This is a genomic window from Neorhizobium petrolearium, assembly GCF_017873175.1.
Taxonomy (GTDB): Bacteria; Pseudomonadota; Alphaproteobacteria; order Rhizobiales; family Rhizobiaceae; genus Neorhizobium; species Neorhizobium petrolearium.
On record NZ_JAGGJW010000015.1, the window covers coordinates 113813 to 201654 of the forward strand.

The window sequence follows — 87842 nt, forward strand, 5'->3', positions numbered from 1 at the left end:
CAAGGCTGCCGCCCTTTGAGCATCGGTCATGTCGGAACTGTTGATCTCCTGTGCAGCCTGCTCGACGTAGAAGTCCGTCATCAACGTCTCTGCTTCCGACTGACTCATGTCGCCCTCATCGGACATGGCGGATGCGGCGGCAAGAGTGGCCGCGTCCGCGGCCGCCTGCAGGCGTGTCTTCTCGTCCATGACGTGCGTGAGATCGATCGCAAAACCCGCAACGCCCAGAAGGACCGGGAGCATGGCGGCCGTCATGATACCGAAATTGCCGGCGCGGTCCTTCATCAGCCGCGAAAAGAGAGTGTGCTTCATCGTCGCCCTTCAGCCCCGTTCAATTCATTTGAACACCCATGGGACCCGTTTTACCGGATGCGGGTATAGGAAGGGCTAAGCGGATCGCTACAATTTTAGCGATTTCAATGAATTAGCATCAAAACGGGGCGGAAGGTCAGGATTTCAGCGGGACGACGTCGACCGCCTGGACGGCCTTCTGACTTCCGTAACCCTTCAGAACCCCGATGACCGGGGCGATGTCGGCATAGTCGCGGCCGTAGGCCACGACGATATGGTCGCTGCCGGCCGGAATGTTGTTGGTGGGGTCGAGTTCGACATAGCCCATGGTCTCGCCGCACCACACCCTCACCCAGGCATGCATGGCATCCGCCCCTTCGAGCCGTTCCTTGCCGGGCGGCGGAATGGTGCGCAGGAAGCCGGAGACATAGCCGGCCGGGATGCCGAGGCTTCGAAGCGCCACGATCATGACATGCGCGAAATCCTGGCAGACCCCGCGCTTGAGGCGGAAGGCCTCCTTCGGCGTGGTGTCGACCGTGGTCGCCTTCGTATCGTAGGTGAAGTCCTTGTGGATGCGGGCGCAGATCGCAGCGGCAATCTCGCGCACCGTCTGGCCGGGCCTGGCGATCTCGCGGGCATAGGCGGCGATCTGCGGCTCTTCGGGTAGACGCGGGCTCGGAGCGGCAAAGTGATGCGGCGAAGAGGCATCGACCGACCAGAGGCGCGTCAGTTCCTCCCTGAGCGCGTCGAGTTCCGGCGAGAGATCGGCCGTCAAAGGCTGAGGTTCCACCATGACACGGGCCTGCATGCGGATGTCGAGACGCTCGTGCGGCGCGCGCAGTAGAACCGAAGTCGCCTGCTGGCCGAAGAAATCGATGAAGGTCGCCTTCTCCTCGGCGTTCGGCATCACGGTCAGCGAGCCGGCCACCAGCCGCTGCCGGTCGGGCAGCGAAAGCGGCAGGACACGGATCAGGTGGCGGGCGCCGGTGGCCGGCACGTCATAGACATAACCCATGTGGAGGGAGAGGTCGTAAAGCATCAGCTGAAATAGGTCCGTCCGAGGATATCGGACAGCCTCTCCATCTCCTGTTCGAGCTTCAGGTAGACCTCCTGGTTCATCGCCTCCGGGGTCATGACGGCAAGCCCGGAATGCAGCCGCATCGCCTCGCGGTAGAAGGGCGACATCTGGCCGTTGACGAAGGCGTTCGGCAACTGCTCCACCTCGGTGCGGATCTCGTTCAACTGGAAGAGGATCGAGCGCGGGTTGAGCGGATCGAGCGCGAGCAGGTCGGCGACCGTCAGCCGCGCCGTGTTGACGTTGTAGCGGCGGCGATGGGTCATGACGCTGTCGCCGATTTCGAGCAGCATGTCGAGCGAACCGTCGGGCGCATCCGGTCCGGACATATGGCCGAGCAGGCGGGTCATGTGCAGACCGCGTTCGAGATGCCGGCCGATCGACAGAAAACGCCAGCCGGTGAAGCGGTACATGTTCTCGTGCACGAGGCCGGCAAAGCCCGCAAGCTTGCGGAGCAGGATGGTCATCGCGTGGCTGGCATCGTCGCCCGGCTGAACGGCATCGTGGAAACGGCGGGCGGTCTTGGCGAGATCGGTCAGCGCCAGCCAGCCGTCGGGCGAGAAACGGTCGCGGATGTTGCTCGCCGAATAGATGGCGCTGTCGATGTTGCGCAGGAGCGAAACCGGCACGGCCTTCGACATGTCGATGTCGATGCCCTTGAGGTAATGCGTCACGTCGGCGAGCAGCGGCTGTTCGGGATCGGCCGATTCCGCATAGCGCAGGTGCCAGGCGCGCAGGATGCGCAGCGCCCCTTCGGCCCGCTCGATATAGCGGCCGAGCCAGTAGAGATTGTCGGCGGCGCGGCTCGGCAGGCTGCCCGGCATGTTGCGGGTGAAGCTTTCCTCCGGCGGAAGCAGCGTGGGGCGTGCGACCGGCTTGTCCGAGACGATCCAGACATCGGCCGCCGCTCCGCCGGCCTGCATGGCGATCGCAGCGACATCGTCGCCCGAGCCGATGCGGGCAAAGCCGCCCGGCATGATCTGCCAGCCGGTTTCGGTGCGGGCGGCGAAGACGCGCAGCGACATCGGTCGCGGGGTGAGCTTGCCGTTGACGTAAGCCGGGGTGGTGGAGAGCGTCACGACCTCCTGACCGACCAGTTTGGCGCCCTCGGTCGCAAGCCAGTCGCCGACCGCGTCCTTCGCCGTCATGCGCAGCGAGGAGCCCAGCACCGACTGGCCGTTGTCGTCGAAGAAGGGAAGCCTGGAATAGGCCGGGCCGATGACCATACGCTCGATATTGCCGGCGACGTGGTCGCGCTCGTTCTTCTGGCCGCACCACCATGTGGCGATCGAGGGCATGAGAAGGTCCTCGCCGGTGAGCCGGCGACAGACAGTCGGCATGAAGGCGAGCAGCGCGCGGGTTTCCAGGATGCCGGAGCCCAGCGCATTGACGAAGGCGAGCGCGCCGGCCCGCAGCGCCTGCACCATGCCGGGCGTGCCGATATGGGAGTTCTGATTGAGCTCCAGCGGGTCGGCATATGAAGCGTCAAGGCGGCGCCAGAGCACGCCGATTGGCTTCAGGCCGGCGACCGTGCGGACCATGACGCGATTGTTGACGACGGTCAGATCCTCGCCTTCCAGAAGCATGAAGCCGAGATAGCGGGCGATATAGGCGTGCTCGAAATAGGTCTCGTTGGCCGGTCCCGGCGTCAGCACCGCGATCCGGTCCTCCGGATACTGCTTGTGGGCCTGGAGCGCATCGCGGAAGGCACCGAAGAAGGAGGCGAGCCGGTGGACATGGCTTTCGGCATAGATGTCGGAAAAGGCGCGGGTGGTGGCGACACGGTTTTCCAGCGCGAAGCCGGCGCCCGAGGGCGCCTGGGTGCGGTCGGCGAGCACCCACCAGTTGCCGTCCGGGCCGCGGCCGATCTCGAAGGAGCAGAAATGCAGGTAATGGCCGCCAACCGGTTTGACGCCGACCAGCGGCCGCAGAAACTCGGAATTTCCGGCGATCAGCGCCGGCGGCAGGATGCCTTCCTGCACCAGCCTGTTGTCGCCGTAGATATCCGCCATGATGGCTTCGAGAAGATCGGCGCGCTGGACGAGCCCCTTCGAGACCGCTTCCCATTCCTTGCCGTCGATCAGTACCGGGACATGGGAGATTGGCCAGTTGCGCTCGCCGCTGCCCTGTGCGCCATAGGTGCGGTAGAAGACGCCGGCATCGCGCAGGTAGCGGTCGGCGCGGGCGAAGCGCTCGTGGAGCTCCGCCTCCGGCATGCGGCTCAGGTGCGAGATCAGGTTGCGCCAGACCGGCTTGATCTGGCCACCGGCATCCAGCATCTCGTCGGCGATGCCCGGCAGCGCGGCATAACCGAGGATCGGATCGGTGGCGACCCTCTCTTCATTTGCCAGTCCGGTTGCCGGTGCCTTGGACATCGACTTCTCTTACACTCCTTGCGGCCGGCGCAGGTCGAGCGTCAGCGGGAATTCGGGCGAGGGCGCTTCCGGCATCAGCGCGTAGCGCCCCGCCGTATGCCCCCATGGTTCGAACCGGGCAAGCCGGCGTGCTTCCGCCTCGTTGCCGTTGACCGGGAAGGTCTCATAGTTGCGACCACCCGGATGGGCAACATGGTAGATGCAGCCGCCGATCGAACGGCCGGACCATGTATCATAAATGTCGAAGGTGAGTGGCGTATTAACCGGCAGGACCGGATGCAGGCCGGACGCCGGCTGCCAGGCCTTGAAACGCACGCCCGCCACCGAGACGCCGGATGCGCCGGTTTCCTTCAGCGGCACGGCGCGGCCGTTGCAGGCGACCGTGTAGCGCGACGGGTTGGAGGTCTCCAGCCGGACCTGCAGGCGTTCGACCGACGAATCGACGTAACGCACCGTGCCGCCGATCGCCCCCTGCTCGCCCATCACGTGCCAGGGTTCGAGCGCCTGGCGGAGTTCCAGCTTCGAGCCCTCGTATTCCACCTCGCCGAAGAAGGGGAAGCGGAATTCGAGCTGTGCCTTGAACCATTCGGGGCGGAAATCGAAACCGTTTTCGCGCAGGTCGGCCAGTACATCAAGAAAATCGGCCCAGATGTAGTGCGGCAGCATGAAACGGTCGGCAAGCGCCGTGCCCCAGCGGACGAACCTGCCATCGATCGGGTTCTTCCAGAAGCGGGCGATGAGCGCCCGCACGAGAAGCTGCTGGGCAAGCGACATGCGGGCGTTCGGCGGCATTTCGAAGCCGCGGAATTCGATCAGGCCGAGTCGCCCGGTCGGGCCGTCCGGGGAGAAGAGCTTGTCGATGCAGATTTCCGAACGGTGGGTATTGCCGGTGACGTCGACCAGCAGGTTTCGGAACAGGCGGTCCACCAGCCATGGTAGCGGCGGCATGCCCCGTCCGGGCGGCGGCACCTGGGCAAGCGCGATCTCCAGCTCGTAGAGCGAATCGTGGCGGGCCTCGTCGATGCGCGGCGCCTGGGAGGTCGGGCCGATGAAGAGGCCGGAGAAGAGATAGGAAAGCGAGGGATGGCGCTGCCAGTGCAGCACGATGCTCTTCAGAAGGTCCGGCCGGCGCAGGAACGGGCTGTCGTTCGGGTTCGCTCCGCCGACCACGACATGGTTGCCGCCGCCGGTGCCGGTGTGGCGTCCGTCAATCATGAACTTGTCGGCACCGAGCCGGCTCTGGCGGGCCTCCTCGTAGATCGCGGTGGTGATGCCGACCGTCTCGCTCCAGCTCGCGGCGGGGTGGATATTCACCTCGATGACGCCGGGATCGGGGGCGACGCGGATGACGTTGATGCGCTCGTCGTGCGGCGGCGCATAGCCCTCGATATGGACAGCGAGGCCGAGCGCGGCCGCCGCGTTTTCCGCCGCCGCGATCAATTCGAGATAATCCTCGATCCGCTCGGTTGGCGGCATGAAGACGCAGAGGCGACCGTCGCGCGGCTCGACCGAAATGGCGGTGCGGACGGCGCCGCCGATGTCGCCGAGGGTCTGTTCGACACGGTCCTGAATTGCAGTTTCGTCCGCCTGGAACGAGGCCTCCGGCATGGCACGGCCGCTCGGGACGAAGACATCCGGCAAGGGGCCGCGGGGGATGAAGGGATCGGCCTCGTGGATATAGGGAAACTGCGACGGCGGCACGTAAGGGAGCGTGCCGAGCGGCAGGCGGTAACCGACCGGGCTGTCACCGGGAACGAGGAAGATCCTGCCGCGGCGGGTACGCCATTTCTCGCTCACCCAGCGGCGGCCGCTTGCCGTTCCCCTGGCTTGGGCGTTCCAGACCTGGACGGGGAGCACGTGGCCGGTCGGCCGCGTCAGGCCCCGCTCGAAGACGCGGGCGATGCGGCTTCTCTCCTCCGGGTCTTTCAGCTTGGAATTGGACGGATCGACATTCTCCGGCAGGCTGCCTTCCTTGATGATCCATTCGGCCGGGTCCTCGAAGGCCGGCGCGACGTAATCGGGATCAATGCCGAGCTCGCCGGCAATCGCCGTCAGGAGCCTTGCGGAATCGTCCTCGATAACGTCGCGATCGCTTCCTTCCTCGGCAATCAGGTCCGGATTGCGCCAGATCGGCTGGCCGTCCTTGCGCCAGTAGAGCGAGAAGGTCCAGCGCGGCAGGCTTTCGCCCGGATACCACTTGCCCTGGCCGTAATGCAGGAAGCCGCCCGGCGCGAAACGCTCCCGCAGCCGGCGGATCAGGGCATCGGCCTTCTCCCGCTTGGTCGGGCCGACGGCGGCTGTGTTCCACTCGTCGGATTCGAAATCGTCGATCGACACGAAGGTCGGCTCGCCGCCCATAGTCAGCCGCACGTCCTGCGCCTGGAGGACGCGGTCGACCTGCTCACCGAGATCGTTCAGCGCTTCCCAGGATTCGTCGGAAAAGGGCTTGGTGATGCGCGGATGCTCGGCGACGCGGGCGACCCGCATGTCGAAGGCGAAATCCGTCTCGGCCTCGCCGTAATAGCCACCCGAAATCGGTGCGGCATTGCGGTAATGCGGGGTCGCGGCAAGCGGGATATGGCTTTCGCCGGTCAGGAGGCCCGAGGTGGGGTCGAGGCCGACCCAGCCGGCGCCGGGAAGATAGGCCTCCGCCCAGGCGTGCAGGTCGGTGAAATCGACCTCGGTGCCGGACGGACCGTCGAGGGCCTTGAGATCCGGCGTCAGCTGGATCAGGTAGCCCGAGACGAAGCGGGCGGCAAAACCGAGATGGCGCAGCAACTGCACGAGCAGCCAGCTCGTGTCACGGCAGGAGCCCCTCGCGGTCGCAAGCGTCTCCTCCGGCGCCTGGACGCCGGGCTCCATGCGGATCACATAGCCGATCTCCTTCTGAAGGCGGGCGTTCAGGCCGACGATCATGTCGACCGTCGGCTGGTCGGGAGACTGGTCGATCGAATTGACGAAGGCTTGCAGGAGGGGCGTTGCCGGCTCCGGCTTGCGGTAGATCGAAAGGTCCTCGACCAGCGTTTCGGGATAGTCGAACGGCCATCTGGTCGCCTCCTCCTCGACGAAGAAGTCGAAGGGATTGTAGACCGTCATGTCGGCGACGAGATCGACCTCGATCTTCAGTTCGGTGACCGGATCGGGAAAGACGTAGCGGGCGAGATAGTTGCCGTAGGGGTCCTGCTGCAGGTTCACGAAATGGTTGGAAGGGGTCACCTTCAGCGAATGGCTGAGCACCTTGGTGCGGGAATGGGCGGCGGGCTTCAGCCTGATGATCTGCGGTCCTAGACGGACGGGTCGGTCGTATTTGTAATGGGTGAGGTGATAGATGCTCGCCTTGATCGCCATTGTGCCCCTTGCCGGCCGTTCGAAGAGCCTGAGCTCACTGGCCGATCGATGATGATTGCAAGGATTTTGTGCGCTGCATGAAAATAATGCAAGGTGGATTTAGTGCTTGTCCTGTTCCGTCCGGATCCGCGCCTCGGGTCAGTCCAGCGTCCGGCGGAAGCGGGTGACGGCGATCGACATGGCGACGAGCATCAGGCCGGCAAGTGTTGCCGTGTCGTAGGCGAGCACACCGATATCGGCGCCCTTCAACATGATCGCGCGCACGACCCTGATATAATGGGTGAGCGGCAGGGCCTCGCCGATCCACTGTGCCCATTGGGGCATGCCGGCGAAGGGGAACATGAAGCCGGAGAGCAATATGTTCGGGAGGAAGAACATCATCGCCATCTGCACGGCCTGCAACTGATTGGTTGCGAGCGTGGAGAACGTATAGCCGATCGACAGGTTGGCGACGACGAACAACCCGGTGATGGCGGCAAGCGAGGCCGGATGGCCAACGATCGGCACCCGGAAGACGAGGATGCCGGCGGCGATGATGATCAGCGCCTGAATGAGGCCGATCAGCACGTAAGGGGTGATCTTGCCGAGCATGATCTCCACCGGCGTGATCGGCATGGAGAGCAGGTTCTCCATCGTGCCGCGCTCTGTCTCGCGGGTCACCGAAAGCGCGGTGAAGATCAGGAGCGTCATCGTCAATATTGTCCCGAGCAGGCCGGGCACGATATTGAGCGTCGAGGAGCCGGCCGGATTGTAGCGGCGGTGCTGGATGACCTTGAAGGCCGGTTTGGTGGGTTCCGAAAACTCGATCTGCCGGTCGTTGGCAAGTGCCGTGGTTATGATGCCGGACAGTGCGCCGAGCGCCGAACTCGACGCGACCGGATCGGTGGCGTCGGCGGCGACGAGCAGGGCAGGGGTCTCGCCACGGCGGAGCGCCCGCTCGAATCCTTCCGGGATTTCGACGACGAAAAGCGCGCGGCCGGATTCCAGCAGTTCGTCCATGTCCTCGGCGCGGGTGATGACGGTGCGGATCTGGAAGAAATCGGTGTTTTCAAGGGCGGCCAGGATCGAGCGGCCGACATCGGTATTCTCGCGCATCAAGACGGCGGTCGGCAGGTTGTGCGGCGTGGTGTTGATCGCGAAGCCGAACAGGAAAAGCTGCATGACCGGGATCATGATCATGGTGGCGAGCGTCACCCGGTCGCGGGTCATCTGGATGAACTCCTTGATCGTCATCGCCCAGAAGCGCCCGAAGGATATGCCGCCGTTATTGTTGTTGTTCCTTGTCTCGTGTGAAGGCACCGTCATGAGAAATTGTCCTGCGAGCGGCGCATCAGGTCGATGAAGGCGTCTTCGAGGGTCGGCGCATCCTTTTCCCATTTGAGGCCGGCGCGGTCGCGGTAAGGCGCGATTGCCCGTTCGAGGGCTGCCTCGTCATGGCCGGCGACATGCAGGTTGGTGCCGAAGGGGGCGATCATGTCGATGCCCGGCAGCTTTTCCAGTTCCTGCTGGAGACGGTGGACCTCCGGGCCGGACACCGTCCAGGTGGAAAGGCCGGTGGCGGCGATCACCTCGTCCACCGTGCCCTCGGCGAGAAGCTTGCCGTAGGCGATGTAGGCGATCTCGTGGCAGCGCTCCGCTTCGTCCATGTAATGAGTGGAGACCAGCACCGAGAGGCCTTCCGTCGCAAGCGCATGGATCTCGTTCCAGAAATCGCGGCGCGCCTGGGGATCGACGCCGGCGGTCGGCTCGTCGAGGAGAAGCAGGGCGGGTTCCGGCAATATGCAGGCGCCGAGCGCAAGCCGTTGTTTCCAGCCGCCGGAAAGCTCGCCTGCGAGCTGTTTTTCGCGGCCTTTCAGGCCAAGACGCTCGATCGCCGCGCTCGCCTTGCCGCGTGGGTCTGAAAGGCCGTAGACGCGGGCGACGAATTCCAGGTTCTCGCGGATCGAGAGGTCCTGGTAGAGCGAGAATTTCTGGGTCATGTAGCCGACGCGGCGGCGGATGCGGTCGCTCTCGGTGAGAATGTCGAAGCCGAGACAGGTGCCGTCGCCGCTGTCGGGCGTCAGAAGCCCGCAGAGCATGCGGATGGTCGTCGTCTTGCCGGAACCGTTTGGGCCGAGGAAGCCGTGGATGCGGCCCTTCCTGACGGACATGGAAACATCGTCGACCACCTTGCGGCCGCCGAAGCTCTTGGTCAGGTGGTGGACGTCGATTACCGTTTCCGGGGCTTCGACGGTCATTATCGGGTCCGTCATGGTTGCCTCGGTCATGGCCGGGCCCCCGCCGAGACATCCACCGGCAGGCCGGGGCGGAAGGATTTCGGATCGGCCGGGATCGCCTCGACGCGATAGACGAGCTTGGCGCGCTCCTCGAGGCTGTAGATTTCCGGCGGCGTGTATTCCGTCGTGCCGGAGATGAAGCTGATCTTCGCATCCGCCGGCTCGCAGGCATCGCAGGCGACGCGGATTGCCTGGCCGAGCGCCAGCCTTGCAATCTCGGTTTCCGGCACGAAGAAGCGGATGCGGACGTTTTCCGGCGGCAGGAGCGCGACGATGGGACGGCCCGAGGGCACGACCTCGCCGAGCCGGTAATAGAGGGTCTCGATGCTGCCGGCAGCCGGGGCCGCGACGGAACGCTTGGCAAGCGCGGCTTCGGCCGATGCGAGATCGGCCTTCGCGGCGGCGACGGCCTCGCGCGCCTGACGGAGCTGCTCATCGCGGACGGGCAGGTTGGCGAGGGTGATCTCGCTGCGGACGCTGTCGAGAGCGGCGCGGTTGGCCGCTTCCGTGGCGATCGCCGTATCGAGGCTCGCCTGGGTTGCTGTGCCGCGCTCCACCAGGACGCGGGTGCGATCGAGATCCTGTTTGGCGAGTTCCAGGCGGGCGACGGCCTCGCGTTCGGAGGCGCGCAGAACGTCGATCTCCTCGGGCCGTTTCTGGGCGGCTTCGGCCAGATCAAGCTCGGCTTGAGAGCGGGCAAGGGCGGCGCGGGCGGCGGCGACGGCTGCCTCCTCGCTCGACGCATCCAGCCTGAAGAGCGGCGCGCCGGCGGCAACGTCCTGTCCCTCGGCGACATCGAGCGCCGTCAGGCGTCCGGCGCTTTCCGCGCCGATGAACAGCGTGTCCGCCTCGACCCAGCCCTGATAAGCGCGATCGCCGCTTCCGGCGAGCAGGAAAGGGAGTACCGCGAGCGCGGCGGCGGCGGCGAGGACGACGGCAAGGATGCGTTTCATTGTGCTGCCCTTTCCGGCAGGAAGAGCGTGTCGAGGAAAGTGTCGAAGAGCTTTTGCGTGTCGAGATGTTCGTAGCGCTCGAAGAGGGTCGACCAGATGATCGACATCAAAGCCGGCGCAATAACGAGCTGAGGCACTTCGGCGATCGCCGGATTGCGCAGTTCGCCACGCCGGGCGGCTCGGTGCAGGAGGATGCGCAGCACGCCGAGGCCCTTCGAGATGATCTCGCGGTGGTAGAATTCCGTCACGCCCGGGAACATCGGGCCTTCCGCCAGGACCAGCCGAAGCAGATGTCGCCGTTCGGTCTCCAGCACTTCGCGCCTGAAGAGGGCGTAGAATAGCGAAACGGCGAGCCGCGGCTGGGTCGCCTCGTTCTGCACCAGCCCTTCGATCTCGCCAAGGATCGGCGAGGCGATGCCCGAAACAAGCTCGATGAACAGCGCTTCCTTGTCCGGGAAATGCAGGTAGACCGTGCCCTTGGCAATGCCGGCGCGGATCGCGACATCCTCCATGCGGGTGGCGGCAAAACCGCGTTCGGCAAACAGGGCCAGGGCAGCGCCGAGGATATCCGCCTTTCGCTGCTGCGGATCGCGCTTTTCTCTTCTCTTCGCTGCCATGTCGGCTCGACGTATTGATGACTGACTGGACAGTCATTATCATGGATCACATCCGCATGCAAACAAAAGTCATTGGGGCAACGTCGGGAGAGGTAGCCATATCAATGAATGACTATGTTAAGCGTGTTATGAAGCCACAAATATCGGCACTACGAAAAAGAGCGGCAAAGGATGACGGACAGTAAGGTGATTCTTCAAGCCTACGAGCTTCCCCTGGGCGGCCAGTTTCGCATGATGGTCGGCGCTTTCTGGAAGGCGCCGGTTCGCAATCGCGTTCTGGTGCTGACGGCGGCGCTGCTCATCGTGATCTTCGCGACCACCTATGCGACATATCGTCTGAACGAATGGAACGGGCCTTTCTACGATGCGCTGGAGCGTCGGGACATGCCCGAGTTCCTCAACCAGCTTGTGGTCTTCGCCGTCATCGCGCTCAGCCTGACGCTGCTGAACGTCATTCAGACCTGGCTGAACCAGATCACCGCGATGCGGATGCGCGAAGGATTGGCGCGGGATCTATCCGATGTCTGGCTCGTGCCCGGCCGTGCAATGAAGCTCTCAAGGGCGGGTGCGATCGCGGCCAATCCCGACCAGCGATTGCACGAGGATACGCGCATCCTCGCCGAAAACACGACAGCGCTGGCGATCGGGCTCGTCAATTCGACCATCCTGCTTGCAAGCTTCATCGGCGTGCTCTGGGCGATCTCCTCGGATTTCACGTTCCATTTCGGCGCAAGGACGGTCTTCATCCCCGGCTATATGGTCTGGGCAACCGTCTTTTACGCGCTCGTCGGCTCATGGCTCAGCAACGTGGTGGGCGATCGGCTGCCGCGGCTCAACGCCGAGCGCTACGCCCGCGAAGCCGACCTGCGCGCCGCGTTGATGCGGGCCAACGAGAACATGAAGCCTATCACGCTTGCGCGCGGGGAAGCGAACGAGCGCGAGAGGGTGCATCTGGCGATCGACAATGTGCTCGAAATGCTCCGGCAGGTCGCCTGGGCGCTGACCAATCTCACCTGGGTGTCCGCCGGCTTCGGCTGGCTGGCACTCGTCGCGCCGATCATCATCGCATCGCCCATGTATTTTTCCGGGGATCTTTCCTTCGGCGGACTTATGATGGCGGTCGGCGCCTTCAATCAGGTCAATCAGGCGCTGAGATGGTATGTCAACAATTTCGGCGTCATCGCCGACTGGCGTGCGACGCTGACGCGCGTCTCCTCCTTTCGCAATGCACTCCTGTCCATGGACGTGCCTGCGACCGGGGAGAAGGTCATCACCTATCACGAGAACCAGGCCGATGGGAGGATCAGCGTCTGCGGGCTGAGCGTCTTCGCCAATCCCGACCTCGGCGGGCCGGGGAACGGTGTCCGGGTGCGGGAAGGCGAGTGCTTCATCGGGCAGGGCGAGCGGGTGATGATCAACGGCGATCCCGGAGCCGACCGGCACCTCTTCTTCCAGGCACTCGCGCATATCTGGCCCTGGGGGCAGGGTGAAATCGGCCTGCCGCCGGCTGGAAGCATGATCTTCGTGCCCCAGGAGGGCTATCTGCCGACGGCGAAGCTGCGCGATGTGTTAACCTATCCGCACGGCCTGCCGGACGTGGACGACGACATGCTGGCCGAAATGCTCGAAAGGGTGGGGCTGCGGCGCCTCGTCCACCGGCTGGACGACGTGGAGCGCTGGGACCGGCTGCTCGACAAGGACGAGGAAGTGTCGCTGCTGGTCGCCAATGCGGTCTTGCGCAAGCCGGACTGGCTCGTCATGGACGACGTACTGGAAGGCCTGGAACCTCACACCAACGAACAGCTTCTGACCGTGCTGGCCGACCTTACAGGCTCGACGCTGATCTATATCGGCCGCTCGGAAGATTTCCTCAAGAAATTCTCGCCGCGGCTCTTCCATCTGGCGCCGCTTGCGGCGCGCGCAGAGATCAGGAATGTAGAGGCGTGACATGAACAGACATCCGGCATCGGCCAAGACGGGGCAGTGCATCGTCTGCGGTCGGACCTTTCCCAAGTGGAAGCTGCACAGGATCGGCTATCTGAGGCCGCATCTCTACGAAATGATCGCCGCGGAAGTGAAGGATTGCGCCGCCGAAAGCTTGATCTGCGACGAGGATCTCGGCCATTTCCGGCGCCGCTATGTGGAAAAGCTGCTGGACGAGGAGCGCGGCGAGCTTTCCCAACTCGACCGCCAGGTGCTCGACAGTTTCGAGAAGGGGGCTTCGACGGTGCAGGCCGGCGCCGTCATTTTCGACCGCAATCTGACCTTCGGTGAGCGGGTTGCCGACAAGGTGGCCTCCTTCGGCGGCTCCTGGACCTTCATCCTGCTGTTCATCGCGGTCCTGCTGGCATGGATGGCGCTCAACATTTCCGGCCTGTTCGCCACCCCCTTCGATCCCTTTCCCTTCATCCTCCTGAACCTTGTGCTGTCATGCGTTGCGGCGCTGCAGGCGCCAGTGATCATGATGAGCCAGCGGCGGCAGGAAGAGAAGGACCGCCTGCGGGCCGAGAACGACTACATGATCAACCTGCGCGCCGAGCTTGAAATCCGCCAGCTCCACGAGAAGATCGACCACCAGATGGCCAAGCAATGGGAGCGGCTGGCCGAGCTGCAGCAGATCCAGATCGAGCTTCTGGAACTGCGCCAAGGCGGGCGGGAGCGGGAATGACGGTTGTCATCTGTCAGGCGAAGATGTCCGCATCGAACGCATCATCCTGCATGGCGCTCGCGATATCGAGACTATTTCTGCAAGGAAGATGAACGTCCCGAGGGGTGAGCGTTTCGCTCACCCGATAAACTCGTGAATGATCCGGGCGACCTCGTCCGGCATTTCGAGCTGCAGCATGTGGCCGCTCGGCACTTCCATCGACATCCAGCCGGGATCGGCATTCAGGCGCTTGTAGATGCCGGAGAAAAGTGCAGCCTGATCGATATTGGCCGAGACGTAGAGCCGTTTCGCGATGGTTTCGTGGGCGCCGGTCAGCCTGATTTTCTGGATCATGGTCGCGAAGGGATGCGGCGAGCGGCTGGTCATGTAATGCCTCAGGGGCTCCGGCACGCGGGTGGCGTGGCGGGCCGGGGGTGGCACGGCGACGCCGCCGAGTTCGCCTGCCTGGGCGAGATTGGCAAGCGCGATTTCCGGGCCGAGAAGGTCGAGCGCCGACTGGCCGTCCGACGGCAGGAAGGCGTCGAGATAGATGAGGGTCCGGATGCGGCTTGAAAAACGGTCGGCGACGCCGGTGATCACCATGCCGCCATAGGAATGGCCGACGAGGTCGAACTCTTCCAGGCCTTCGGCTTCAATGAGGCCCGCAACATCGGCGATATGGGTTTCGAGATTGATCGCGCCGGAAAAGAGATGGGTGCGTTCGCCAAGCCCAGTCAGGCTCGGCACGAAGACCTGATGGCCTAAGCCCCGCAGAAGATCGGCGACCGGCGTCCAGCTCGCGCTCGATCCCCAGGCCCCCTGCACTAAGACTATCCTGCGGCCGGTCATTCGATCCCCTCCCACGACATCGGAACGATGCCGGTTGTTTCCCACCGGGCATGATATGAGTCAATGCGACAGGAGAGGGGACAAACGGGGATGAAATCAGCGCCACATGCCGCGCATTCGGGCGGTGACGTCGATGCGGACCTGATGGCGGGCCTGGCGTTCGGCGTCTGACATGGGCGCGACCACCGGCCAGGACGTCGTCTCGAAGAATTGCAGGAGTGTTGCCGGAATGAAGCGTGTGCGCGCGGCATAGACGTGGCGGTCGCCCTGGGCGTTCTGCCCGTGGACGAAGAAGCGCTGCGGGGTGACGAGGTGGAGGTAATCCTTCGCCCGCGTCATGGCGACATAGAGGAGCCGGCGTTCCTCCTCGATTTCGGCAGTTGAGCCGACGCCGAGGTCGGAGGGAATGCAACCGTCGACGCAGTTCAAGAGGAAAACCGAGCGCCATTCCTGGCCCTTGGCGGAATGGATGGTCGAGAGGATGAGATAGTCCTCGTCGAGCAGCGGCGTACCGGATTCGGCGCTGGTCGCATCCGGCGGATCGAGCGTCAGTTCGGTCAGGAAACGTTCACGGGACGTATAGGCGCTCGCGATCTGTTCGAGCTGCAAAAGATCGGCCTTGCGGGTTTCGGCATCCTCGTGGACGCGGTTAAGATGCGGCTCGTACCACAGCCGGGCAAGGCCGATCTCCGAAGGCCAGCCGGCAGTACCCTGTTTCAGGGAGGCCAGCATGTCGACGAAGGCCGGCCAGTCGGCGCCCGAACGCGGCGGGGCGGGGATTTCCTGCAAAGCCGCCAGCGGCTCCGGATCGGCGGCGATGGCGTCGAGGATCTTTCCCGCCGTCTGCGGGCCGATGCCGGGGATCAGCTGCATCAGGCGGAAGCCTGCGACGCGGTCGCGGGGGTTCTGGGCGAAGCGCAGCGCCGCCAGCATGTCCTTCACATGGGCGCTATCCAGGAATTTCAGGCCGCCGAACTTCACGAAAGGGATGTTGCGGCGGGTGAGTTCCACCTCCAGCGGGCCGGAATGATGCGAGGCGCGGAAAAGCACGGCCTGCTGTTTCAAGGTCATGCCGGTTTCGCGGTTTTCGAGGATCTTCTCGACGATGTAGTTCGCCTGTTCGGTCTCGTCTCGGACGGCGACGAGGCGCGGGCGCTCCTCCGATTGCCGTTCGGTCCAGAGGTTCTTGGTAAAGCGCTCTCGGGCAAGCTCGATGACGCCGTTGGCGGCGGCGAGGATGGTATTGGTCGAACGGTAGTTGCGGTCGAGGGTGACGATATCGGCGGGCGGATCGAAGGAGCCGGGGAAATCGAGGATGTTGCGGATCGTCGCTGCCCGGAACGAATAGATCGACTGGGCGTCGTCGCCGACGACGGTCAAGCCTCGGCCGCCGGGTTTCATCGCCATCAGGATCGACGACTGCAGCCGGTTTGTGTCCTGGTATTCGTCGACAAGGACATGGTCGAAACGGCCGCCGACATCTTCCGCCAGCGCCGGTTCGCTCATCATCTGCGCCCAATAGAGCAGGAGATCGTCGTAATCGAGGACGTTCTGGGCCTGCTTGGCCTCGACATAGCAGGCGAAGAGCTCGCGGAGCTGCTTTTCCCAGGCGGAGCACCAGGGGAAATGCGATTTCAGCACCTCGTCCAGCGGCGTTTCGGAATTGACCGCGCGGGAATAGATCGCCAGACAGGTGCCCTTGGTCGGGAAACGGCTTTCCGTCTTCGAGAAGCCGAGCTCGTGGCGCGTGAGGTTCATCAGGTCGGCGGAATCCTCTCGATCGTGGATGGTGAAATCCGGATCGAGGCCGATCTGTTCGGCATACATGCGAAGGAGCCTCGCCCCGATGCCATGGAAGGTGCCGGCCCAGGCCAGCGCATCGGTCATGATCGCGGCATTGGGTCCAAGCACCTGCGAACAGATGCGTTCGACGCGGCGGCCCATTTCGGAGGCCGCACGGCGGGAAAACGTCATCAGCAGGATGCGGCGCGGATCGGCGCCGGAAACGATCAGATGCGCGACCCGGTGGGCGAGCGTGTTGGTCTTGCCGGAGCCCGCGCCGGCGATAACGAGCAGGGGGCCTGCCGGCCCGCCCTTCGGCACATCCGATCCGTGCTCCACCGCACGCCGCTGCGCGTCATTCAATTTTTCCAGATAGGCGACTGCTGGCATTCCTGCTTCCGGCGGGCTCGTTCCCGATGCGTTCGACTTAGCCATAGCTGATTCGCCTGGCTCCGCCCTCATTCACATATTTGGGAACGCGCCTTAACTTGACCGCTGTTCTCGTGTTTCGCTATGACGGCCCGCGTAAGTTCTCGCTTGGAGGCGACCTTGAAAACTTCTTCCCCCGTCTTTGCTGGCGCCGCGGCGCTTGCCCTCTCCGTCTTCGCACTTTCGACACCGGCTTCGGCACAGGTGGCCGACAGCATCACCATCTACAACGCCCAGCACGAGGGGCTGACGAAGGAATGGGTCGAAGCCTTCACAGAGGAGACCGGCATCGCGGTGACGGTGCGCAACGGCTCGGACCTCGAATTCGCCAACCAGATCGTCCAGGAAGGCGCCAATTCGCCGGCCGACGTGTTCCTGACCGAAAATTCGCCGGCCATGGCACTGGTCGATGGCAAGGGGCTTTTCGCCCCGGTCGATCCGGCGACGCTCGAGCAGGTTCCGGAACAGTTCCGTCCGGCGGACGGCCACTGGATCGGCATTGCCGCCCGCTCCACCGTCTTTGCCTATGACAAGACGAAACTTTCCGAAGACAAATTGCCGAAATCCATGCTCGATCTCGCCAATCCCGAATGGAAGGGCCGCTGGGCCGCATCTCCCTCGGGCGCCGATTTCCAGGCGATCGTCGGCGCGCTGCTGCAGCTCAAGGGCGAGGAAGCGACGGCGGACTGGCTCAAGGGTATGAAGGAGAGCTTCACCGCCTATCGCGGCAATTCCACCGCGATGAGGGCCGTCAATGCCGGCCAGACCGAGGGTGCGCTGATCTATCACTATTACTATTTCGGCGATCAGGCGAAGACCGGTGAAAACTCGAAGAACGTCGCGCTGCATTATTTCAGGAACCAGGATCCGGGTGCATTCGTCTCCATCTCCGGCGGCGGCATCCTTGCCTCCTCGAAGCACAAGGAACAGGCGCAGGCCTTCCTCAAGTGGGTGACGGGCAAGGGTGGCCAGGCGGTGCTGCGCGACGGCACATCCTTCGAATACGCGGTCGGTAAGGGTGAAGCGTCCAACAAGGCGCTCGTGCCGCTCGACGAATTGCAGGCGCCGAAGGTGGAGCCTTCGACACTCAACAATGCCAAGGTGACCGACATGATGACGGCGGCCGGCCTCCTCTGAGATGCGGCAATAAGTTTGCTCTAATACTCAGCAATAAGTGTTGCATGGAGACATCGCAGGGCTTACCTGCGATGTCTCATGTTTTTCGGGTTTTCCATGAGTTCCATCGCTGACACCAGTGTTCCAGTTGCACCGCGCCGCCGCATGCCGGCGGCCTCGTCCTGGACATTGACCATTGCGGTCGCGGTGGCGGTGGTGGCGCTGCTGCCGCTTGGTTTCGTGCTGTGGGCAACCGTTGTCACCGGCTGGGAAACGGCCGCGCTGCTCATCTTTCGCGGCCGGGTCGGTGAATTGATGGTCAACACCATCCTCCTGATTTTCTTCACCATTCCGATCTGTACCGTGGTTGCCGTGTCGCTTGCCTGGCTGACTGAACGCAGCGACCTGCCGGGCGCGCGCCTGTGGTCCTGGCTCGCGGTGGCACCGCTTGCCGTGCCGGCCTTTGTGCATTCCTACGCCTGGATCGGCACGTGGCCGAGCCTTCACGGGCTTTTTGCCGGGGTGGCGATCTCGGTCGTCGCCTATTTTCCCTTCCTCTATTTGCCGCTTGCCGCCGCCTTCCGCCTGCTCGATCCGGCGCTGGAGGATCAGGCGGCCTCCCTGGGGCTTGCGCCCTTCGCCGTTTTCCGGCGCGTCGTGCTGCCGCAGCTTCGGCTGGCGCTTTGCGGCGGCATGCTTTTGATCGGCCTGCACCTGCTTGCCGAATACGGGCTCTTCGCGATGATCCGCTTCGACACGTTCACGACCGCGATCATCGACCAGTTCCAGTCGACCTATAACGGCACGGCCGCGCATATGCTGGCGCTGGTTCTGGTGCTCTGCTGTTTCGTGCTGCTCGGCCTTGAGGCTACGCTTCGCGGCCACCGGCGTTATGCGCGGCTCGGACCGGGCGTCGCGCGCCAACTGAAGATTATCCGGCTGGGCAAATGGAAATATCCCTGCCTGCTGCTGCCGCTGACGGTCGCCGCCTTTTCGCTCGGCATTCCGGCTCTGACCATCGGCCGCTGGCTGATTGCCGGGGGCTCAGGCATCTGGCGGATGGACGAGGTCGGTCTTTCGCTCATCCAGACGCTCGCCATCTGCCTGATCGGCGGGCTGGCGACGACCGCTGCCGCCGTGCCGATCGCCTGGCTTTCGGTGCGCCGGCCGACCCGTGCGACCCGCTTCCTCGAAGGCTGCTACTATCTCGCGAGTTCCATGCCGGGTGTCGTCGTGGCGCTGGCGCTCGTCACCGTCACCGTGCGCGTCATGCTGCCTCTCTACCAGACGGTTGCGACCATCGTGCTTGCGTATGTCGTGATGTTCCTGCCGCGGGCGCTGGTGAGCCTGAGGGCGAGCATTGCCCAGGTGCCCGTGGAACTCGAGCAGGCGGCCGCCAGCCTTGGCCGCTCGCCCGGCAATGCGCTCTGGTCGACGACAGTCAGGCTCGCCGCCCCTGGCGCCGCCGCAGGCGTGGCGCTCGCCTCGCTCGGGATCATCAACGAACTGACGGCGACGCAGATGCTGGCGCCGAACGGCACACGCACGCTCGCCATGGCCTTCTTTGCGCTGACGGGCGAGATCGACTATGCCGGCGCTGCCCCCTATGCTCTGCTGATGGTCATCTTTTCCATGCCGCTCATATGGCTTCTCCACTACCAGTCCAAGAAGATCGCCGGGCGATGACGCTTCTCCAACTCAATTCCCTGCGCAAACGATACGGCATGGTGGCCGCGCTCGACGGCGTCGACCTTTCGGTCGCGGCCGGCAGCCGCACGGCGATCGTCGGGCCGTCCGGTTGCGGCAAGACCACGCTGCTTCGCCTCGTCGCCGGCTTCGACCAGCCGGACGATGGCACGATCGTGTTCGGCGGGCAGCTGCTGGCGGACGGTTCGGCCCAGGTGCCGGCGCACAAGCGCGGCATCGGCATCGTGGCGCAGGACGGCTGCCTCTTCCCGCATCTCACGGTAGCGCAGAACATCGGCTTTGGACTGGACGCTGAGCGGGCCGTCAAGGAGGCGAAGGCGGCGGAACTGATGGGCATGGTGGGCCTTGACCGCGCCATGCTTTCCCGTCGGCCGGATCAGCTTTCCGGCGGCCAGCAGCAGCGCGTGGCGCTCGCCCGCGCGCTTGCCCGCAAGCCGCGGCTGATGCTGCTCGACGAACCGTTTTCGGCGCTCGACACGGGACTTCGCGCCGCCACCCGCAAGGCGGTGACGGACGTGCTGACGGCGGCAGGCATCACCACGCTGCTCGTCACCCACGACCAGGGGGAGGCGCTCGCCTTTGCCGACCAGGTGGCGGTGATGCGTGCCGGGAAGTTCGCGCAGGTGGGTACTCCGCGCGAGGTCTATTCGAAGCCGGTCGATCCGGTGACCGCCGCCTTCCTCGGCGAGGCGATCGTGCTGCCGGCAGTGATCGGCGAAGGCCGCGCGGAAAGCCCGCTGGGCCTCCTGCCGGTCGACGACACGGTCTATCGGGGCAAGGCCGAGATCATGCTCCGGCCGGAGCAGATTTCGGTGACGCAGGCGGGTGGCGCAGGAGCCCCGGGCACGATCGCCGAGATCAATTTCTGCGGAGCGACCTCGGATGTTCGGATCACGCTCGGTGGCGCAGAAGCGTTTTCCTTCCGCCTCGACATTCCGAGCCGCGAGGCGCTTTTTCCTGGGGATCGGGTGATGATCGGTGTCTCGGGGGCAGCGCACGTTTTTCGATAGCCGGGAACCCTGGAACCTTCCTTCACGTTATGCGGCCATCAACAAGAAGGAACAAGTTCCATGCTGAAATGGGCTCTGATCTTCCTCGTCATCTCGCTGATCTCCGGTTTTCTCGGTTTTTCCGGCATCTCGGCGGCCACCGCAACGATTGCGAAATTTCTCTTCTTCCTCTTCCTCGTCATCTTCCTGGTATTCCTCGTGCTGGCGCTCATGGCCGGCGGCGCGGTGATGTGACGCCCTGGAAGAGTATCTGCGGTAACCCGCGAATCCACGAGGCTTGCCGATCTCGGCTCCTTATGAGCTAGGTCTTCCATCTCCGAAAACAAAAAAGCCCTGCCGAAATTCGGACAGGGCAAGTTGGGGAAAACCTACCTCAGCAAGGCAGGTGCGTCGCGTTTGGCACATCTGATGTCGCTTCACGAGGTCAGTTCGCGGCGATTCGGTACGGTCGTGAAAGAAATTTGCAGTCCGGCCATTTGTGGGGCAACTTTAGGCTGGCCGGGCTGCGCCGTTCAGTTCCTGAATGTGGTACACGGTACGCCGGCCGCCTTGATCCGGGTGCAGAGTTCAGTCGCTTCGGCGCGGGTCGCCCTTCCAATCCTTGCCGCATATCTTGGCCGGTAGCCGAAGTTGCCGCCCTTCTGCCGGACGATCAGTGCGCGTTCGCTGCCAAGCGGCTCAGGAAGTCTTCCAATCGCGCTGACAAAGAGCCGGCTTGCGACGGTGGGATCATAATGGGCCGAAAGCTGAACACCCCAGGGAGCCCAGTCGGCAGAGCCGATCATGACAGGCTCCTGCAGGCGCCGCGTCTCGGCGAGTTCGACGCAGCCTTCCATGAAAGACTTGTCCGCATCGAGGGCAGGGGCGGCGGCTTCAGGCGGCTTGTCCTTCCAGGTCTCGACGGTATGTCCCGTGATGGCGAATACGTAGTCCCGGGTTTCGATCGGCAGACGGTCGACCTTCAGGAAAGTCTGGAGGCCAGCTTCGCCGGCGTTGTAGGCCGCTGCCGCGAGGCCGAGATTGCCAAAACGGTCACGTAGCTCACTCAGATAAAGGGAGGATGCAGCGAGAGCCTCGATGACATCAAAGCTGTTCGCAAGCCCGCGGCGCTTCGCGGTCCCCGGCATGAACTGGGCGATGCCCTCCGCACCTTTCGGGCTCACGGCTTCGGCGCGGAACAGGCTTTCCCGCCAGATGAGGCGCGCGAAGAATTGCGGCGGCAGAGCGTTGGCGCGTGCGACATGCTCCATTACCCGGCACAGATCGCGATCATAGCTTTCTTGCCCGATGCACAACGCCTGGCCATCCTCCTTTGCGGAACGTTCATAGAGGCAGGCCTTGGACGCAGCCTCCTCGTCCGCAGTCAGACCGACAGAGGGAGAGGTCGCTGCCGCGGATAAAGCCAGCATTGCCATGAACAGACGACGGATTGCCGTTACCGCAAGCTCTCCCCCCTGACAGCGCAGATGGCGGTTATCGTCGCTTGACGACGCGGCTGAAGAAGGGGCTTTCATGCCGGCAATGATAGCACACCGCAACGGTCCGCAGGTGCCGGCGATAACAGCATGCTCGAACTCTCGCGTGTCTGTTCCAGGTTTGGGCCGATCCTAATACTTTTGCGGTATTGTCGTAATCGTTTGTCTGCAATTCATCCACTAAGATGGAAATTCTCCCTGACGAGAAGCGCGCGCAAGATAGCTGCATTATGGGCTGTAAGGGAGAATGACGATGACCGGTAAAGATCGTTCGGAGATCGACAGTGCGCGACGACATTTGCTAGGCCTGACCGCCGCGACAACCGCCAGGATCGTGGCAATGGGTTCGCTCGCCGGCACGATCATTTCTTCATCTTCGGCCGAAGCCGGTGGAAGGGCATGGTGGAAAAAAGGCGGGGACAAGCCGGGCAAAGGCCCTGGAAAGAACCCCATGTGCCTGCTGCGCGGCACCTCGATCATGACACCGAAAGGTGAAGTCCCTGTTGAGGAGCTTCGCATCGGCGACCTGGTCGAAACGATTGGCGGCAAGGCGCTGCCGATCAAATGGATCGGCCTTCAAACCTACAAATGCAGGGGGCTGGCCTGGAACATGGACGTGGTGCCGATTCGCATATCGCCATCCGCCCTGGATGAAGGTACGCCGAAAAGGAAGCTCTATCTCTCCCCCGGCCACTCTCTCTACATCGATGGCGTTCTCATCCGGGCCAAAGATCTCGTCAACGGGACCACGATTGTGCCCGAGTTGCCCGCGAAAAGCCACGCAATCGAGTATTTCCAGATCCTGCTGGACGCTCACCAGGTGATCCTGGCCGAAGGGGCTCCCGTCGAAAGTTTCCAGCTCAATGCAGACAATTATGAGGGCTTTACGAACTTCGCCGAGTTTGCGCGTCTTTATCCGGCAGACGTCAACCTCACCATGAGCCCCTATGCGCCGATCGTCGGCTATGGCGGCCGCGAGCACCTGAAGGCGCTTTTGCGGCTGGCCTCGGCGGGGCTCATTCGAGCACGGACGCCAACGCGGGACGCCCATGTGAGACTTGCTGCCCGGGGTGAAAGAATCGCCTGTTGATCTGAACCGACGGGATCGGGAATCCACGTCTACAACGAGATCGGAATGGTGGGCGTGACAAGGATCGAACTTGTGACCCCTACGATGTCAACGTAGTGCTCTCCCGCTGAGCTACACGCCCATCCGATGGCGGCGCATAGACCATAGACTGGTCGGGCCGTCAACTGGTTTTTGAAACGAAATGCGAAGGTTTTTTGAAGGCTCCGCATTTCCGGACTTTTCGCGGCTCAAGCGGCGAGCAGCTTGTTCACTTCATCCACAAGATCGCGCAGGTGGAAGGGCTTGGAGAGGACCTTGGCGTCCTTCGGTGCCTTGGAATCGGAGTTGAGCGCGACAGCCGCAAATCCGGTGATGAACATCACCTTCAGGTCCGGATCGAGTTCTGTCGCGCGGCGGGCAAGTTCGATCCCGTCCATTTCGGGCATTACGATATCGGTCAGGAGCAGCGAGAAAGGTTCCTCGCGCAGCCGGTCGTAGGCGCTTGCGCCATTGTCGAAGGAAGCCACCTTGTAGCCCGCCTTTTCGAGCGCCTTCACGAGGAAGCGGCGCATATCGTTATCGTCTTCGGCGAGAAGGATTTTCTGATTCATCTCCGGGGACCGTATCCAATGCAGATTTCAAAGAGTTTTAGAGACCTATTACACTGCCAAGACGCGGTAAACATCCGTTTAATGGAGGTGGAAGAGGAGGGTGGCGAGGTATAGATAGTATGGACTTCGCGCCGGGCAACTGGCAACATGGGTTTCCGAACAAGTTCGTGACATGGTAAAGGCAGGATGGATTGCAACGCGGGTGATTTTGAGCATTTCGAAGTAAGGGAGCCCGCAACGCAGACCATCCCCTTCGTTTTCAATTCGCCGCACAGCGGCCGGCTCTATCCGCCTGCCTTCCTGGCTCAGGCCAATCTCGATTCGCTCGCCATCCGCCGCTCCGCCGATCATTATGTCGACGAGCTGTTTGCCGATGCGCCGGAACTCGGTGCCCCATTGCTGCTCGCCCATTTTCCGCGCGCCTATCTGGACGTCAACCGCGAGCCTTATGAGCTCGATCCGCGCATGTTCGACGGGCCTTTGCCGCCTTTCGTCAATATCGGTTCGATGCGTGTCGCGGGCGGTCTCGGCACGATCCCGCGCATCGTTGCCGAAAACATGGAAATCTATCGCCGCCGCCTGTCCGTCGAAGAGGGTATGTCCCGCGTCGAGGCGATCTACAAACCTTATCATGCCTGCCTCAGGAAGCTGATCGCCCGTACCCACGCCCGCTTTGGGCTCGCCATCCTCATCGATTGTCATTCCATGCCCGGCAATATCCGGCTCTCCGGCTCCGACGTGCGGCCGGACTTCATCATCGGCGACCGATATGGCACCAGCGCGTCGGCCGAGCTTTCGCGCGCCGCACTGCATTTCCTGGGGGAGATGGGCTTTTCGGCCGTGCGCAACAAACCTTATGCCGGTGGCTTCATCACCGAACATTACGGAAGGCCGGTCAGGGGGCTGCACGCCCTGCAGATCGAGGTCAACCGGGCGCTCTACGTGGACGAAGTAACACTCGCCAAGAAGCCGGAATTCCCGGCGATTGCTGCAGCCCTTTCCACCTTCATGCGGCAGATGGCCGATTTCGTCGTCGATTTCGCCGGCGGCAACAGCGCGCTCGCCGCGGAATAAATTCCAGGCTTCCAGAGGCTCACCGAATGTATTTTCTGCCGATCCCCGATTGGCAGGCAAAAAAAACCGCGCTTTGGAGCGCGGCTAAGTCTAGGGAGGAAACACCCAAGGAGGGTATTTACAGTCAAAGACTGTATGACAACGGTAGTGGTGCGCTGCACAAATGTCAAGCAACTTTTTTAGTTGATTAAATTTGCGTCATTTTTGGGCGAAGTGGTGAGATTTGCGGCAGGGCTTCGCGCCGTCTTCGGCGAGGGTCGACGAAACCGGTTTCCAGTTCCGGGAAACGTGATTACAAGAAGCATCCATCCATCGAGGGATTTCCATGCTTCCCGACCGCAACTTCTTCTACGAGCTTGCCGATGCCGCCAAGGCGGAGACGTTGCCGCGCTTCCGTACCGGCGCCTATGTGACGAACAAGCTGGAGGACGGATTCGATCCCGTGACGGAGGGCGATCGCGCCGCCGAAACCGCGATTCGCACGCTGATTACGGAAAAGTTCCCGGAGCACGGCATTCTCGGCGAGGAGCATGAGAATATCGGTCTGGATCGCGAGCACATCTGGGTGATCGATCCGATCGACGGCACGCGCGCCTTCATTTCCGGCCTGCCGGTCTGGGGCACGCTGATCGGCTTCCAATCGAACGGCCGCGCAACGATGGGCCTCGTCGACCAGCCCTTCACCGGCGAGCGCTATTTCGCCGACGGTATGCGTTCCTGGTATCGAGGGCCTGACGGCGAGCGGCAGATTTTTACACGTGACTGCAAAACGCTGAGCGACGCGATCCTCTTCACCACGTCGCCCCATCTTTTCGTGGGCGGAGAGATGGAGAAATACCGGATGGTCGAAAGCAGGGCGCGGCTCTTCCGCTACGGCTGCGATTGCTATGCCTACGCGCTGCTTGCCGCCGGCCATGTGGACATCGTCGTCGAGAACGGGCTGAAGCCTTACGACGTCGGGGCGCTCATCCCGCTCATCGAGCAGGCGGGCGGCATCATCACCACCTGGGACGGTGGGCGGCCGGAAGGTGGCGGCAGCATCGTCGCCGCCGGCAGCAAGGCCGTTCATGAAGAGGCGCTGGCGCTGCTTTCGGGAAGGTGACGAGAGGAATCAGGCGGCGGTTTCGGACAGGCCGAAGCCGCCGTCCAGACCCGGCATGAAGGCTTCGATTGCGGCCAGCCCCTGGGCCCGGTAGATATCCCTGTCCTGAAAGAGCTCGTGGCGCGCCCCGTTGACGGTAATGAGTTGGGCGGCCCGGAATTTCCTCGACAGTTCCTCCTGCGCCCGGTAGGGCACGACGCCATCGAGCATGGGGGCGAAGATCAATGTCGGAATGGTGATCCGGGTCAGATGCGCCTGGCTCGATACACGGCGGGCTGCCTTGAAGGTCTCATGCAGCCAGCGGGCCGTCGGTGCGCCGACCGTCAGCTCCGGATGAGCTGCAATGATTTCCGCGTTGCGATGGAAGCGGGCGATGTCGGAAGTGAGCGGGTTGCCCTCGAAGGGACGGCGACTCTGGTCCGTACCCATCGAGATGCTGCCGAGTGCGGTCCAGGAGGCGAGGCCGGCGAGCGTGCGGATCGCGCCTTCCGGTGCGCCCTGGCCCGAAAGCGCGATATAGGGCGCCGAAAGCGTCATACGATGAATGCGGGTCGACAGTCGCGGGGCGGCTGAGAGCGCGATCAGCGCGCCGGTGGAATGGCCGAGGAGAAAGAAGGGCAGGCGGGCATCCGGCAGGACGATCTGTTCGAGGAAGATTTCGAGGTCCCGTTCGTAATCGGAAAAGCGGCGGACATGGCCCTTGCGCGGGTTCTTCGTCAAACGATCCGAGCCGCCCTGGCCGCGCAGGTCGAACGTGGCGACCCATAGGCCCATCGCATTCAGGTCGCGGATCGTCTCGAAATACTTTTCGATGAATTCGTTACGGCCCTGCATGACGACGACCGTGCCGACCGCCGGCGAAATCTCGGAGCGGAAGAGGCCGTAACGCAGTTTTGTGCCGCGATGGCCGGTGAAATAGCCGGCCGTATAGTTCGCCGGCGCCGGATTGGCCGGGGTGTGGTGGAGGACGTCGCTGGCGGAGGCTTCTGCTTCTGTCATGCCGATAAGCGATAGGCGAGGGCGGCGGAACGTCAAGGGAAAAAGAATGGCCGGGCGCCGATGAAGCCGGCATGGGTGTCCTCACGGGCGATGGTCCGGGTCTCGAATGCCATGGCTCAAGGCCGGCGGACGGCCCTGACCTTGCTGTTGTTTCCGCCGCCGCAGAAGAACCGGTCGCCACCGTCGGATTCGAGCCCCGACACGTTGGCTCCGGCGGGCATGCCGAGCCTTTCCAGCACTTCTCCCGTTTCCGGATCGATCCGCCGCAACTCGCTCTCGTCATTTTCCCAGGTGCCGTGCCAGAGATCGCCATTGATCCAGGTGACGCCGGTGACGAAACGGTTGGACTCGATGGTGCGCAGGATTGCTCCCGTTTCCGGATCGATCCGGTGGATTTTCCTGTCCCTGTACTGTCCGACCCAGAGAGTTCCCTCGGCCCAGGCAAGACCGGACGAGCCGCCGTCGGGCGCCGGGATCGTGGCGAGCACGCGGCCGGTTGCCAGATCGATCTTCTGGATGCGGTCTTCGGCGATCTGGAACAGATGCCGGCCGTCGAAGGCCGTTCCCGCATGCGCGGGGACGCCGATCGAACGCACGACCTCACCGCTTGCCGGATCGAGCGCATTCAACCTGTCACCCGACGCGAACCAGACATGCCGGCCATCGAAGGTGACGCCTCCCACCTGTTCCACGTCCGGGAAGGGGCCGTATTCACGGAGGATTTCGGCTTGAGATCGTTTCATGGTTTCCATCCCTTCTTTCTTCGTGCCTCCAATCTAGCTGCTCGGCAGCGGGCCCGGGAGTAACAAGGTTGTCGGGAAATCCGGCACGGGTGGGGTCATCCAGCGACGCGCCCGTCCGCGGCCGTATGACTGCACCTTGCCCGCCGCCGCAAGCTGCTCAAGCGCCCGCTGCACGGTACGCGGGCTCAAGCAGAGCGCAATTGCGAGCGCCGAGCTCGACCACGATTCGCCATCGGCGAGGAAGGCGAGCACGGACGCATGCTGTTCCTCGACGGGCGGCGCCAGCACAACGACTTCCAAGGCGCGCGGCACCAGTGCAAAGCCACGTTTCGTCGCCTTCACATCCGCCAGCGTTCGAAGTTCCGCGCGAAGCCGCCCGATTTCGACGCGCAGCCGGGCACGATGGGATTCGTCGGCATGTCTCGCCCGGAAAGCACGGGCAAGCAGCGTGCTCCTCGATACATCGGCGGGCCAGGCTTCGGCCAGAGCGCGGAGAAGCGCGAAGAGGACCGGGCGTGTCGCAAGCGGGACTATCGTTTTTTCGTCCCGCACGACGTTGCGGCACGCGTCCACGACGAGCGTGCCCGATGCCAGCAGCGCTTCGACCTCATCGAGCAGGAGAGGGCGTTCATCGCCGCGGGCGACCAGCCGTGCTGCTGGTGCGCTGAAGACGAGGGAAGCGCTTTCGACCTCGGCTATCAGTGCGGGGATTTTCGCTTCGATTGCGGCCTGTCCGGCCTCGGCAAGCGCTGCGCGCGCCGCCCTGGTCCGCAGACGGCGGATCGCTATTCCCGCAACCGCCAGCGCGCGGGCGGCCCTCGAGGCCGGCGGTAGCGGTGCCGGATCGAGACCGGCAAGCATGCGCTCCGCCTCGTCGAGACGGCCGATCAGGAGCAGGCGCCGGACCTCCAGGTTCCGCGCATGGGCGGCGTTGAGGCTGTCTCCATGGGTTTCGAGCGTCACCCGCGCCGCGTCGAGCGCCCTAGTGGGCCAGGTAAGGTCGCGGGAGACGAGCGCGATCTCGGCTTCGGCGACGATACACCGCGCGCGGGCCACCGCCTCTCTCGAACCGAAGGCGCGCGCCGCATTTTTGAGAAGCATCTTTGCCCGATCGAGTTCGCCGAGCTGCGCCATGGCGATGCCTCTCAGCGCAAGGGCAGGCGCGTCGTCCCGCAGCGCGACGTGTTTCAAGGCATAGAGCGGATCGCCTGCCGCCAGTGCACGTGCCGCAGCGGTGATCAGCGAGTCCATCGGAATCCCGTCACACTTGTAACTCCCACCCTCTTACCAAACGGACCTAGTTTATTCACGACCAGCAAGCAACCGTCGTACCGGAAATCGGGCGGCGGCAGGCGGTCAAAATGGAGAAAAGCGATGATGACACATACGACCGGGACACGCGAAGAGTGGCTGAAGGCACGGCTAGACCTGCTGAAGGCCGAGAAGGAACTGACAAGAAGGAGCGACGAACTGGCTCTGCGGCGCCAGGAACTGCCCTGGGTGCGGATCGACAAGGAGTATCGGTTCGAGACCGATGAGGGGAGCGCCTCGCTGGCGGACCTTTTCGGAGGGCGTTCGCAGCTTCTCGTCTACCATTTCATGTTCGGGCCTGACTATACAGCCGGCTGCCCGTCCTGCTCCTCGATCGCCGACGGGTTCAACGGCGTCGTCGTTCACCTTGAGAACCATGACGTGGCCTTCTCCGCCGTGTCGCGGGCACCGCTTCAAAAGCTGCAGGCCTTTAAAGAGCGGATGGGATGGAGCTTTCCCTGGGCGTCCTCGAACGGCGGCGACTTCAATGCCGACTTCAGCGTCTGGTTCACCGCGGACCAGCAGCGCGAAGGCACGATCGAATACAATTTCCGCCGCGAGCCGCCGCTGGCGGGGCCCCCAAGAGGCCAGACCGTTCCGGAATGGCAGCAGGGCGGCAGCGAAAGCCCTATCGCCCAGATCGCGGCTTCGACCGGAACCGACGTCGCCACCTATGCGCGCGACAGGCCGGGCGTCAGCGCCTTCGTGCTCGAAGACGGTGTCGTCTACCACACCTATTCCAGCTATGCGCGCGGACTGGACGGCCTGTGGGGAATGTATCAATGGCTCGATCGTGCGCCCAGGGGCCGCAACGAGAACGGTATCTGGTGGCGCCACCACGACAGGTATGGCAGGGGGTGATACCGATGCCGCTCCACCGCGACAATGCAAAAGGGAGGCCGGTCTCCGACTGGCTGTCCCTTGCCGCCGCACCGACATTCGCGATCATGGCGCTGCTGACGGCCGCGACCGGCAGCGCGGACATGATCTGCTCCTCCGTGCACGACATGTCGCCGTTCGGCGGAATGGTCCCGATGTACCTGCTGATGAGCGTCTTCCATCTGGCGCCCTGGCTCAGGCGGGTTTCCGATCCGAGGCCTGTCTCGCGCCGGTCCTGATGCCTCCGTTGCGCAGGGAGGTCGCGCGCCGAGACGACATGCCGGGCAAAAAGAAACCGGGACCGGCAGTTCAGAAAAACCGCACGGTCCCGGAAGATGATGACTGAAGGGACGAATGACGTTTTCGGGAGGCAGTCCTGCTTCCCGTACTATCGCGGCGATCCTGAACGTCACAGGAATCCCATATTCATGCCCGGTTCATGCCGGCCGGAGGTTCGCGGACGAGCCTTCGAAGAGGCCTTGAACGACGGGAGCGCAATGCCCATCTTCATCCTGCGGGCGCCAAAAAGGGTCCGCGTGAACGGTCCGCCATCGCCATTACGGGAGGCGGAGCCAAACGAAAACCGCAACGTCGCTTCCCAAGGAGGACATCATGCGTCACGTCGATTTTTCCCCCCTTTACCGATCCACCGTCGGTTTTGACCGTCTTTTCAACCTGCTCGACAACCGTGGCACCGTTGACCAGACCCCGAGCTACCCGCCCTATAATATCGAGCGGACCGGCGAAAACACCTATCGCATCACCATGGCCGTCGCCGGTTTCGATGAAAAGGAACTTTCGCTCGAAGCCCATGCCCATGTGCTGACCGTGAAAGGTGAAAAGAGCGAAGAAGAGGCCGGCGGCCAGAGCGAATATCTTTATCGCGGCATCGCCAAGCGCGCCTTCGAACGCCGTTTCCAGCTTGCCGATCATGTCGAGGTCCAGTCCGCTTCGCTGAAGAACGGCCTGCTTCATATCGACCTTCTGCGCAATATCCCGGAAGCCATGAAGCCCCGCCGCATCGCGATCGCCGCGGAAGCCGGCGATACCGCGAAGACGATCGAGGCTCAGGTCACGCCGCAGCAGGTCAACTGACCCTCGGCCCTCAAGACCTCCAGTCAAAGCAGCAAGCCGAGTTTGCGGCCCTTTCGGAAACGGAAGGGCCGCTTTTTTGTTTCAGGCGGCCGCAGCCACTCCTTCTTCTTCCTTCGCCCTCAGCCGGTTGGCGTATTTCTGGGCGATGACGGCGCAGGCCATCAACTGGATCTGGTGGAAGAGCATCAGCGGCAGCACGATCGCGCCGATCGAGGACGACTGGTTGGCGAAGATAGCGTTTGCCATCGGCACGCCGCTCGCCAGCGATTTCTTCGAGCCGCAGAAGGTGATTGTGATCTCGTCTTCCTTGTTGAAGCCGAGCGCGCGGCTGCCGAACATGGTGATGCAGAGCACCACTGCCAGAAGAGCCATGTCGACCAGGATGACGACACCGATATCGACGGCCGAGAAGGTGTGCCAGAGACCTTCCATGACCGCTTCGGAAAAGGCGAGATAGACGACCATCAGGATCGAACCGCGATCGACCGGGGCGAGGATCTTCTTCTTCGAGCGAATCCAATTGCCGATCCAGGGCTGGAGGATCTGGCCGGCGACGAACGGTGCCAGAAGCTGCAAAAGGATGCTTTCCAGCGCATCCCACGAAAAACCTCCGTCGCCGGTGGTCGAGAGCAGCAGGCCGGCGAGCAGCGGGGTCAGGAACATGCCGAAGATATTCGAGCCGGATGCGGCGCAGATCGCCGCCGGCACGTTGCCGCCGGCAATCGAGGTGAAGGCGATCGATGATTGCACCGTCGAGGGCAGGACGCAGAGGAACAGGATGCCGGCATAGAGCGCGGGCGGCAGGATATCCGACGGGATGAAGCCGATCGCCAGCCCGAGCAGGGGGAAGATCGCGAAGGTGGTGGCGAGGATTGTCAGATGCAGACGCCAGTGCAGGAAGCCCGCCACCACGACATCGCGCGACAGGCGCGCGCCGTGCAGGAAGAACAGCAGGCCGATGGCGAAATCGGTCGCGACGCCGAACCACTCCGCCCACTGCCCATGGATCGGCAGGACGGAGGCGAGGATGACGGTGCAGACCAGAAAGACCGTGAAACGGTCCGGCAGAAAGCGGCTCATGAGCATGTTCCTCGAAATGAGGCTTTATCTCTCGCTTATCATGAAGCAGAATGCAAACATTAACAGTTATCACGAAGGCGGATAGCCATGCTGAACCTTCACCACCTGAACAGTTTCGTCATGCTGGAGCAGACCGGCAGTTTCACGGAAACCGCAGCCCGCCTCGGCATCGGCCAGTCGACCGTCACGCAGCATATCCAGCGGCTGGAGAAATCGCTCGGGCGACAGCTCGTCTTGCGCGATACGCATCAGGTCAGGCTGACCGCGGAAGGCGAGGCGTTGCTGGGCTACGCGCGCGGCATGCTGGAATTGAATGGCAAGGTTGCCTCGCTGTTCGGCGAGAGCCGCTTGCGCGGGCGGCTGCGGCTCGGGGTGTCGGAGGACGTGGTGGCGAGCCGACTCACCGCCATCCTTGAGGATTTCATCCGGCTCTATCCCCTGGCCGACCTGGAATTGACCGTGGCGCTGTCGGCCGTGCTTCACCAGATGCAGGATGAGGGCGACCTGGACCTCGTGCTCGCCAAGCGGCATGTCGGTGAGACGCATGGGCGGCTTCTCTATCGCGAGCCGCTCGTCTGGCTGGCGCGCGATCCCGACCTCATTCTTTCGCGCGGCAACGCTCTGCCGCTCATCGCCTTTCCGCCGCCATCCATTACACGGCGCGTGGCGCAGGAGGCGCTCGACCGGGAAAGGATGCCCTGGCGAATCGTCTGCACCTGCGAAAGCCTGAGTGGGCTTACCGCCGCGGCGCGGGCCGGCATGGGCGTGCTCGTGCAGCCGCGCAGCATGGCGCCTTCGGGCCTGAAGGAAATTCCGGCCGACCGGCTGCCGGTGCTGGAGGACGCCGAGTTCGTGCTGATCCCCCGGCGCGGCGCGGATGCCGCGCTCACGGAGGCGCTGTCGAGCCTGATCAAGGCGCAGATTGTGCCGCAGCATCAGCGCAACGCGGCCTGATATTCGCGGCCGTCAGCCTGCCTTGCAGATCGACAGGAATTGGTCGATGTCGTCCTCGGTCGTCGCAAAACTTGTGACGAGGCGGATCAGCATCTCGTCATCCTTCACCGGTTCCGGCATGGCGTGCGGTGCCGGCCAGTCGTAGAATTTTGCCCCCCTGGCCTGGGCGGCTTCGGCGGAAGCCTTGTTGAGCACGGCGAAAACCTCGTTGGAGGTCGTGTCCCAGGCAAGCCGCGTGCTGTTCAGCGAACGGATGCCGGCGCGCAGCCGATCGGCCATGGTGTTGGCGTGGCGTGCCATGCCGAGCCAAAGATCATCCTGCAGATAGGCTTCGAACTGCGCCGAGATGAAACGGGTCTTCGAAAAAAGCTGGGCGGCGCGCTTGCGGATGAAGGCGAAGTCCTTCGCCAGTTCGGGATTGAAGAAGACGATCGCCTCGGCGCACCAGCAGCCGTTTTTCGTGCCGCCGAAGGAGAGGATGTCGACGCCGCGCTTCCATGTCATTTCGGCCGGCGTCGTGCCGAGCGCCACCAGCGCATTGGCAAAGCGCGCGCCATCCATGTGGACCGGCAGGCCGTTCGCCTTGGCGATGGTCGAGAGTGTTTCGATCTCGTCGAGCGTATAGATGGTGCCGCTTTCCGTCGCCTGGGTGAGGGTGACGGCGGCGGCGCGGCCGTGATGCAGCGAATCCTGCGGGAAGCCGGCAATGCCGCTTGCGAGGTTCGCGGGGGCCATCTTGCCGTTTTCGCCGTCGACCGGAACCATGCGCATGTTGCTGAAGAAATCCGGCGCACCGCACTCGTCTTCAATCACATGCGCTTCCGAATGGGAAAAAACGACGCCGCCGACACGGGCGACGCTCGCCAGTGACAGCGAGTTGGCCGCTGTGCCGGTGGAGACGAAATAGACGGACACCTCACGCTCGAAAATCTCGTTGAAACGAGCTTCGACCGCTTTGTCCAGGTCGCTCGTGCCATAGGCGGCGGCGAACCGGGTCGATTCCTTCGAAAGACGTTCATTGATGGCGGGATGGGCGCCGGCCCAGTTGTCGGAAGCGAAGAACATGAAAGGACACCTTGGGAGAGCTTTTGAAGAGGTCCGGCGCAGATTAGGCGTTTTGGCCTCACAATCAACGGTAAAGGCGCTATCACCCCCGCGGACCTATATTCGGGGCAATCATCTGAATATGGCCAGACCTTTGAAGTAATTAAATTTCGCGCTTACGCGTTGTCCGGCAATCTCCTGTCGCGGCGGCCTCGAAATTTTCAATCCATACTCTTGTTAATCGCTCTAATCTGTGCCATAGAAAGCGGGAATTAGGACAGAAATGCTGTCCTAATTTTGGAAGATGAAGGGCTGGTCTGCCACTCTTTTCCGCTGACGTCGGCGCCGATCCGGGTTATGCTGCGCTGCAAAGCTGCATCTGACGCTGGAGCGGCGCCATCGCGTGAAAGAAGGTGGCGGGCAGTCTGTCATCCGAACGAGACAAATGAAAGCCACTTTGCCCGCTTCGACGCGGCCAACAGGAGGAATGACGATGACGAAGATGATCTCCCAGGTGCCCGGCCATCAGGCTCAGGCCTCCGCCGAGACGAAAGCACGCGTCCCCTTTGTCGCCTCCGGTGTGCCGATGCGCCAGGGTCTGTATGACCCCCGCAACGAGCACGATGCCTGCGGCGTCGGCTTCATCGCCCATATGAAGGGGAAGAAGTCGCATCAGATCGTCAAGGACGGCCTCTTCATTCTTGAAAACCTGACGCATCGCGGCGCTGTCGGAGCCGATCCGCTGATGGGCGATGGCGCCGGCATCCTCGTGCAGATCCCCGACCGCTTCTTCCGTGAGGAGATGGCGGCGCAGGGCGTCACCCTGCCGAAGGCCGGCGAATACGCCGTCGGCCATTTCTTCATGCCGCGCGACGCCGATCAGATCGAACATTTCAAGAAGGTCATCGTCGATGTGATCGCGGAGGAGGGGCAGCAGTTCCTTGGCTTCCGCGAAGTGCCGGTCGACAATTCCTCGCTGTCGAAGGCGCCGGATATCGCGGCGACCGAGCCCTACCACCTGCAGGTCTTCATCGGCGCGGGTCGGGATGCTGCGACGAACCTTGAGTTCGAGCGCCAGCTCTTCCTCGTCCGCAAGGTGATCTCCAACCGTATCTACGACGCCTTCGGCGGCCAGGAGACCGGTTTTTATCCGGTCTCGCTGTCGTCCTCGACCATCGTCTACAAGGGCATGTTCCTGGCCTATCAGGTCGGCGCCTATTACAAGGACCTGTCGGACCCGCGTTTCGAAACGGCCGTGGCGCTGGTGCACCAGCGGTTCTCGACCAACACCTTCCCCTCCTGGAAGCTTGCGCATCCCTACCGCATGGTCGCCCATAACGGCGAGATCAACACGCTGCGCGGCAACGTCAACTGGATGGCGGCGCGTCAGGCATCGGTCTCCTCACCGCTCTTCGGCGACGACATTTCCAAACTCTGGCCGATCTCCTACGAAGGCCAGTCGGATACGGCCTGTTTCGACAACGCGCTCGAGTTCCTCGTGCGCGGCGGATATTCGCTTGCCCATGCCGTGATGATGCTGATCCCGGAAGCCTGGGCCGGCAACCAGTCTATGTCGAAGGACCGCAAGGCCTTCTACGAATACCATGCGGCGCTGATGGAGCCGTGGGACGGCCCTGCGGCGGTCGCCTTCACCGACGGCAAGCAGATCGGCGCCACGCTCGACCGCAACGGCCTCAGGCCCGCCCGCTACGTCGTCACCGACGACGACCGCGTCATCATGGCGTCCGAGGCCGGTGTCCTGCCGGTGCCGGAAGAGACCATTATCAAGAAGTGGCGCCTCCAGCCGGGCAAGATGCTGCTGATCGACATGGAAAAGGGCCGCATCATCTCCGACGAGGAGGTGAAGAGCGAGCTTGCGACCAAGCATCCCTATCGCAACTGGCTCGACCGCACCCAGCTCATCCTGGAGGACCTCAAGCCGGTGGAGCCCCGGGCGCTGCGTCGCGACGTATCGTTGCTCGACCGCCAGCAGGCGTTCGGCTACACCAGCGAGGACACCAAGATCCTGATGTCGCCGATGGCGACGACCGGCCAGGAAGCGATCGGCTCGATGGGCACCGATACGCCGATCTCGGCAATGTCGATGAAGTCGAAGCTGCTCTATACCTATTTCAAGCAGAACTTCGCGCAGGTCACCAATCCGCCGATCGACCCGATCCGCGAGGAGCTCGTCATGAGCCTCGTGTCCTTCATCGGTCCGCGTCCCAACATCCTCGACCATGAGGGCATGGCGAATGCCAAGCGTCTGGAAGTGCGCCAGCCGATCCTGACCAACGGAGATCTGGAAAAGATCCGCTCGATCGGCCACACGGAAGACCGCTTCGATACCAAGACGCTCGATTTCACCTATGATATCGAGCGCGGCGCCGAAGGCATGCCGGAAATGCTCGACCGGCTCTGCGAGCGGGCGGAAGCGGCGGTCAAGGGCGGCTACAACATCATCGTGCTTTCCGACCGGCAGATTGGACCGGACCGCATCGCGATCCCGGCGCTTCTGGCGACCGCGGCCGTGCACCATCACCTGATCCGCAAGGGCCTGCGCACGTCCGTCGGCCTCGTCGTGGAATCCGGCGAACCACGCGAAATCCACCATTTCTGCTGTCTTGCCGGGTTCGGGGCGGAGGCGATCAACCCCTATCTCGCCTTCGACACGCTGGTCGACATGCATGCCCGCGGCGAATTCCCGAAGGAGGTCGATGCCCAGGAAATCGTCTATCGTTACATCAAGGCGGTGGGCAAGGGCATCCTGAAGGTCATGTCCAAGATGGGCATTTCCACCTACCAGTCCTATTGCGGCGCGCAGATCTTCGACGCCGTCGGCCTGTCGTCGGAACTGGTCGAAAAGTATTTCTTCGGCACAGCGACGACGATCGAGGGCGTGGGCCTGAAGGAGATCGCCGAGGAAACCGTCACGCGCCACCATGCGGCGTTCGGCAAGGATCCGGTTCTTGCCTCGACGCTCGATATCGGCGGCGAATACGCCTATCGCATGCGCGGCGAAAGCCATGCCTGGACCCCGGATGCCATTGCCTCGCTGCAGCATGCGGTGCGCGGCAACAGCCAGGATCGCTATCGCGAGTTCGCCGAGATGGTGAACGAGACATCATCGCGGATGAACACGATCCGCGGCCTCTTCAAGATCAAGACGGCGGGCGCGATCGGCCGCAAGCCTGTCTCCATCGACGAGGTGGAGCCGGCGGCGAACATCGTCAGGCGTTTCTCCACGGGGGCGATGTCCTTTGGCTCGATCTCCAGGGAGGCGCATACGACGCTGGCGATCGCCATGAACCGGATCGGCGGCAAGTCGAACACCGGCGAGGGCGGCGAGGAAAGCGATCGGTACATGCCGCTGCCGGACGGTTCGATGAACCCGGAACGCTCGGCGATCAAGCAGGTCGCTTCCGGCCGCTTCGGCGTGACCACCGAATACCTGGTCAATGCCGACATGCTGCAGATCAAGGTCGCCCAGGGTGCCAAGCCCGGCGAAGGCGGCCAGCTGCCCGGCCACAAGGTGGATGCTACCGTCGCCAAGACCCGTCATTCCACGCCGGGTGTCGGCCTCATCTCGCCGCCGCCGCACCATGATATCTATTCGATCGAAGATCTGGCGCAGCTCATCTACGACCTGAAGAACGTCAATCCGACCTCGGACATTTCCGTCAAGCTCGTCTCGGAAGTGGGTGTAGGCACGGTTGCGGCGGGCGTCGCCAAGGCGCGCGCCGACCATATCACGGTCGCGGGCTTCGATGGCGGCACGGGCGCTTCGCCGCTCACCTCGCTGAAGCACGCCGGCAGCCCATGGGAGATCGGTCTTGCGGAAACCCAGCAGACGCTGGTTCTGAACGGTCTTCGTTCGCGTATCGCGCTGCAGGTCGATGGTGGCCTCAAGACCGGCCGCGATGTCATCATCGGCGCGCTGCTCGGCGCCGACGAGTTCGGCTTCGCGACTGCGCCGTTGATCGCCGCCGGCTGCATCATGATGCGCAAGTGCCATCTGAACACTTGTCCCGTGGGCGTCGCCACGCAGGACCCGGTCCTGCGCAAGCGCTTCAAGGGCACTCCCGAGCACGTCATCAACTATTTCTTCTTCGTGGCCGAGGAAGTGCGCGAGATGCTTGCCGCGCTTGGCTTCACCAAGCTCGATGACATCATCGGCATGTCGGAGCTTCTGGAGAAGGACGGGATGCTCGCTCACTGGAAGGCCAGGGGGCTCGATTTCACGAAGATCTTCCACAAGGTGGAGGCTCCCAAGGAAGCGACCTACTGGACGACCCGCCAGAAGCATCCGATCGACGACATTCTCGACCGCAAGCTGATCGAAAAGTCTCAACCTGCACTCGAGAGCAAGGAGCCGGTGGTCTTCGAAGTGCCGATCAAGAACGTCGACCGTTCCGCCGGAGCGATGCTGTCCGGTGCGCTTGCCAAGCGCTGGGGCCACAAGGGCCTCAAGGACGACACGATCCATGTGACGCTGCGCGGCACCGCGGGGCAGTCCTTCGGTGCGTTCCTTGCGCGCGGCATCACCTTCGATCTCGTCGGCGACGGCAACGATTATGTGGGCAAGGGCCTGTCCGGTGGCCGGATCATCGTGCGCCCGCCGGAAAACTCGAAGCTCGCGGCGGAGAACGCGATCATCGTCGGCAATACGGTGCTCTACGGCGCGATCACCGGCGAATGCTATTTCCGCGGCGTGGCGGGCGAGCGCTTTGCAGTGCGTAACTCCGGCGCCATCGCCGTCGTCGAAGGCGTGGGCGACCACGGCTGCGAATACATGACCGGCGGCATCGTCGTGGTTCTCGGCGAAACGGGACGCAACTTCGCAGCCGGCATGTCCGGAGGCGTCGCCTATGTGCTCGACGAAAGCGGCGATTTCGCCAAGCGCTGCAACATGGCGATGGTCGAACTCGAACCGGTGCCGGAAGAGGACGACATGCTGGAGAAGCTGCATCATCACGGCGGCGACCTCATGCACAAGGGACGCGTCGACGTTTCCGAAGACATGACGCGCCACGACGAGGAGCGCCTTTACCAGCTCATCTCCAATCATCTGCACTACACGGGCTCGAACCGCGCCAAGGAAATCCTTGATCGCTGGAGCGAGTACCGGCCGAAATTCCGAAAGGTCATGCCGGTTGAATACCGGCGCGCGCTGGAGGAGATGGAGCGCATGCGGATGGGGATTGCGGCGGAGTAGTTTGGATTTGAGTTATTCTGTGATATGACAATGTCATATCACAGAATGGAGGCGGCAATGTTTCCGATGCCGAAGGAGCGTAGGGCAAAGATATTCAAGAACGGGCGAAGTCGGGCAGTGCGAATTCCTAGTGATTTTGACCTCTCCGGCGACGAAGTTGTCATCCGCCAAGAAAAGGATGGGGTAATCACGATCCATCCGGCCAAGCCGAAACGGTCTCCGGGTGAACTGATCGAATGGCTTCGGGAAATGGCGCCTGTGGGTAAGGAGTTCCCGGAGATTGAGGATCTCCCTCTCCGCCCGATCGATTTGGATCTTCCGGAATGAGCTATCTGCTCGACACAAATGTGATCTCGGATTTGATCCGAAATCCGGAGGGCCAAGCCGGAAAGCGGGTTGCTACACTTGAGGAAGGGGAACTCAGAACCAGCCTCATCGTGGCGGCCGAGCTCAGATACGGCGTTGCGAAGAAGGGGTCGGAGCGCCTCACAAAGCTGGTGGAAGCGGTGCTTGCCGACTTCGAGGTTCTGCCTTGGGAGGCTCCGGCCGATGTTCACTACGCTACGGTCAGAGATAGTCTCAGCCGCGGCGGGCAGCCAATCGGCGACATGGACATGCTGATCGCCGCACATGCGCTCGCCTTGGACGCGGTGCTTGTGACGGACAACGAAAGAGAGTTTTCCCGGGTACCGGGATTGAAGATTGAAAACTGGCTGCGATAGCGGCGGAGTAGAGGTTTAGACATGGGCAAGGTAACGGGTTTCCTGGAAATCGACCGGCAGGTGGCGAAGTATCAGCCAGCCTCCGACCGCATCCGCCATTTCCGCGAATTCACGATCCCGATGTCGGATGCGGAAGTGACCAAGCAGGCGGCGCGCTGCATGGACTGTGGCATCCCCTATTGCCACGGCCCGACCGGCTGTCCAGTCCACAACCAGATCCCGGACTGGAACGACCTCGTCTACAACAACAAGTGGGAAGAGGCGATCCGCAACCTCCATTCCACCAACAACTTCCCGGAATTTACCGGCCGCGTTTGCCCCGCTCCTTGCGAGGAGGCCTGCACGCTCAATCTGGAAGATGCGCCGGTCGCCATCAAGACAGTCGAGCAGGCGATCGCCGACAAGGCCTATGAATTGGGCTTCATCGCGCCTCAGCCGGCGACCGTCCACACAGGCAAGAAGGTCGCGATCATCGGCTCCGGCCCCGCCGGCATGGCAGCGGCCCAGCAGCTCGGCCGTGCCGGCCACGACGTGCATGTCTACGAGCGCGAGTCGAAGCCCGGCGGGCTCCTGCGCTACGGCATTCCGGACTTCAAGATGGAGAAGAACTTCATCGACCGGCGGGTCGAGCAGATGAAGGGCGAGGGCGTGACCTTCCATACCGGCGTTAATGTCGGCGTGGACATGCCGGTCGAAAAGCTGCTTTCCGATCACGATGCGGTGCTTTACTGCGGCGGCTCGGAAACCCCGCGCCCGGCCGGCATTCCCGGCGCCGACCTGCACGGCGTCTATGACGCGATGCCCTATCTCGTGCAGCAGAACCGTCGCACCGGCCGCGAGAATATCGACAGCGTCGCCTGGCCGTCCGATCCGATTCTGGCCGGCGCAAAGCATGTGGTGGTCGTCGGCGGCGGCGATACGGCGTCCGACTGCGTCGGCACGGCCTTCCGCCAGGGCGCCGTCAAGGTAACCCAGCTCGACATCCGCCCGCAGCCGCCGGAGAAGGAAGACAAGCTGGCGGTATGGCCGTTCTGGGCGACCAAGATGCGCACCTCGTCGTCGCAGGCCGAAGGCGCTGTGCGCGAATTCCAGGTGGCGACGCTCGAATTCATCGGCGAAGACGGCCAGCTTACCGGTGTGCGCTGCTGCGAAGTCGACGAACGTCGCAAGCCGATCGCCGGCACGGATTTCATCATCAAGGCGGACCTTGCCTTCATCGCGATCGGCTTTTCCGGGCCGCTCAAGGAGGGCGTGCTGACCGAACTCGAAGGCAAGCTCGATGTTAATGTGGACCGGCGCGGCTCGACCAATGTCGTTGCCAACGACCGCGACTACAAGACCTCGGTCGACAAGTTCTGGACGGCGGGCGATGTGCGCCGCGGCCAGTCGCTGGTCGTCTGGGCGATCCGCGAAGGCCGCCAGGCGGCGCGAGCGATCGACGAGGCGCTGATGGGAAGCTCGGTCCTGCCGCGGTAAGTGCCGGAAAAGCTCCTTCGGCTTGTTTGCCCCTCATCCGGCTGCCGCCACCTTCTCTCCGTCATGACGGGGAGAAGGGATATGCCGCACCGGCTTCCTTCACCTTCGACGGTAGCGCGAGGTACGTTCCCACTCCCCGTGAGCAGGTAGAGGGTTAGGGTGAGGGCAATTTATATGCACTAAGGCGTAGCTCACCGCGCCGCTGGAATCTGATAATCATCGATCCGTCCGGTCGGGGCAGGGGCGAGTTCTCCCCGCTTGACCAGCTTGTCGCGCGGCGTTTCCACGAGGATCGAGGGAAGCGGTGCCGCGCCAAGCAAGTCCTTGCCGCCGTCAAGCTCGGGGTCTGACAGGCTGATCGGGTGGGTCGGTATGGCCTGACCGGGCGCGGCCGGCAGCGCGGACAGGGAGGGCAGACTGCTGGAGTCAAGCTTGACGACGTCGGGGCTCGCCATTTCCCCGAGATGCCGGCGGACCAGTTTCTCGACATAGAAGGCGAGTTTCTGCTTGCCGGCCTTGGTGAAGGTGATCCCGTCCGAACTGCGCAGCCGCGCCTGTTGGCCGTTAACGTCCGAGCCCGTTAGGATGAACTTGCCGTCCTCATCTACGAAGCCGTCCCAGATATCGACGAATTCACCTCCCGCCTTCTCCGTCTGGCTCCGGTATATGGCGTTCAGCGTCACCGCGTCGGCCATCATGGAGGGCGACTGGAAGGAGGGCAGGCCGACCCAGAGCAGCGGCAGCTTCCGGGAGGCGACGATGCCGGCGAGCTCTGCCACGCGCGCCTCGTATTCCTTGAACCAGGTCTCGCTGCGAAACTTTTCGCGGGTGCCGCCGATCTGCATCTGCTGGCGGTCGTTGGCGCCGACCATCACCACGACGATGGCGGGCTTTGCTTCGTCCAGCATGGCCGGCAGTTCGGCCGGCCAGTCGAAATGATCCTTGCGGACGAGGCCGGAGGAACCGTCGCTGCGTTCGACGACGGCGACGCCGGGAGACGTCGCGAACGCATTCTCCAGTTCGCTGCCAAGGCCGCCGGCCATGAAGTCGCCGACCACGAGGATCTGCCTGGCATCCTCGAGCTTCGCAACAGGCTCGGGGGTGGGCGGTGCGACGGGTTGCGGCGGGCGCGGCGCCGCGGCGCGGCGAGGGGCCGGTTTGCGCGGCCGTGGTTTCACCTCGATGATCGAGCCGTCGCGGTTATAACGCCGACGAGGCGCACGCTCGTAAGGTTCGTATCGCTCGTATCGCTCGTAGCGGGGGCCGCCGAACAGCAGGTCGAAGAGGTTGCGCCGCGGGGCCGGCTCCTGGGCGGTGGCGGGCGAGGTAGCGAACGGCAAGGCGAGCAACAGCGCAAGCAAAATCGCGCCCAAACGAGCCCAGCCTCCTTGTCCGCTGGTGTTCCACAAAGCCTTCATGCCTCGTACGCCTCGCACGCTCTACAGGTGCTGGACCATCGGAAAACCATGTGGAGCACTATGCTTGCTTGTCAACGCAAAGCTTCGAGAAGCTGCCGTGAGGGTTCGCCGCTTTGCTGCATGCCGAGCCGCTTCTGGATCTCGGAAATGGCTGCCTTCGAGCCGGAGCCGAAATTGCCATCGACCTCGCCGTTGTAATAGCCGAGCTCCTTCATGCGCGATTGCAGCTCGAACTTCTGCTTGATGTCGAGGGTGCCGTCCGGGCGCGGCCATGCCTGCTGCATGCCGCCATAACCGGCGATCTCATCGGCGAGCAGGCCGACGGCGAGCGCATAGCTGTCGGCGGCATTATATCGCTTCACCACGAAGAAATTCTTGAGCATCAGGAAGGCTGGGCCGCTCGTGCCGGCCATGAGCTTCAGTTCTGCGCGGTCCGCGCCGCGCGGAAAGCCCTTGCCGTTCGGACGGGCGAAACCGAGCTTCGCCCATTCGGCCAACGTTTTGGTCTGGCCTTCGTAACGCGCGCCGCTTGCCGGAATTACCGTTTCGTAACCCCAGGTCTTGCCTGATTGCCAGCCGTTCTTGGCGAGCAGGTTGGCGGAGGTAGCAAGCGCATCCGGCACCGAATGCCAGATGTCGCGCTTGCCATTGCCGTCTGCGTCGACGGCGTAGAGCAGGTAGCTGGTCGGAATGAACTGGGTGTGACCCATGGCGCCTGCCCAGGAACCGGTGAGCTGCCTCGGCGCGACATCACCGGACTGGAGAATCTTCAAGGCTGCGATGAGCTGCTTGCGGGCATAATTGGAGCGCCTCGAATCGCCCCATGCGAGCGTCGCAAGCGCCTGTGGGATGTGATGCAGCCGCTCGGGATTGTCCAGTGCGGCGCCGTAATTGGATTCCATCGACCAGATGGCAAGCAGGATGTGCTTGTCGACCCCGAAATGCCGTTCCAGAGCGTTGAGCGTGGAGCCATGCCTTGCGGCCATCTCGCGACCGATGCGCACGGTATAAGGATTTACGCGGGAATCGAGATAGTCCCAGATCTTCGATTTGAACTCCGGCTGGAACTGCGCCTTTTCAAGCACGTCCCGGTCGGGTTCGGTAATGCCGGCAAAGGCTCTTTCATACGTGGAACGGGAAATCCCGCTCTTTGCGGCAGTCGGGTAGAATTTTGTGATCCAAGCCTTGAAACCGGCGTCAGCCTGGGCATCTATCGGCATGCTTGCGACAGCGAACCCAGCGCACAGGGAGAAAACAAATCCGCGCAAGAGGTTGGTGCGAAGTATCTTCATCGGCAGTCGTGTCCATTCTTCCTTTAACCAAGCCCGAAGGCGAGAGTGGCATGCGGCTTAACGATGTAATAACAGAATACGGTCAACAAATTCTTTACCATGGAAATCCGGTCAGCGGCAGTCTTTGCGAAACGGTAGCAAATCGACGCTAGAGGACCGGAATCGAACAACTCGCACGATGATGTGCTTTCAGGAGGCATGAGTGGCACAACAACAGAAGATCCGTAAGGCAGTGTTTCCCGTCGCAGGTCTGGGCACGCGCTTCCTGCCCGCGACCAAAGCGGTGCCGAAGGAAATGCTGACCGTGGTGGACAAGCCGGTCATTCAGTACGTGGTGGACGAGGCGGCGGAAGCGGGCATCGAGCATTTCGTTTTCGTGACCGGTCGCGGCAAGGCCGTCATCGAAGACTATTTCGACATCCAGTACGAGCTGGAACAGATGCTGCGCGAACGCAACAAGAATGCCGAGCTGACACTGCTCGCCGGCCTTCTGCCGAAGGCGGGCACGGCAAGCTTCACGCGCCAGCAGGTGCCGCTCGGGCTTGGCCATGCGGTCTGGTGTGCCCGTGACATCGTCGGCGGCGAGCCTTTTGCGGTGCTCCTGCCCGACATGATCATGTCCGCCGAGAAGGGCTGCCTCAAGGGGATGGTGGAGCTTTACGAGAAGACCGGCGGCAATGTGCTCGCCGTGCAGGAATGCGATCCGGACCAGGCGCATAAATACGGCATCGTCGGCGTCGGCGAGGCGGTCGGCAACGGTTTCAGGATCACGCAGATGGTGGAGAAGCCGCCGAAGGGCACTGCGCCGTCCAATCTCTACATCAACGGCCGCTATATCCTGCAGCCGGAGATCTTCAAGATCCTGGAGACCCAGGAGCGCGGCGCCGGCAACGAGATACAACTCACCGACGGCATGCTGACGCTCGCGAAGAGCCAGGAGTTCTCGGCCTACAAGTTCACCGGCGAGACCTATGACTGCGGCGCCAAGGACGGTTTCATCCTGGCGAACCTCGCATTCGCCCTGCAGCGCGCCGATATCCGTCCGGCGATCGAGGAGCCGCTCAAGACACTCATCGCATCGCTGAAATGACAAGGCAGGACATTCACTCGTCGGAAAACTCTACGAGCTCCTCATAGCTTTGCTGCGAGGGGTTTTCTTTTAGAGGAGGAGCATGATGGCTGTCGAGGCAAGCGGGGATTTCCTGGAATTCCATGATCTGGCGCCTGAGATCGTTCAGGCGATTCTGGACCGTGCCAGTGAACTGGCAAATGCGTGGTATGACGGCCGGATGCCACAAAGCCTCTCAGGCAAGCATATCGCGCTGATCGTGGATGACAGCGGCTGGCGCAACACTACGGCGTTCGATCTCGGCATCCAGGCAATGGGCGGCCTGAGCGTCCATGCGCCAGTGAGCCTCGGTGGACGAGAATCGATCGCCGATCTCGCCGGCTATCTCGATAACTGGTTCGACATGATCGTTATCCGCACGAAGCAACTCGCTAGCCTTCAAGAGCTGGCTGAGAACGCCGAAGCTCCGGTTATCAACGCGCGGACGCGATCGAACCACCCTTGCGAAACGCTAGGCGACCTTGCCTATATCCGAAGCCGGCGGGGCAGCATCGAGGGATTGAAGATTGCCGGTGTGGCGCCGGATGCCAATATCCTACGGTCGTGGGTGGAAGCGTCCGTTTCTCTCCCCATCGAGGTGGTGCAGGTTTTTTCGCAGAGATGGCACATCCGGGAGCCGGCGCTCGTCAACCGGAATTTTCGGGTCAGCGAGGATATGCGCGAACTTGAGGATGCCGACGTTATCTTGACGGACTCGTGGCCGGGCGGGGCGGAAGAGAGCGTGTTCGCCGATTATCGGATATCGGCGGCGATTCTGGACGATTGCCGAGCCGATGCGATCTTCATCCCCTGTCCGCCGGTCATGCGCGGACAGGAGGTGGCTATGGATGCCATGGCACATCCTGCCTGTCAAAGCAGGTCCGCGAAGGCATTTCTCCTGCATGCCCAGAACGCACTCATGGAATGGATCGCCGGCCGGCTGGATATCACCGCTTGACGGCAAGCCCGACGCCGGCGCGGACGATGCGTTCGTCGGAACCGCCGCCATCCGCCTGCTCATATTCCACGTCGCCGGTGAGGTCGAGATAACGGTTGATCGCCCAGGTAAGACCGGCGCCGGCCACCCAGACGGTCTCGTCGCTGCCGCCGCTTGAGAAGTCGCGATAGGTCGAGCTTCCGGTGAGGCGCGCCACGAGATGATCACGCATCTCGTGCGTCAGTCCCGCGGTTGCCTGATATTCCACCCAGCCGCTCTGGCCCGGCGTGGTGGAATCCTGCACCGTTGTGCGCAGGCCGAGATTGACATCGGTGCCACGCTGCGGTGACCAGATCGCATTGCCGTTGAAGGTGATCGCATCCACCGATTTCAGGCGGCTGTCCTCGTAATCGACGAACTCGTAGCCGGCGCCGATCTCGCCGCGCAGTTTTTCGCCGAAATCGAATTCCACGCCGCCGCGTGCCGCATAGCTCTGCGAGGAGCGGGCGTAACCGGAATTGTCGCGCTTCTGGTCGTAGAATGTGTGACCTGTCGCCACTTCGACGTAAGGGATCAGGGCCGGCGAGAGCTCGTAGCCAAGCCGCAGCCTGCCGTCGATGCCGGTGCGGTTGCGATCCTTCATGCTCACGACGGTGCCATCCGAGAGTTTGGCGTCGGTATAGGTGGCGCGGGAAAGATCGAGTGCGGCGGTGCCATGGATTTTACCGAGATCGCGCTCCACCGAGAGGCCGCCGGTGAATTCGTTGACGCCCGATTGGGTTGTGGCGCCACCGATCGCGTTCGGGTCGTAGTCGTCCTCGCGGGTGAAGCTGTAGCCACCCGTGACATGGGCGATGGTATCGTCGGCAAGATCGAGCCGCAGATCCGCATCGATGTTGACTTCCGGTCGTTCGCCTTCGTCGCCGCCGCGAAAGTTGCGCTCAAGGGTTCCTTCGCCAGTCACCGTCAGTGAATGGCGCGACCAGTCGGAGGAGAGGGTGCCGCGGATTACCGTCGAGAAGTAGTCGCGGCGACGCTCGCTACCATTGGAACGGGTGATTTCCGTGTTGACGCCGTTGGTGACCGTGGGGCGGAGGAGAAAGCTGCCCAGCCGGATGCCAGTCGGATCACCCGGCTCGCGCGGCTGTTCCCGTGCGTCGATCGGCTCCGCGCCGGGATCGAGCGGCTGCTCGTAGGGCTGGTTCAGGTCTTCCTCGTAGGGCGGCTCCTGATCGGCATCCGGAACGGGGCCGGATACCGCGCCGGCTGCAACATTCGGGTCGTCCCGGATCGGATCGTCGGCAGCACCCGCCGTGCCGCTGGCCGGCTGGGTCCCCGTACCTCCGCCGAGGGTGGTTTGTGAAGTCGGTGCCGTGGCGTCCGTCACGGACGGCAGGGAGCCGCCCTGTGGCGGAAAGGGGCTGGTGGTCTGGGCGACGGCCGGCGTGGCAAGCGCTGAGCAGGCAAACAGCAAGCCGGCCGCCGCCCGGCGCCGCTCACGCGTCCTGCCTGTTCTCATGATGATCTTCATCGGCCCGCCTGGCGATCGGAATGCTTACCCAAACGTAATGTCCACCGTTCTGTACAGGCATGAGGCCGGAGGCCGCTAAACGCTTGTTCTGAAAAGGTAAATATTACGTCGAGTACTTGCCGTGATTGTGCGGGGCAAATGTTATTTTATAGTTAACCGCTGGTAAAAAATATCGCGTTGCCGAGCAGTCGCGTTCTCGTTGAATCCTTTGAAATAACTCAGGGTTGCAAAACTTATAGAAGTTCCTCCGACGCAAGTGTCGGCTCAGCCGTCGGCTCCGGCGAATAGTTACGCCTTTTGCAGTATCTGCGGATGCAACAATAGTGGTAAAAGCTAAAATACGATTGACACTTCTAGTCGTCTGGTAGTTAGATGTTAATCTCATGGTTGTTGGCGAGGAGAGCAGGTCTTGCCAAGTGAACGCATGATAAAAACTGATAAATCTCTCGTGTACGATGTGGTCGGATACGACGGTATTAGATATTTATCGTTCAGAAATTTTAATGATCCAGCATTTTATCAATATAAACTTGCTATAGAGGGGGATTCTTGGGCAAGTATTTTGTGGCCGTGGAGTAAATTATTTGGTTATAATCAAGCTTTTTCAAACATAATTGATGAAGATTTTCGGTTTTATATGAATAATGTCGGCTGGCCCGGAGATACGTTGGAGAATATAGTCCATAAAACTTTCTCAAGAAACATTCAGCATGAAAGAGATAGAGGGCTACGTGTTCCTATTCAAAGCGGAATATTCGATTTTCTCATCCTCTCTGGAGGCGGCAATGATTTCCTTGGGGGTGGTGAACTTCAAAAATTCTTAAGACCGTATGTGCAGGGCGTAAGTGATCCTTGGGACTGCTTGGATAAACCGAAGGTTGACCGAATATTCAAGCGAATTCGAACTGCATACTTGAGGCTAATTGAGGCTGTTAATCTCTGGTCGGGGCGAACGCACATCTTTCTACATGGTTACGATCATGCAGTACCGCGCCATGGTGGTCGCTGGTTGGGAGAGCCGTTCTCTTCCAGAGGCTATAACCCGGACCTAAAGATTTGCACCAATATCGTAAAAGTCCTCGTCGACCGAATGTACGAGACGCTTGGTCAGATAGCCGCCCAGAATCGACGCGTCCATGTCGTTGATGTGCGTGGCTGCTGCAAAGGCAACTGGCATGACGAACTGCATCCCAACCTTCCTGCAGCGAGACTTGTTGCGCAGAGGTTCATTTCATCAATGGTTGGGGTCTCAAAGCGAAGCGACCTGCACGCGGATGTAATGCATGTGAGAGGGAGGTCAAAAATGGACGCGGATTGCATCGAGAAATTAATCGAACTTGGAAGTAGCAGGCGAAGCATTGCTGAAGTACACAGACGAGCCGCGCGATATATGGAAGGATCGGGATATCAGTTTCCGACAAAGTCATGTGCTGCAACCCTAAGCGCATTTCTACAGATGGCGGACATCCCTATCAGAACGACCCTCGGCGCTGGAAGATTGGCAGAGCGAATTGAAGAGGACCGAGGTTGGCTGCGCGTCGAAGTCGGGCGGCAAGAGCCAGGTGATGTTGGCGTAACGTACGACACCTCCGACCCGCCGGGGGCTGACCATATCTACTTGGTGGTTGGCGTCCACGATGCAGACCTGATGACGATTGCTGACAACCAGGCGCCCAGACCCCATGAACGATATGCAAGTGGTAGAGGAAGGACACGTACCAGATACTTCCTTCGCGCACCCGGAATACGAATTTTCCGGGATATGGATGAGCTGGAACAGATCGATTACTCGATCTACCCATTCGAAGACGAAGATACGAACGGATTGGAAGATCCGACGGCCGAACCGCCGAGCCGCAGACTGAAGGGCGGTGCTCCAATCAGCGATGACATGGTAGAGAAGATTGCTCAACGAGTGGCTGCAATTATCGAGGGTCGGGCAAAGAAGTAAGAGCACGTCAGGAACTTCCACAGCCCGATCAGAAACCTTTGATCGGGCTCAAAGTTCATACTGCTCACTATGGGCTAAAATGATATAGTTAACGTTTGGTTGCGGTGCCGCACCAAGCCTGGAATGTCGCCGTTACGGTGCAAAGTTGATGGACTTCGAATATAAAAAACGCTAAGGCTTCACCATGATCAAGAGAGCTTTGCAACTCGTCGAACATGATGTCGTCGACTCCGCGCTGAGGACCATTGCCTTTGGAAAACAAGGGCTTGATGCGCTGGATGATGCCCTCCAGAATGGCCTGGGCGATCGCTTTCGCAATGCAGTGGAGATCATCGGTGGCATCGACGGCCGGGTCATCGTGACCGGTGTCGGCAAGAGCGGCCATATCGGCCGGAAGATCGCTGCGAGCCTTGCATCGACCGGCACGCCCGCCTTCTTCGTCCATCCCGTGGAAGCCAATCACGGCGATCTCGGCATGATTACCACAGGGGATGTGGTGCTGGCTCTCTCCTGGAGCGGCGAGACCGCAGAATTGCAGGGCATCGTCTCCTTCACCAGGCGTTTCTCCGTTCCGCTGATCGCGATGACCGCCGGCGAGGTTTCGACGCTCGCGCGGGAGGCCGATGTCGTGCTGCTTCTGCCCAAAGAGCAGGAGGCCTGTCCGCATGGTCTTGCGCCGACCACGTCGACGCTGATGCAGCTTGCCATGGGTGATGCGCTCGCCGTCGCTCTTCTGGAAGCGCGCGGCTTCTCGGCAACCGATTTCCGTGTCTATCATCCGGGCGGCAAACTCGGCGCAATGCTCTCGCATGTCAGCGATCTCATGCATACCGGTGACCGGATTCCGCTGGTGAAGAAGGGCGTCACCATGCCCGAGGCCATTCAGGAACTGTCGCGCAAGCGTTTCGGCTGCGTCGGCGTGGTCGATGAGGAAGGATGCCTTTGCGGCGTCGTCACCGATGGCGATATCGCCCGGCACCTGGACCTCGACCTCCGTCAGACGCCGGTCGATGACGTGATGACGACAAGCCCGAAGACGGTCGGCAAGGAAACGCTCGCGACGGCGGCCATGGCGCTTCTCAACAAGCACAGCATCGGCGCGCTCATCGTCATCGACGCGGAGCGCAAGCCCGTCGGCATCGTGCATTTCCACGATCTCCTGCGCGTCGGCGTCGCCTGATTCCGGAAAGAGTTCAGTCCGCCTCGACCGTCAGGTCACGACCGCTGGCGGTCACCACCTTCACGCGTGTGCCGGCCGGCAGGTCGGGCCCCATGACCGGCCACCAGGTATCGTCCAGGCGGATGCGGCCGCGTCCTTCCGTGATCGGTTCGTGGAGAGTGGCCGTGCGGCCGATCAGACTTTCGCCGCGCCGGTTCAGGAGAGGCTCGTCGCTTGCCTGGTCGCGGCCGGCGTAGAAGCGGCGGCCGGCGAGGGCAAAGCCGATCGAGAGCACGGCAAAAAGCAGCCACTGGATCTGCCAACTCCAGAAATTCGTATTCCAGAGCATGAGCGACAACGCGCCCACGACGATCGCGGCGGCGCCGATCCAGATCAGAAACACGCCGGGAGCGGCAAGTTCGGCGGCCAGCAGGATGAGGCCGAGAATCCACCAGCTCCAGGGACCGAGACCGCTCACCAAGTCGTAGATCATGGCTTCAAGTCTCGGACGAGGACGATGTCGTGTTGAACGGACTGACCGCCGGCGTCGTGCGCGAGCCGCCCTGCGGGCGTGGTGGCGCCGGCGGGCGGGGTGGTTGTGTCGGTGCCGGGCCGTCGCCGAAGACTTCCTTGGCGATCGCGCCGATGCCGCCGAGCGAGCCGATGATGGAGGAGGCTTCGAGCGGCATCAGTACGATCTTGGCGTTCGTCGCCCTGCCGATCTCCACCAATGCCTCGGTGTATTTCTGCGCCACGAAATAGTTGATGGCCTGCACGTCGCCAGCGGCAATCGCCTCGGAGACGACCTGTGTCGCCTTGGCTTCGGCCTCTGCCAGCCGTTCGCGAGCCTCGGCCTCCCGGAAAGCGGCCTCGCGTTCCCCCTCGGCCTTCAGCACGGCCGCCTGCTTGGCGCCCTCCGCGCGGAGAATCTGGGCGCTGCGGGAGCCTTCTGCTTCGAGGATCTGGGCACGCTTCTCGCGCTCGGCCTTCATCTGCCGTCCCATGGATTCGACGAGGTCGGCCGGTGGCTGGATATCCTTGATCTCGACTCGAGTCACCTTGATGCCCCAGGGACCAACGGCTTCGTCGACGACGCGTAACAGCCGCTCGTTGATCACCTCGCGGTTCGACAGCAGTTCGTCGAGATCCATCGAGCCCATGACCGAGCGGATATTGGTCATGGTGAGGTTCTGGATGGCGTTTTCGAGGTTGGAGATCTGATAGGCCGCCTGCGCCGGGTTCAGCACCTGATAGAAGGCGACGGCATCAGCCGAGACGCTCGCATTGTCCTTGGTGATGACTTCCTGAGTCGGGATGTCGAGCACCTGTTCCATGACGTTCATCCGGACGCCGATGCGTTCGATGAACGGCGTGATCAGGCTAAGCCCTGGTTCGAGCGTGCGGGTGTAACGACCGAAGCGCTCCACGGTATAACGATAGCCCTGCGGCACCGTCTTGATCGCAGCGAACAGGATCAGGATGGCCAGAATGACCAGCGCGATCACGACGATATCGAAGCCACCCAAACCCATTTCACTTCTCCCGCTTCCTCGAATGGCGCCGATCCTATTCAACGGTTCGCCTATTCACAAGCGCGCCGCCAGCGTCTAAAGGAACGGCGTTGAAATACCGGTCGCAGCCTACCCGGTCAAAACAAGGACACCTGATCATGAAAACCATCGTCGTCTGCTCCGGCGGACTGGATTCCGTTTCGCTTGCCCACAGGATCGCGGCGGAACACGAACTTCTCGGACTCATCTCCTTCGACTACGGCCAGCGGCATCGCAAGGAACTCGACTTCGCCGCCGCCTGCGCTGCCCGTCTCTGCGTCTTCCATCAGATCATCGACATGCGCTCGATCGGCAGCCAGCTTTCGGGCTCGGCGCTCACCGACGACGTCGCAGTGCCGGACGGGCACTATGCCGAGGAGACGATGCGTATCACAGTCGTGCCGAACCGCAACGCGATCATGCTCGCCGTCGCATTCGGGGTTGCCGCCGCAAGAGGGGCCGAAGCGGTGGCAATCGCCGTGCACGGAGGCGACCACTTCATCTATCCCGATTGCCGGCCGGGCTTCATCGACGCCTTCCAGATCATGCAGAACCATGCGCTGGAGGGCTATGCTTCGGTGAAGCTGCTTGCTCCCTACGTCAATGGATCGAAGGCGGATATCGTCATCGACGGTGCGCGACACGGCACGCCGTTTGCGGAAACCTGGTCCTGTTACAAGGGCGGGATGCGCCATTGCGGCCGCTGTGGCACCTGCGTCGAAAGGCGAGAGGCCTTCCATCTCGCCGATGTTCCCGATTCCACGGATTACGAGGACCCGGATTTCTGGAAAGCCGCGACCGAGGCGTTCAGGGCGGAGGAGGTGCGCTGATGTACCGGATCACCAAGGAGTTCCATTTCTCCGCCTCGCATCAGCTCTCGCATCTGCCCGCCGACCATCAATGTGCGCGGCTGCACGGCCACAACTATGTCGTCGTGGTGGAGCTTGCGGCAGCCGAACTCAACGACCATGGTTTCGTGCGCGATTATCACGAGCTTGCGCCACTCAAACGCTACATCGACGACGCGTTCGATCACCGGCATCTGAACGACGTGCTGGGGCACGACCGCGTGACATCGGAATGTCTCGCCCGGCATTTCTATGACTGGTGCAGACAAAGGCTGCCGGAGACAGCTGCCGTGCGCGTCAGCGAGACGTCGAAAACCTGGGCGGAATACCGGCCGTGAGCGTCTCGGACGCGCGGATACGGGTGAGCGAAATCTTCGGCCCGACGATCCAGGGGGAGGGGGTTCTGATCGGCCAGCCGACCGTCTTCGTGCGGACGGGCGGGTGCGATTATCGCTGCTCATGGTGCGATACGCTGCATGCGGTCGACAGTGCTTATCGCGATCAATGGGAGCTGATGGGCATCGAGGCGATCTGGACGGAGGTGCGGCGCCTGTCGGGCGGCGTGCCGCTGACAGTTTCGCTTTCCGGCGGCAATCCGGCGATCCAGCCGCTGGGGGCGCTGATTACGCGGGGTAAACGGGAAGGGTATCGTTTTGCCCTCGAAACGCAGGGGAGTATTGCCCGGGACTGGTTCTGCGACCTCGATACCCTGGTGCTGAGCCCCAAGCCGCCGTCTAGCGGCATGGAGACGGACTGGCGTGCGCTGGAAGACTGTCTGGGGATGGCGGCGGGACGGCCGCAGATGGTGCTGAAGTTCGTAGTGTTCGACGATGCGGATTACGCCTTTGCCCGTGAGGCGGATGCACGCTTCCCGCAACTGTCCGTCTATTTGCAGCCGGGCAACCATACGCCACCGCCGCCGGACGACTACGAGGCCGTCGTCGACATCGACGGGATCATGGAGCGCATGCTCTGGCTCATTCAAAAGGTGACGGAAGACCGCTGGTTCGGCGTCCGTGTCCTGCCCCAACTGCATGTATTGCTATGGGGCAACCGGCGCGGCGTGTGACGGGGCATCGGGAGAGATCACACCCAGCCCTGGAGCTCGCGGCGCACGACCTTTTCGAGCACCGTCATGCCGCCTTCACTGTCGTTGAGGCAGGGGATGTGCACGAACTTTTCGCCGCCGTGATGCAGGAAGGTTTCGGCAGCCTCGCCGGCGATTTCTTCGAGCGTTTCCAGGCAATCGGAGACGAAGCCGGGATTGATGACAGCGATCCGCTTCACACCTTCGCTTGCCAGTTTTTCGACCGTCTTGTCCGTATAGGGCTGCAGCCATTCCTCCGGCCCGAAGCGGGACTGGAAGGTGAGCATGAAGCTCTTCTCGCTTAGGCCGAGTGCCTCTCGCAGCAGCCGGCCCGTCTTTTGGCAATGACAATGGTAGGGGTCGCCAGCCTTGAAATAGGATTGCGGAATGCCGTGGAACGAGGCGATCAGCACTTCCGGTTCCCAGTCGAGCGTCGCATAGATCTGCCGTACCGAACTGGCGAGCGCTTCGATATAGGTCGGATCGTCGTGATAGGGCGGCACCGTGCGGATCGCCGGCTGCCAGCGCAGTTTCATCAGGTGCTCGAAAGCCTTGTCGTTGACGGTTGCGGTGGTGGAGGCGGCATATTGCGGATAAAGCGGGAAGAGTACGATCTTCTCGCAGCCCTTGTCCTTCAGCGCGTCGATGCGTTCCGCGATCGAGGGCTTGCCGTAACGCATCGCCCAATCGACCACGACGTTCGGCAGATCCGTCAGACGCTCGCTCATCAGATCCGACTGATTGCGGGTATAGGTGCGCAGGAAGCTTTCGTTCAGATCCTTGTTCCAGATCGCCTCATAGGCCTTGCCGACCTTCTGCGGCCGCTTGTTCAGGACAATGCCGTAGAGGATCGGATACCAGTAAAGCCTGGACCATTCGATCACCCGCCGGTCGGATAGAAACTCTGCGAGATAACGCCGCATCGGCCAGTAATCCGTGCCGTCCGGAGTGCCCAGATTGACAAGCAACACGCCGACCTTGCCGAAAGTCACTTTCGGATGATCGTGAGGCATGGAGGCGGATGGAGAAATCATGCGGACCCTTCCAAGGCTAAGCTTCTCAAGCGGCGACGAGGCACTTCGACATTGCGGGTTTACTTAGAAAGAAATACCGGTCCGGGAAAGCCCGGACCGGTATTTTTGATAAGAGACAAATTGTCCAGTTTGGGCCGAAAGCTCACTTTGCCGGAAGTTCGAGCTCGGCGCCGACATGGATGATATTCGGATTTCTAAGCGAATTCGCCTCGGCGATCTTCGTCCATTCCTCGCCATTGCCGTAATGAGCCGCAGCGATCTTCCAGAGCGAATCGCCCTTCACGACAGTGTATTTGGTCGGGCCGGCCGGCTGCGGCGCGGCAGGGGCCGCGGGGGCTGGGGTTGCCGGAGCGGCTGCCGTCTGCGACGGAGCGGGAGCGGCCGGTGCCGGCGCCGCAGGAGCTGCCGCCGAAGGGGCCGGGGGAGCGGCCGGGGCTGGCTTCGGCGGCGGGGTGTAGCCCGCCGGAGTGAGATCGGTGATACGGCCGTCCGTATAGGGCTTGTAGGGATTGTTGGCCGCGAGGTATTCCGCCACCGCCTGCTCCAGGTTCGGGCCGAAATCGTAGGGGTTCACGGCGCTGGTCGCGAAGACTTTGTAGCCGTCGCCGCCGGCGCGGACGAAGTTGTTGGTGACGACGCCATAAGTCTTCGCCGGATCGATCGGCGCGAATGCGTCTCCCTCCTTGACCTGCACGTCGCTCACCCGGCTGCCGGCCGGTTTCGACTTGTCGAAGGAGAATTTCAGACCGGCGACCTGCGGGAAGCGGCCGGCGCCGTCATCGATCTGGCTGACGCCGTTTTCCAGCGCGGAGATAATGTCCGAGCCCTTGATCTGGAAAGTGGCGATGGTGTTCTGGAAGGGCAGCACAGTCAGCACTTCACCCATGGTCACCTCGCCGGCATCGATCGAAGCTCGCAGGCCGCCACCGTTCTGAATGGATATGGTGATTCCCTGGCCCTTGACGCGGTCAAGCTGCGCATCGGCAAGCAGATTGCCCATCGAGCATTCCTTCGCACGGCAATTGCGGCGGTCGCCGTCGATTGCGGCTTCGGCGCTGCCGACAATCTTCTTCTTGGTTTCCTCGATCGGAGCTTTCAATTCGTTGATACGCGCGACCATGGCCTGGTCGGGCTGGAACTTGGCATCTACCGGGATGGGCTCGCCGCTTGCTTCCTTGACGACGCCGTTGTCATCGAAGACGACCTTCAGGTCGCCGAGATAGCGGCTGTACTGGAAAGCCTGGACGACCGGAACCTTGTACCCGCCGGGGTTGTCGGACCAGGTCGGGTAGGGGCCTTCCGCGCCCTTGACGGTGTTGGAGAGAAGCGTGTGGGTATGGCCGCCGACGACAACGTCGACATCCTGGATCTTGGCGATCGCCGCAAGGTCGCGCGGATAGCCGACATGGGTGAGCGCGATGATCTTGTCGACGCCCTGGGCCTTCACGGCCTGGACAGCCTCGGTGATCTTGGCGACGTCGTCGGAGATCGTGATGTTCGGACCGGGATTGGCGATTTCCGGTGTTTCATTGGTGACGGCTCCGACGATGCCGATCTTCTGTCCACCGACATCGAGGATGATGAAGGGCTTGATGCGGTCACCGATCTTGGCGGCGGCGCTCGGGACGACATTGGCGGTCACGACCGGGAACTGGACCTTGTCCAGGAAGGTGGCGAGCACGTCGTCGCTGTCGTCGAACTCGTGGTTGCCGACGGTCATGGCGTCAAACTTCATGGCGTTCAGCACTTCGGCTTCCACCGCGCCCTTGTAGGTCGTATAGAAGAGGGACCCTTGGAAATTGTCGCCGGCATTCAACAGGAGGACGTTCTTGTTCTCGGCCTTCATGCCGTCGCGCGTCTGGTTGATCGCGGTCAGCAGGCGCGCCGCGCCACCGAAGCATTCATTCTTGCCTTCCTCTTCCGCCGAGCAGGTGGAGTCATATTTGTTGACGGCCTCGATGCGCGAATGGAAGTCGTTGATGTGCAGGATATTGAGTTCGAAATCGGCGAGCGCGGCGCCTGTTGAAAGGGCCAGGACCGAAGCGGTCAGCAGCCCGAATCTCAATCTCTTCATCATCTTGTCTCTCTCCTGTTTTGCCGATCGGCTTTGCGCCGCCTCGCGCCGATTGTTCTACTGTCCCACCGTGACAATCGTTCTGCGGCACATGTTTTCATCAAGAGGAAGCCGTTTCAAGGGAAATGTGACAGCCGTGCATGCGCGCTGCTTCCCGCGCAAAACATGAAAACCCCGCCGAAGCGGGGTTTGGAAAACAGATCCCGTAAGACCGTGATCAGCTCCGACGCATAAGGGAGAATTGGGCGCCGCTATCCTGCGTGCAGTTGAGCTGGTTTGGGCTCACGAGCGAGCAATTGACGCGTGACTGCGTCTTTCTCACGAGCGAGGTCATATTGATCTCCACCAGCGTCGGCGAGAGATTGACGTAGGTGCCGGAGGCCAGAAGCGTATTGCTGTCGCTGGAGCGGGTGTTGAACGTGCCTCCCTGGAAGGTGGAGACGATGCCGTTCGGATCGGACCAGCTTCCCTCGACACCCCGCGGCTGAGCCGGCGGAAGCTGACGCGGCGGAGGAGAGGACATGCAGGCGGTCAGGCCTGCGGCGGCGATGAGCGCAAAGCTCGCTTTCAATTTCATGATCTGTCTCCCGCGAATCGGTCCGTCCCTTAAGGCGAAGCATGCCGCCACGGACCTATGTAACGCAAGATGTGGCCTTGAAAAGGCAAGGGCCTGTGAACACACAAAAAACCGCCTGCCGAAGAGCAGGCGGTCTTCCTCAATCAATCAGCGAACCAGGATGTTCCTGAACTGCCAAGGATCCTTTTCGTCGATGTCTTCCGGGAAGAGGCCCGGGCGGCCATCGAGCGGGGTCCAGTCGGTGTAATGGCCTTCGACCGGGCCGAGATAGGGAAGCTGCACTTCAAGGCAGCGCTTGTAGTCGATCTCATCTGCCTCGACGATGCCTGCACTCGGATTCTCCAGCGCCCAGACCATGCCCGCGAGAACGGCCGAGGTCACCTGCAGACCGGTGGCGTTCTGGTAAGGAGCGATGCGGCGGGTTTCCTCGAGCGACAGGCGCGAACCGTACCAGTAGGCGTTCTTCTCGTGGCCGTAGAGCAGGACGCCGAGTTCATCGATGCCGTCCTCCAGTTCGTCTTCGTCGAGAACGTGGTGAACGGGCTGCGGTGCGCCGCCGTTGCCGAACATCTCGTGCAGCGAAAGCACCGCATCATTGGCCGGATGATAGGCGTAGTGGCAGGTCGGACGGAAGGTGACTTCGCCATCCTTGTCGCGCACCGTGAAGTAGTCGGCGATGGAGATCGACTCGTTGTGGGTGACGAGAAAGCCGTATTGCGGGCCGGGCGTTGGGCACCAGGTCCGTACGCGGGTGTTGGCGCCCGGCTGTTCCAGATAGATCGCCGCCTTGCAGCCCTTCTTGTGCTGCTTGGCGTTCTTCGGCATCCACTCCTCGTGCGTCCCCCAACCGAGTTCGGCCGGCTGCATGCCTTCGGAGATGAAGCCTTCGACCGACCAGGTGTTCCAGAAAACGTTGAGCGGCTTCGGATGCTTGGTGCGTTGGGTATCGCGCTCGGCGATATGCACGCCCTTGACGCCGAGCTTCTTCATGAGCTTTGCCCAGCCTTCACGGTCGTGCTGAGTCGGCTCTTCGAATTTCAGGCCGGTATCCCTGGCAAGGTTGACGAGCGCCTTCTTGACAAACCAGGACACCATGCCGGGGTTTGCGCCGCAGGTGGAGACCGCCGTCGCGCCGCCCGGGTTCTTCACCTTTTCCTTGCGCACGGTTTCACGCAGCGCATAGTTGGTGCGATCCGCGTTCTTCATGTTCTTGTCGAAATAGAAGCCGAGCCAAGGTTCTACGACGGTGTCGATATAAAGGACGTTGAGCTTGCGGCAGAGCTTCATCAGATCGAGCGAGCCGGTGTCGACCGAAAGATTGACGCAGAAGCCCTGGCCGCCGCCAGCCGTCAGCAGCGGCTTCAAGAGATCCTTGTAGTTATCCTTGGTCACATATTCCTTGATGTGACGGACGCCGTGTTTCTTGAGAATTCCCGCTTCGTCGTCGCGCGGGTCGATCACCACCATCCGGTCCTTGTCGAACTTGAAGTGGCGTTCGATCAGCGGCAGCGTGCCGCGGCCGATCGAACCGAAACCGATCATCACGATCGGGCCGGTGATTTCGCCATACACCGGATAGGTAGTCTCTGACATGTCTCTCTCCTTGATCGGCGGCCCTGTGGGCCGCTGCCCCGCTTCTTCGGCAGTGGACGGATAATGGATGCGCAGGTGCGATTTCGCGGCGCTCTAGATCATAAAACCGCGTCACAATAAAGAGCCCATCGGGTTTCCGGGTGAAATCGGCACTTTACCCGACAGAGACTAGCGTTTCGGCGGATTTCCGAAGCATGGCCACGAGTTCGGCGCGCTTTGCAAGGAGCCCCTTGTAGTCGGCCTGTTTCGGCGTCAGCGCTTCGAGCTGATCGGCGAGCGAGGCTGCCAGTTCCCGGGCGTTCGGTTGAGCCATGATCGCGGTGACCGGATCGAGATAGATGCGGATGGTGAAGAGGATGTCGCCCGAGACCGGCATTTTTCTGAGCGTCTGGCGCTCGACGCGGATGAACGCCCCCTCTGCCGGCACGTCCTCCGTTTCGGAAGCAGGCTGCGCGACAGGGCGGTAAAGCTTGTAGCCCCAGTTGACCGACCAGTTCCAGCGGACCACAAAACGGGCCGGTGAAAGATTGTCGAACATGCGGTTGATGAGGTCCGCATTGCGGCTGCCGCGCGCAAAATCCGGCACTGGCGCATGAACCTCGTCGATCGCCTTGCCGAACTTGTCCGCAAGCGACCAGGAGGAGGGAAAGGCGAGGAAGGCGGCGGCGAGGCGCCAGCCGTTCTCGCCCTTGCGCATGATGACGAGATCGTCCTGCACCATGAGACCGGCACGAACAAGCGGCGGCAGGCTCTGGTCGGCGAGATCGATCCTGTGGTCCGCCGTCTCCACGAGATTGCCGTCGCGATGATAGATCGCCGGATGGCGGGACGGGAGATAGTCCGCCAGCGCATCCAGGATTTCCTGCTGGGCCTCTTCCGTACCCGGTTCTGCCTGAAAAACCTGATCGCCATGCTCGGCGAAGAGCTTCCTCTTCTCGGTCAGGTGATAGGCAAGATCGCCGTCCGGTTCGATCCAGCGGGCAGGATCGAGCTGGAGAAGCCCGATGGTTAAGGGCTTCGAGGAACCGTCATAGGGCGTATAGCTAAGGGGCTTGTCGTTCATGCCGTCCCGGGTGTGCCGTTTCAGGATCGGTTTAAGCCAAATTCATGTACTTGTAAAAATCGTCTTCGAAGACTTGGAACATGCCGCGACAGCCCTACAAATATTTCGCAGGTGCAACATGCGGGGCGGGAAGGCTGATGGTGCTATTCAGCAGGGTCTTTTATGTGATTGTCGGGATGATCGCGGCATTCAGGACCATGGGTTTGCGCAATACCACGTCGAGGGCCTGGATCCGGCTTTATCCCGTTCGGCCAGATGGTGTGCAAAATCGCTTTGACTGGCGCATGTGGCTGCCGTTCTGGGCGGTGTTCTTCATCGGGTGCACCATGGCGGTGGTCGTCGCGTCTTCAGGCGAGCGCAATCCCGAGGGATTGCTCATTATCAAATGAGCGATATGTCGGCGAAGATTGCCGTGACTCCGTCATTCCGTCGCCGTGCCCTGGTGGAAAACCATGCGCCATTTGCCGTCGACATCGAGATGCCAGATCGAACTGCGGTTGGTGAAGAGCTTGTGCCCGTCATCGTCGACGAGACGGACGCCGCGATAGGTGGCGAGCGCGACAGTGTCGCTGAGAAGCGACACCGAGAAATCCAGGATGGCCGTATTGTTCGGTCCTACCTCGGAGACGAGGCGGGAGATGGTGTCATCGAACGTATATACAAGGCCGGAACGGCCGAATTCACGGAACTCGGGCACCAGAAGTTCACGCAAACGCGTCTCGGAACTGCGCACCTCGCGGGTCTGCAGCGCAGCTTCGAGCGAAAGCAGATGATCGGCAAGCGATTGCGATTCGACCATTACCTTTCTCCTCCAATTCCAGAGACGGTTTCAGCAGGTGATGGTTCCGGTTTTTCCTTGTCGCTTACGAGTTCGGCAGGGATGAGGCCGCGCAGCGAATTGCCCACAAAAATGCGGCGCTCCTTAAGGTCGGCAAGACGAAGGATCTGGCTGCGGGCCTTCCTCTCGCGGATCAGTTCGGCGCGCAATATACCGGGTAGAAGCCCGCTTGTGAGCGGCGGCGTCAGCAACTGGCCATTCGCATCCTCGATGAAGACATTGGTGATCGTGCCTTCGCAGATCTCGCCCCTCTCGTTGAGTAGAAGGACTTCATCCGCCTCGTCGGGGGAGAATTCGGCGCGCGCGGCCTCATAGGGTTCCCGGCGGGAGGTCTTGTGGCGAAACAGGGGATCGTCCGACGGAAGTGGGGTGCTCGCGACACGCAGACGCCATACGGTGCCGGCGGGGATCGGGCTGAAGGGCGTCGCGGTGATCTCGATCCTGCCGCGATAAGTCATGACAAGACGAACGCGCATTGCGGTTTCGCCGCTGACGGCGGCCTGAAGCTGCTTCAGCGTATCCGGCGGCGGCTGGCGGAATCCCAGAGCATCGGCCGACCGGCTGACGCGGCGCAAATGCTGTTCGACCCGCAGGAAGCCCGCGCCCGGCTCCCAGCGCATCGTTTCGATCAGCGAGAAATCCATTGGTCGCCCACCGCAAAGCGTGCCTTCAAAAGACACTCCTCATATTCGGCCTCCGCCTTCGAATCGAAGACGATGCCGCCGCCGACATTGAAGACGGCCCTACCGTTCTTGAAAAGGGTAATCGTGCGGATTGCCACGGAAAAGCGCATCGGCCCGGCCGGGTCGCAATAACCGATCGCACCGCAATAGGCGTCCCGAGGGCCATCCTCCAATCCGGCCAGAATCTGCATCGCCCACAGTTTCGGCGCTCCGGTGATGGAACCGCAGGGAAACAGCGCTGCCAGAATCTCGGGAAAGCCGGCTTCGGGTCTCAGCCTGGCCCGCACGTGGCTGACCATCTGGTGAACAGTCGGATAGGTCTCGATTTCGAACAGTTTCGGCACCGAGAGGGTGCCTACTTCGCTGATGAGCGAAATGTCGTTGCGCAGCAGATCCACGATCATGCGGTTCTCGGCCAACGTCTTCTCATCGGCGAGCATGGCTTCAATGATCGCCTCGTCTTCTTTCGCGGTCGCGCCGCGCGGGGCGGTGCCTTTCATCGGATGTGTTTCGATGAAGCGCTCGGCATCGACCGAGAAGAAAAGCTCCGGCGAGCGCGACAGGATGAGCGGGCCGCCGAAATCGATGAGTGCGCCGTAGTGCACCGGCTGGCGCTCGACCAGAGACCAGAAAGCTGAGCGCGGGTCGCCCTGCCAGCGGGCGGTGATCGGCATGGTCAGGTTTGCCTGATAGCAATCGCCCTTGCGCAGGTGCTCATGCAGCCGGTCGAAACGCTGCCGGTAGGTTTCGAAATCCCAGGCCGCGTGCGGTTCGGTCAATAAGGGGGCTCCACTTTTCATCGGTTCCGGCAGGGCGAACGGATGCTCGTGACCGGCGGGAGCATCGAATATGCCCATGGCAAGCAGGGGCACAGGCCGGTTCGGCACGACCAGGGCCCGGAGTTTGTCCTCGAAGACATAACCGGCTTCGTAGGAGATATAGCCCGCCAGCCATTGGCCGGAGCGGCGGGCTTCCTCCAATCGGCGAAGGGCGGGCAGAACCTCGTCGGACGTCCGCGCAAGGACGATCGTCTTCGGCCGGTCGAAGACGATGCTCCGGCCGACAGGATCGTCCCGAAAGAGCGCGTAGGGCGCCGTCTGTTCCATCGAAATGGCTCACGCCCTGTCCAGGGCCTCCAGTTCGTCGATCAGGCCTTCGATCATCGACAGGCCCTTGGACCAGAAGGACGGGTCGGTGGCATCGAGGCCGAAAGGCTTCAGAAGCTCCGAATGATGCTTGGTGCCGCCGGCTTTCAGAAGCTCGAAATACTTCTCCTGGAACCCGGGTTCCGCCTGACTGTAGACCGCATAGAGTGAATTCACCAGGCAGTCGCCGAAGGCATAGGCGTAGACATAGAAAGGCGAGTGGATGAAGTGGGGGATATAGGTCCACCACGTTTCGTAACCTTCGGAGATCCTGATCGCAGGCCCGAGGCTCTCACCCTGGACGGAGAGCCAGAGTTCGCCAATCTGTTCGGAGGTGAGTTCTCCTTGCTTGCGGGCCGTGTGGACCTTGCGTTCGAACTGGTAGAAGGCGATCTGGCGCACGACTGTGTTGATCATGTCCTCGACCTTCTGGGCGAGCATGGCCTTGCGTTCGCGCTTGTCCCTGGTCTCTTCCAGCAGGGCGCGGAAGGTCAGCATCTCGCCGAAGACGGAGGCGGTTTCGGCAAGCGTCAGCGGCGTCTGACACATCAGCGCCCCTTGAGCGCCCGCAAGCACCTGATGCACGCCGTGGCCGAGCTCATGGGCGAGCGTCATCACGTCGCGCGGCTTGCCCATGTAGTTGACCAGCACGTAAGGATGGGCCGACGGCACGGTCGGGTGCGCGAAGGCGCCTGGCGCCTTGCCGGGTCGTGCCGGCGCGTCGATCCATTCCTCGTCGAAGAAACGGCCGGCAATCTCCGCCATTTCCGGCGCAAAGCCGCGATAGGCGGAAAGCACCGTCTCCTTCGCTTCGGTCCACGGGATAACAGCGGTGGGCGTTTCCGGCAGCGGCGCGTTGCGGTCCCAGAAATTCAGCTGTTCCATTCCGAGCCATTTCGCCTTCATCGCATAGTAGCGATGCGAGAGACGCGGATAGGCATCTTTCACCGCCTCGGCCAATGCATCCACCACTTCGCGCTCGACACGGTTCGCCAGATGCCGGGAGTCGGCGATGTCCTCAAAGCCACGCCAGCGGTCGGAAATCTCCTTGTCCTTGGCGAGCGTGTTGGTGATCAGCGTGAAGACGCGCAGGTTCTCGCCAAAAGTCTTCGACAGGGCCGCGGCTGCCTTGGTGCGCACCTCCGGCTCGGGCTCCTGCAGCATGTTGAGGGTCACTTCGAGCGGCAGCTTCTCGCCGTCCACCTCGAAGCGGAGTTCTGCCATGGTTTCGTCGAACAGACGGTTGAAGGCCGCGGCCGAAGTCATGGATTTTTCGAGGAAGAGCTGTTCCAGTTTGTCCTCGAGCTGAAACGGCTTGTCCTTCCTGAGGTCGACGATCCAGGGGCGATAGTGGCCGGCGGCCGGATCGCGATCCATGCAGGCGTCCATCAGCTTGTCGTCGATGCGGTTCAGTTCCAGTGCAAAGAACAGGAGATGGGAGGAAAGGTCGGTCAATTTTGCCTGCACGTCGCCGTAGAACTTGCCGTTCGCCGGATTCGACGTATCGGAGAAGTAGGTGAGGCCGGCATAGGAGCCGAGCTTGCCGAGCAGGTCATCGAGCGCCTCGTATTCCTTCAGCGCCTCGCCGATGCCGCCAGCGCCGGTTTTCGTCGCGGCGTCCGCCAGCTTGCCCTTCCATTTCCCCTCGAAGGCGAGCGCCAGCTTTTCCGCCTTGTCCGTGTCGGCAGTGAAGGCAGGTGAATCCTTGGCGGGATAAAGGTCCGACAATTTCCAGACCGGCAGGAGGCCAAGCGCCGGATCGGTTGCTGTAGCGCCGGCGGCCATTGCGGCAGGAATTTCGCGAAACGCGATTGCGGGGTGTTTCATCGCCTTGTCCTCTGATTTTCGATCCGGTCGGTGATTTGTTTTCCCCGCCGTCGATTAAAATGCAAGCTTTTCTCAAAAGGGGATGTTCAAGCCTTTCTGGCACAACCTCCAGCATAACCACCCGAAAGGGAGCACGATGAACGTTGCTGGGAGCCCGAGCATGACTGCGCAAATCCTCGTTGTGGATGATGATCCAATTCAGCGTCGCCTTCTGAAGAATGCCGTGGAGCGTTACGGATACGCCGCGCATCTTGCCGAAAACGGCCTTGTCGCACTCGAGTTCCTGAAACGGACAGCCGTCGACATCAACGTTATCGTGCTCGACCTGATGATGCCGGAAATGGATGGCCTGACCTTCCTTGCCGCCATCCGCGAAGCGGGCATCGAAACACCGGTCATTGTCCAGACCGGGCAGGGCAGCATCGATTTCGTCGTGCAGGCCATGCGGGCAGGCGCCTTCGATTTTGTCGTGAAGCCGGTTTCTCCGGAACGTATAGCCACATCGATCGCCAATGCACTCAAGCTCAACCACAAGGAATCGAAAGCGCGGGGCGGTCGCCGCCACCGCCCCGGCGCCGTCGGTTTCGGCGATATCATCTCCGCGAGCCCCGACATGCTGCGGGTGATCGATCTCGCTCAGCGCGCGGCACATTCGAACATCCCGGTGGTGCTGGAAGGCGAGTCCGGCGTCGGCAAGGAGATGATCGCCCGCGCCATCCAGTCGAACGGCGACCGGGCCGGCAAGCCGTTCATCACGGTCAATTGTGGCGCCATCCCGCACAATCTGGTGGAAAGCATCCTTTTCGGCCATGAGAAAGGCGCCTTCACCGGCGCGACCGAACGCCATACCGGCAAGTTCGTAGAGGCGGATGGCGGCACGCTTTTCCTCGACGAGATCGGCGACCTGCCGCTCGAAGTCCAGGTGAAGCTGCTTCGCGCGGTACAGCAGGGCGAGATCGAGACCGTCGGCGCGGCGCGCGTGCAGAAGGTCAATGTCCGGCTCATCTCGGCCACCAACAAGGACCTGATCGAAGAAGTACGCGCCGGGCGCTTCCGCGAGGATCTCTACTACCGACTCAACGTCTTCCCGATCACCATCCCGGCGCTTCGCCGCCGCAAGGAGGACATTCCACATCTCGCCCGCGTTTTTGCCGAACGCTTCTCGGCGGAGCAGAAATTGCCGAAGACGCTCACTGTCGCCCCTGGCGCGCTGGCGCTGCTTACGGCCTATGACTGGCCGGGCAATATACGCCAGCTAGAAAACGCCGTCTTTCGCGCCGTTGTGCTTGCCGAAGGCAATGAACTGACGGAAGCGGACTTCCCGCAGATCGCCGCGCAGGTTCCGGAATTCCGGTCGGCCGAACTTGCCGCGACCGCGATTGCGCCGACGCCGGCCGCAATGTCGGACTACGCCGTGCGGGAGGCGCTCGCCGAATCACCCGTCTTCGCCAACAGCGAAAGGGCGCGCGACGCACAGCCGGATCCCAAGGCCATGCTCGCCGCCGCCTACCCGTCGACGGAAAATATCATCGTCAGTACCGATGAAGCGGGTGACGTGAGAAAACTGGCCGATGTCGAGGAGGAACTCATCCGTTTCGCGTTGAAATTCTACCGCGGCCAGATGAGCCAGGTTGCCCGCAAACTGGGCATCGGACGTTCGACTCTCTACCGGAAACTGAAGGATTACGGCATTGACCCCGACGATCCGCTCAAGGAAGCAGCATAATCGCGTTGTATTAGCGGGAGTTAACTTTCGCGCAAGGATGTCCTGGCACCTTTCATCAACCTCCCATTAGCCATTTGTTGACTATATGGAAGAAGGTTGTACATCTGTGGCACATTTGCCATCGTGTGACCGCATTTGACAGTCATTTGAGGCAGCGTGGGACGTTGTCGACAGGACGGGGATCGTTTTGCCGGATCAGTATGCAAAAGAAGCGCCTTCGGGTGAGAAGGTGCGCGGCGGCAAGGCCGGGCTTTTTAGAATTCTCGCCAGGCGCGTAGCAGCCGCTGCCCTGCTGCTCCTGGCGGCGCTGCCGGTCCTTTCCGTTTCTGTCACCGATGCTGCTGCCGAAAACAGAAGCCTGAAGCTCTACTTCGTCCATACGGGAGAAAAGGCGGTCATCACCTTCAAGCGGAACGGCCGATATGACCAGAAGGGCCTCCAGCAGATCAACCAGCTTCTGCGCGACTGGCGCAAGAATCAGCCAACCAAGATGGACCCGAGGCTTTTTGACCTCGTCTGGGAAGTCTACCGCCGCAGCGGCGCTTCGGATTATATCCACGTCGTTTCGGCCTACCGTTCTCCGGCCACCAATGGCATGCTGCGTTCACGCTCCCGCAATACGGGTGTCGCCAAGAACAGCCAGCACATGCTTGGCAAGGCCATGGATTTCTACATTCCGGGCGTGAAGCTTTCAACGCTCAGGGGGCTCGCCATGCAGATGCAGGTGGGAGGTGTCGGTTACTATCCGAGATCGGGGTCACCCTTCGTGCATCTCGATGTCGGCGGCGTGCGCGCCTGGCCGCGCATGACGCGTCAGGAACTCGTGCAGATCTTCCCGAACGGCAAGACACTTCATCTGCCTGCCGACGGCAAGCCGCTGCCCGGTTACGAGCAGGCGCTGGCGGACTACAAGAAGCGTGTCAGCTCTAGCTCGATCCAGGTCGCCAGTACGGCGGGCGGCAGCATTCGCAGCGACGGTTCCGAACGGAAGCGTCAGCCGAACCTGCTGGCCTTCCTGTTTGGCGGCGGAGCCGACGAGGAAGAGGACAACGCGGAGAGCAGCGCGCCGGCCGTGGCAGAACGCCCGGCTCCAGCCGCGAAGGAGCCTCCGGCAGAGGCGACCACGCCACCGGGCGTGATGGTGGCCTCCGCGTCGTCGTCAACGCCAACGCAAACGCCGGAGCAGCAGGAAATTGCCGCGCCTGTGCCGCTTTCGCGCCCGGCCTTCCGTTCGGATACGGCATCCGGCGGGCTTGCGACGGCGCTCTATTCGCCAGCGCGTAACGCGGCTCAGGAAGCGCTCGCCTTGCAGGCCTCGGCTCCGGCCAATACGCCGCAGCCGACCGGCGAGGCCTTCGCCGACCTTTCCACCTATGACATTCCGGTTCCGACACTGCTTGGGCCGCGCGGTTTGAAGGGTGATGCCGACAACAGCATGATGACTGCATCCGTCGGTTCGATGCCGACGCCGGAAGAAGTGGCATCCATACCGCTTCCGGCCCATCGGCCAGCTCCCGCAGCATCTCTGGCAGCGTCGGCTGCTACGTCGCAAGCAGCTGCAAAGACGGAGGCGGAACAGGAATTGACGCCTGAACTCGTCGCTGCGCTGGCTCGCAGCGTGGAATACCAGCGCCCGTCCGTGCAGCCGATCCGGCCAGCACCGGCGCCGGTTCAAAGGCCGGTCGAAACGGCAGCCGTCTCTCCGAAGGTCATTCAGGCTTCAGCCGGCAAGGGCAGGCAGTTCGGTGACGGATTCGACGCCCCGAGGCCGCCTGTTGCCGCCTCGGCCGGCGCGCTTCCTGTACCCGCCAAAGGTGGACGCACGAGCAGATCGGCTTCTTCGTCTGCCGGCGGTGCTCTGACGGGTGACATGCTTGCGAAATGGGCTCTTAACAACAATCGCGCCGAAGAAGCGGTTTCGATGAAGGCGCCGCGCGTCGTCAGCCGTACGCTCAACGGCGAATATTCGGCGGCATATTCCGGCGGCGGATTCAAGCCCGTCGCCGCCATGGTCGCGATCGATCCGAACCGCTTCAGCGGTCCAAGCGACTGATCGACGCCGAAGGTATCCGTGGAAACAGAAAACCCGCCGTTCCGGCGGGTTTTTCATGGCCTTATGGCGAGCAAAAATCAGGCGGCATCCTGGTCCGGTGGGCTTTCGATCATGCCGAGCGCAGCCAGGTAAGTGTCGAGGATCAGGTCCTCTTCCATGCGTTCCTGATCGTCCTTCTTGCGAAGCGCGATGACTTTCTTGAGGATCTTGGTGTCGAAGCCCATGGACTTGGCTTCGCCATAGACGTCCTTGATGTCGTCGGCGATCGTCTTCTTTTCTTCTTCCAGTCTTTCGATGCGCTCGACAAATGCGCGGAGTTGGTCGCGGGCGACGCCATGAGCATCAGACATCGGGGCCTCCTGATCGTAGAAAATATGAATGAGTGGTCGTCAACTGCCGAAAAGAGAGACCGAGGTCAAGCCAAATCCGCCCATCGATCAACCATGGGCGGGCTTGTTGATGTCGAATGCGGCTTTTTGAGCATCGGTCGATTCCGTCTGGTGCAGATTCTTCCAGTCTTCGTAAGGCATGCCGTAGACGATTTCCCGGGATGCGTCCTTGGAAAGATCGACACCCGCCTCGCTGGCCGCATCGCGATACCAGTTAGAGAGGCAGTTGCGGCAGAAGCCCGCGAGATTCATCAGGTCGATGTTCTGCACATCGGCGCGCTCGCGCAAATGCCGGACGAGACGGCGGAAGGCCGCTGCCTCGAATTCGGTCTGCTGTTCCTTGGTGAGCTCGGTCATCGGATCGTCTCCTGATGTTCGTATCAACCGGGATAGGGGCCCGTGCGTGACGGAAAGATCTTGTACTCGTGCAATGTGGGGTCGGTATTGAGGGTCTTGAAGATCGGCTCCAGCCTTTCCGCCCAGGCCGCGACCCCGGCTTCGTCGCCGATCAGGTCCTGCCGCACTTCGAGGAGAGCATGCGGCGTGCCGGACATCATGCAATGCCGGTACATCGTATCGCCCTTCAGTGCGCCGTCATAGGGCTCGTTGTCGCCGACCTCGATATCCCCCGATTGGCGCAGAAGTTCAAGAAAGGGGAGTACGGCGCGATGGTCGCTGTCCCAGAGAACTGCCGCGTGCCAGGGGCGGGGCGTGCCTTTCCAGAAAGGCGTAAAGGAATGCAGCGAGAGCACGAGCGGCGCACGGCCGGGGGCACCCGCCTTGGCGACCGTCCGTTCGACTGCGCGATGATAGGGCCGGTGATAATTGTCTAGACGAAAGTCCCATTCGGCTTCCGTGATCGGGTGATTGCCGGGAATGATCGCGCCGTCGGAAATCTTCATGATCAGTGTCGGATCGTCTTCGCCGCGGTTCGGATCGATCAGCAGGCGGGAAAAGCAGCTCAGGACGGCGGGGACGTTCAGCATGGCGGCCAGCCTGCGCGTCAGTCCCTCGATGCCGATATCGAAGGCAATGTGTCGGTGAAACGCGCTTTCCGGCAGGCCGAGGCTGCCATAGGCGGCGGGCAGGCAGTTCATGGCATGGTCGGCCAGCAGCACCATGCCGCTGTCATAATCGCCTTCTATGATCTCGAAAGGAATGAAGTCCTGCATCGGGCGTGGGAAATAGAGGTCGTTGCGGAGATTGGGTTGATGACACGGTGAGGCGTCCGGCGCAAGCCGTCCGCCGCCCGTCGAAGATGACGATTGGCGGTGTGAAGGTTGCTTAATCGATTAGACTTTCGTTGACTTTCAGACTATGCCGCGCGAAGAAAGTGCTTCACGAATAATCATGGAGTCCTGACGGAAACCGTGTCGAAAAAATCCCCCACAGCCTATCTTCGTTCTCTCGTTTCAGTTCCCGCGCTCGTCGCCATTGTGGCCGTCGGTGTGCCGCTCTTTGCGGCGGGCGCCGCGCATGCGGATTTCCGCGTCTGCAACGGCACCCAGAACCTTGTCGGCGTAGCGATCGGCTATCGCGCTGCCGAGGGCTGGACCACGGAAGGCTGGTGGCAGGTGCCGGCCTCTACCTGCGCCACGCTGATCGAGGGCGAGCTGCAGTCGCGCTACTACTATCTTTATGCCGAGGATGCGGCCCGCGGCGGCCGCTGGGCTGGCAATGTCAACATGTGCGTCGCGGAGAACGAGTTCAAGATCGTCGGCGTCAACGATTGTTTCGCCCGTGGCTTCCAGCGCATGGGCTTCAAGGAATATGACACGGGCCGTCAGGGGAGCTGGATGGTCCAGCTTTCGGATGCGCCCGGCACACAAGAAGGCCAGAATTGATGAGGCGCAACCGCAAAGTAAAGATCCTCGCGACGCTTGGACCGGCTTCCTCCGAGGAGGCGATGATCCAGAAGTTGCACGAGGCGGGGGCCGATCTCTTCCGCATCAACATGAGCCATGCCAGCCATGACCTGATGCGCACGCTGATTTCCCGCATCCGCTCCGTCGAGGCCAAATGCGGCCGGCCGATCGGCATCCTCTGCGATCTGCAAGGCCCGAAGTTGCGTGTCGGCAAGTTCGCCGCCGGCAAGGTGACGCTGACGCCCGGCCAGACCTTCACACTCGACAACCGCGACGAGCCTGGCGACGAGACCCGTGTCTTCCTGCCGCATCCGGAAATCCTCGAAGCCGTGAAGCCAGGTCACCGCCTGTTGATCGATGACGGCAAGCTCGCGCTGAAGGCTGAGAAGGCCGATGGAAAAAGCATCGTCTGCACGGTGATCGCCGGCACCAGCATTTCCGACCGCAAGGGCGTCAGCCTTCCAGATACGCTGCTTGGCGTCGGTGCGCTCACCGACAAGGACCGGGTCGATCTCGATGCGGTGCTGGCAACCGATGATGTCGACTGGGTCGCGCTTTCCTTTGTTCAGCGTCCCGACGACCTTGCCGAAGTGCGCAAGATCGCCCGCGGTCGCGTCGGTATCATGTCGAAGATCGAGAAGCCCCAAGCCCTCGAGCGTATCGACGAGATCATCGAGCTTTCCGATGCGGTCATGGTGGCGCGCGGCGACCTCGGTGTCGAAATGCCGATCGAAACCGTGCCAGGCATCCAGAAGCAGCTCACGCGCGCCTGTCGCCGGGCCGGCAAGCCGGTCGTCGTCGCGACCCAGATGCTGGAATCGATGATTTCCTCGCCGGTGCCGACCCGCGCGGAAGTCTCGGACGTGTCCATCGCCGTCTTCGAAGGCGCGGATGCGGTCATGCTGTCGGCGGAATCGGCGTCCGGCCAGTATCCGGTCGAAGCCGTCTCGATGATGGCGTCGATCGCCCGAGAGGTCGAACAGGACCCGCTTTTCCCCAGCATCATCTACGCGCAACGCGCCACGCCCGAGGCGACCGGTGCAGACGCCATCTCGCTTGCCGCCCGCCAGATCGCCGAAACGCTCAGGCTTTCGGCCATCGTCACCTATACCTCGTCGGGTACGACGGGGCTGCGTGCCTCGCGCGAGCGCCCGCAGGTGCCGATCATCGCGCTGTCGCCGATCGTCCAGACGGCACGCCGGCTTTCCGTGGTCTGGGGCATGCATTGCGTGGTCACGCATGATGCGATCGACCTCGACGACATGGTGAACCGCGCCTGCCGCATCGTCGTGTCCGAAGGGTTTGGAAATCCGGGCGATCGGATCATCATCTCGGCCGGCGTGCCGCTCGGTACGCCCGGTGCCACCAACATGCTGCGCATCGCCTATATCGGCTCCGACGGCCAGACGGGCATCTAAACGGGTCCGGTCGCTGTTTTCACGCAGATCCTGTTCAAGAGAAACCCGCCGGGGCGACCCGGCGGGTTTCTCGTTCGTGCGCATGAAAAGCCGCCCCGAAAGGCGGCGTCGTTCTTGTCTACGATGGTCAGGACGGCCTCAGTCGACCATGCCATGCCCTTGCAGGTAGCCCTTCTTGCGGGCGTCAGGCATGATGACCGCGGCGGTAAAGGCGATCACCATCATGACAGTGACGTACCAGAAGAACCAGCTTTCGTGGCCGATCGACTTGAACCAGAGCGCCACATATTCCGCCGTCCCGCCGAAGAGCGCATTGCCGATGGCGTAGGCAAGGCCGACGCCGAGCGCGCGCACTTCCGCCGGGAACATTTCTGCCTTCACCAGCCCGCTGATCGAGGTGTAGATGCTGACGATGGCGAGCGCCGTGGTGATAAGCACGAAAGCCAGCGTGCTGCTCGTCACCTGACCGATCGCCGTCAGCAGCGGCACGGTGGTGACGATCGACAGCGCGCCCCAGAGAAGCATGGAATTTCGCCGCCCGATCCGGTCGGAAAGAGCGCCGAAGACAGGCTGCAGCAGCATGTAGACGAAAAGCACGGCTGTCATGGTGGTGCTGGCGGTTTCCTTGCTCATGCCCGCCGTATTGACGAGGTATTTCTGCATGTAGGTGGTGAAGGTGTAGAAGATCAGCGATCCGCCCGCCGTATAGCCGACGACGGTGAAGAACGCCTTCCTGTGATGCCTGAAGATGCCTGCAAGAGTGCCTGCCTCTTTCTTGCCGCGCGTCGCCTCGGTCGAGGTCTCGTGCAGCGAGCGGCGCAGGAAGAGTGCGACGATGGCAGCGACGCCGCCGATCGCGAAAGGAATGCGCCAGCCCCAGGCCTTCAGTTCGGCCTCGTTCAGGAACTGCTGCAGGATGACGAGGACAAGGACTGCGAGAAGCTGGCCACCGATCAGCGTCACATACTGGAACGAACCGAAGAAGCCGCGCCGTCCGGCAAGCGCCACCTCGCTCATATAGGTGGCCGTCGTGCCGTATTCGCCGCCGACGGAAAGCCCCTGCAGCAGACGCACCAGGAGGAGCAGGATGGGCGCGAGAACGCCGATCGTCTGGTAGGTCGGCAGTACCGCGATGATGAAGGAGCCGAGGCACATCATCGTCACCGAAATCAGCATCGATGTGCGCCGTCCGAGCTTGTCGGCGATGCGGCCGAAGAGCCAGCCGCCGATCGGGCGCATCAGGAAGCCGGCAGCGAAGACGGCGGCGGCATTCAGGAGTTGGGTCGTACTGTCCCCGGCGGGAAAGAACTCCGACGCGAAATAGAGCGCGCAAAAGGAATAGACGTAGAAATCGTACCATTCCACCAGATTGCCTGAGGCGCTGCCAACGATGGCAAAGATGCGCCGGCGCGTGTCATGCTCATCGTGGACGGGCGCCATCTGGTTCATGTCTTTTTTCCACATATAGTCCCTCCGTTGGGTTACCGATAAACAATGACTTTCCCGCAAACGCCTTCCCGGCGTTGTCAAGGAGACGCCGCGGCAGCAGCTGATGGTTTTGTGAAATCGGGACCTGTGAAACCGCCGGCCCCTGCATGGATAATTGCTGTGCCAATGGGTGAGATCGGCAAGATGCGCTGAAATAATGCGACAGCTACGTAAACGTCAAACGACTTGTGCGGTAATTGTGCGTTGTTCACATATCGCACGGAATTGCAATGCCGGCGGCGATGCGAGATCACGCCTTCGCTTTCTCCGAGGCGGGGGATCCGGCGCTCGGACGCGGCCGGGACATGCCGTTATAGATAGTTTACGTCCGGTTGCCGGCGATCTTCTCGGAGAGTTTCGTTACCGCTTCCTGCGCCTCCCGATCAGCGGGGTAGATGGCGAGGTAATCTTCCCAGGCCTTCAGGGCGAGCTCATCCTTGCCTGCTTCCATCAGGATGCCCGCCATGCCGGCGATCGCGCCGAAATGGCGCGGTTCGTGCTTCAGCACCTCGGCGATGTCGGCCATGGATTTGCGCGTGTTGCCCATGGTGTAGTGCAGCGTCGCACGGCGGTTCCAGCCCTCGGGATAGGCAGGATCGAGGAGGGTCACCTGGTCGAGGAAATCGAGTGCGGCGGCATTGCGCTTCTCCTTGATAGCGGTCGCGGCCCACTGCATCAGGAGATTGACCGTGGCGCTCCCCGAATCGTTCATGTCGGTCATGATCTGGGTGGCGATGCCGCGCGCCTTATCCGGATCGCGTTCGCGCTTCAGCGCCTCGAACAGCGGATCGAGCGGATTGGCCGGTTGCGAAGCCGATGTGGGAATGGCGGGATTTGCCTGCTGCGGGGCGACGGCAGGCGGAGCAGGCGTTGCCGTCTGGGCGAGTGTCGAGGAGGCGACGAAAGTCGCGGCCAGAATCAGAGAGCTGAAACGAAAATAGCGCATGCGGATAAGGTAATCCGCATGCGCTCAAGGTCAAACCCGATTTGTCGCGCTATCGACAATTTGATCGGTCCGCGGGATATCCGGGACCGGAGCCGTATCAGCCCTGACGAGCCTTGAAGCGCGGGTTCTGCTTGTTGATGATGTAAATGCGGCCCTTGCGGCGAACCAGGCGGTTATCGCGGTGACGGGCCTTCAGCGCCTTGAGCGAGTTCTTGATCTTCATTGTTCTGGTCCAGCAGTCTGTGGGCTCGAAAGCCGCTTGTCCTCATCAATCAAAAGCGCGCCGCCTTTATCTTGGAGGGGGCGCGCTCTCAAGTTGGGCGTGCAGATAACCCGAGCCCGGGCGCATGTCAACCTTGCGGCAGTGTTTTAAGCTCGGTCACATGGCCCATTTTTCGGCCGGGGCGGGATTCCGTCTTGCCATAAAGATGAACGAGCACATTCTTCTTCGCCAGCCAGGCGGGAACGTCGAGAATGTCGTCGCCGATCAGGTTGGTCATCACGCAGTCCGTGTGACGTGCAGGATCGCCGAGGGGCAGTCCGGCAACGGCACGGACATGCTGCTCGAACTGCGAAACGACACAGGCGGCTTCCGTCCAGTGGCCGGAATTGTGGACGCGCGGCGCGATCTCGTTGGCAATCAGGGTCCCATCCGCCATCACGAAAAACTCGATGCCGATGACGCCGACATAATCGAGCGCGGCAAGCAACTTCTCCGCCGAGTCGCGGGCGACCTGCGCCGTGGCATCGGAGATGCGTGCGGGGAGGGTGGAAGTATGCAGGATGCCGTTCCGATGGACGTTCTCGGCCGGATCGTAGCAGGCGGTGGCGCCATCCTGGCCGCGGGCGGCGATGATCGACACCTCGCGCTCGAACGGTACGAAACTTTCGAGAATAAGCGGCACGCCGCCCAGATCGTGATAGGCGCCGGCCGGGTTGTCCGCAGCCGAGCGGAAGACGCGCTGGCCCTTGCCGTCATAGCCGAGCCGGCGGGTCTTCAGGACGCCCTTGCCGCCGAAATTCGCGAGCGCCTTTTCGAGGTCGGCTTGGCTGTCGACGGCGTGGAACCTTGCGGTCTCGATGCCGCAGGCATTGAGGAAGCTCTTTTCGGTGACGCGGTCCTGCGCGACCTCCAGCGCCTTGCCCGGCGGATGAACAGGCACGGAAAGCTGCAGGGTTTCGGCGGCCAGAACCGGAACGTTCTCGAATTCGTAGGTGACGACGTCGCAGCGGTTGGCGAGCTCGGCAAGCGCTGCCGGATCATCGTAAGCTGCAATGATCTGGGCACTCGCCACCTGCGCTGCCGGACAGTCGGCCTGCGGCTCCAGAATGATCGTGCGGAAGTTGAGCCGCGCTGCGGCAATGGCCAGCATGCGGCCGAGCTGTCCGCCGCCGATGATGCCGATCGTGTGGACCGTCATGGAACCTCGTCTATCGGGTAATCTGCAACGGCGGCCGTCTGGCGGGCGCGCCACTCGTCGAGACGGTCGGCGACCTCGTCGTCATTGAGTGCCAGGACCGCCGCAGCAAGCAGTGCGGCATTGATCGCTCCGGCCTTGCCGATCGCCAGCGTTCCGACCGGGATGCCCGCGGGCATCTGCACGATCGACAGGAGGCTGTCCTGGCCCGACAGCGCCTTGGACTGCACCGGCACGCCGAAGACCGGCAGCGGCGTCATGGCGGCGGTCATGCCGGGGAGATGAGCTGCGCCGCCGGCGCCCGCGATGATGACCTGAAAACCTTCGGCGCGGGCGGTTTTGGCAAACTCCATCATCCGTTCGGGTGTACGATGCGCGGAAATGATCCGGGCCTCATAACCGATGTCGAGCGCCTCCAGCGTATCGGCGGCGTTCTTCATGGTCTCCCAGTCGGACTGGCTTCCCATAATTATGGCGACGGGTGGTCTTTCTGCCAGCATGATGCCTCCCTCAAGCAATGATGTCGGGGATGATCTGGTCTTCAAGCTGGCTCATCTTGTCCTTGATCGCCAGCTTCTTCTTCTTCATGCGCTGAATTCGGAGCGCGTCACAGCCGACCTCAATCATGGCGTTGATGGCAGCGTCGTAATCTTCGTGCTCCTGACGGAGTTTCGCGAGCGCCAGCCGGATATCCGCCTGTTCCTGATCAGCCATTTTCGGTCCCCATTTTCATACCCGGCATTTTTGTGGTCGCCGGCAATGTCCGCAAGCCTCTACCACCAAACCGCGTTAACTGGAAGTTAGCCGCTGTCACGAATTTGCCTTGTTCAAACCACGATTTCTCCTTCGACAAATGGGGTCGATCGTGTCACACTTCCGTCGTAAACCTGAAGCCTCGGCCAAGGGTGAAGCCGGGGCAGGTGACCAAGGAAGGAACATGCCACATGACCGTCCAGGCTCATATCGCATCGCTTGAAAAGAAGCACGGCGCTCTGGAGGAGGAGCTCCAAACCATTCTGGCGTCCCCCTCTTCCGATGATCGTCAAATTGCTGACATCAAGCGGCGCAAGCTGCGCATTAAAGACAAAATGCAACGGCTCAAAGCCTCTACGCGTCACTAATCTTTCAATGGGAGAACTGGCCGCTGCCTCGTGTTAGGATCAACTAAGAGGCATCTCAGGAAGCGGCAAAACAATCCAGACAGTATGAAAATGAAGTTCTGGTCGTGGTCGACGACCCTAAAACAGGTGACTTGCAAATCTTAGGTCACGACCAGAACTGATCCAGCCACAGATTGAGCCTGTCGAAACCCTTGCTGTTGACGGCATAGATGCGCCGCGTGCCTTCTGCCGTTACGCTGACAAGGTTGCTGTCGAGCAGGGCTTTCAGATGTTGCGACACTGCAGGCCGGCTGATCGGCAGGCCCTGGGCCAGTTCGTTGACCGTCTTCGGAGAACGCCGCAATTCCTCCAGCAGATACCGCCGGTTCGGGTCAGCTATGGCTGCAAAAGGGTCAACTGTTGTTGTCATATGTCAAACTTACGGTAAACGCATGGTAACGGCAAGATTTATTGTGCGATGCAGCAATAAATGACACTATATGCTGCGTTGCTTATTTAACGATGTTGTGCTCGCGCTTACAGCGGCAGGCCGTCCCAGAGCAGTTTCAATCCGGCGAGAAAGGCCAGGCCATAGGTCATGGGATAGAAGATCTCGGCCTTCAGATGCTTGACGACCGCCGCACCTGCTATGGTCGCCAGCAGCGCTATTGGCAGAAGCGTCGCGGAGATCGTCAGGTTTTCCCTGTCCAGTGCCCCGAGGAAGAAATAGGGAATGACCTTCACGGCGTTGACGATCGCGAAGAAACGGATGCTGGCGCCGGTGTAGGATTTCGGGTCCAGCCCCATCGGCAGGACATAGATCTGGAAAGGCGGGCCGCCGGCATGGGCGACGAAACTCGCATAACCGGAAAGCGCCCCCCAGAAAGTGGCGGCAACCGGACGGTGCGGCAGCGGCGCTGCGGGCCTGTTCGAGTGCGGGCCGTAGACCTGCCAGAAATAACGGACCGTGAAGAGGATGGTCGCCACGGCGATGACAAGACGAAGCGCGTCGTCCGATACATAGGTGGAAGTCGCCCAGCCGAGCGCAATACCGATGATGCCGCCCGGCAGGATCATCAAGAGTGTCTTGGAATCGTTGTAGTTCCGCCAGGACCACAGGGCCACGATGTCCATGAGGATCAGGATCGGCAGGAAGATCGCCGCCGCCTTGACCGGGTCCACCGCCATGGACATGAGGGGTACGCCCATGAGGCCGATCGCGCCGCCTATCCCCCCTTTCGAGAGACCGACGAGCATAACGGCAGGAATGGCGGCTGCGAAAAAGGCGAGGGTCAGCGTATCAGGCATTCGTTCCGGGGCGGGGCGGTTGATCCTTCAATCGGTCCGGTCTATCGAATTTACGGACAGAAAACGAGTGCGGATTTGCGATTGGCGCCATCCGCCGAATGGAAAAAACATGACCGGACCGGAAGATCGCTGCCGCCTTGTGCTTATTGTACCGGACTATGATGATGCCGCCCGCCAGGCGAAGGAGCTTGAAGAGGCGCTTTCGGGCGGCGACGTCGCCTCGGTGATCCTGCCGCAATACGGCCTCGACGATCAGGCTTTCCAGAAGCGTGCCGAGACATTGGTGCCGATCATCCAGGCGGCTGGCGCGGCGGCCTTGATCGCGGGCGACAGTCGTGTTGCCGGCCGGGTCAAGGCCGACGGCTTGCACATAGCCGGCTCCCCCGCCGAGCTTGAGGAAGCGATCGAGAAATTCGTGCCGAAGCTCATCGTTGGCGCCGGCGGGGCGGCGGATCGCCATCAGGCGCTGGAGATCGGCGAATTGCGTCCCGACTACATCTTCTTCGGCAAGCTTGACGGCGACATCAAACCGGAGGCGCATCCCAAGAACCTTGCGCTTGGCGAATGGTGGGCCTCGATGGTGGAAATTCCCTGCATCGTCGTGGGCGGCAATGATCCCGCGTCGGCGCTTGCGGTCGCCGAGACCGGCGCCGAATTCGTGGCGCTCCGCGCTGCAGTTTTTGGCAATCCCAGGGGCGCCGGAGCGGTGGTCGCCGAAGTCAACGCGACCCTGGACGAAAAAGCGCCACGGTTTGAGGCTTGATGAGGCCCATGCCGTCGAACCGAACTTCTCGCGCGATTCTGAATGGGCTGCTGGCGAGCCTTCTCGCATCGGCGGTTTTGTCCTCCGTCGCCTTCGCACAGGTGGACACCAGGGCCGTCACACGTCCCGTAGAGCCCGATGCCCAGCAGATGAAGAAGGACCGGGTCGAGACGCAGGCAGATTCGGATGCACCAGCGAGCAAAGCCGAGGGGCAGGGCCAGCCGGACGGTATCGTACCTTCCGGTGGCGTGGAGCTCTATCAGCGCATGGGGGCGACCCTGCCGCCCGTCCCGCCTGAAAAGCCCTATAACGGCCCCATCGACGAGGCCTATGGCGCCTATCAGCGCGGTCTTTACGTGACAGCTCTCGATAAGGCGCTGACACGTGCGGGTAAGGGGGATGCTGCGGCGCAGACGCTCGTCGCCGAAATGATGACCAAAGGTCTGGGTATCAAGCGCGACGCCAAAACGGCGACGTTCTGGTACAAACAGGCTGCGGAAGGTGGCGATCCCGCTGCCATGTTCCAGTATGCGCTGCTTCTGATGGCGGGTCGCGATGTCCCGCGCGACAAGAAGCAAGCCGACGAATTCATGCGCAAGGCTGCAGAAGCCGGCAATTCGTCGGCGCAGTTCAACTGGGCGCAGATTCTCGTTTCGGATAATCCGGGTGAAAACGGCCTGCATCTGGCGTTGCCCTTCTATGAAAGAGCTGCCATGCAGGGGGTGGCGGACGCGCAATATGCCGTGGCGCAGCTCTATGTGACGCTGAAGGACATGCCGGCGGAGAAAAAGGCGAAGGCCCGCGAATGGCTGGAGCGCGCCGCCGAAGCCGGGTACGATACCGCACAGCTTGATATGGGGCTCTGGCTCGTGAACGGGGTAGGGGGACCGCGGGACTACGACAAGGGTTTCGAATGGATGCGGATCGCCGCCCATCGCGGCAATGTCGTCGCCCAGAACAAGCTCGCGCATCTTTATATCAACGCGCTCGGCACCCGGCCCAATCCGGTCGAGGCGGCCAAATGGTACGTTCTGTCGCGCCGCGCCGGTCTGCAGGATCCGGAGCTCGAGGACTTCTACCTCGGCATCAATGAAGAGCAGCAGAAACAGGCGATCGAGGCAGCCAACAAGTTTCGCAGGGGGTGAGGAGCGGTCCGGCGCAGCCGGAGAAATCGATCCGGTGATCGATTTCAGCGACGAACGCCCGGAGCGTGAGCGAAGGGCCGGCCAAGGCCGATCGGTGCAACCGCCGGGGCGGTCGGCAGGGGACGGGAACGGATTTGGACAATATCGAGCTTTTCGAACGTGTCGGGCTGGCGATAGCCATCGGTGCCGCGATCGGTGTGGAGCGGCACTGGCGCGAACGGGACGAACCGGCGGGCGCCCGCACGGCCGGCATCCGAACTTTCACGATGATCGGCATGCTCGGCGGCATTGCAGGCCTGATCGAGCGAAGCCTCGCTCCGACGTCCGTCTATCCGGGCATCGTGACCATCGGTTTTCTCATCGCCTTGACGGTTGTCATGACCATGTTCGAACTGCGCGAAGCCATCGCCGAGCAAAGCTTCAGCGCCACTTCGGTCATTACCGCGATCCTCACCTTCGGTCTCGGCGTGCTTGCCGTCACGGGCGACATGGTGCTGGCATCTGCCGCCGGAGCAGCGCTCGTCACGCTTCTTGCCAGTCGCGAATTCCTGCACGGGGCGATCCGGCGCCTGCAATGGGTGGAACTGCGCTCGGCAGTGATCCTGCTCGCCATGACCTTCGTGCTTCTGCCGATCATTCCGGCCGAGCCGGTCGGACCGTTCGGAGGTATTTCGCCCAGAAGCCTCGTGCTGTTGGTCATCACCCTCGCCTCGATCTCCTTTGCCGGTTATATCGCGGTCCGGTTGCTTGGTACTTCCCGGGGCGATGTGGTGGCGGGCGGGATTGGCGGCCTCGTCTCCTCGACCGGCACGACCGTCGCGTTTGCCAGGCGCAGCCGCCAGGGCGCAGACCCGACATCGCTTGCGGCAGGGGCCATCAGTGCCGGCGCCGTGTCGCTGTTGCGGACCGCGTTCCTGATCGGCACGCTGGCGGTCAGCTTGCTGCCTGGTCTTCTTCTACCGATCGGCGTCGGCGCCGTGCTGATGCTGGCTTATGCGTTCTTTCTTTCGTCCCGCCAAAAGTCGATGGATGACGGGCATTCCCCGGCCAATCCGTTCGAGCTTCCGGCAATTGCCAGGATGGCGGCCCTGCTTGCGGCCGTGGCCTTTCTGGCCCGGGCAGCGACCCTTTATTTCGGCGATACGGGTCTCATCGTCGCCTCGGCGCTTTCCGCACTCGCCGATGTGGATGCCACGACGGTCACGGTGGCAGGCATGTTGCCGGCGCTCGATCCGAAGCTCGCCGCCCGCGCCATAGGCATCGGCGTGCTCGTCAACATGGTAGTCAAGGCGGTCTACGCCACGATCTTCGGCAGCCGGGGCTTTGCGGTCCATCTCTGGATGGCGACGCTGCTTTCGGTCTCCGCCGGCCTGATCGCGGATTGGCTGCAGGATGCGGTTTAGAAGACCGCAGGCAATATCGAAAGAGCACCGCTTTACGGACACGATTGGTGGCAACAATAGTCCGCTCTGCGGTGGATGGCTTGAATTTCTCGCGGTTTTGTGGTCTTGAAGCCGCCCATCAAGAAAATCTCAAAAAACGCAGTCCCGTTCAGATGCAATTCGGGACCCCTCAAGGACTTCCCGCATGGCTCGCTCCGCCCTTCTCAACGTCATGGTTCAGGCTGCCCTCAAGGCAGGTAAGTCGCTCGCCAGGGATTTCGGCGAGGTGCAGAACCTGCAGGTTTCGGTGAAGGGGCCTAGCGATTTCGTTTCGCAGGCGGATCTGAAGGCGGAAAAGATCGTCCACGACGAACTGATGAAAGCTCGCCCCACCTACGGCTTCCTCGGTGAGGAAAGCGAGGAGGTGAAAGGTACGGACGGTGCGCATCGCTGGATCGTCGATCCGCTCGACGGCACCACCAACTTCCTGCACGGCATTCCGCAGTTCGCCGTATCGATCGCACTGGAACGCAACGGCGAGGTCGTCGCCGGCGTCGTCTTCAATCCGGCGACAGACGAGCTCTTCACCGCCGAAAGGGGCGGCGGGGCATTCCTGAACGATCGTCGCATCCGGGTCGCCGCCCGCCGCGCGCTCTCTGATTGCGTCGTCGGCTGCGGCGTGCCGCATCTCGGTCGCGGCAATCACGGCAAGTTCCTCGTCGAACTCCGCCATGTCATGGGGGAGGTCGCCGGCATTCGTCGTCTCGGCGCGGCTGCGCTCGATCTCGCCTATGTCGCCGCCGGCCGGCTGGACGGGTTCTGGGAGACCGACCTCTCGCCTTGGGACATGGCGGCCGGCATCGTCCTCATCCGTGAGGCGGGCGGTTTCGTCAGCGACATGAAAGGCACGACGGATATTTTCGGCAGCGGCAATATCGTCGCCGGCAACGAACTGATCCAGAAGGCATTGCTCGAAGTTGCAAACCGGCCTGTTCCGACGCGGTAAGTCTCTGGTGTTACGGCCATAGAGCCGAATTAAAGGGGAGGTATCACCAGCTTCCGCACTTCAATTCGTCGCAATTTTACACTAGCCTCCGGCGCGGAAGAGTACCGGAGGCAAGGGCATATCATGGCGAATGCGAGACTGGACGATCTGGACGAGTCTGAAACGCGCGGCGGCTATGCCTACAAACTTTCCAATCCGGCGTCCTTCCTGTGGACCATGGTGATCTTCCTGATCATCGTCGGATTCGTCGCCTCGATTCTCTACCGCCAGGCCGCGCATGCCTTCCAAACCAATCCGGGCCTCAACGGGTTGATTCTCGGCGTTCTGCTGATCGGCATCGTCCTGGTTTTCAACCAGGTGATTGGCCTCGTTCCGGAAGTGCGCTGGTTCAATTCCTTCCGCGCGGCCGGCAGCGCCGACAAGGTCGGGCGCGAACCCAGGCTGCTTGCGCCGATGCGCACGCTGATCGGCAGCCGCCGCAGGATGGCGCTTTCGACCGCGGCCTTCCGGTCGATCCTCGATTCGATCGGCACGCGCCTCGACGAATCGCGCGATACGTCGCGTTATCTCATCGGACTGCTCGTCTTCCTCGGACTGCTCGGCACGTTCTGGGGCCTTATCGGCACGATCGGCTCGATCAGCAACGTGATCGGGGCACTCGATCCGAATTCCGGCGATTCGAATGATATCCTGGCCGCCATCAAGAGCGGCCTTTCGCAACCGCTCGCCGGCATGGGCACGGCATTCTCGTCGTCGCTGCTCGGCCTTTCCGGCTCGCTGATCCTCGGTTTCCTGGACCTGCAGGCCGGGCGCGCCCAGAACCGCTTCTATACGGAGCTCGAGAACTGGCTCTCTTCGGTGACGGATGTCGGGTCAGACCTGCCGGCCGTGGCGGAGACGATCGCCCACGGTTCGTCGGAAGATATCCGCGCGCTGACCGAGCAGCTCCGGGCGCTTGCGTCCGCGCAGTTAAAATTGCCGGACGGGCAGCACAGCGATCGCTCGCTTTCCGCCATGGCCAATCTCGCCGAAGGCATCCAGGGCCTCGTCAAGAACATGCGCAACGAGCAGCAGATGCTGCGTGACTGGATCGAGGCGCAGCAGGAAGAGGCAAGAGCCCTGCGCCGCACACTTGACCGGCTTTCCGACAAGATCGGAGGGAAGTAAGCGATGGCGCTCGCCAAGAATCGCCGTCGTGAGCGAGGTGTCGACTACTGGCCAGGCTTTGTGGATGCGCTTTCCACGCTCCTGCTTGCCATCATGTTCCTGCTCACCGTCTTCGTGCTGGCGCAGTTCCTGCTCAGCCGGGAGATTTCCGGCCGCGACGAAGCATTGAACCGGCTGAACAGCCAGATCGCCGAACTGACAGAGCTTCTGGCGCTGGAAAAGAACAACAGCCAGGACTTCGAGGATCAGCTTGCCACCTTGCAATCCTCGCTCGCCGCCTCGGAAAGCGAGCGTTCGCGGCTTCAAGAGCTGCTGAACCAGGGTGCCGGCAGCAGCGAAGCGGCCAATACCCGGATCGGCGAGCTTACGAGCCGGCTCAACCAGGAACAGCAGTTGAGTGCGCGTGCCGCGAGCCAGGTCGAGCTCCTCAATCAGCAGATCGCTGCCCTCCGGGCCCAGATCGCGGCCGTGGAGGCGGCGCTGCAGGCTTCCGAGGCGAAGGACCAGGCTTCCCAGGCGCAGATCTCCGATCTCGGCCGGCGGCTCAATGTGGCGCTGGCGCAGCGCGTGCAGGAACTCAACCGCTATCGATCCGACTTTTTCGGCCGATTGCGCGAAATTCTCTCCGACAGAGAGAATATCCGCATCGTCGGTGACCGTTTCGTCTTCCAGTCGGAAGTGCTTTTCCCGGTGGGCGGCAGCGAGCTTGACGATGCCGGCCGTGTGGAGATGGACAAGCTTGCCGCCGCACTTCTCGATCTTGCCAAGGAAATCCCGGCGGAAATCAACTGGGTGCTGCGCGTCGACGGTCACACGGACAACTCGCCGCTTTCCGGCACCGGCCGCTATCGCGACAACTGGGAACTCTCCTCCGCCCGCGCCACGTCCGTCGTGAAATACCTCATCTCCAAGGGCGTGGCGGCCAACCGCCTGGTGGCTGCGGGCTTCGGCGAATTCCAGCCGATTGCGCAGGGGGATACGCCGGAGGCCAAGTCGCAGAACCGCCGCATCGAGCTGAAGCTGACGGAGCGGTAAAACTCATGGACGAAGACAGGCCGGACATGGCCGCGCTGATGAAGGCGGTCGCGGATAGTCCGAGACGAGACAACAGCGCCTATCACAAGGCGATGGCCGAAGCCCGGCAGGCCTTCGAGGGTGCCGAAGCCGCGCTCGGAGGACCAGTCGAGATGCGCATCAAGACCAAGCTGAAGCGCAACGGCAAATATGTCGTGAAATGGACGTTTACGCGCGCAGAATGACTGAGGAGGAGGATTTCCTCTATTCAGAGCGCTGTGGCACTCTGCCGTTCGATGTCGTGGAATTGCAGCCGGGCGAGCTTGGCGTAAAGCCCGCCCTTGGCGATCAGGCTCTGGTGCGTGCCTTCCTCGACGATCTGCCCGTCCTCCATGACCAGAATGCGGTCGGCTTTCAGCACCGTTGCAAGCCGATGGGCGATGACCAGCGTCGTGCGGTTCTGCATCAGCCCGTCGAGCGCCTTCTGCACCAGCGTTTCGCTTTCGGCATCCAGCGCCGAGGTGGCTTCGTCGAGAAGCAGGACCGGCGCATCCTTCAAAATGGCGCGGGCGATGGCGATGCGCTGGCGCTGGCCGCCGGACAACGTGATGCCGCGCTCGCCGGCAAGCGTATCGTAGCCCTGGTCGAGCTTGCCGATGAATTCGTCCGCCTGGGCGGCGATCGCAGCGGCGCGGACGGCCTCGCGCGTGGCATTCGGCACGCCGAAGGCGATGTTGTCGTGGATCGAGGCCGCGAAGATCGTCACGTCCTGCGGCACGATGGCAAGCCGGGACCGGAGATCGGAGAGATTTGCCCACCTCAGATCGACCCCGTCGAGTTTCACTGTGCCGGTAGAGGGATCATAGAAGCGTATCAGTAGCGAAAAAATGGTGCTCTTCCCGGCGCCGGAGGGGCCGACGATAGCGACTGTCTCGCCGGGCTTCACGCGAAAGGAAAGCGAGTTCAGCGTGATCGCGCTGACGCGGGCGGGATAGGCGAAGGAGACATCCTGGAATTCGACCTCGCCGCGCGAAGGGGAGGGGAGAGCGACGGGATTTTCCGGGTCGCGGATTGCAGGCACCTCGTGCAGCAATTCCGTAAGCCGTTCCGCCGCGCCTCCGGCGGCCGAAAGCTCGCCCCAGACCTCCGAGAGCTGGCCGAGCGAGCTTGCGGCGATCACCGAATAAAGTACGAACTGCCCAAGCGTGCCGGCCGTCAGCGTACCGGACAGCACGCTCTGCGCACCGTACCAGAGCACGCCGACAACGCTGCCGAAAACGAGGAGAATACCGAAGCCGGTGAGAAGCGCGCGGGCCTTGATCGCCACGCGGGCGGCGTCGTAAGCCTTTTCGACCGCACCGCCATAACGGCCGCTTGCAGTTGTCTCGCCACCGAAGGCCTGGACGGTGCGGGTGGCGCCGATCGTCTCTGCCGCGAAGGCGGAGGTTTCGGCAAGCGTATCCTGAGCGGCGCGGGAGCGTCTCCTGACCGAACGGCCGAAGCCGACCAGCGGAAAGACGATCAGCGGGATTGCGCCGAGCACCAGAGCGGAAAGTTTTGGGCTCGTATAGATCATCATCGCCATCGCCCCGAGACAGAGGATGGTATTGCGCAAGGCCTGGGAAGCGGCCGAACCGAAGGCGGACTTGATCTGCGTCGTGTCGGCCGTCAGGCGCGAGACGATTTCGCCGGACTGGTTGACGTCGTAGAAGGATGGCGAAAGCCTGATGATGTGGGAGAAGACTTCGCGGCGCAAATCCGCGACGACACGCTCGCCAATGGTGATGACGTAGTAATAGCGCATGGCGCTGGCGATCGCGAGGAGGGCTGCGAGCGCCAGCAGCATGCCGAAATAGTTGTTGATGAAGTTGCCGTCGGAAGAGGCGAAGCCGTGGTCGACCATGCGGCGCACGGCCAGCGGCAGGGCAAGCGTCGTGGCGGCGGCCAATACAAGGAAAAAGGTGGCGGCTGCGACCATCGACCTGTAGCGGGCGAGATAGGGAACGAGCCTTGCAAGCGGTCTTAAAGCCTTGCTTCTCGGTTGATTTTCTCGGGCTTCGGCCAATTTTTCCCTCGGATATCGTGGCACTTTTCAAGGCGCGCGGGTACTTGTACTTCCGGCAACCTTCCTGTATAGGCTCCGCATCGAATTGGGAAGCCGTGACCGGGCCGGTCTGCGGCTTCATTTATTAAAGAGGGTTCTCGCTCGCAATTGCGACAAATGGACCTCGCAAGAGCAGGATTATCGACATGAAGGCTGACATCCATCCCGACTACCACATGATCAAGGTGGTCATGACCGACGGTACCGAATACGAGACCCGCTCCACCTGGGGTTCGGAAGGTGCAACCATGAACCTTGAAATCGATCCCAGGTCCCATCCGGCCTGGACCGGCGGCAACCAGCAGCTCATGGACCGCGGTGGCCGCGTCTCGAAGTTCAACAAGCGTTTCGGCGGCCTCGGCCTCTAATTCGCTCGATCGAACAGACCAAACGAAGAGCCTGGCGAAAGCCGGGCTTTTTTGTTTGTGCGCCCAGCATGGGCGCACTCTTGTGGGTGGAAGTCCCACCGTAAGCTGGTCATGACGAGCGAAGTGAAGCGCAACTGCGCAAG

The 87842-nt window shown here is 62.1% G+C and carries 79 protein-coding genes, 1 tRNA gene and 3 pseudogenes (1 of these 83 cut by a window edge); 39 read left to right on the forward strand and 44 right to left on the reverse strand.

The window, feature by feature from the left end; all coding sequences use genetic code 11:
• The 8 genes from J2046_RS25815 to J2046_RS25850 form a co-directional block, all read right to left on the reverse strand.
• A protein-coding gene (locus J2046_RS25815) for a TadE/TadG family type IV pilus assembly protein (RefSeq protein WP_210056718.1) crosses the window boundary here: on the reverse strand, positions 1-312 show its start. It extends 954 nt beyond the left edge of the window; 312 of the gene's 1266 nt are visible here — the first part of the coding sequence; its start codon is at positions 310-312; its stop codon lies beyond the left edge, outside the window.
• Positions 313-448: 136 nt separating this feature from the next.
• The gene (locus J2046_RS25820) at positions 449-1330 is read right to left on the reverse strand and encodes a transglutaminase family protein (RefSeq protein ID WP_210056721.1); all 882 of its coding nucleotides are present in this window, start codon (positions 1328-1330) and stop codon (positions 449-451) included.
• Positions 1330-3741: a circularly permuted type 2 ATP-grasp protein gene (locus tag J2046_RS25825; RefSeq protein ID WP_210056723.1), complete on the reverse strand. Its 2412-nt coding sequence runs from the start codon at positions 3739-3741 to the stop codon at positions 1330-1332. The genes J2046_RS25820 and J2046_RS25825 overlap by 1 nt, the downstream gene beginning before the upstream one ends.
• Before the next feature lie 9 nt (positions 3742-3750).
• On the reverse strand, positions 3751-7089 hold the full coding sequence (locus J2046_RS25830) for a transglutaminase family protein (protein ID WP_210056725.1): 3339 nt from the start codon (positions 7087-7089) through the stop codon (positions 3751-3753).
• Between the two features lie 138 nt (positions 7090-7227).
• Entirely contained in the window at positions 7228-8394 is a 1167-nt protein-coding gene (locus J2046_RS25835) for an ABC transporter permease (RefSeq protein ID WP_210056727.1), read from the reverse strand.
• Positions 8391-9326, reverse strand: coding sequence for an ABC transporter ATP-binding protein (locus J2046_RS25840; protein ID WP_411828555.1), 936 nt, complete (start codon positions 9324-9326; stop codon positions 8391-8393). Before J2046_RS25840 ends, J2046_RS25835 begins: the two co-directional genes overlap by 4 nt.
• A 26-nt stretch (positions 9327-9352) precedes the next feature.
• Positions 9353-10318: an HlyD family secretion protein gene (locus J2046_RS25845; RefSeq protein ID WP_210056729.1), complete on the reverse strand. Its 966-nt coding sequence runs from the start codon at positions 10316-10318 to the stop codon at positions 9353-9355.
• A complete protein-coding gene (locus J2046_RS25850; RefSeq protein ID WP_210056731.1) occupies positions 10315-10935 on the reverse strand; it encodes a TetR/AcrR family transcriptional regulator in 621 nt (206 codons plus the stop codon). The genes J2046_RS25845 and J2046_RS25850 overlap by 4 nt, the downstream gene beginning before the upstream one ends.
• Positions 10936-11106: 171 nt before the next feature.
• Between J2046_RS25850 and J2046_RS25855 the strand changes: the two genes are divergently transcribed.
• The gene (locus J2046_RS25855) at positions 11107-12882 is read left to right on the forward strand and encodes an ABC transporter ATP-binding protein/permease (RefSeq protein WP_233470292.1); all 1776 of its coding nucleotides are present in this window, start codon (positions 11107-11109) and stop codon (positions 12880-12882) included.
• 1 nt (position 12883) lies between these two features.
• Complete coding sequence (locus J2046_RS25860) at positions 12884-13603, forward strand: DUF1003 domain-containing protein (protein ID WP_210056733.1); 720 nt, start codon at positions 12884-12886, stop codon at positions 13601-13603.
• 117 nt (positions 13604-13720) lie between these two features.
• Here the strand turns inward: J2046_RS25860 and J2046_RS25865 are convergent, their stop codons facing one another.
• Positions 13721-14431 carry an alpha/beta fold hydrolase gene (locus J2046_RS25865; protein ID WP_210056735.1) on the reverse strand — a complete coding sequence of 237 codons (711 nt, stop codon included), beginning with the start codon at positions 14429-14431 and terminating at the stop codon, positions 13721-13723.
• 96 nt (positions 14432-14527) lie between these two features.
• A complete protein-coding gene (locus J2046_RS25870) occupies positions 14528-16603 on the reverse strand; it encodes an ATP-dependent helicase (RefSeq protein WP_210056736.1) in 2076 nt (691 codons plus the stop codon).
• 123 nt (positions 16604-16726) lie between these two features.
• On the opposite strand from J2046_RS25870, the gene J2046_RS25875 reads away from it, so the two are divergent.
• The 4 genes from J2046_RS25875 (at position 16727) to J2046_RS25890 (ending at position 20709) form a co-directional block, all read left to right on the forward strand.
• Positions 16727-17779, forward strand: a complete 1053-nt coding sequence (locus J2046_RS25875) for an iron ABC transporter substrate-binding protein (RefSeq protein ID WP_210056738.1) — start codon at positions 16727-16729, stop codon at positions 17777-17779.
• Positions 17780-17875: 96 nt separating this feature from the next.
• Positions 17876-19444 carry an ABC transporter permease gene (locus J2046_RS25880; RefSeq protein WP_210056741.1) on the forward strand — a complete coding sequence of 523 codons (1569 nt, stop codon included), beginning with the start codon at positions 17876-17878 and terminating at the stop codon, positions 19442-19444.
• Positions 19441-20475: an ABC transporter ATP-binding protein gene (locus J2046_RS25885; RefSeq protein WP_210056743.1), complete on the forward strand. Its 1035-nt coding sequence runs from the start codon at positions 19441-19443 to the stop codon at positions 20473-20475. The genes J2046_RS25880 and J2046_RS25885 overlap by 4 nt, the downstream gene beginning before the upstream one ends.
• A 60-nt stretch (positions 20476-20535) precedes the next feature.
• Positions 20536-20709, forward strand: coding sequence for a DUF1328 domain-containing protein (locus J2046_RS25890; RefSeq protein WP_037155909.1), 174 nt, complete (start codon positions 20536-20538; stop codon positions 20707-20709).
• Between the two features lie 278 nt (positions 20710-20987).
• Here the strand turns inward: J2046_RS25890 and J2046_RS25895 are convergent, their stop codons facing one another.
• Positions 20988-21890 carry a transglycosylase SLT domain-containing protein gene (locus J2046_RS25895; protein WP_411828556.1) on the reverse strand — a complete coding sequence of 301 codons (903 nt, stop codon included), beginning with the start codon at positions 21888-21890 and terminating at the stop codon, positions 20988-20990.
• A 313-nt stretch (positions 21891-22203) separates the two neighbouring features.
• Here J2046_RS25895 and J2046_RS25900 point away from each other — a divergent pair, with 313 nt between their 5' ends.
• Complete coding sequence (locus tag J2046_RS25900; protein WP_210056745.1) at positions 22204-23040, forward strand: Hint domain-containing protein; 837 nt, start codon at positions 22204-22206, stop codon at positions 23038-23040.
• 46 nt (positions 23041-23086) lie between these two features.
• On the opposite strand, the gene J2046_RS25905 is transcribed toward J2046_RS25900, so the two are convergent.
• Positions 23087-23161: transfer RNA gene (locus J2046_RS25905), tRNA-Val, on the reverse strand.
• Positions 23162-23267: 106 nt separating this feature from the next.
• The gene (gene cpdR1, locus J2046_RS25910; RefSeq protein WP_037155914.1) at positions 23268-23630 is read right to left on the reverse strand and encodes a response regulator CpdR1; all 363 of its coding nucleotides are present in this window, start codon (positions 23628-23630) and stop codon (positions 23268-23270) included.
• Between the two features lie 186 nt (positions 23631-23816).
• On the opposite strand from cpdR1, the gene J2046_RS25915 reads away from it, so the two are divergent.
• A complete protein-coding gene (locus J2046_RS25915) occupies positions 23817-24704 on the forward strand; it encodes an N-formylglutamate amidohydrolase (protein ID WP_210056747.1) in 888 nt (295 codons plus the stop codon).
• A 325-nt stretch (positions 24705-25029) separates the two neighbouring features.
• Positions 25030-25806: a histidinol-phosphatase gene (hisN, locus tag J2046_RS25920; RefSeq protein ID WP_210056749.1), complete on the forward strand. Its 777-nt coding sequence runs from the start codon at positions 25030-25032 to the stop codon at positions 25804-25806.
• A 9-nt stretch (positions 25807-25815) separates the two neighbouring features.
• Here the strand turns inward: hisN and J2046_RS25925 are convergent, their stop codons facing one another.
• From J2046_RS25925 to J2046_RS25935, 3 genes are all read right to left on the reverse strand, one after another.
• Complete coding sequence (locus J2046_RS25925; protein ID WP_210056751.1) at positions 25816-26805, reverse strand: alpha/beta fold hydrolase; 990 nt, start codon at positions 26803-26805, stop codon at positions 25816-25818.
• A gap of 116 nt (positions 26806-26921) precedes the next feature.
• Complete coding sequence (locus J2046_RS25930) at positions 26922-27548, reverse strand: Vgb family protein (RefSeq protein WP_210056752.1); 627 nt, start codon at positions 27546-27548, stop codon at positions 26922-26924.
• 33 nt (positions 27549-27581) lie between these two features.
• Positions 27582-28799, reverse strand: a complete 1218-nt coding sequence (locus tag J2046_RS25935) for a helix-turn-helix domain-containing protein (protein WP_210056754.1) — start codon at positions 28797-28799, stop codon at positions 27582-27584.
• 123 nt (positions 28800-28922) lie between these two features.
• Between J2046_RS25935 and J2046_RS25940 the strand changes: the two genes are divergently transcribed.
• The 3 genes and pseudogenes from J2046_RS25940 to J2046_RS25950 all read left to right on the forward strand — a co-directional run bounded on the left by J2046_RS25940 (position 28923) and on the right by J2046_RS25950 (position 30833).
• Positions 28923-29720 (forward strand): DUF899 domain-containing protein, encoded by a 798-nt coding sequence (locus J2046_RS25940; protein ID WP_210056755.1) that lies wholly within the window; start codon positions 28923-28925, stop codon positions 29718-29720.
• 44 nt (positions 29721-29764) lie between these two features.
• Positions 29765-29977: pseudogene (locus J2046_RS25945) on the forward strand (hypothetical protein); the annotation flags it as partial.
• A gap of 373 nt (positions 29978-30350) precedes the next feature.
• Positions 30351-30833, forward strand: coding sequence for an Hsp20 family protein (locus tag J2046_RS25950; protein WP_210056757.1), 483 nt, complete (start codon positions 30351-30353; stop codon positions 30831-30833).
• 81 nt (positions 30834-30914) lie between these two features.
• Here the strand turns inward: J2046_RS25950 and J2046_RS25955 are convergent, their stop codons facing one another.
• A complete protein-coding gene (locus J2046_RS25955; protein WP_210056759.1) occupies positions 30915-31913 on the reverse strand; it encodes a bile acid:sodium symporter family protein in 999 nt (332 codons plus the stop codon).
• Between the two features lie 87 nt (positions 31914-32000).
• Here J2046_RS25955 and J2046_RS25960 point away from each other — a divergent pair, with 87 nt between their 5' ends.
• Positions 32001-32867: a LysR substrate-binding domain-containing protein gene (locus J2046_RS25960; RefSeq protein ID WP_210056761.1), complete on the forward strand. Its 867-nt coding sequence runs from the start codon at positions 32001-32003 to the stop codon at positions 32865-32867.
• A gap of 12 nt (positions 32868-32879) precedes the next feature.
• Here J2046_RS25960 and J2046_RS25965 read toward each other — a convergent pair whose 3' ends face one another.
• Positions 32880-33932, reverse strand: a complete 1053-nt coding sequence (locus J2046_RS25965) for a threonine aldolase family protein (RefSeq protein ID WP_210056763.1) — start codon at positions 33930-33932, stop codon at positions 32880-32882.
• Between the two features lie 472 nt (positions 33933-34404).
• Between J2046_RS25965 and gltB the strand changes: the two genes are divergently transcribed.
• The 4 genes from gltB to J2046_RS25985 are packed head-to-tail and all read left to right on the forward strand — an operon-like array spanning position 34405 to position 41324.
• On the forward strand, positions 34405-39126 hold the full coding sequence (gene gltB, locus J2046_RS25970) for a glutamate synthase large subunit (protein WP_210056765.1): 4722 nt from the start codon (positions 34405-34407) through the stop codon (positions 39124-39126).
• A gap of 57 nt (positions 39127-39183) precedes the next feature.
• Positions 39184-39453, forward strand: coding sequence for an antitoxin (locus J2046_RS25975; RefSeq protein WP_233470296.1), 270 nt, complete (start codon positions 39184-39186; stop codon positions 39451-39453).
• Positions 39450-39848 (forward strand): type II toxin-antitoxin system VapC family toxin, encoded by a 399-nt coding sequence (locus J2046_RS25980; RefSeq protein ID WP_210056770.1) that lies wholly within the window; start codon positions 39450-39452, stop codon positions 39846-39848. The genes J2046_RS25975 and J2046_RS25980 overlap by 4 nt, the downstream gene beginning before the upstream one ends.
• 21 nt (positions 39849-39869) lie before the next feature.
• A complete protein-coding gene (locus J2046_RS25985) occupies positions 39870-41324 on the forward strand; it encodes a glutamate synthase subunit beta (protein ID WP_210056772.1) in 1455 nt (484 codons plus the stop codon).
• A gap of 191 nt (positions 41325-41515) precedes the next feature.
• Here J2046_RS25985 and J2046_RS25990 read toward each other — a convergent pair whose 3' ends face one another.
• Entirely contained in the window at positions 41516-42742 is a 1227-nt protein-coding gene (locus tag J2046_RS25990; protein ID WP_210056774.1) for an SGNH/GDSL hydrolase family protein, read from the reverse strand.
• A 71-nt stretch (positions 42743-42813) separates the two neighbouring features.
• Entirely contained in the window at positions 42814-44034 is a 1221-nt protein-coding gene (locus tag J2046_RS25995; RefSeq protein WP_210056776.1) for a lytic murein transglycosylase, read from the reverse strand.
• A 202-nt stretch (positions 44035-44236) separates the two neighbouring features.
• On the opposite strand from J2046_RS25995, the gene galU reads away from it, so the two are divergent.
• A complete protein-coding gene (gene galU, locus J2046_RS26000; protein WP_210056777.1) occupies positions 44237-45124 on the forward strand; it encodes a UTP--glucose-1-phosphate uridylyltransferase GalU in 888 nt (295 codons plus the stop codon).
• Between the two features lie 85 nt (positions 45125-45209).
• Positions 45210-46100: an ornithine carbamoyltransferase gene (locus tag J2046_RS26005; protein WP_210056779.1), complete on the forward strand. Its 891-nt coding sequence runs from the start codon at positions 45210-45212 to the stop codon at positions 46098-46100.
• Here the strand turns inward: J2046_RS26005 and J2046_RS26010 are convergent.
• The gene (locus J2046_RS26010) at positions 46090-47610 is read right to left on the reverse strand and encodes an outer membrane beta-barrel protein (RefSeq protein WP_210056781.1); all 1521 of its coding nucleotides are present in this window, start codon (positions 47608-47610) and stop codon (positions 46090-46092) included. The genes J2046_RS26005 and J2046_RS26010 overlap by 11 nt on opposite strands.
• 409 nt (positions 47611-48019) lie before the next feature.
• Here J2046_RS26010 and J2046_RS26015 point away from each other — a divergent pair, with 409 nt between their 5' ends.
• Together J2046_RS26015 and J2046_RS26020 are read left to right on the forward strand one after the other, a co-directional pair.
• Complete coding sequence (locus J2046_RS26015; protein ID WP_210056783.1) at positions 48020-49561, forward strand: hypothetical protein; 1542 nt, start codon at positions 48020-48022, stop codon at positions 49559-49561.
• A gap of 184 nt (positions 49562-49745) precedes the next feature.
• The gene (locus tag J2046_RS26020; protein ID WP_210056785.1) at positions 49746-50741 is read left to right on the forward strand and encodes a KpsF/GutQ family sugar-phosphate isomerase; all 996 of its coding nucleotides are present in this window, start codon (positions 49746-49748) and stop codon (positions 50739-50741) included.
• Between the two features lie 13 nt (positions 50742-50754).
• Here the strand turns inward: J2046_RS26020 and J2046_RS26025 are convergent, their stop codons facing one another.
• A complete protein-coding gene (locus J2046_RS26025; protein WP_210056787.1) occupies positions 50755-51213 on the reverse strand; it encodes an NfeD family protein in 459 nt (152 codons plus the stop codon).
• Positions 51214-51217: 4 nt separating this feature from the next.
• A complete protein-coding gene (locus tag J2046_RS26030; protein ID WP_210056789.1) occupies positions 51218-52252 on the reverse strand; it encodes an SPFH domain-containing protein in 1035 nt (344 codons plus the stop codon).
• A gap of 137 nt (positions 52253-52389) precedes the next feature.
• Between J2046_RS26030 and queC the strand changes: the two genes are divergently transcribed.
• Genes queC through queE form a run of 3 tightly spaced genes read left to right on the forward strand, consistent with a single transcriptional unit; the run spans position 52390 to position 54187 of the window.
• Entirely contained in the window at positions 52390-53100 is a 711-nt protein-coding gene (gene queC, locus J2046_RS26035; protein ID WP_210056790.1) for a 7-cyano-7-deazaguanine synthase QueC, read from the forward strand.
• On the forward strand, positions 53100-53456 hold the full coding sequence (gene queD, locus J2046_RS26040) for a 6-carboxytetrahydropterin synthase QueD (protein WP_210056792.1): 357 nt from the start codon (positions 53100-53102) through the stop codon (positions 53454-53456). The genes queC and queD overlap by 1 nt, the downstream gene beginning before the upstream one ends.
• Positions 53435-54187 (forward strand): 7-carboxy-7-deazaguanine synthase QueE, encoded by a 753-nt coding sequence (gene queE, locus J2046_RS26045; RefSeq protein WP_233470303.1) that lies wholly within the window; start codon positions 53435-53437, stop codon positions 54185-54187. Before queD ends, queE begins: the two co-directional genes overlap by 22 nt.
• Before the next feature lie 17 nt (positions 54188-54204).
• Here queE and hemH read toward each other — a convergent pair whose 3' ends face one another.
• The 5 genes from hemH to J2046_RS26070 form a co-directional block, all read right to left on the reverse strand.
• Positions 54205-55239, reverse strand: a complete 1035-nt coding sequence (gene hemH, locus J2046_RS26050) for a ferrochelatase (RefSeq protein ID WP_210056793.1) — start codon at positions 55237-55239, stop codon at positions 54205-54207.
• A gap of 142 nt (positions 55240-55381) precedes the next feature.
• Positions 55382-57316: a 5'-nucleotidase C-terminal domain-containing protein gene (locus tag J2046_RS26055; RefSeq protein WP_210056795.1), complete on the reverse strand. Its 1935-nt coding sequence runs from the start codon at positions 57314-57316 to the stop codon at positions 55382-55384.
• A 214-nt stretch (positions 57317-57530) separates the two neighbouring features.
• Positions 57531-57890 carry an outer membrane lipoprotein Omp10 gene (gene omp10, locus J2046_RS26060; protein ID WP_210056797.1) on the reverse strand — a complete coding sequence of 120 codons (360 nt, stop codon included), beginning with the start codon at positions 57888-57890 and terminating at the stop codon, positions 57531-57533.
• A 147-nt stretch (positions 57891-58037) separates the two neighbouring features.
• Complete coding sequence (locus J2046_RS26065) at positions 58038-59483, reverse strand: homospermidine synthase (RefSeq protein WP_210056799.1); 1446 nt, start codon at positions 59481-59483, stop codon at positions 58038-58040.
• 154 nt (positions 59484-59637) lie between these two features.
• Positions 59638-60546 (reverse strand): heme-dependent oxidative N-demethylase family protein, encoded by a 909-nt coding sequence (locus tag J2046_RS26070; protein WP_210056800.1) that lies wholly within the window; start codon positions 60544-60546, stop codon positions 59638-59640.
• Between the two features lie 137 nt (positions 60547-60683).
• Between J2046_RS26070 and J2046_RS26075 the strand changes: the two genes are divergently transcribed.
• Positions 60684-60935: a hypothetical protein gene (locus J2046_RS26075; RefSeq protein ID WP_210056801.1), complete on the forward strand. Its 252-nt coding sequence runs from the start codon at positions 60684-60686 to the stop codon at positions 60933-60935.
• Between the two features lie 32 nt (positions 60936-60967).
• Here the strand turns inward: J2046_RS26075 and J2046_RS26080 are convergent, their stop codons facing one another.
• From J2046_RS26080 to J2046_RS26095, 4 genes are read right to left on the reverse strand one after another with little or no spacing between them, the layout of a single operon-like run.
• Positions 60968-61345 carry a nuclear transport factor 2 family protein gene (locus J2046_RS26080; protein WP_210056802.1) on the reverse strand — a complete coding sequence of 126 codons (378 nt, stop codon included), beginning with the start codon at positions 61343-61345 and terminating at the stop codon, positions 60968-60970.
• A complete protein-coding gene (locus tag J2046_RS26085) occupies positions 61345-62028 on the reverse strand; it encodes an aminotransferase class IV family protein (RefSeq protein WP_210056803.1) in 684 nt (227 codons plus the stop codon). The genes J2046_RS26080 and J2046_RS26085 overlap by 1 nt, the downstream gene beginning before the upstream one ends.
• Positions 62013-63173: an aminodeoxychorismate synthase component I gene (locus tag J2046_RS26090; protein WP_210056804.1), complete on the reverse strand. Its 1161-nt coding sequence runs from the start codon at positions 63171-63173 to the stop codon at positions 62013-62015. Before J2046_RS26090 ends, J2046_RS26085 begins: the two co-directional genes overlap by 16 nt.
• A gap of 9 nt (positions 63174-63182) precedes the next feature.
• Positions 63183-65039, reverse strand: coding sequence for a M3 family oligoendopeptidase (locus tag J2046_RS26095; protein ID WP_210056805.1), 1857 nt, complete (start codon positions 65037-65039; stop codon positions 63183-63185).
• Positions 65040-65199: 160 nt separating this feature from the next.
• Between J2046_RS26095 and J2046_RS26100 the strand changes: the two are divergent.
• From J2046_RS26100 to J2046_RS26105, 3 genes and pseudogenes are all read left to right on the forward strand, one after another.
• Positions 65200-66388, forward strand: a pseudogene (locus J2046_RS26100) (sigma-54-dependent transcriptional regulator); the annotation flags it as partial.
• Positions 66389-66582: 194 nt separating this feature from the next.
• A pseudogene (locus J2046_RS34390) lies at positions 66583-66765 on the forward strand (helix-turn-helix domain-containing protein); the annotation flags it as partial.
• Positions 66766-66952: 187 nt separating this feature from the next.
• Positions 66953-68818, forward strand: a complete 1866-nt coding sequence (locus tag J2046_RS26105) for a DUF882 domain-containing protein (RefSeq protein WP_210056807.1) — start codon at positions 66953-66955, stop codon at positions 68816-68818.
• Between the two features lie 77 nt (positions 68819-68895).
• Here J2046_RS26105 and J2046_RS26110 read toward each other — a convergent pair whose 3' ends face one another.
• From J2046_RS26110 to J2046_RS26120, 3 genes are all read right to left on the reverse strand, one after another.
• Complete coding sequence (locus J2046_RS26110) at positions 68896-69168, reverse strand: DUF2312 domain-containing protein (protein ID WP_037155993.1); 273 nt, start codon at positions 69166-69168, stop codon at positions 68896-68898.
• Between the two features lie 87 nt (positions 69169-69255).
• Positions 69256-69564 carry a DUF1244 domain-containing protein gene (locus J2046_RS26115; protein WP_210056809.1) on the reverse strand — a complete coding sequence of 103 codons (309 nt, stop codon included), beginning with the start codon at positions 69562-69564 and terminating at the stop codon, positions 69256-69258.
• A gap of 23 nt (positions 69565-69587) precedes the next feature.
• Positions 69588-70379, reverse strand: a complete 792-nt coding sequence (locus J2046_RS26120) for an N-formylglutamate amidohydrolase (protein WP_210056811.1) — start codon at positions 70377-70379, stop codon at positions 69588-69590.
• 198 nt (positions 70380-70577) lie between these two features.
• Between J2046_RS26120 and J2046_RS26125 the strand changes: the two genes are divergently transcribed.
• Positions 70578-71051, forward strand: coding sequence for a DUF1036 domain-containing protein (locus tag J2046_RS26125; RefSeq protein WP_210056813.1), 474 nt, complete (start codon positions 70578-70580; stop codon positions 71049-71051).
• The gene (pyk, locus tag J2046_RS26130) at positions 71051-72490 is read left to right on the forward strand and encodes a pyruvate kinase (RefSeq protein WP_210056815.1); all 1440 of its coding nucleotides are present in this window, start codon (positions 71051-71053) and stop codon (positions 72488-72490) included. The genes J2046_RS26125 and pyk overlap by 1 nt, the downstream gene beginning before the upstream one ends.
• A gap of 138 nt (positions 72491-72628) precedes the next feature.
• Here the strand turns inward: pyk and J2046_RS26135 are convergent, their stop codons facing one another.
• The 6 genes from J2046_RS26135 to J2046_RS26160 all read right to left on the reverse strand — a co-directional run bounded on the left by J2046_RS26135 (position 72629) and on the right by J2046_RS26160 (position 77056).
• The gene (locus J2046_RS26135) at positions 72629-73939 is read right to left on the reverse strand and encodes an MFS family transporter (RefSeq protein ID WP_210056816.1); all 1311 of its coding nucleotides are present in this window, start codon (positions 73937-73939) and stop codon (positions 72629-72631) included.
• Between the two features lie 361 nt (positions 73940-74300).
• Positions 74301-74924 carry a tetratricopeptide repeat protein gene (locus J2046_RS26140; protein ID WP_210056818.1) on the reverse strand — a complete coding sequence of 208 codons (624 nt, stop codon included), beginning with the start codon at positions 74922-74924 and terminating at the stop codon, positions 74301-74303.
• Positions 74925-75021: 97 nt separating this feature from the next.
• Complete coding sequence (gene ykgO / locus J2046_RS26145; RefSeq protein ID WP_006726873.1) at positions 75022-75147, reverse strand: type B 50S ribosomal protein L36; 126 nt, start codon at positions 75145-75147, stop codon at positions 75022-75024.
• A 127-nt stretch (positions 75148-75274) separates the two neighbouring features.
• Complete coding sequence (locus tag J2046_RS26150; RefSeq protein ID WP_210056820.1) at positions 75275-76345, reverse strand: 5-(carboxyamino)imidazole ribonucleotide synthase; 1071 nt, start codon at positions 76343-76345, stop codon at positions 75275-75277.
• Positions 76342-76839, reverse strand: coding sequence for a 5-(carboxyamino)imidazole ribonucleotide mutase (gene purE / locus J2046_RS26155; protein ID WP_210056853.1), 498 nt, complete (start codon positions 76837-76839; stop codon positions 76342-76344). The genes J2046_RS26150 and purE overlap by 4 nt, the downstream gene beginning before the upstream one ends.
• A gap of 13 nt (positions 76840-76852) precedes the next feature.
• Complete coding sequence (locus tag J2046_RS26160; protein WP_037156012.1) at positions 76853-77056, reverse strand: YdcH family protein; 204 nt, start codon at positions 77054-77056, stop codon at positions 76853-76855.
• A gap of 230 nt (positions 77057-77286) precedes the next feature.
• Between J2046_RS26160 and J2046_RS26165 the strand changes: the two genes are divergently transcribed.
• Positions 77287-77463 carry a YdcH family protein gene (locus tag J2046_RS26165; RefSeq protein WP_210056822.1) on the forward strand — a complete coding sequence of 59 codons (177 nt, stop codon included), beginning with the start codon at positions 77287-77289 and terminating at the stop codon, positions 77461-77463.
• A 145-nt stretch (positions 77464-77608) separates the two neighbouring features.
• On the opposite strand, the gene J2046_RS26170 is transcribed toward J2046_RS26165, so the two are convergent.
• The gene (locus J2046_RS26170; RefSeq protein ID WP_037156018.1) at positions 77609-77872 is read right to left on the reverse strand and encodes an ArsR/SmtB family transcription factor; all 264 of its coding nucleotides are present in this window, start codon (positions 77870-77872) and stop codon (positions 77609-77611) included.
• 107 nt (positions 77873-77979) lie between these two features.
• Positions 77980-78750, reverse strand: coding sequence for a sulfite exporter TauE/SafE family protein (locus tag J2046_RS26175; protein ID WP_210056824.1), 771 nt, complete (start codon positions 78748-78750; stop codon positions 77980-77982).
• A 109-nt stretch (positions 78751-78859) separates the two neighbouring features.
• Between J2046_RS26175 and J2046_RS26180 the strand changes: the two genes are divergently transcribed.
• The 7 genes from J2046_RS26180 to J2046_RS26210 all read left to right on the forward strand — a co-directional run bounded on the left by J2046_RS26180 (position 78860) and on the right by J2046_RS26210 (position 85472).
• Complete coding sequence (locus J2046_RS26180) at positions 78860-79513, forward strand: thiamine phosphate synthase (protein ID WP_210056826.1); 654 nt, start codon at positions 78860-78862, stop codon at positions 79511-79513.
• Positions 79513-80658 (forward strand): tetratricopeptide repeat protein, encoded by a 1146-nt coding sequence (locus J2046_RS26185; protein ID WP_233470297.1) that lies wholly within the window; start codon positions 79513-79515, stop codon positions 80656-80658. The genes J2046_RS26180 and J2046_RS26185 overlap by 1 nt, the downstream gene beginning before the upstream one ends.
• Before the next feature lie 134 nt (positions 80659-80792).
• Positions 80793-82061, forward strand: coding sequence for an MgtC/SapB family protein (locus tag J2046_RS26190; protein ID WP_210056828.1), 1269 nt, complete (start codon positions 80793-80795; stop codon positions 82059-82061).
• A gap of 184 nt (positions 82062-82245) precedes the next feature.
• Complete coding sequence (locus tag J2046_RS26195) at positions 82246-83046, forward strand: inositol monophosphatase family protein (RefSeq protein WP_210056830.1); 801 nt, start codon at positions 82246-82248, stop codon at positions 83044-83046.
• A gap of 123 nt (positions 83047-83169) precedes the next feature.
• Positions 83170-84213 carry a hypothetical protein gene (locus J2046_RS26200; protein WP_037156035.1) on the forward strand — a complete coding sequence of 348 codons (1044 nt, stop codon included), beginning with the start codon at positions 83170-83172 and terminating at the stop codon, positions 84211-84213.
• A gap of 3 nt (positions 84214-84216) precedes the next feature.
• Positions 84217-85248 (forward strand): peptidoglycan -binding protein, encoded by a 1032-nt coding sequence (locus J2046_RS26205; protein WP_210056832.1) that lies wholly within the window; start codon positions 84217-84219, stop codon positions 85246-85248.
• A 5-nt stretch (positions 85249-85253) separates the two neighbouring features.
• Positions 85254-85472: a hypothetical protein gene (locus tag J2046_RS26210; RefSeq protein ID WP_210056834.1), complete on the forward strand. Its 219-nt coding sequence runs from the start codon at positions 85254-85256 to the stop codon at positions 85470-85472.
• Positions 85473-85495: 23 nt separating this feature from the next.
• Here the strand turns inward: J2046_RS26210 and J2046_RS26215 are convergent, their stop codons facing one another.
• Positions 85496-87292: an ABC transporter transmembrane domain-containing protein gene (locus J2046_RS26215; RefSeq protein ID WP_210056836.1), complete on the reverse strand. Its 1797-nt coding sequence runs from the start codon at positions 87290-87292 to the stop codon at positions 85496-85498.
• A 185-nt stretch (positions 87293-87477) separates the two neighbouring features.
• Here J2046_RS26215 and rpmE point away from each other — a divergent pair, with 185 nt between their 5' ends.
• Positions 87478-87699, forward strand: a complete 222-nt coding sequence (gene rpmE, locus J2046_RS26220) for a 50S ribosomal protein L31 (RefSeq protein WP_037156051.1) — start codon at positions 87478-87480, stop codon at positions 87697-87699.
• Positions 87700-87842: the final 143 nt, after the last annotated feature.

What these genes read in the sequence shown, in the direction of transcription:
- J2046_RS25820 (WP_210056721.1), bottom strand. Translation starts at nt 1,330, where the DNA reads ATGCTTTACGACCTCTCCCTCCACATGGGTTATGTCTATGACGTGCCG.
- J2046_RS25825 (WP_210056723.1), bottom strand. Translation starts at nt 3,741, where the DNA reads ATGTCCAAGGCACCGGCAACCGGACTGGCAAATGAAGAGAGGGTCGCC.
- J2046_RS25830 (WP_210056725.1), bottom strand. Translation starts at nt 7,089, where the DNA reads ATGGCGATCAAGGCGAGCATCTATCACCTCACCCATTACAAATACGAC.
- J2046_RS25835 (WP_210056727.1), bottom strand. Translation starts at nt 8,394, where the DNA reads ATGACGGTGCCTTCACACGAGACAAGGAACAACAACAATAACGGCGGC.
- J2046_RS25840 (WP_411828555.1), bottom strand. Translation starts at nt 9,326, where the DNA reads ATGACCGTCGAAGCCCCGGAAACGGTAATCGACGTCCACCACCTGACC.
- J2046_RS25845 (WP_210056729.1), bottom strand. Translation starts at nt 10,318, where the DNA reads ATGAAACGCATCCTTGCCGTCGTCCTCGCCGCCGCCGCCGCGCTCGCG.
- J2046_RS25850 (WP_210056731.1), bottom strand. Translation starts at nt 10,935, where the DNA reads ATGGCAGCGAAGAGAAGAGAAAAGCGCGATCCGCAGCAGCGAAAGGCG.
- J2046_RS25855 (WP_233470292.1), top strand. Translation starts at nt 11,107, where the DNA reads ATGACGGACAGTAAGGTGATTCTTCAAGCCTACGAGCTTCCCCTGGGC.
- J2046_RS25860 (WP_210056733.1), top strand. Translation starts at nt 12,884, where the DNA reads ATGAACAGACATCCGGCATCGGCCAAGACGGGGCAGTGCATCGTCTGC.
- J2046_RS25865 (WP_210056735.1), bottom strand. Translation starts at nt 14,431, where the DNA reads ATGACCGGCCGCAGGATAGTCTTAGTGCAGGGGGCCTGGGGATCGAGC.
- J2046_RS25870 (WP_210056736.1), bottom strand. Translation starts at nt 16,603, where the DNA reads ATGCCAGCAGTCGCCTATCTGGAAAAATTGAATGACGCGCAGCGGCGT.
- J2046_RS25875 (WP_210056738.1), top strand. Translation starts at nt 16,727, where the DNA reads ATGACGGCCCGCGTAAGTTCTCGCTTGGAGGCGACCTTGAAAACTTCT.
- J2046_RS25880 (WP_210056741.1), top strand. Translation starts at nt 17,876, where the DNA reads ATGAGTTCCATCGCTGACACCAGTGTTCCAGTTGCACCGCGCCGCCGC.
- J2046_RS25885 (WP_210056743.1), top strand. Translation starts at nt 19,441, where the DNA reads ATGACGCTTCTCCAACTCAATTCCCTGCGCAAACGATACGGCATGGTG.
- J2046_RS25890 (WP_037155909.1), top strand. Translation starts at nt 20,536, where the DNA reads ATGCTGAAATGGGCTCTGATCTTCCTCGTCATCTCGCTGATCTCCGGT.
- J2046_RS25895 (WP_411828556.1), bottom strand. Translation starts at nt 21,890, where the DNA reads ATGGCAATGCTGGCTTTATCCGCGGCAGCGACCTCTCCCTCTGTCGGT.
- J2046_RS25900 (WP_210056745.1), top strand. Translation starts at nt 22,204, where the DNA reads ATGACCGGTAAAGATCGTTCGGAGATCGACAGTGCGCGACGACATTTG.
- cpdR1 (WP_037155914.1), bottom strand. Translation starts at nt 23,630, where the DNA reads ATGAATCAGAAAATCCTTCTCGCCGAAGACGATAACGATATGCGCCGC.
- J2046_RS25915 (WP_210056747.1), top strand. Translation starts at nt 23,817, where the DNA reads ATGGATTGCAACGCGGGTGATTTTGAGCATTTCGAAGTAAGGGAGCCC.
- hisN (WP_210056749.1), top strand. Translation starts at nt 25,030, where the DNA reads ATGCTTCCCGACCGCAACTTCTTCTACGAGCTTGCCGATGCCGCCAAG.
- J2046_RS25925 (WP_210056751.1), bottom strand. Translation starts at nt 26,805, where the DNA reads ATGACAGAAGCAGAAGCCTCCGCCAGCGACGTCCTCCACCACACCCCG.
- J2046_RS25930 (WP_210056752.1), bottom strand. Translation starts at nt 27,548, where the DNA reads ATGAAACGATCTCAAGCCGAAATCCTCCGTGAATACGGCCCCTTCCCG.
- J2046_RS25935 (WP_210056754.1), bottom strand. Translation starts at nt 28,799, where the DNA reads ATGGACTCGCTGATCACCGCTGCGGCACGTGCACTGGCGGCAGGCGAT.
- J2046_RS25940 (WP_210056755.1), top strand. Translation starts at nt 28,923, where the DNA reads ATGATGACACATACGACCGGGACACGCGAAGAGTGGCTGAAGGCACGG.
- J2046_RS25950 (WP_210056757.1), top strand. Translation starts at nt 30,351, where the DNA reads ATGCGTCACGTCGATTTTTCCCCCCTTTACCGATCCACCGTCGGTTTT.
- J2046_RS25955 (WP_210056759.1), bottom strand. Translation starts at nt 31,913, where the DNA reads ATGAGCCGCTTTCTGCCGGACCGTTTCACGGTCTTTCTGGTCTGCACC.
- J2046_RS25960 (WP_210056761.1), top strand. Translation starts at nt 32,001, where the DNA reads ATGCTGAACCTTCACCACCTGAACAGTTTCGTCATGCTGGAGCAGACC.
- J2046_RS25965 (WP_210056763.1), bottom strand. Translation starts at nt 33,932, where the DNA reads ATGTTCTTCGCTTCCGACAACTGGGCCGGCGCCCATCCCGCCATCAAT.
- gltB (WP_210056765.1), top strand. Translation starts at nt 34,405, where the DNA reads ATGACGAAGATGATCTCCCAGGTGCCCGGCCATCAGGCTCAGGCCTCC.
- J2046_RS25975 (WP_233470296.1), top strand. Translation starts at nt 39,184, where the DNA reads ATGTTTCCGATGCCGAAGGAGCGTAGGGCAAAGATATTCAAGAACGGG.
- J2046_RS25980 (WP_210056770.1), top strand. Translation starts at nt 39,450, where the DNA reads ATGAGCTATCTGCTCGACACAAATGTGATCTCGGATTTGATCCGAAAT.
- J2046_RS25985 (WP_210056772.1), top strand. Translation starts at nt 39,870, where the DNA reads ATGGGCAAGGTAACGGGTTTCCTGGAAATCGACCGGCAGGTGGCGAAG.
- J2046_RS25990 (WP_210056774.1), bottom strand. Translation starts at nt 42,742, where the DNA reads ATGAAGGCTTTGTGGAACACCAGCGGACAAGGAGGCTGGGCTCGTTTG.
- J2046_RS25995 (WP_210056776.1), bottom strand. Translation starts at nt 44,034, where the DNA reads ATGAAGATACTTCGCACCAACCTCTTGCGCGGATTTGTTTTCTCCCTG.
- J2046_RS26005 (WP_210056779.1), top strand. Translation starts at nt 45,210, where the DNA reads ATGGCTGTCGAGGCAAGCGGGGATTTCCTGGAATTCCATGATCTGGCG.
- J2046_RS26010 (WP_210056781.1), bottom strand. Translation starts at nt 47,610, where the DNA reads ATGAAGATCATCATGAGAACAGGCAGGACGCGTGAGCGGCGCCGGGCG.
- J2046_RS26020 (WP_210056785.1), top strand. Translation starts at nt 49,746, where the DNA reads ATGATCAAGAGAGCTTTGCAACTCGTCGAACATGATGTCGTCGACTCC.
- J2046_RS26025 (WP_210056787.1), bottom strand. Translation starts at nt 51,213, where the DNA reads ATGATCTACGACTTGGTGAGCGGTCTCGGTCCCTGGAGCTGGTGGATT.
- J2046_RS26030 (WP_210056789.1), bottom strand. Translation starts at nt 52,252, where the DNA reads ATGGGTTTGGGTGGCTTCGATATCGTCGTGATCGCGCTGGTCATTCTG.
- queC (WP_210056790.1), top strand. Translation starts at nt 52,390, where the DNA reads ATGAAAACCATCGTCGTCTGCTCCGGCGGACTGGATTCCGTTTCGCTT.
- queD (WP_210056792.1), top strand. Translation starts at nt 53,100, where the DNA reads ATGTACCGGATCACCAAGGAGTTCCATTTCTCCGCCTCGCATCAGCTC.
- hemH (WP_210056793.1), bottom strand. Translation starts at nt 55,239, where the DNA reads ATGATTTCTCCATCCGCCTCCATGCCTCACGATCATCCGAAAGTGACT.
- J2046_RS26055 (WP_210056795.1), bottom strand. Translation starts at nt 57,316, where the DNA reads ATGATGAAGAGATTGAGATTCGGGCTGCTGACCGCTTCGGTCCTGGCC.
- omp10 (WP_210056797.1), bottom strand. Translation starts at nt 57,890, where the DNA reads ATGAAATTGAAAGCGAGCTTTGCGCTCATCGCCGCCGCAGGCCTGACC.
- J2046_RS26065 (WP_210056799.1), bottom strand. Translation starts at nt 59,483, where the DNA reads ATGTCAGAGACTACCTATCCGGTGTATGGCGAAATCACCGGCCCGATC.
- J2046_RS26070 (WP_210056800.1), bottom strand. Translation starts at nt 60,546, where the DNA reads ATGAACGACAAGCCCCTTAGCTATACGCCCTATGACGGTTCCTCGAAG.
- J2046_RS26075 (WP_210056801.1), top strand. Translation starts at nt 60,684, where the DNA reads ATGGTGCTATTCAGCAGGGTCTTTTATGTGATTGTCGGGATGATCGCG.
- J2046_RS26080 (WP_210056802.1), bottom strand. Translation starts at nt 61,345, where the DNA reads ATGGTCGAATCGCAATCGCTTGCCGATCATCTGCTTTCGCTCGAAGCT.
- J2046_RS26085 (WP_210056803.1), bottom strand. Translation starts at nt 62,028, where the DNA reads ATGGATTTCTCGCTGATCGAAACGATGCGCTGGGAGCCGGGCGCGGGC.
- J2046_RS26090 (WP_210056804.1), bottom strand. Translation starts at nt 63,173, where the DNA reads ATGGAACAGACGGCGCCCTACGCGCTCTTTCGGGACGATCCTGTCGGC.
- J2046_RS26095 (WP_210056805.1), bottom strand. Translation starts at nt 65,039, where the DNA reads ATGAAACACCCCGCAATCGCGTTTCGCGAAATTCCTGCCGCAATGGCC.
- J2046_RS26110 (WP_037155993.1), bottom strand. Translation starts at nt 69,168, where the DNA reads ATGTCTGATGCTCATGGCGTCGCCCGCGACCAACTCCGCGCATTTGTC.
- J2046_RS26115 (WP_210056809.1), bottom strand. Translation starts at nt 69,564, where the DNA reads ATGACCGAGCTCACCAAGGAACAGCAGACCGAATTCGAGGCAGCGGCC.
- J2046_RS26120 (WP_210056811.1), bottom strand. Translation starts at nt 70,379, where the DNA reads ATGCAGGACTTCATTCCTTTCGAGATCATAGAAGGCGATTATGACAGC.
- pyk (WP_210056815.1), top strand. Translation starts at nt 71,051, where the DNA reads ATGAGGCGCAACCGCAAAGTAAAGATCCTCGCGACGCTTGGACCGGCT.
- J2046_RS26135 (WP_210056816.1), bottom strand. Translation starts at nt 73,939, where the DNA reads ATGAACCAGATGGCGCCCGTCCACGATGAGCATGACACGCGCCGGCGC.
- J2046_RS26140 (WP_210056818.1), bottom strand. Translation starts at nt 74,924, where the DNA reads ATGCGCTATTTTCGTTTCAGCTCTCTGATTCTGGCCGCGACTTTCGTC.
- ykgO (WP_006726873.1), bottom strand. Translation starts at nt 75,147, where the DNA reads ATGAAGATCAAGAACTCGCTCAAGGCGCTGAAGGCCCGTCACCGCGAT.
- J2046_RS26150 (WP_210056820.1), bottom strand. Translation starts at nt 76,345, where the DNA reads ATGACGGTCCACACGATCGGCATCATCGGCGGCGGACAGCTCGGCCGC.
- J2046_RS26160 (WP_037156012.1), bottom strand. Translation starts at nt 77,056, where the DNA reads ATGGCTGATCAGGAACAGGCGGATATCCGGCTGGCGCTCGCGAAACTC.
- J2046_RS26165 (WP_210056822.1), top strand. Translation starts at nt 77,287, where the DNA reads ATGACCGTCCAGGCTCATATCGCATCGCTTGAAAAGAAGCACGGCGCT.
- J2046_RS26170 (WP_037156018.1), bottom strand. Translation starts at nt 77,872, where the DNA reads ATGACAACAACAGTTGACCCTTTTGCAGCCATAGCTGACCCGAACCGG.
- J2046_RS26175 (WP_210056824.1), bottom strand. Translation starts at nt 78,750, where the DNA reads ATGCCTGATACGCTGACCCTCGCCTTTTTCGCAGCCGCCATTCCTGCC.
- J2046_RS26180 (WP_210056826.1), top strand. Translation starts at nt 78,860, where the DNA reads ATGACCGGACCGGAAGATCGCTGCCGCCTTGTGCTTATTGTACCGGAC.
- J2046_RS26185 (WP_233470297.1), top strand. Translation starts at nt 79,513, where the DNA reads ATGAGGCCCATGCCGTCGAACCGAACTTCTCGCGCGATTCTGAATGGG.
- J2046_RS26195 (WP_210056830.1), top strand. Translation starts at nt 82,246, where the DNA reads ATGGCTCGCTCCGCCCTTCTCAACGTCATGGTTCAGGCTGCCCTCAAG.
- J2046_RS26200 (WP_037156035.1), top strand. Translation starts at nt 83,170, where the DNA reads ATGGCGAATGCGAGACTGGACGATCTGGACGAGTCTGAAACGCGCGGC.
- J2046_RS26205 (WP_210056832.1), top strand. Translation starts at nt 84,217, where the DNA reads ATGGCGCTCGCCAAGAATCGCCGTCGTGAGCGAGGTGTCGACTACTGG.
- J2046_RS26210 (WP_210056834.1), top strand. Translation starts at nt 85,254, where the DNA reads ATGGACGAAGACAGGCCGGACATGGCCGCGCTGATGAAGGCGGTCGCG.
- rpmE (WP_037156051.1), top strand. Translation starts at nt 87,478, where the DNA reads ATGAAGGCTGACATCCATCCCGACTACCACATGATCAAGGTGGTCATG.